The sequence below is a fragment of the Xanthomonas sp. LF02-5 genome, from assembly GCF_034105325.1.
GTDB classification, from domain to species: Bacteria; Pseudomonadota; Gammaproteobacteria; order Xanthomonadales; family Xanthomonadaceae; genus Xanthomonas_A; species Xanthomonas_A sontii.
The window spans coordinates 1141304-1256646 of the sequence record NZ_JAXGGF010000001.1 but is presented as its reverse complement, the minus strand read 5'-3'; the positions used below and the strand labels follow the sequence as shown (position 1 = coordinate 1256646).

Annotated in this window: 88 protein-coding genes and 1 pseudogene (2 of these 89 running past the window's edge); 45 read left to right on the top strand and 44 right to left on the bottom strand. The window is 68.0% G+C overall.

All coding sequences use genetic code 11. The features are described from left to right. Nucleotides 1-662 carry the 3' portion of a CheR family methyltransferase gene (locus SLW52_RS05480; protein ID WP_295943246.1) on the top strand. It extends 145 nt beyond the left edge of the window, so 662 of the gene's 807 nt are visible here — the last part of the coding sequence; its start codon lies off the left edge, out of view; its stop codon occupies nucleotides 660-662. A 28-nt stretch (nucleotides 663-690) separates the two neighbouring features. After that, nucleotides 691-1767 carry a chemotaxis response regulator protein-glutamate methylesterase gene (locus SLW52_RS05475; protein ID WP_152182712.1) on the top strand — a complete coding sequence of 359 codons (1077 nt, stop codon included), beginning with the start codon at nucleotides 691-693 and terminating at the stop codon, nucleotides 1765-1767. 198 nt (nucleotides 1768-1965) lie between these two features. On the opposite strand, the gene SLW52_RS05470 is transcribed toward SLW52_RS05475, so the two are convergent. Then, the gene (locus SLW52_RS05470) at nucleotides 1966-2784 is read right to left on the bottom strand and encodes an AraC family transcriptional regulator (protein ID WP_017913264.1); all 819 of its coding nucleotides are present in this window, start codon (nucleotides 2782-2784) and stop codon (nucleotides 1966-1968) included. 188 nt (nucleotides 2785-2972) lie between these two features. On the opposite strand from SLW52_RS05470, the gene SLW52_RS05465 reads away from it, so the two are divergent. From SLW52_RS05465 to SLW52_RS05455, 3 genes are all read left to right on the top strand, one after another. Continuing rightward, nucleotides 2973-4376 (top strand): MFS transporter, encoded by a 1404-nt coding sequence (locus SLW52_RS05465; protein ID WP_017913263.1) that lies wholly within the window; start codon nucleotides 2973-2975, stop codon nucleotides 4374-4376. Between the two features lie 29 nt (nucleotides 4377-4405). Next, nucleotides 4406-6391, top strand: a complete 1986-nt coding sequence (locus SLW52_RS05460) for a beta-L-arabinofuranosidase domain-containing protein (RefSeq protein ID WP_320739201.1) — start codon at nucleotides 4406-4408, stop codon at nucleotides 6389-6391. 232 nt (nucleotides 6392-6623) lie between these two features. Continuing rightward, nucleotides 6624-7346, top strand: coding sequence for a 4'-phosphopantetheinyl transferase superfamily protein (locus tag SLW52_RS05455; RefSeq protein WP_320739203.1), 723 nt, complete (start codon nucleotides 6624-6626; stop codon nucleotides 7344-7346). 133 nt (nucleotides 7347-7479) lie between these two features. On the opposite strand, the gene SLW52_RS05450 is transcribed toward SLW52_RS05455, so the two are convergent. Both SLW52_RS05450 and gpmA read right to left on the bottom strand, forming a co-directional pair. Beyond that, the gene (locus SLW52_RS05450) at nucleotides 7480-7728 is read right to left on the bottom strand and encodes an SHOCT domain-containing protein (RefSeq protein WP_017909382.1); all 249 of its coding nucleotides are present in this window, start codon (nucleotides 7726-7728) and stop codon (nucleotides 7480-7482) included. A gap of 36 nt (nucleotides 7729-7764) precedes the next feature. After that, nucleotides 7765-8514, bottom strand: a complete 750-nt coding sequence (gene gpmA / locus SLW52_RS05445; RefSeq protein ID WP_010342084.1) for a 2,3-diphosphoglycerate-dependent phosphoglycerate mutase — start codon at nucleotides 8512-8514, stop codon at nucleotides 7765-7767. A 245-nt stretch (nucleotides 8515-8759) separates the two neighbouring features. On the opposite strand from gpmA, the gene nfi reads away from it, so the two are divergent. From nfi to SLW52_RS05430, 3 genes are all read left to right on the top strand, one after another. Then, nucleotides 8760-9467: a deoxyribonuclease V gene (nfi, locus tag SLW52_RS05440; RefSeq protein ID WP_017909380.1), complete on the top strand. Its 708-nt coding sequence runs from the start codon at nucleotides 8760-8762 to the stop codon at nucleotides 9465-9467. A gap of 332 nt (nucleotides 9468-9799) precedes the next feature. After that, nucleotides 9800-10669: a pirin family protein gene (locus tag SLW52_RS05435; RefSeq protein ID WP_017909379.1), complete on the top strand. Its 870-nt coding sequence runs from the start codon at nucleotides 9800-9802 to the stop codon at nucleotides 10667-10669. 347 nt (nucleotides 10670-11016) lie between these two features. After that, nucleotides 11017-11484, top strand: coding sequence for a hypothetical protein (locus tag SLW52_RS05430; protein WP_010342081.1), 468 nt, complete (start codon nucleotides 11017-11019; stop codon nucleotides 11482-11484). Between the two features lie 141 nt (nucleotides 11485-11625). Here SLW52_RS05430 and SLW52_RS05425 read toward each other — a convergent pair whose 3' ends face one another. Next, a complete protein-coding gene (locus tag SLW52_RS05425) occupies nucleotides 11626-12486 on the bottom strand; it encodes a pirin family protein (protein WP_043095685.1) in 861 nt (286 codons plus the stop codon). Nucleotides 12487-13293: 807 nt separating this feature from the next. Between SLW52_RS05425 and SLW52_RS05420 the strand changes: the two genes are divergently transcribed. Both SLW52_RS05420 and SLW52_RS05415 read left to right on the top strand, forming a co-directional pair. Next, nucleotides 13294-15375: a carbon starvation CstA family protein gene (locus SLW52_RS05420; RefSeq protein WP_320739206.1), complete on the top strand. Its 2082-nt coding sequence runs from the start codon at nucleotides 13294-13296 to the stop codon at nucleotides 15373-15375. Beyond that, on the top strand, nucleotides 15375-15599 hold the full coding sequence (locus SLW52_RS05415; RefSeq protein WP_017909376.1) for a CstA-like transporter-associated (seleno)protein: 225 nt from the start codon (nucleotides 15375-15377) through the stop codon (nucleotides 15597-15599). The genes SLW52_RS05420 and SLW52_RS05415 overlap by 1 nt, the downstream gene beginning before the upstream one ends. Nucleotides 15600-15830: 231 nt before the next feature. Here the strand turns inward: SLW52_RS05415 and SLW52_RS05410 are convergent, their stop codons facing one another. Continuing rightward, on the bottom strand, nucleotides 15831-16517 hold the full coding sequence (locus SLW52_RS05410) for an HAD-IA family hydrolase (protein WP_267102588.1): 687 nt from the start codon (nucleotides 16515-16517) through the stop codon (nucleotides 15831-15833). 367 nt (nucleotides 16518-16884) lie between these two features. Between SLW52_RS05410 and SLW52_RS05405 the strand changes: the two genes are divergently transcribed. Both SLW52_RS05405 and SLW52_RS05400 read left to right on the top strand, forming a co-directional pair. Then, nucleotides 16885-17652, top strand: a complete 768-nt coding sequence (locus SLW52_RS05405; RefSeq protein WP_320739208.1) for an ankyrin repeat domain-containing protein — start codon at nucleotides 16885-16887, stop codon at nucleotides 17650-17652. 34 nt (nucleotides 17653-17686) lie between these two features. Beyond that, complete coding sequence (locus SLW52_RS05400) at nucleotides 17687-18895, top strand: XVIPCD domain-containing protein (protein ID WP_152181876.1); 1209 nt, start codon at nucleotides 17687-17689, stop codon at nucleotides 18893-18895. Nucleotides 18896-19097: 202 nt separating this feature from the next. Here the strand turns inward: SLW52_RS05400 and SLW52_RS05395 are convergent, their stop codons facing one another. From SLW52_RS05395 to SLW52_RS05385, 3 genes are all read right to left on the bottom strand, one after another. Further along, on the bottom strand, nucleotides 19098-20342 hold the full coding sequence (locus tag SLW52_RS05395; RefSeq protein WP_152245493.1) for a DUF819 family protein: 1245 nt from the start codon (nucleotides 20340-20342) through the stop codon (nucleotides 19098-19100). 316 nt (nucleotides 20343-20658) lie between these two features. After that, complete coding sequence (locus tag SLW52_RS05390; protein WP_320739209.1) at nucleotides 20659-22728, bottom strand: S9 family peptidase; 2070 nt, start codon at nucleotides 22726-22728, stop codon at nucleotides 20659-20661. Between the two features lie 472 nt (nucleotides 22729-23200). Further along, nucleotides 23201-25141 carry an oligopeptide transporter, OPT family gene (locus SLW52_RS05385; protein ID WP_320739210.1) on the bottom strand — a complete coding sequence of 647 codons (1941 nt, stop codon included), beginning with the start codon at nucleotides 25139-25141 and terminating at the stop codon, nucleotides 23201-23203. Nucleotides 25142-25954: 813 nt separating this feature from the next. Between SLW52_RS05385 and SLW52_RS05380 the strand changes: the two genes are divergently transcribed. Then, nucleotides 25955-27715 (top strand): oligopeptide:H+ symporter, encoded by a 1761-nt coding sequence (locus tag SLW52_RS05380; protein WP_320739715.1) that lies wholly within the window; start codon nucleotides 25955-25957, stop codon nucleotides 27713-27715. A gap of 169 nt (nucleotides 27716-27884) precedes the next feature. Here SLW52_RS05380 and SLW52_RS05375 read toward each other — a convergent pair whose 3' ends face one another. Beyond that, entirely contained in the window at nucleotides 27885-29648 is a 1764-nt protein-coding gene (locus SLW52_RS05375; RefSeq protein ID WP_320739212.1) for a S9 family peptidase, read from the bottom strand. Nucleotides 29649-30078: 430 nt separating this feature from the next. After that, nucleotides 30079-31086 carry a LacI family DNA-binding transcriptional regulator gene (locus SLW52_RS05370; RefSeq protein ID WP_267094154.1) on the bottom strand — a complete coding sequence of 336 codons (1008 nt, stop codon included), beginning with the start codon at nucleotides 31084-31086 and terminating at the stop codon, nucleotides 30079-30081. A gap of 95 nt (nucleotides 31087-31181) precedes the next feature. Here SLW52_RS05370 and SLW52_RS05365 point away from each other — a divergent pair, with 95 nt between their 5' ends. From SLW52_RS05365 to SLW52_RS05345, 5 genes are read left to right on the top strand one after another with little or no spacing between them, the layout of a single operon-like run. Then, nucleotides 31182-32234 (top strand): sugar phosphate isomerase/epimerase family protein, encoded by a 1053-nt coding sequence (locus SLW52_RS05365; protein WP_320739214.1) that lies wholly within the window; start codon nucleotides 31182-31184, stop codon nucleotides 32232-32234. A gap of 27 nt (nucleotides 32235-32261) precedes the next feature. Then, nucleotides 32262-33479: a nucleoside permease gene (locus tag SLW52_RS05360; RefSeq protein WP_320739215.1), complete on the top strand. Its 1218-nt coding sequence runs from the start codon at nucleotides 32262-32264 to the stop codon at nucleotides 33477-33479. 11 nt (nucleotides 33480-33490) lie between these two features. Continuing rightward, nucleotides 33491-34615: a Gfo/Idh/MocA family oxidoreductase gene (locus SLW52_RS05355; RefSeq protein ID WP_043095698.1), complete on the top strand. Its 1125-nt coding sequence runs from the start codon at nucleotides 33491-33493 to the stop codon at nucleotides 34613-34615. Between the two features lie 19 nt (nucleotides 34616-34634). Beyond that, complete coding sequence (locus SLW52_RS05350) at nucleotides 34635-35489, top strand: sugar phosphate isomerase/epimerase (protein WP_267093843.1); 855 nt, start codon at nucleotides 34635-34637, stop codon at nucleotides 35487-35489. An 18-nt stretch (nucleotides 35490-35507) separates the two neighbouring features. Next, nucleotides 35508-35804: a cytochrome c gene (locus SLW52_RS05345; protein WP_026143968.1), complete on the top strand. Its 297-nt coding sequence runs from the start codon at nucleotides 35508-35510 to the stop codon at nucleotides 35802-35804. A gap of 93 nt (nucleotides 35805-35897) precedes the next feature. Here SLW52_RS05345 and SLW52_RS05340 read toward each other — a convergent pair whose 3' ends face one another. From SLW52_RS05340 to SLW52_RS05320, 5 genes are all read right to left on the bottom strand, one after another. Continuing rightward, nucleotides 35898-36641 carry a DUF1080 domain-containing protein gene (locus SLW52_RS05340; RefSeq protein WP_320739216.1) on the bottom strand — a complete coding sequence of 248 codons (744 nt, stop codon included), beginning with the start codon at nucleotides 36639-36641 and terminating at the stop codon, nucleotides 35898-35900. Nucleotides 36642-36684: 43 nt separating this feature from the next. Further along, complete coding sequence (locus tag SLW52_RS05335) at nucleotides 36685-37257, bottom strand: gluconate 2-dehydrogenase subunit 3 family protein (protein ID WP_320739217.1); 573 nt, start codon at nucleotides 37255-37257, stop codon at nucleotides 36685-36687. Further along, entirely contained in the window at nucleotides 37257-38942 is a 1686-nt protein-coding gene (locus SLW52_RS05330) for a GMC family oxidoreductase (protein WP_320739218.1), read from the bottom strand. Before SLW52_RS05330 ends, SLW52_RS05335 begins: the two co-directional genes overlap by 1 nt. Nucleotides 38943-38972: 30 nt before the next feature. Continuing rightward, on the bottom strand, nucleotides 38973-39869 hold the full coding sequence (locus SLW52_RS05325; protein WP_320739219.1) for a TIM barrel protein: 897 nt from the start codon (nucleotides 39867-39869) through the stop codon (nucleotides 38973-38975). A gap of 856 nt (nucleotides 39870-40725) precedes the next feature. Beyond that, nucleotides 40726-41253, bottom strand: a complete 528-nt coding sequence (locus tag SLW52_RS05320) for a single-stranded DNA-binding protein (protein WP_267093838.1) — start codon at nucleotides 41251-41253, stop codon at nucleotides 40726-40728. Nucleotides 41254-41534: 281 nt separating this feature from the next. Here SLW52_RS05320 and SLW52_RS05315 point away from each other — a divergent pair, with 281 nt between their 5' ends. Then, entirely contained in the window at nucleotides 41535-42533 is a 999-nt protein-coding gene (locus SLW52_RS05315; RefSeq protein WP_295918767.1) for a polyprenyl synthetase family protein, read from the top strand. A gap of 13 nt (nucleotides 42534-42546) precedes the next feature. Next, a complete protein-coding gene (locus tag SLW52_RS05310) occupies nucleotides 42547-42810 on the top strand; it encodes a helix-hairpin-helix domain-containing protein (RefSeq protein ID WP_267093836.1) in 264 nt (87 codons plus the stop codon). Between the two features lie 206 nt (nucleotides 42811-43016). On the opposite strand, the gene SLW52_RS05305 is transcribed toward SLW52_RS05310, so the two are convergent. The 5 genes from SLW52_RS05305 to SLW52_RS05285 all read right to left on the bottom strand — a co-directional run bounded on the left by SLW52_RS05305 (nucleotide 43017) and on the right by SLW52_RS05285 (nucleotide 49843). Continuing rightward, the gene (locus tag SLW52_RS05305; protein ID WP_267093835.1) at nucleotides 43017-43820 is read right to left on the bottom strand and encodes a dienelactone hydrolase family protein; all 804 of its coding nucleotides are present in this window, start codon (nucleotides 43818-43820) and stop codon (nucleotides 43017-43019) included. 208 nt (nucleotides 43821-44028) lie between these two features. Next, nucleotides 44029-45465 (bottom strand): UDP-N-acetylmuramoyl-L-alanine--D-glutamate ligase, encoded by a 1437-nt coding sequence (murD, locus tag SLW52_RS05300; protein ID WP_320739222.1) that lies wholly within the window; start codon nucleotides 45463-45465, stop codon nucleotides 44029-44031. Next, the gene (gene murL / locus SLW52_RS05295; RefSeq protein WP_152237773.1) at nucleotides 45446-46801 is read right to left on the bottom strand and encodes a UDP-N-acetyl-alpha-D-muramoyl-L-alanyl-L-glutamate epimerase; all 1356 of its coding nucleotides are present in this window, start codon (nucleotides 46799-46801) and stop codon (nucleotides 45446-45448) included. The genes murD and murL overlap by 20 nt, the downstream gene beginning before the upstream one ends. After that, nucleotides 46798-47250 (bottom strand): hypothetical protein, encoded by a 453-nt coding sequence (locus SLW52_RS05290; RefSeq protein ID WP_017913934.1) that lies wholly within the window; start codon nucleotides 47248-47250, stop codon nucleotides 46798-46800. The genes murL and SLW52_RS05290 overlap by 4 nt, the downstream gene beginning before the upstream one ends. Next, nucleotides 47234-49843, bottom strand: coding sequence for a bifunctional aspartate kinase/diaminopimelate decarboxylase (locus SLW52_RS05285; RefSeq protein WP_295924014.1), 2610 nt, complete (start codon nucleotides 49841-49843; stop codon nucleotides 47234-47236). Before SLW52_RS05285 ends, SLW52_RS05290 begins: the two co-directional genes overlap by 17 nt. An 80-nt stretch (nucleotides 49844-49923) precedes the next feature. Here SLW52_RS05285 and SLW52_RS05280 point away from each other — a divergent pair. Continuing rightward, nucleotides 49924-50166, top strand: a pseudogene (locus SLW52_RS05280) (PhzF family phenazine biosynthesis protein); the annotation flags it as partial. Between the two features lie 165 nt (nucleotides 50167-50331). Further along, nucleotides 50332-51210 (top strand): PhzF family phenazine biosynthesis protein, encoded by an 879-nt coding sequence (locus tag SLW52_RS05275; RefSeq protein ID WP_267124451.1) that lies wholly within the window; start codon nucleotides 50332-50334, stop codon nucleotides 51208-51210. A 96-nt stretch (nucleotides 51211-51306) separates the two neighbouring features. Here the strand turns inward: SLW52_RS05275 and SLW52_RS05270 are convergent, their stop codons facing one another. Next, nucleotides 51307-51924 (bottom strand): glycine zipper 2TM domain-containing protein, encoded by a 618-nt coding sequence (locus tag SLW52_RS05270; protein WP_295958922.1) that lies wholly within the window; start codon nucleotides 51922-51924, stop codon nucleotides 51307-51309. A 232-nt stretch (nucleotides 51925-52156) separates the two neighbouring features. After that, nucleotides 52157-52588, bottom strand: coding sequence for an OsmC family protein (locus tag SLW52_RS05265; protein ID WP_017910837.1), 432 nt, complete (start codon nucleotides 52586-52588; stop codon nucleotides 52157-52159). A 288-nt stretch (nucleotides 52589-52876) separates the two neighbouring features. Between SLW52_RS05265 and SLW52_RS05260 the strand changes: the two genes are divergently transcribed. From SLW52_RS05260 to SLW52_RS05240, 5 genes are all read left to right on the top strand, one after another. Next, the gene (locus SLW52_RS05260; protein WP_026143706.1) at nucleotides 52877-53275 is read left to right on the top strand and encodes an HU family DNA-binding protein; all 399 of its coding nucleotides are present in this window, start codon (nucleotides 52877-52879) and stop codon (nucleotides 53273-53275) included. Nucleotides 53276-53418: 143 nt separating this feature from the next. Further along, entirely contained in the window at nucleotides 53419-54123 is a 705-nt protein-coding gene (locus SLW52_RS05255; RefSeq protein WP_320739224.1) for a tellurite resistance TerB family protein, read from the top strand. 4 nt (nucleotides 54124-54127) lie between these two features. Next, entirely contained in the window at nucleotides 54128-54694 is a 567-nt protein-coding gene (locus SLW52_RS05250) for a M23 family metallopeptidase (protein ID WP_320739225.1), read from the top strand. A gap of 94 nt (nucleotides 54695-54788) precedes the next feature. Further along, nucleotides 54789-55088: a DUF3861 family protein gene (locus SLW52_RS05245; protein WP_320739227.1), complete on the top strand. Its 300-nt coding sequence runs from the start codon at nucleotides 54789-54791 to the stop codon at nucleotides 55086-55088. 89 nt (nucleotides 55089-55177) lie between these two features. Continuing rightward, nucleotides 55178-55774, top strand: a complete 597-nt coding sequence (locus tag SLW52_RS05240; RefSeq protein WP_017913835.1) for a DUF1439 domain-containing protein — start codon at nucleotides 55178-55180, stop codon at nucleotides 55772-55774. 135 nt (nucleotides 55775-55909) lie between these two features. Here SLW52_RS05240 and SLW52_RS05235 read toward each other — a convergent pair whose 3' ends face one another. Together SLW52_RS05235 and SLW52_RS05230 are read right to left on the bottom strand one after the other, a co-directional pair. Beyond that, nucleotides 55910-56446: a type 1 glutamine amidotransferase domain-containing protein gene (locus SLW52_RS05235; protein WP_267094153.1), complete on the bottom strand. Its 537-nt coding sequence runs from the start codon at nucleotides 56444-56446 to the stop codon at nucleotides 55910-55912. Nucleotides 56447-56553: 107 nt separating this feature from the next. Beyond that, the gene (locus SLW52_RS05230; protein ID WP_320739229.1) at nucleotides 56554-57021 is read right to left on the bottom strand and encodes an SET domain-containing protein-lysine N-methyltransferase; all 468 of its coding nucleotides are present in this window, start codon (nucleotides 57019-57021) and stop codon (nucleotides 56554-56556) included. Nucleotides 57022-57217: 196 nt separating this feature from the next. Between SLW52_RS05230 and SLW52_RS05225 the strand changes: the two genes are divergently transcribed. From SLW52_RS05225 to upp, 9 genes are all read left to right on the top strand, one after another. Continuing rightward, nucleotides 57218-57676 (top strand): SUF system Fe-S cluster assembly regulator, encoded by a 459-nt coding sequence (locus tag SLW52_RS05225; RefSeq protein ID WP_017909662.1) that lies wholly within the window; start codon nucleotides 57218-57220, stop codon nucleotides 57674-57676. A gap of 15 nt (nucleotides 57677-57691) precedes the next feature. After that, on the top strand, nucleotides 57692-59134 hold the full coding sequence (sufB, locus tag SLW52_RS05220) for a Fe-S cluster assembly protein SufB (RefSeq protein WP_017909661.1): 1443 nt from the start codon (nucleotides 57692-57694) through the stop codon (nucleotides 59132-59134). A 165-nt stretch (nucleotides 59135-59299) separates the two neighbouring features. Beyond that, entirely contained in the window at nucleotides 59300-60067 is a 768-nt protein-coding gene (gene sufC, locus SLW52_RS05215; RefSeq protein ID WP_152239152.1) for a Fe-S cluster assembly ATPase SufC, read from the top strand. Further along, entirely contained in the window at nucleotides 60064-61326 is a 1263-nt protein-coding gene (gene sufD, locus SLW52_RS05210; protein ID WP_320739231.1) for a Fe-S cluster assembly protein SufD, read from the top strand. Before sufC ends, sufD begins: the two co-directional genes overlap by 4 nt. Continuing rightward, nucleotides 61323-62573 (top strand): cysteine desulfurase, encoded by a 1251-nt coding sequence (locus SLW52_RS05205; RefSeq protein WP_320739233.1) that lies wholly within the window; start codon nucleotides 61323-61325, stop codon nucleotides 62571-62573. Before sufD ends, SLW52_RS05205 begins: the two co-directional genes overlap by 4 nt. A gap of 161 nt (nucleotides 62574-62734) precedes the next feature. Beyond that, entirely contained in the window at nucleotides 62735-63271 is a 537-nt protein-coding gene (locus SLW52_RS05200; RefSeq protein ID WP_267103156.1) for a GNAT family N-acetyltransferase, read from the top strand. Beyond that, complete coding sequence (locus SLW52_RS05195; RefSeq protein ID WP_017915885.1) at nucleotides 63268-63600, top strand: non-heme iron oxygenase ferredoxin subunit; 333 nt, start codon at nucleotides 63268-63270, stop codon at nucleotides 63598-63600. The genes SLW52_RS05200 and SLW52_RS05195 overlap by 4 nt, the downstream gene beginning before the upstream one ends. A 328-nt stretch (nucleotides 63601-63928) precedes the next feature. Further along, nucleotides 63929-66094 carry a methyl-accepting chemotaxis protein gene (locus SLW52_RS05190; protein ID WP_320739236.1) on the top strand — a complete coding sequence of 722 codons (2166 nt, stop codon included), beginning with the start codon at nucleotides 63929-63931 and terminating at the stop codon, nucleotides 66092-66094. A gap of 123 nt (nucleotides 66095-66217) precedes the next feature. Next, the gene (gene upp / locus SLW52_RS05185) at nucleotides 66218-66850 is read left to right on the top strand and encodes a uracil phosphoribosyltransferase (RefSeq protein WP_017910423.1); all 633 of its coding nucleotides are present in this window, start codon (nucleotides 66218-66220) and stop codon (nucleotides 66848-66850) included. Between the two features lie 272 nt (nucleotides 66851-67122). Here the strand turns inward: upp and SLW52_RS05180 are convergent, their stop codons facing one another. Next, a complete protein-coding gene (locus tag SLW52_RS05180; protein WP_267099537.1) occupies nucleotides 67123-68853 on the bottom strand; it encodes a glycoside hydrolase family 9 protein in 1731 nt (576 codons plus the stop codon). Between the two features lie 187 nt (nucleotides 68854-69040). Here SLW52_RS05180 and SLW52_RS05175 point away from each other — a divergent pair, with 187 nt between their 5' ends. From SLW52_RS05175 to SLW52_RS05155, 5 genes are read left to right on the top strand one after another with little or no spacing between them, the layout of a single operon-like run. Continuing rightward, the gene (locus tag SLW52_RS05175; RefSeq protein WP_320739238.1) at nucleotides 69041-70528 is read left to right on the top strand and encodes an efflux transporter outer membrane subunit; all 1488 of its coding nucleotides are present in this window, start codon (nucleotides 69041-69043) and stop codon (nucleotides 70526-70528) included. 3 nt (nucleotides 70529-70531) lie between these two features. Then, entirely contained in the window at nucleotides 70532-71734 is a 1203-nt protein-coding gene (locus SLW52_RS05170) for an efflux RND transporter periplasmic adaptor subunit (RefSeq protein WP_320739239.1), read from the top strand. Further along, nucleotides 71731-74883, top strand: coding sequence for an efflux RND transporter permease subunit (locus SLW52_RS05165; RefSeq protein WP_320739240.1), 3153 nt, complete (start codon nucleotides 71731-71733; stop codon nucleotides 74881-74883). The genes SLW52_RS05170 and SLW52_RS05165 overlap by 4 nt, the downstream gene beginning before the upstream one ends. Beyond that, nucleotides 74880-75563, top strand: a complete 684-nt coding sequence (locus SLW52_RS05160) for a heavy metal response regulator transcription factor (protein WP_152243549.1) — start codon at nucleotides 74880-74882, stop codon at nucleotides 75561-75563. Before SLW52_RS05165 ends, SLW52_RS05160 begins: the two co-directional genes overlap by 4 nt. After that, nucleotides 75560-77002, top strand: coding sequence for a heavy metal sensor histidine kinase (locus SLW52_RS05155; RefSeq protein ID WP_320739241.1), 1443 nt, complete (start codon nucleotides 75560-75562; stop codon nucleotides 77000-77002). Before SLW52_RS05160 ends, SLW52_RS05155 begins: the two co-directional genes overlap by 4 nt. A 15-nt stretch (nucleotides 77003-77017) precedes the next feature. Here the strand turns inward: SLW52_RS05155 and SLW52_RS05150 are convergent, their stop codons facing one another. The 6 genes from SLW52_RS05150 to rsmD all read right to left on the bottom strand — a co-directional run bounded on the left by SLW52_RS05150 (nucleotide 77018) and on the right by rsmD (nucleotide 81876). Further along, on the bottom strand, nucleotides 77018-77911 hold the full coding sequence (locus SLW52_RS05150) for an MBL fold metallo-hydrolase (RefSeq protein WP_295916545.1): 894 nt from the start codon (nucleotides 77909-77911) through the stop codon (nucleotides 77018-77020). A 54-nt stretch (nucleotides 77912-77965) separates the two neighbouring features. Further along, nucleotides 77966-79726, bottom strand: coding sequence for a gamma-glutamyltransferase (ggt, locus tag SLW52_RS05145; protein WP_295916547.1), 1761 nt, complete (start codon nucleotides 79724-79726; stop codon nucleotides 77966-77968). Further along, nucleotides 79723-80007 carry a YfhL family 4Fe-4S dicluster ferredoxin gene (locus tag SLW52_RS05140; protein WP_017908325.1) on the bottom strand — a complete coding sequence of 95 codons (285 nt, stop codon included), beginning with the start codon at nucleotides 80005-80007 and terminating at the stop codon, nucleotides 79723-79725. The genes ggt and SLW52_RS05140 overlap by 4 nt, the downstream gene beginning before the upstream one ends. 225 nt (nucleotides 80008-80232) lie before the next feature. Then, entirely contained in the window at nucleotides 80233-80727 is a 495-nt protein-coding gene (locus SLW52_RS05135; RefSeq protein WP_010342035.1) for a hypothetical protein, read from the bottom strand. Between the two features lie 40 nt (nucleotides 80728-80767). Continuing rightward, a complete protein-coding gene (gene coaD / locus SLW52_RS05130; RefSeq protein ID WP_010342036.1) occupies nucleotides 80768-81274 on the bottom strand; it encodes a pantetheine-phosphate adenylyltransferase in 507 nt (168 codons plus the stop codon). After that, entirely contained in the window at nucleotides 81271-81876 is a 606-nt protein-coding gene (gene rsmD / locus SLW52_RS05125) for a 16S rRNA (guanine(966)-N(2))-methyltransferase RsmD (RefSeq protein WP_148829329.1), read from the bottom strand. Before rsmD ends, coaD begins: the two co-directional genes overlap by 4 nt. Before the next feature lie 222 nt (nucleotides 81877-82098). Here rsmD and htpG point away from each other — a divergent pair, with 222 nt between their 5' ends. Then, the gene (gene htpG / locus SLW52_RS05120; protein ID WP_320739243.1) at nucleotides 82099-84003 is read left to right on the top strand and encodes a molecular chaperone HtpG; all 1905 of its coding nucleotides are present in this window, start codon (nucleotides 82099-82101) and stop codon (nucleotides 84001-84003) included. Nucleotides 84004-84322: 319 nt separating this feature from the next. On the opposite strand, the gene SLW52_RS05115 is transcribed toward htpG, so the two are convergent. From SLW52_RS05115 to SLW52_RS05100, 4 genes are all read right to left on the bottom strand, one after another. Continuing rightward, a complete protein-coding gene (locus SLW52_RS05115; RefSeq protein WP_320739245.1) occupies nucleotides 84323-84838 on the bottom strand; it encodes an OmpA family protein in 516 nt (171 codons plus the stop codon). Beyond that, nucleotides 84835-85806, bottom strand: a complete 972-nt coding sequence (locus SLW52_RS05110; RefSeq protein WP_320739247.1) for an RHS repeat-associated core domain-containing protein — start codon at nucleotides 85804-85806, stop codon at nucleotides 84835-84837. The genes SLW52_RS05115 and SLW52_RS05110 overlap by 4 nt, the downstream gene beginning before the upstream one ends. A gap of 264 nt (nucleotides 85807-86070) precedes the next feature. Beyond that, nucleotides 86071-86388 carry a hypothetical protein gene (locus SLW52_RS05105; protein ID WP_320739249.1) on the bottom strand — a complete coding sequence of 106 codons (318 nt, stop codon included), beginning with the start codon at nucleotides 86386-86388 and terminating at the stop codon, nucleotides 86071-86073. A gap of 64 nt (nucleotides 86389-86452) precedes the next feature. After that, the gene (locus SLW52_RS05100; protein WP_320739716.1) at nucleotides 86453-90604 is read right to left on the bottom strand and encodes an RHS repeat protein; all 4152 of its coding nucleotides are present in this window, start codon (nucleotides 90602-90604) and stop codon (nucleotides 86453-86455) included. 81 nt (nucleotides 90605-90685) lie between these two features. On the opposite strand from SLW52_RS05100, the gene SLW52_RS05095 reads away from it, so the two are divergent. Further along, nucleotides 90686-90892 carry a hypothetical protein gene (locus SLW52_RS05095; protein ID WP_320739251.1) on the top strand — a complete coding sequence of 69 codons (207 nt, stop codon included), beginning with the start codon at nucleotides 90686-90688 and terminating at the stop codon, nucleotides 90890-90892. Between the two features lie 185 nt (nucleotides 90893-91077). After that, entirely contained in the window at nucleotides 91078-92100 is a 1023-nt protein-coding gene (locus SLW52_RS05090; protein ID WP_320739252.1) for an Ldh family oxidoreductase, read from the top strand. Nucleotides 92101-92430: 330 nt separating this feature from the next. Here SLW52_RS05090 and SLW52_RS05085 read toward each other — a convergent pair whose 3' ends face one another. The 8 genes from SLW52_RS05085 to SLW52_RS05050 form a co-directional block, all read right to left on the bottom strand. Continuing rightward, complete coding sequence (locus SLW52_RS05085) at nucleotides 92431-95307, bottom strand: TonB-dependent receptor (protein WP_320739254.1); 2877 nt, start codon at nucleotides 95305-95307, stop codon at nucleotides 92431-92433. Nucleotides 95308-95801: 494 nt separating this feature from the next. Beyond that, nucleotides 95802-98216: a glycoside hydrolase family 127 protein gene (locus SLW52_RS05080; RefSeq protein WP_320739256.1), complete on the bottom strand. Its 2415-nt coding sequence runs from the start codon at nucleotides 98214-98216 to the stop codon at nucleotides 95802-95804. 340 nt (nucleotides 98217-98556) lie between these two features. Beyond that, complete coding sequence (locus SLW52_RS05075; protein WP_320739717.1) at nucleotides 98557-100356, bottom strand: Svx/AvrXca family virulence/avirulence protein; 1800 nt, start codon at nucleotides 100354-100356, stop codon at nucleotides 98557-98559. Nucleotides 100357-100788: 432 nt separating this feature from the next. After that, entirely contained in the window at nucleotides 100789-102390 is a 1602-nt protein-coding gene (locus SLW52_RS05070; RefSeq protein WP_320739257.1) for a family 43 glycosylhydrolase, read from the bottom strand. Next, complete coding sequence (locus SLW52_RS05065) at nucleotides 102387-106568, bottom strand: Ig-like domain-containing protein (protein WP_320739718.1); 4182 nt, start codon at nucleotides 106566-106568, stop codon at nucleotides 102387-102389. Before SLW52_RS05065 ends, SLW52_RS05070 begins: the two co-directional genes overlap by 4 nt. A gap of 158 nt (nucleotides 106569-106726) precedes the next feature. Then, the gene (locus tag SLW52_RS05060; protein ID WP_320739258.1) at nucleotides 106727-109555 is read right to left on the bottom strand and encodes a TonB-dependent receptor; all 2829 of its coding nucleotides are present in this window, start codon (nucleotides 109553-109555) and stop codon (nucleotides 106727-106729) included. Between the two features lie 333 nt (nucleotides 109556-109888). Further along, on the bottom strand, nucleotides 109889-112255 hold the full coding sequence (locus SLW52_RS05055; protein ID WP_320739259.1) for a Tat pathway signal protein: 2367 nt from the start codon (nucleotides 112253-112255) through the stop codon (nucleotides 109889-109891). 150 nt (nucleotides 112256-112405) lie between these two features. Then, nucleotides 112406-112714: a flagellar basal body protein gene (locus tag SLW52_RS05050; protein WP_267084817.1), complete on the bottom strand. Its 309-nt coding sequence runs from the start codon at nucleotides 112712-112714 to the stop codon at nucleotides 112406-112408. Nucleotides 112715-113248: 534 nt separating this feature from the next. On the opposite strand from SLW52_RS05050, the gene SLW52_RS05045 reads away from it, so the two are divergent. Further along, nucleotides 113249-113656 carry a hypothetical protein gene (locus SLW52_RS05045; RefSeq protein ID WP_320739260.1) on the top strand — a complete coding sequence of 136 codons (408 nt, stop codon included), beginning with the start codon at nucleotides 113249-113251 and terminating at the stop codon, nucleotides 113654-113656. Nucleotides 113657-113730: 74 nt separating this feature from the next. On the opposite strand, the gene SLW52_RS05040 is transcribed toward SLW52_RS05045, so the two are convergent. Further along, on the bottom strand, nucleotides 113731-115343 hold the 3' portion of the coding sequence (locus tag SLW52_RS05040) for a DPP IV N-terminal domain-containing protein (RefSeq protein WP_320739261.1). The gene runs 718 nt beyond the window's last position; 1613 of the gene's 2331 nt are visible here — the last part of the coding sequence; its start codon lies beyond the right edge, outside the window; the stop codon is at nucleotides 113731-113733.

The window sequence follows — 115343 nt, the reverse complement described above, 5'->3', positions numbered from 1 at the left end:
AGACCTACACCCAGTACCTCAAGCTGCTGGAAAGCCGCGAGGGCAGCGGCGAGGTGCAGACCGCGATCGACCTGCTGACCACCAACGAAACCTATTTCTTCCGCGAACCCAAGCACTTCGACCTGCTGCGCAGCATCGCGGCCGCGCACACCGGCGGTACGCCGTTCCGTTGCTGGAGCGCGGCCAGTTCCAGCGGCGAGGAGGCCTACAGCATGGCCATGGTGCTGGACGATACCCTGCAGGGCCGCCCCTACGAGGTGATCGGCACCGACATCAGCACGCGCGTGCTGGCCAAGGCGCGGACCGGCCATTATCCGCTGCTGCGCATCGAGCACATGCCGCCGGCCATGCTCAAGCGCTACTGCCTCAAGGGCCGCGGCGAGTACGAGGGCAGCATGCTGATCGACCGCAAGATCCGCGACCATGTGCGCTTCCTGCACGCCAACCTCAACGCGACGCTGCCCAACCTGGGCCAGTTCGACGTGGTGTTCCTGCGCAACGTGATGATCTACTTCAACGGCCAGACCAAGCGCGAAGTGGTGGCGCGGGTGCTCGGCACGCTCAAGCGCGGCGGCATCTTCTGCATCGGCCACTCCGAAAGCCTCAACGACGTCAACGGCGACGTGGTGCAGATCGCGCCGTCGGTGTACCGCAAGCCATGAACCACGACGTCCCAGGAGGGAACCCCGCATGACCACGATCAAGGCCATGGTGATCGACGATTCGGCGGTGGTGCGCCAGGTGCTGGTCGCTGTGCTCAACGACGCGCCCGGCATCGAGGTCATCGCCGCCGCGGCCGACCCGCTGCTGGCGATGGACAAGATGCGCCAGCAGTGGCCAGACGTGATCGTGCTGGACGTGGAGATGCCGAAGATGGACGGCATCACCTTCCTGCGCAAGATCATGAGCGAACGCCCCACCCCGGTGGTGATCTGCTCCACGCTCACCGAGAAGGGCGCGCGGGTGACCATGGACGCGCTGGCCGCCGGCGCGGTGGCGGTGGTGACCAAGCCCAAGCTCGGCCTCAAGCAATTCCTCACCGACTCGGCCGAGGAAATGATCGCCACGGTGAAGAGCGCGGCGCGCGCCAACGTCAAGCGCCTGTCGTCGCGGCCGGCCGTGGCGCCGGCGGAGCCAGAGATCAAGCACACCGCCGACGTGATCCTGCCCGCACAGGGCGGCCGCGCGCTGTCGCAGACCACCGAACGGGTGGTGGCGATCGGCACCTCCACCGGCGGCACCCAGGCGCTGGAGGAAGTGCTGACCGCGCTGCCGCGGGTCAGCCCCGGCATCGTCATCGTCCAGCACATGCCGGAAAAGTTCACCGCCGCCTTCGCCGCACGCCTGGACACGCTGTGCCAGATCTCGGTGAAGGAAGCGGCCAACAACGACCGCGTGGTGCCGGGACGCGCGCTGATCGCGCCGGGCGGCAAGCACATGCTGCTGCGGCGCAGCGGCGCGCAGTACTTCGTCGAAGTGCTGGACGGGCCGCCGGTGAACCGGCACCGGCCATCGGTGGACGTGCTGTTCCGCTCCGCCGCGCGCGCCGCCGGCGGCAACGCGCTGGGCATCATCATGACCGGCATGGGCGACGACGGCGCGGTCGGCCTGCTGGAGATGCGCCAGGCCGGCGCACGCACCGTGGCCCAGGACGAACAGAGCAGCGTGGTGTTCGGCATGCCCAAGGAAGCGATCAAGCGCGGCGGCGCGGAGAAGATCCTGCCGCTCAACGCGATGGCGCGCGAGATCGGCCAGCAGCTGAGCTAGCCCAGCCGGCCGCCGCACCACCCTGCCGCAGGAGCCGCTTCAGCCGCGACGAAGCATTCCCATGAATGTCGGTCGCGGCTGAAGCCGCTCCTGCAAACGCGGGCAGCCAAGCCCTGTCCCTGCCACACACCTTGCAGCGCGCAGCGGCGCAAGCAGGTTCGCGGCAAGCGGCGACGCACATGCGCCCGCAAGCCCCCCTCACCCCGAATTGATGTGCTCCTTGCAGTACAGCCGCCGATACGCACTGGGGGTCATGCCCAGGCGCTGGCGGAACACGCGGCGGAAGTAGCCGCTGTCGCTGAAGCCGGCGCGCTGCGCCACGTCGTCCACCGCGCAGGTGTTGACCAGCAGCAGCTTCTCGGCGAAGGCGATGCGCTGGCGGTGGATCGCCTCGGTCAGCGTGGTGCCGAAGCTGCGCCGGTAGATGCGGCCCAGATAATCCGGATTGCAGTGCAGTTGCGCGGCCAGCGACGAGGCGGTGAGCGCGGTGTGGAACTGCGTGCCGATCAGTTGCTTGGCACGGTACGCCAGCGCCACCCCGGCGCGTTCGGAATCGTGCGGATCCGGCCAGGCGCCGGCCACGCATTGCAGCATCGACAGCACGATCGGCTCCAGCATCGGCAGCGTGCGCCGTTCCTCCTGCTCGGCCAGGAACCAGCGAAACAGGCCGACGAAGCGATCCGGATCGCGGATCGCAGTGCGCTGCGGCATCGACAGCGCCACCGCGTTGTCCGCCTGCGCCGCGCCCGGTTCCAGTTCGAAATGCACCCAATAGAACCGCAGGTCGTCCGGGAACTGGCCCAGGCCGGCGTGCGCGCGGCCGGGCCACAGCAACAGTGTCTCGCCGGGGCCGACGTGGAAGTCGTTGTCCTGTTCGCGAATCGAGAGGATGCCGCGCTCGACGAAGATCAGCTCGTAGGACTGGATCACCCGCGCCGGATGCGCACCCACGCCGCGGGAAATGAACAGGCCTCCGTTCTGGACCCGGATCGGATAGGCGACGGCGAATTCGAGCATGTCGGAAACGTCTCCCCTTGCCTGCGCGACGCTGCACTGCAGCATTCGAATGAACGATGCCGCGCAAGGACGCCGCGGCCGCCGTGGTCGGAATCGTACCGGTTTTATACCGCACAGACTCTTGTCGCGGGTGCGCCGCCATGCCACTTTGCGCTGGCGCCGGACCGGGCGCGCCAGGAGCCGTTACGTTGACCGCGACCGCCATCGGCCACGCCACCGCAGACGCCGCACCGGCCGCGACCACGCCGCGTCTGTCGCGCCTGGAGAAGTTCGGCTACGGCCTCGGCGATGCCGGCGGCACGGTGGTCACCTGCCTGATCGCCAACTTCCTCACCTTCTTCTACACCGACGTGTTCGGCCTGACCCCGGCGCTGGTCGGCACCCTGTTCACCGTGCTGCGCGTGGCCGACGCGGTGTCCGATCCGGTGATGGGCCTGATCGCCGATCGCACCCGCAGCCGCTGGGGCCGGTTCCGCGCCTGGCAACTGTGGGTCGCCGTGCCGATCGGCATCGCCTGCGTGCTGACCTTCAGCGCGCCGCAGCTGAGCGCCGGCGCCAAGATCGCCTACGCCTTCGCCAGCTACTTCCTGCTGTCGCTGTGCTACACCGCGATCAACGTGCCCTACTGCGCGCTGATCAACAGCATGACCGGCGACCACCGCGACGTGGTCTCGGCGCAATCCTGGCGCTTCGTGCTGTGCGGCATCGCCGGCTTCCTGGTGTCGGTCGGGCTGCCGTGGCTGGTGCGGGAACTGGGCAATGGCGACGCCGCGCGCGGCTACCAGCTCGGCGTGGGCGTGCTGGCGGTGCTGGCGGTGGCGATGTTCCTGTGCTGCTTCTTCGCCGTGCGCGAACGCGTGCCGGTCAGCCTGCTCGGCGGCGCCGGCATCGGCGCACATCTGCGTGGCCTGCTGCAGAACGACCAGTTGCGGCTGGTGCTGCTGATGTCGTTCCTGCTGATCAACGTCTACAACATCCGCGGCGGCGCCTATCTGTACTTCATCACCTACGTGCTCGGCGGCAGCAGCGGCTACGCCTCGCTGTTCTTCGCGATGGTGGCGCTGGCCACGGTACTCGGCGCGATCGTGGTCAACGCGCTGTGCCGCCGCTTCGATCCGCTGGCGCTGTACCTGCACACCAACCTGGCGCTGGCCGCGTTCGGCGTGGCGCAGTGGTGGCTGCCGACCGGACCGGCGCAGCAGACGCTGTGGCTGGGGGTGATCTTCGTGCACTGCCTGGTGCTGGGCTTCGCGCTGCCGCTGCACTTCTCGCTGATGGCCTTCGCCGACGACTACGGCGCCTGGAAGAACCGGGTGCGTTCCTCGGGCATCAACTTCGCCTTCAACCTGTTCTGCATCAAGCTGGCCTGGGCCTCGAGCGCGGTGGTGATCAGCGCGCTGTTCGTCTACGCCGGCTACCGCGCCGGCGCCGCGCAGCAGAGTCCCGCCTCGCTGCAGGCCATCACCCTGCTGGAAACGCTGATCCCCGCCGGCCTGCACCTGCTGCTGGCTGCGGTGATCCTGCGCTGCCGGCTGCGCCGGCCGCTGCTGGCGAATATCGCCGCCGATCTGGCCGCACGCCCGGTGCACTGACCTTCCCCACTCTCCAGGATCTCCGCTCCATGCCGCATTCGCCCGTGCCGTCCCCGGAACTGCCGCTCGCCCACCTGCGCATCGCCGATCCGTTCTGGCAGCGCTACCAGCGCCTGGTGCAGGAGGTGGTGCTGCCCTACCAGTGGGACGCGCTCAACGACAACGTCGCCGATGCCGAACCCAGCCATGCCATCGAGAACTTCCGCATCGCCGCCGGCCGCAGCGACGGCGCGTTCTACGGCATGGTGTTCCAGGACAGCGACGTGGCCAAATGGCTGGAAGCGGTGGCCTACCTGCTCGCACAGCATCCCGATCCGGCGCTGGAGCGCGATGCCGACGCCACCATCGAGCTGATCGGGGCCGCGCAGCAGGCCGACGGCTACCTCAACACCTACTTCACGGTGAAGGCGCCGCAGGAACGCTGGACCAACCTGGCCGAGTGCCACGAGCTGTACTGCGCCGGGCACATGATCGAGGCCGGCGTGGCCTACTTCCAGGCCACCGGCAAACGCACCCTGCTCGACATCGTGTGCCGGCTCGCCGACCACATCGACGCCACCTTCGGCCCCGGCCCCACGCAGTTGCACGGCTACCCCGGGCATCCGGAGATCGAACTGGCACTGATGCGCCTGTACGAGGCCACGGGCGAGGCGCGCTACCTGGCACTGGCGCGCTACTTCGTCGAACAACGCGGCACCGCGCCGCACTACTACGACGAGGAGTACGCCAAGCGCGGCCAGACTTTCTTCTGGGGCGGGCACGGCCCGGCCTGGATGATCCAGGACAAGGCCTACAGCCAGGCGCATCTGCCGGTGGCGCTGCAGGACACCGCGGTCGGCCATGCGGTGCGCTTCGTGTACCTGTACGCCGGCGTGGCGCACCTGGCCCGGCACAGCGGCGACGCCACCCTGCGCGCGGCCTGCGAGCGCCTGTGGGACAACGCCACCCAGCGACAGATGTACCTGACCGGCGCGATCGGTGCGCAGAGCTACGGCGAAGCCTTCAGCGTCGACTACGACCTGCCCAACGACACCGCCTACAACGAGAGCTGCGCCTCGATCGGGCTGATGATGTTCGCCAACCGCATGCTGCAGCTGGCGCCGGATGGCCGCTACGCCGACGTGATGGAGCGGGCGCTGTACAACACCGTGCTGGGCGGCATGGCTCTGGACGGGCGTCACTTCTTCTACGTCAACCCGCTGGAAGTGCACCCGCCCACCGTGCACGGCAACCACACCTTCGATCATGTGAAGCCCGTGCGCCAGCGCTGGTTCGGCTGCGCCTGCTGCCCGCCCAACATCGCCCGCGTGCTGACCTCGCTTGGCCACTACCTCTACACCCGCCGCGACGACACGCTGTACGTGAACCTCTATGTCGGCAGCGACGCGCGGTTCGAGGTCGGCGGGCAGACCCTGACCCTGCGCCAGCGCGGCGAATATCCGTGGCAGGACACGATCGCCTTCGAGGTGGAGTGCAGCGCCCCGGTGGAGGCGGCACTGGCGCTGCGCCTGCCGGACTGGTGCAAGGCGCCGCAGTTGCTGCTCAACGGCGAGCCGGTGGCGATCGACGCGCACCGCCAGCACGGCTACTGCGTGCTGCACCGGCGCTGGCAGTCCGGCGACACCTTGCAGCTGCGCCTGCCGATGCCGCCGATGCGGGTCAGCGGGCACCCGCGCGTGCGCCACCTGGCCGGCAAAGTCGCGGTGCAACGCGGGCCGCTGGTGTACTGCCTGGAGCAGGCCGACAACGGCGCCGACCTGCATCAGCTGCGCCTGCCGGCCAACGCCACGCTGCAGGCCGTACCCGGCACCGGCGCGCTCGCCGGCCAGGTGCTGCTGCAAGCCACCGGCGAACGCCTGCATGGCGACGTCGACGCCGCGGCCGCACCGCTGTACTGCTACGATGCGCCGCCGCCGACGCGGCAGCCGCAGCCCCTGACCTTCGTGCCCTACTTCGCCTGGGCCAATCGCGGCGAGGGCGAAATGCGGGTGTGGGTGGACGCCAGCGACGGCTGAAGGCAACGCTACGGAACGTCTGCTGCAGGAGCGGCTTCAGCCGCGACCGGCGTTACCGGGAACGCCGGTCGCGGCTGATCCCGCAGAAGGGGACAAGCGCCGTTCCTGCCGGACAAGCTGCATTCGGATGAATCCTTGCGGAAACAGGTCACCACAGCGATGCCTGCCATGCGGCGCCTCACCGGCCGCATCGCACGCGCCGCACGGCCAGCGCACGCTCTAAGCTAGGGCCATGGATGCCCTGGCCCTCGCCGCCCCGCCGTTCGCCCGCCTCGCTCTCGGCGCGCATCGCATCGTTGTGCCGGACGCCTGGCTGCTGCCGTTCGAGGTCGATGCCTTCGACAGCGACGATTTCCAGCGCCACCGCGTGCAGCAGCCGCCGTCGATCGCGCGCAGCGTGCGCAAGCGCCAGGCCGAGTACCTGGCCGGACGGCGCGCGGCGCGCGCCGCGCTGCGGGCGGCCGGCAGCACGGCCACCGACCTTCCGATCGGCCCCGACCGCGCGCCGCTCTGGCCAGAGGGTTTCCTCGGCAGCCTCTCGCATACCGACGGCGTGGCGGTCGCCATCGCCATGCCGACGTTCGCCGGAGCCAACGGCATCGGCCTGGATATCGAACGTGTGGTGGCGGCGGACCAGCTCGAGGCGATCCGCAGCGTGGCCCTGGACGCCAGCGACTGTGACGCATTGGCTGCGCTCGCCCGCGTCCGCGGCTGGCCGTATGCGCTGACCCTGGGCTTCTCGGCGAAAGAGAGTTTCTACAAGGCCACCGCGGCGACCGTCGGCCGCTTCTTCGATTTCGACGCCTTGCGCATCGAAGGCTGCGAGCCGGCCAGCGGCAGCGTGGAGACGCGGATCGCCACGCCGCTGGCGCCGGCCTTGCCGGCCGGACAAGCGCACCGTCTGCGCTGGGTGGACGTGCAGCCCGGGCTGCTGCTCACCAGTTGCGTCTGGTAAGGGTAGTCCGGGGTTACGCCGTTGCCGCGCAGCTGCGGCAACGCGCGCTGCATGCAACACGCGGCGCGGCGTCGACACCGCGCTTCCGCTTGGCAGGCCGCGGGAACGCGGCGCCTGCCGAGGCATCACACACTCACAACGCGGCCAGGATCTGCTCGCGCCGGCGCGTGTACTCCGCCGCATCGATCAGCCCCTGCGCCTTCAGCTGCTCCAGCGCGCGCAGGCGCTGCTCGACCGAGTCGACGGGAGGCAACGGCGGCGCCGCCGCGGCCGGCCGGCGCCGCTGGGCGCGGATCGCCAGCCACACCACCATGCCGACCAGCAGCGGCAAGGCGAGCAAGACCAGCAGGATGAGCCAATGCCAGATACTGAATCCACCCATCGCGTTCTCCTGCCGGCCGCGTGCCGATCCTGGTGCTTACTTCGCCTTGCCCTGATTGGCCACCGCTTCGGCGGCCTTCTTGGCCGCTTCCGGGTCGCCCAGGTAGCGGTAGGACTGCACCTGCAGGCTGTCGTCCAGTTCGAACAGCAGCGGGATGCCGGTGGGAATGTTGAGTTCGAGAATTTCTTCGCGCGAGACGTCGTTCAAGTACTTGTACAGCGCGCGCAGCGAGTTGCCATGGGCGGTGACCAGCACGGTCTGCCCGGCCTTGAGCTGCGGCGCGATGGCGTCGTGCCAGTACGGCAGCACGCGCTCGAGCGTGGTCGCCAGCGATTCGGTGGCGGGCAGCGCATTGCGGTCCAGGGTGGCATAGCGGCGGTCGTGCAGCGGATGGCCCGGATCCTCGGCGTCCATCGGCGGCGGCGGGATGTCGTAGGAGCGGCGCCAGATCTTGACCTGGTCCTCGCCGTGCTTGGCCGCGGTCTCGGCCTTGTCCAGGCCCTGCAGGCCGCCGTAGTGGCGCTCGTTGAGACGCCAGCTCTTGTGCACCGGCAGCCAGTCCTGGTCGAGTTCCTTCAGCGCGCCCTGCAAGGTGTGGATGGCGCGCTTGAGCACCGAGGTATGCGCGACGTCGAACTGCAGCCCCTCCTCGCGCATCAGCCGGCCGGCGGCCACGGCTTCCTGGCGGCCCTGCTCGGTCAGGTCGACGTCGACCCAGCCGGTGAAGCGGTTATCCAGGTTCCACTGGCTCTGGCCATGGCGCAACAGTACGAGTTTGCGGGTCACTGCGACGGTCTCCGTTGGGGGATGCGTGGGTGGTGCGGCCCTGGATTGTAGCTGGTGGCGGGGATTCGGGATTCGGGATTCGGGATTCGGGATTCGCAAGTGCCTGGTCTCCAGCAAGTGAAGCGGCCAAGCGCCACCTGATCGCCAGAGCCGCGCGGGAAGCGCCTTCAACGAATCCCCAATCCCGAATCCCCAATCCCGCCCCCTCCACACCCCAGCCACGAAGGCGGCGCGATCATCGGCGCATGGACACTTCTTCGCACTCCGTATTCGGCGACTGGGACGGCAGCATCGTGCAGGCGCGCGCGCTGCAGGCGACGCTGGCGCGCCAGGTCAGCCTGCAGGACGAGGTGCCCGACCCGCCGCGCTGGCTGGCCGGCTTCGACGTCGGTTTCGAGGACGACGGCCAGGTCACCCGCGCTGCCGCGGTACTGCTCGACGCGCAGACCCTGCAGCCGCACCAGGCCGAGATCGCGCGCGTGCCCACCTCGATGGCCTACGTGCCCGGCCTGCTCAGCTTCCGCGAACTGCCGGCCTTGCTGGCTGCGCTGGGTCTGCTGCGGCAGCGCCCGGACCTGGTGTTCGTCGACGGCCAGGGCATCGCCCATCCGCGCCGGCTCGGCATCGCCGCGCACTTCGGTGTGGTCACCGGGCTACCCAGCATCGGCGTGGCCAAGACCTTGCTGGCCGGCCGCTTCGAGGAGCCCGGCGCGCAGGCTGGCGACCACAGCCCCATCGTGCATCGCGGCGAGGTGGTGGGCTGGGCGCTGCGCAGCAAGCTGCGCTGCAATCCGCTGATCGTCTCGCCCGGCCATCGTGTGGCGGTGGACAGCGCGCTGCAGTGGACCCAGCGCTACCTGCGCGGCTATCGTCTGCCGGAGCCGACCCGGCTGGCCGATCGGCTGGCCTCGCGCCGCGGCGAGGTGGCCATCGCCCAGCCGGGCTTGCTGTAGCCTCGGCATCCGCTGGCGCGACTGCGAAAGCGCACTCGCCGCATCCGCACTGTCGTGTCGCGTCCGAAACGGACGCGTTGGATTGAAACCACATGGCGTTGTCCCCACCGGCGTCGTCGATCGGTCGCCCCCGCCCGGGGGCGTGGATCCACGCAGTCGCCTGTCGCCTGCGTCGTGTCGCGATGCGCACCTGCGAACGCGCATCACCTGCGCAAGAGAGGCGCACACCAAGCGCCGCGGCACGCGGAACATTGCGTCTTGCGCCGCCGGCGTCCGTGCCACGCGTGCGCATGCGAAGCTTGCGCTCCGTTCCTGCCACCACGAGCGCCGGCATGCCCACCCTGATCGCCCCCCGCGTCCACGATATCGGCGGCTTCGAAGTGCGCCGCGCCGTCCCCAGCGTGCAGGCGCGCAGCGTCGGCCCCTTCGTCTTCATCGATCACATGGGCCCGGCGGTGTTCGAGCCGGGCCACGGCGTGGACGTGCGCCCGCATCCGCACATCGGCCTGGCCACGGTCACCTTCCTGTGGTCCGGCGAGATCGGCCACCGCGATTCGCTCGGCTCCGACCAGGTGATCCGCGCCGGCGACGTCAACTGGATGACCGCCGGCCGCGGCATCTCCCACTCCGAACGCACGCCGACCACGCTGCGTGAGCATGCACATCCGCTGCACGGCATGCAGACCTGGGTGGCGCTGCCGAAATCGGCGGAAGAAACCGCACCGGCGTTCTACCACCATGCCGCGGCCAGCCTGCCGCAGCAGCGCCGCGACGGCGCGTGGCTGCGGGTGATCGCCGGCCGCGCCTACGGCGAGGAATCGCCGGTCACGGTGTTCGCCGACACCCTCAACGTGGCCCTGGACCTGGAGGCGGACGCCGAAATCGACCTGGACGCGCGGCACGTCGAGCGCTCGCTGTACATCCTGGAAGGCGAGGCGCAACTGGACGGCGTGGACATTCCGGCGCGGCACCTGGTCCTGCCCGAGCCCGGCGCGCGCGGGCGGTTGCGCGCAAAGACCCCGCTGAAGGCCATGCTGATGGGCGGGGAACCGCTGGATGGCCCGCGCCACCTCTGGTGGAACTTCGTCTCCAGTTCGGTGGAACGCATCGAGCAGGCCAAGCAGGACTGGCGCGAGGGCCGCTTCGGGACGATCCCCGGCGACGACCAGGAATTCATTCCGTTGCCCGAACCCGGCCGCTGAGCCGGCGGCAGGCCTGCATCGGGCCACCGCCCCGCACACGCGAAGCGCCACCGCCCCCCCCCCCCCGCGATCCACGCCCGCAACCGCCTGATCGGCGCAGCCGGGCGGGTGCCGGCATGCCGTACCACGCGTACGGATGTTCCGGAATCCACATCCCAATTGTCAGCACGGCCACGCTGGGCTATGGTGCAGACGCGGTCGCGCACGCGTGACCGCACACGGGACACGCACTGCGTCGGGGGATGCACTGCCGGGATCCCGCACAGGATGGGCGCTCCCGCAGACGACGCCGCAGGCGTGCGTATGGATCGAACGCGTCGCATCGCGGCGTATGGGGAACATCGCGAATGAAGACACTCTTGCGCAAGGCGCTGCTGACCGCTGCAGCGGCGTTGCCCGCCGCTGCCGCCACCGCGCAGCAGGCACAGAACTGCCCACCGCTGCCGCCGCAGAGCAAACTGCAATGGAGCGAACGCAGCGACAAGGGCTTCATCGTCTGCCGCGCCAGCGATGCCGACGGACGTCAGGTGCTGGGCATGATGCTCACCGCGCGCGACCCGAACATTCCGCTGCAGCGCACGCTGCGCGAGGAAAAGGGTGCCATCGCCGGCGAAGCGGTGTATTGGTACCGGCCGGATGTGGGCGGTGTCGAGTTGCCGAACCAGGCCACACGCCGCATCACGGTTGCGGAACTGAAGAAGGACCAGTACGCACAGGTGTGGATCGATGCCGCCGACGCCCAGGAACTGCAGACACTGCAATCGCTGGTGCAGGGCCTGGACATGCGCCAGTCGAGCCTGGCGCTGGAGCGCTGAGGCGGCGCACTGCGCCATGCACTGCGGTCTCTCTTAGCAGCGGCTTCAGCCGCGAAAGGCATTCCCAATAACGCCGTCGCGGCTGAAGCCGCTGCTACGAGGAAACAAACCCTCGCACCACATGCGGCGCGAAACGCGCGCTCAGAAGCGCCCTTCCTGGAAATCCACGAAGGCCTGCATCAGTTCCTGGCGCGTGTTCATCACGAACGGCCCGTGCCGCGCGACCGGCTCGCGCAACGGTCGGCCGGCGACCAGGATCAGCCGCGCGCCCTGCGTGCCGGCCTGCACCTGCAGCAGGTCGCCGCCGCCTAGCACCGCCAGCGTCTGCGCCGGCAGCACGCGCGCCGCCTCGCCCTCGCCCAGTGCCGCCTCGCCCTCGAACATGTAGGCGAAGGCGTTGTGCCCGGACGGCAGCTCGAACGCCCAGCGCGTGCCGGCGTCCAGCGCGATGTCCAGATACAGCGGGTCGGTGGCCGGCTGCGCGATCGGGCCGTGCACCTCGCCGACCTGGCCGGCGATCACCTTGACCGTCACCCCCGGCGCCGGCTGCGCCACCGGGATGCGCTCGGGCGCGAATTCCTGGTAGCGCGGCGCGGTCATCTTGTCGCGCGCCGGCAGGTTCACCCACAGCTGGAAGCCGCGCATGCGCCCGTGTTCCTGCTCCGGCATCTCCGAATGCACCAGGCCGCGGCCGGCGGTCATCCATTGCACGCTGCCCGGGGTCAGCAGACCCTCGTTGCCGTGGTTGTCCTTGTGCCGCATGCGCCCGTCGAGCATGTAGGTGACGGTCTCGAAGCCACGGTGCGGATGGCTGGGGAAGCCCCCGATGTAGTCCTCGGCCCGGTCGGTGCCGAACTCGTCGAGCAGCAGGAACGGATCCAGTTCGGGCAGCGCACCGCCGCCGATGACGCGGGTCAGCTTGACCCCATCGCCGTCGGCGGTGGCGTGGCCACGAATGGCACGCAGGATGCGCGCGGGGGCGACGGTGGTGGAAGCGGTCATGGCGAACGATCTCCTGATGAGCTCCCTACTGTGGGTGCCGCCGCCACCGCGGCCAACCGCGACCGGCGCAACCCATCGTTCCATCGTCTGCGGCGACTGGTTCGCTTCTCCCACCGGGAGAAGGTGCCCCGTAGGGGCGGATGAGGGTACGGGCGCAGCCTCGTGCGCAGGGTGGCTTCGCGAGGGCTGCGCCCCCGTACCCTCACCCCAACCCCTCTCCCGCAGGGAGAGGGGCTCATGCCTTTCCCTTCTCCCACCGGGAGAAGGTGCCCCGTAGGGGCGGATGAGGGTACGGGCGCAGCCTCGTGCGCAGTCTGGCTTCGCGAGGGCTGCGCCCCGGACCCTCACCCCACCCCTCTCCCTCAGGGAGAGGGGCTCGCGCCCTTCCCTTCTCCCACCGGGAGAAGGTATCCCGCAGGGGCGGAAGAGGGTACGGGCGCAGCCTCGTGCGCAGGCTGGCTTCGCGAGGGCTGCGCCCCCGTACCCTCACCCCAACCCCTCTCCCGACGGGAGAGGGGCGCGCGCCTTTCCCTTCTCCCCCCGGGAGAAGGTGCCCCGCAGGGGCGGATGAGGGTACGGGCGCAGCCTCGCGCACAGGCTGGCTTCGCGATGGCTTCGCCCTCGTACCCTCACCCCAACCCCTCTCCCGCGGGGAGAGGGGCTCGCGCGCTGCGCCGTCCGTCCCCGCCACACCGTTCGTCACAAGGACTGTCTACGACCAAAGTACTAGCCCCTCGGCCCTCCCCGCCATTGACCCCCCAGGCCATCGGGGCGACCCTTGCGGCAATCTCCGGGGGAGCGTTCTGCATGAAAGGGTTTTCCAAGCTGGCCTGGGCCGCACTCGCCATTCTGGCGGCGTTCTGCCTCGGCACCATCGCCCTGCGCCGCGGCGAGCACATCAATGCGCTGTGGATCGTGGTGGCCGCGGTGTCGATCTACCTGATCGCCTACCGCTTCTACAGCCTGTTCATCGCCGACAAGGTGATGCAGCTCGACCCCACCCGGGCCACGCCGGCGGTGCTCAACAACGACGGCCTGGACTACGTGCCGACCAACAAGCACGTGCTGTTCGGCCACCACTTCGCCGCCATCGCCGGCGCCGGGCCGCTGGTCGGGCCGGTGCTGGCCGCGCAGATGGGCTACCTGCCCGGCCTGCTGTGGCTGGTGGTCGGCGTGGTGGTCGCCGGTGCGGTGCAGGACTTCATGGTGCTGTTCCTGTCCAGCCGCCGCAACGGCCGCTCGCTCGGCGACCTGGTACGCGAGGAAATGGGTCAGGTGCCCGGCACCATCGCCCTGTTCGGCGCCTTCCTGATCATGATCATCATCCTGGCGGTGCTGGCGATGGTGGTGGTCAAGGCGCTGGCGGAAAGCCCCTGGGGCATGTTCACGGTGATCGCGACCATGCCCATCGCAATCCTGATGGGCGTGTACATGCGCTACATCCGCCCTGGCAAGATCGGCGAGATCTCGATGGTGGGGCTGATCCTGCTGCTGGCGGCGATCTGGTTCGGCGGCAAGGTCGCCGCCGATCCCACCTGGGGCCCGGCCTTCACCTTCACCGGCACACAGATCACCTGGATGCTGATCGGCTACGGCTTCGTCGCCTCGGTGCTGCCGGTGTGGCTGCTGCTGGCACCGCGCGACTACCTGTCCACCTTCCTCAAGATCGGCACCATCATCGCCCTGGCGATCGGCATCCTGGTGGTGATGCCGGAGCTGAAGATGCCGGCGCTCACGCAGTTCGCCGCCAGCGGCGACGGCCCGGTGTGGAAGGGCGGCCTGTTCCCGTTCCTGTTCATCACCATCGCCTGCGGCGCGGTCTCCGGCTTCCACGCGCTGATCTCCTCGGGCACCACGCCCAAGCTGCTCGCCAACGAGTCGCACATGCGCTACATCGGCTACGGCGGCATGCTGATGGAATCGTTCGTGGCGGTGATGGCGCTGGTGGCGGCCTCGATCATCGACCCAGGCGTTTACTTCGCGATGAACAGCCCGGCCGCGGTGATCGGCGCCGACGTCGCCGCCGCCGCGCACCACATCAGCACCACCTGGGGCTTCGCCATCACCCCGGAGCAACTGACCGCCACCGCGGCGGCGATCGGCGAACCCACCATCCTGCATCGCGCCGGCGGTGCGCCGACGCTGGCGGTGGGCATCGCGCAGATCCTGCACCAGGCCATCCCCAACAGCAGCGACGCGATGATGGCCTTCTGGTACCACTTCGCGATCCTGTTCGAGGCGCTGTTCATTCTCACCGCGGTGGACGCCGGGACCCGCGCCGGACGCTTCATGCTGCAGGACCTGCTCGGCAACTTCGTGCCGGCGTTGAAGAAGACCGAGTCGTGGACCGCCAACATCATCGGCACCGCCGGCTGCGTGGCCCTGTGGGGCTACCTGCTGTATACCGGCGTGGTCGATCCGTTCGGCGGCATCCAGACGCTGTGGCCGCTGTTCGGCATCTCCAACCAGATGCTGGCCGGCATCGCGCTGATGCTGGGCACGGTGGTGCTGTTCAAGATGAAGCGCGACCGCTACGCCTGGGTGACCGCGGTGCCGGCGGTGTGGCTGCTGATCTGCACCACCTACGCCGGCCTGATCAAGATCTTCGACCGCAACCCGTCGCAGGGCTTCATGGCGCAGGCGCACAAGTTCCAGGACGCCATCGCCAGCGGCACCATCACCGCACCAGCCAAGTCGGTGGCGCAGATGCAGCAGATCGTCACCAACGCCTACGTCAACACCGGGCTGACCGTGCTGTTCCTGTGCGTGGTGTTCGCGGTGCTGGTCTACGCGATCAAGACCATTCTTGCCGCGCGCCGCAACCCGCAGCGCAGCGACCGCGAGACCGCGTATGTGGCCTTGCAGCCGCACCAGATGGCGGACCTGTAATGGCTGGCGCCCTGGTTCCGGTCGGGCAGTATCAGGCGCACCGCCGGCTATGGCGGCGCCTGGTGCAGACCGCGCGGCTGTGCTGCGGCATTCCCGACTACGACAACTACGTGCGGCACATGCTGGAAAAGCATCCGGACCGCGAGCCGATGGACTACAAGACCTTCTTCCGCGAGCGCCAGGAGGCGCGGTACGGCGGCAAGAGCGGGTTTCGCTGTTGTTGAAAGGCGGGGATTGGGGAGTCGGGATTGGGGATTGGTGGCTGTAATCGTGATGAAAGTGCGGCGATGCTTGCAATGGGCATCGCCGCTTGGCTGTTGTAGGAACGGCTTCAGCCGTGACGCATTACCGACAAGGCATCGCGGCTAAAGCCGCTCTTACGGAGAAGCACGCGGATGCCATGCACTCGCGGCGCCGCTCCTATTCCCGAATCCCGATTCCCCAATCCCAGCTCTTCAAGCCGCCGCGGCGCGCACCAGTTCCTCATAGGTCTGCGGCAACTCGCGCATATGTTCCATCACTGCGGCCACGCCGAGCTGGCGCAGGGTCGCGGCGTGCCCGGCGGGAATGTGCGCGGCGCCAGTAAAGCCGATCACGGTCATGCCCGCGGCCAGCGCGGCGCTGGCGCCGGTGGCGCTGTCCTCAATCACCAGGCAGCGTTCCGGCGCCACCTCCAGCGTGCGCGCCGCCAGCAGATACACGTCCGGCGCGGGCTTGGGCCGCGCCACCATGTCGGCGCTGAAGATGCGTTCGCCGACACGCTCATGCAGGCCGGCGCGCGCCACCGAGGCGACCACGCTCTCGCGCATGCTGTTGGAGGCGACCGCCAGCGGCAGCGGCAACGCCAGCAAGGCCTCGCGCACGCCGTCGATCGGCTGCACCTCGGCGGCAATCAACGCCTCCGAGCGTGTGCGGATCTCCTGGCACAGGCCCGGCGGCAGCGCCAGCGCGTACTGCCGTTGCACGCGCTGCACGATTTCCTGTGCGGTGAGGCCGAAGCTGCCCGCGAGAAAGCGTTCCAGTTCGGCCCGCGGCACATAGGCGCCCAGCGCGTCGAGCATCACCCGGTCGGCCAGCACTTCGCTGTCGACGAGCACGCCGTCGCAATCGCTGATCAACAGGTCGAAGGGGGTCGCCGTCATCGCGCGCTCCTTGGGGAAAACCGCCATTATGCCGCCGTGCGCATGTCCCTCGCCTGTGTGGCGTCGACAGCGGCGGCACACAGGCCGACCACGGACGCGCATGACGGGCGCAGGCGCACGCGCGTCTGCGCATTGGCGGCGCCTGCATGCCCTGCCCGTTCGCGAGGGCAACGCTGCCGTGGCGACATTCCGAATGGCAAGCGTTTGTTTCCGGTTAAACCACCTGGCACCGAATGGAACGCCGCCCGAGATCCGCAGACAACGTCACAAAACTGCCGCGAAACCCCGGCAAACCACTGCTAGGATCGACAGCGGCGCCAGGACGTGCGCCGTCATCCCAGGACCGCGAACAGGAAAGGAGCCTTGCATGCGTACGCCCGTCCCCGCCCTGATCGCACTCGCGACCTCGCTGTTCTTCTCGGTCAGTTGCGCCGCACAGTCCGGCGCCAAGGAGCATTCCGCCATGTCAGCCTCGCTGCAGGATCATTCGGTCGCCTTCCGCGACCCCGCACTCGCCGACATCGCCGCTGCCATCGCGCGCGGCGACGTCGCCCGCATCGCCGCCCTGGCGCCGAGCACGGACCTGTCCGCGCACGGCGACCAGAACCTCACCCTGCTCGAATGGGCCATCTGGAACGAACAGCCGCGCGCGCTGGCGGCGCTGCTCGACGCCGGTGCCGACCCGTCGCTGCCCGGCATGGATCAGGAAACCGTGGTGCACATGGCCGCCATGGCCAAGGATCCGCAATACCTGGAGATCCTGCTGCAGCACGGCGCCCCGGTCGACCCGGTGAGCGCGCGTGCGAACTGGACGCCGCTGTTCCGCGCCGTGCAGAGCAAGCGCGACGCGCAGATCGAACTTCTGCTCAAGGCCGGCGCCGACCCGAAGCGGGTCGACGCCACAGGCAACTCGTTGCTGCACCTGGCCGCGCAGAGCAGCGCCGGCAACCCGTGGGTGCCCAAGCTGCTGCAGGCCGGGGTCGATCCGAGCCTGCGCAACGCCCAGGGCAAGACCTTCCAGGCGTACTTCTTCAACACGCCCGAGCGCCTGCTCAACGCCAACGCGCAGCAGGTCCGCAACGACGTGCGCGCCTGGCTGAGCGCCCACGCCATCCCGTTGGAAGCGAGCCGCTGACGCGGTCGGTCGCCACATTCGCACGGAGCCGCGCATGAACCAGAACGAGCTTTCCCCGTCCGATCCGTCCACCTCCTTCTCCGACGCCGTCCGCGGCCAGCAGCCGCAGGCCGTGGACCGGCAACTGCCGCCGCTGCTTCAGGACCTCTACCACACCGCGGCCGAACGCCGCGCCGGCGGCGCCGAGACCTTCGCCGCGCTGCCCGACGGCTGGTCGCGCATGGACGACGCCGCGCTGCAGCGCGCCGGCATCGATCCCAGCCTGCAGCACGACGCCAAGAGCGGCTTCGATGCCGCGTTCTACCGCAACCCGCAGGGCAACGTGGTGCTGGGCTTCTGCGGCACCGACGAACTGAAGGACTGGAAACACAACCTCGGCCAGGGCCTGGGCTTTTCCGACTCACAGTACGCCTCGGCGATCCAGCTCGGCAGCCAGGCCAAGCAGGCCTTCGGCGACAACCTGCTGATCTCCGGGCACTCGCTGGGCGGCGGCCTGGCCGCGGCCTCGTCGATGGTCAACGACGTGCCGGCGGTGACCTTCAACGCCGCCGGGGTCAACAACAAGACGCTCGAGCGCGAAGGGCTGGATGCCGACGCGGCCAAGGCCTATGCCGCCGACGGGCTGATCCGCGGCTATCACGTCAAGAACGAACTGCTGACCTACCTGCAGGAAGACAACCTGCTGACCCGCGGCCTGATGCCCGACGCCGCCGGCCACCAGATCCAGCTGCCGGAACCGGACCCGCTGTCGTTCGGCCAGCGCCTGATCCCCGGGATGATGCTCAAGCATCGCCTGGACCTGCACGGCATCGACTCGGTGATGAAGGCCGAGGACCTGGCGCAGAACCAGAGCCAGGGTCAGGTCCAGAGCCAGGGGCAATCCGGTTCGCTGTCGACCGGCAGCCGCCTGTTCAACGACGCGGTGGTGCAGTTGGACGGCCAGCGCGACCGGCTCGGCCTGCACGACGACGCAGCCTTCCTCAACACCGCCGCCAGCGTCGCCGCGCGCGCCGGCCAGGACGGCCTGCAGCGCATCGACCAGGTGCTGCCCAGCCGCGATGGCGACCGTCTGTTCGCGGTCCAGGGGCAACCGGAGAACCCGGCGCACCTGCGCAGCCAGGTCCAGACCGCGGCCGCGGCCCACGAGCCGTCGCAGGCCAACGTCGGCCAGTTGCAGCAGCAGAACCTGCAGGCGCCTCCACAGCAGCAGGAAGAACGGCAGCGCAGCGTGGCGATGCAGTAGTTGCCGCCTGCGACTGCATCACGGCAGGCGTCCACGCCGACGCCTGGCGTCGTGTCCACCACCCAGACCAGCAGTTTCGCAGGCACGCCGCCGGACGCAGCGCCCTAGATCCACGCCCGCGATGTACGGCAGCAGTCCCAGCGCCGGCCCCCACATCGCGCTGCCGCACGCGAACAGGCTGCGGCGGTCACGCCGCCGCGACTCAGCCAGCGCCGGCCATCGCGCGCAGGGTGATCCCGACCAGATAGGCCAGGTACGTGCCGGTGGCGTAGCCCATCGTGCCCAGCAACACGCCGACCGGGGCCAGCGCCGGGTGGAACGCGGCCGCCACCACCGGCGCCGAGGCCGGGCCGCCGACGTTGCTCTGCGAGCCGATCGCGAAGTAGAAGAACGGCACCCGCAGCAGCTTGCCCAGCGCCAGCAGCAGCAGGACGTGCACGATGAGCCAGATCAGGCCGAGCGCGAAGATCCAGGGCCGGTCGAACAGCGCCAGCAGATCCATCTGCATGCCGATGCAGGCGATCAGGAAATACAGCAGCAGCGTGCCGATGCGCGAGGCGCCGGCGCCCTCGAGCGTGCGCGCGCGGGTGAAGCTGAGCAGCAGGCCGAAGGTGGTCGCCAGCACCACCACCCACACGAACGGCGAGCCGAGGCTGAACTGCTTGGCCCAACTCACGTTCGCGTCGAACCACGCCGCGGTCGGGGTGGCGATCGCATGCGCCAGGCCGACCGCGCCGAAGGCCACGCCGACGATCAGCATCAGGTCGGTGAGGCTGGCCACGCGCTCGTGCTGGGCCTGGAAGTGGGCGATGCGCTGCTTGAGGTCGTCGATGCCGCGGGTGTCGGCGCCCGTGCGCGCATCGATCGCCGGCGCACGTTGCGCAAAGAAGATCAGCAGCGCCATCCACACGTAGCCGACGCCGACGTCGACCACCGCGAACTGGCCGAAGGTGGTGGCGTCGACCTGGAACACCTCGCGCATCGCCAGCATGTTGGCGCCGCCGCCGATCCAACTGCCGGCCAACGCGGCCATGCCGGCCCAGGTGTCGCCGGCCACGGTCACCGGATGCAGCCACTTCATCACCTGGAACGCGACCACCGCGCCGAGCATGATGCTGAAGGACGCCCCCAGGTACATCGCCACCAGCTTCGGCCCCAGCCGCAGGATGCCCTTGAGATCGATGGTGAGAGTGAGCAGCACCAGCGCCGCCGGCAGCAGCACGTCGCGCGCGACCGGGTTGTAGAGCGAATTGTGCTGGCCGTCGATCAGCCCGACGGTGTTGTAGATACCGGGAATCAGGTAGCACAACAGCAGCGCCGGCACGATGCCGTAGAAGCGCTTCCAGACTCCCGACGGTCGCGCCGCGGTCCAGAACACCGCGCCCAGGGTGGCGGCGATCAGGCCGAAGATGACGATGTCGTTGGTGATCAGGGGCGTCGAGGGCATCGGGCTTTAGGGCGGGGATTCGGGAGTGGGGATTCGGGATTCGTGCGCCGCGGTTGGAGGTTTGGAGGTGTCAACAACGATCGAAAGAGAGCAACAGGCCGCGGGTGAATTCGCAGGAGCGATGCGCTGCAAGCGCCTGTTGTTTTTGTGGGAGGGGCTTCAGCCCCGACGCTTTAGCGGTAAGGCGTCGGGGCTGAAGCCCCTCCCACAAGGGCCATCGGATTACTGAAATCGTGGAAAAAAATTCCGAATCCCGAATCCCGGGACCTGTGCCGTATTCCAGAAGGGGCCCGGGAAACCCAGGCCCCAGGTCCCCTCACTGCCCGATATGCTGCTTCAGCCAGCCGTTGACCGTGTCGTGCCAGAGGATGCTGTTCTGCGGCTTCAGCACCCAATGGTTCTCGTCCGGGAAGTACAGGAACTTGGACTCGATGCCCTTGCGCTGCAGCGCGCCGAACGCGGCCAGGCCCTGCTCCATCGGGATGCGGAAATCCTGCTGGCCATGGATCACCAGCATCGGCACCTTCCACTTGTCCACGTGCAGGATCGGGTTGAACTTTTCGTAGCCGGCCGGGTTCTGCCACGGCGTGCCGCCGTTCTCCCACTCGCTGAACCACAGCTCCTCGGTGGCGTAGCCCATCATGCGGTTGTCGAACACGCCGTCGTGGTCGACCAGGCACTTCCACGGCTTGTTCCAGTTGCCGGCCATCCAGTAGACCATGTAGCCGCCGTAGCTGGCGCCGAGCGCACAGGCCTTGTCGCCATTGAGGAAGCCGTACTGCTTCTGCGCCGCGTCCCAGCCCTTCTGCAGGTCTTCCAGCGGGCGGTCGCCCCAGTGCTGGCTGATCGCATCGGTGAAGGCCTGGCCGTAGCCGGTGGAACCGTGGAAGTCGATCATCACCACCGCGTAGCCCTGCCCCGCATAGGTCTGCGGGTTCCAGCGATAGCTCCAGCCGTTGCCGAAGCTGCCCTGCGGGCCGCCGTGGATCAGGAACGCCACCGGATAGGTCTTGCCTTCCTGGTAGTTGTACGGCTTGACCACATAGCCGTGCACGGTGTCGTTGTTCCAGCCCTTGAACGAGAACTGCTCGTAGTCGCCGAACTTCACGTCCGGCAGCAGTTCGCCGGCGCTGGGGGTGATGGCGCGCGGCTGCTGGCCATCGGCGTCGGCGACCACGATCTGGTCGCCGCTCTTGAGGCTGTTGCGGGTGAAGGCCAGGGTGGTGCCGGCCAGGACCGGTGAGCCGACGCTGCCGTCGGCGGCCACGGTGCGGACCTTGCCATCGGCCACGTCGACCGCGAACAGCGGGTGCTGGCCCATGTCGTCGGCGGTGGTATAGATGGTCTTGCCGTCGGCCGAGAGCACGAGCTCGCCAGCCGAGCGATCCCACTGCGGGGCGATCTCGCGGGTCTTGCCGCTGGCCACGTCCATGGCCATCAGGCCGAAGCGGTCGGCCTCGAAGCCGGGGCGCTTCATCGCACGGTAGAACAGGGTCTTGCCGTCGGCGGAGAACACCGGGCCGGCGTCCCAGGCCGGGTTGGACGCGGTCAGGTTGACCGGCGCGGCCTTGCCGGCGGCGTCCAGCCGGTACAGGTCGAAGTTGGTCGACCACGGTTCTTCGCGGCCGGCCACGCGCACGCTGGCGACCAGCGACTGCCCGTCCGGCGCCCAGGTGTAGTCCTCGCTGCCGCCGAACGGCTTGGAGGGGATGTCGCCGGCCAGGGTCACGCTGACCGCCGAGGCGCCGGCGACCGGCTTGGCCTTGGCGCCGGCCGGCAGCGGCGCGACGAACAGGCTGTTGCGGCGGCCATCGTTCCACGTATCCCAGTGGCGCACGAACAACTGGTCGAACACCACGCCGGTGGCCTTGGCCTGCTTCTTGGCGTCCAGGCGCTTCTGCGTGCAGGCCAGGTCCGAACCGCAGTCCTGGAACACGCCGGCGCTGAAGGCCACGCGGTCGCCCTGCGGGGCGATGCGGTAGCTGTCCACGTCCAGCGCGAAATCGGTGAGCTGGCGCGGCGCGCCGCCGGCCAGCGGCAGCGCGTACAGCTGCTGGCGGCCGGACTTGGCGCTGAGGAAGTACACGGTCTTGCCGTCGGCCGACAGTTCCGGCGAGTTGACGTTCCAGCCTTCCGGGGTCAGCCGCTTCGGCGGCGCCGCATCGCGGGTGCGCAGGTCGCGCAGCCACAGGCTGGTGCTGGACTTCTCCAGCGCCTTGTCCATCTGCCGCTTGGCGAAGATCACCGTGCCGCCATCGGGCGTCAGCAGCGGCGAGGACACCCGGTCCAGCGCGACCATGTCGCGAACTTCGAAACCGCGGGTGGCGGCCAGCGCGGGCAGCGCGGTCAGCAGGGCCAGGGGCAGCAAGGCGTAGCGCAGGGTCATCGGGCGTCTCCGGAACACGGCAAAACGTCGATGGTAGGGGCCGCGGTGGGCGTGGCGCAAAGGACTGAAGTCATGGAAGAGCTGGGAATGGGGAATCGGGATTGGGGATTGGGAAGCGCGGTGCGCTGGCTCGGCTGTGATTACGAAGACCCGCACTGACCCGGTTTCGGATAGCAAGCGGACCGTGGCCATACCGCGGCCGGATGAGCGTGATGGATCGGGAGTGGCCGCGAGGCACTGATACGGCGAAGTGCAGCAGGCCGGTGCCGAAGCTGGCCTTGGTGGTGAGGCGGACCGCGGGAGGCGCACGCGGCCGGGCCAAGATTCGGTCTTTGCAACACACGCGGCGCGGAGCAGCCAGCGAGAAGCTGGTGGGATCGGCACATGCGGCGCGCAGGCCCGGCCGGAAAAAAACGAAGCCCGGCGCGGGGCCGGGCTTCGGATGTTGCGTTGCAGGAGGCGATTGCGCCGGTTACGTGCGCGGCGCAGCCGCGGCTTCGCCCTTGCGGCCGGTGCGGTACAGCAGCCAGCCGACGAAGGCCAGCAGCGCCAGGCCGTACCACTGGTTGAGGTGATAGGCCTCGGGAAGCGCCAGCACGTCCTTGTTGTTGGTGATGACGATCGGAAGCGCAATGCCGATGCCCATCAACGCCTCGCCGGTGATGAGACCCGCTGAAAACAACACGCCTGGACGATGCACGCGATCTCGCCCTTCCTCGTCATCGTCGCGAATCTTGTGGAAACGCTCGACCAAGTGGGCGATCAGGCCACCAAGGAAAATCGGCACCATCAGCTCCAGCGGCAGGTAGATGCCGATCGCCGCGGCGAGCACCGGCACGCGAAAGCGCTTGCCCGTCTTCTTCAACCATTCGTCAAACGCGATGATCGCCGCACCGACACCGGCGCCGATCGCAATCATCGTCCACGGCAGTGTCCCACCGAACAGACCCTTGGCTACCGAGGCCATCAACATCGCCTGGGGGGCTGGAAGCGTCTTGCTGCCGATCCCGTACGCCTCTGCGAGCAAGTTCAGCACCGGCGCCATGATCAGCGCACAGGAGAATGCGCCGATGGCCAGCATCAACTGCTGCTTCCATGGCGTGGCGCCGACCAGGTAGCCGGTCTTCAGATCCTGCAGGTTGTCGCCGCCGACCGCCGCGGCGCAGCACACCACTGCGCCGATCATGATCGCGGCGACCGCGCCGATCGGCGAATCGCGCCCGAGCAACAGCACCAGCACCGCCGAGGCGAACAGGATGGTGGAGATGGTGATGCCGGAGACCGGGTTGTTCGACGAGCCGATCAGGCCGGCCAGGTAGCCGGACACCGAGACGAATAGGAAACCGGCGACGATCATGATGAGGGTCATCGGCACGCTGACGTGCCACTGGCCGACGATGGCCTGGTACAGGCCCAGCAGCGGCAGCGTGCATAGCAGCAGCGCGACCAGCATCCACTTCATCGGCAGGTCGCGGTCGGTCTCGGCCACCGCGGCGCCGCCGGTGCTCTTGCGCGCCGCGGCGAAGCCGCTCTTGACGCCCGACAGCAGCGACTTGCGTAGCGAGAACAGCGTCCACACGCCGCCGATCAGCATCGCCCCCACACCGAGGTAGCGGACTTTTTCGCCCCAGATCCCAAACGCAGCCTCGGCCGCCGGCGCATTGGCCAGGCTCTGCGCCAGCGCCGGGTCGGAGCCCATGAAGAACTGCTGGTAGAGCGGGATGGCGATATGCCAGGACAGGATAGAGCCGGACAGCACCACGATGCCGACGTTGAGCCCGACGATGTAGCCCACGCCCAACAGCGCCGGCGACAGACCGGTTCCGATGTAGCCGACCATCTTGCTGCTGCCGACGTACGCAGCCTGCGCCCAGGTATCCGGAATCACCTTCAGGCCGCTGGCCGCGCCGAGCTTGACCAGCCCGCCGATCGCCGCCGACAGACCCAGGATCTTAAGCCCCGGCCCGGGATTCTCACCGGCCTTGAGCACTTCCGCGGCGGCCTTGCCCTCCGGGAACGGCAGCGGATCCTCGACGATCATCGAGCGCCGCAGCGGCACCGAGAACAGTACCCCGAGCAGGCCGCCCATGCCGGCGATGCCGAGCACCCACCAGTACTTGAAGTCCGGCCAGTAGCCCATGATCACCAGCGCCGGGATGGTGAAGATCACCCCGGCCGCGATCGAGGAACCGGCCGAGGCGCCGGTCTGCACGATGTTGTTCTCGAGGATGGAACCGCCGCCGAGCAGGCGCAGCACCCCCATCGACACCACCGCCGCCGGAATCGCGGTGGCGATGGTCAGGCCGGCGAACAGACCGAGGTAGGCATTGGCGGCGGACAGCACCACGGCCAGCACGATCGCCAGCACCACGGCACGGAACGTGAGCTGGCGCGGCGCGGCAGCGTTGTTCATGGTTACCCCTGAAACGACAAAAACGCTTTGCACGCTAGCGTCTGGGGCCGGGCAAGTCCAGCATCGCGATGCCCAGCTTGTGGCACATGCCTGGGGGCGGGGATTGGGGATTTGGGATTTGCAGAGGCTGAGGCAGCTAATAGCCCCTCTCCCGTCGGGAGAGGGGTTGGGGTGAGGGTGCGGGGGCGCGCAGCACACCCCAACCACCCAGGCGCAGCCCGACCCTCATCCGCCCCTTCGGGGCACCTTCTCCCGAGGGGAGAAGGAACGGCTTTAGCCCCTCTCCCACCGGGAGAGGGGTTGGGGTGAGGGTACGGCGCACGCAGCGCACCCCAGCCATGCAGGCGCAGCCCGACCCTCATCCGCCCCTTCGGGGCACCTTCTCCCGAGGGGAGAAGGAACGGCGTTAGCCCCTCTCCCACCGGGAGAGGGGTTGGGGTGAGGGTACGGCGGCACGCAGCACATCCCAGCCATGCAGGCGCTGCCCAACCCTCATCCGCCCCTGCGGGGCACCTTCTCCCGAGGGGAGAAGGAACGGCGTTAGCCCCTCTCCCACCGGGAGAGGGGTTGGGGTGAGGGTACGGCGCACGCAGCGCGCCCCAGCCATGCAGGTGCAGCCCGACCCTCATCCGCCCCTGCGGGGCACCTTCTCCCGAGGGGAGAAGGAACCACGCTAGCCCCTCTCCCACCGGGAGAGGGGTTGGGGTGAGGGTACGCCCGCCGCCGAACCATCCATGCCGCGCCGCCATTCGCGCGGGCGTCCGCGCGCCTATACTCCGCCGCTGCCTTCCTGCGCCGAGAGTCGCCGTGTCCGTGTCCTCCCTGCCGCTGCGCGACGCGCGCGACGATTTCCTCGGCCATCCCAAGGGCGTCTACGTCTGTTTCTTCACCGAGATGTGGGAGCGCTTCTCCTTCTACGGCATGAAGGCGCTGCTGTTGCTGTACCTCACCAAGTACCACCTGTTCGGCGACGACGCGGGACTCGACCTGCTCGGCGCCTACGGCGGCCTGGTGTACTGCGTGCCGGTGCTTGGCGGACTGCTCGCCGACCGCTGGCTCGGCATGCGCAAGGCGGTGGTGTTCGGCGGCCTGCTGCTGGTGCTCGGCCACATCGGCATGGCGTTCGAGGGTCACGCCGCCACCCGGGTCAACGGCGAGGTGGTCCGCGACACCGCATCCCTGGGCGTGACCTACCTGTCGCTGGCACTGATCATCATGGGCGTGGGCTTCCTCAAGCCCAACATCTCCACCATCGTCGGCAAGCTGTACCCGGCCGACGATCCGCGCCGCGATGCCGGCTTCTCGCTGTTCTACGCCGGCATCAACCTCGGCGCGCTGTTCGCCTCGCTGGTCTGCGGCTTCCTCGGCGAGGCCTACGGCTGGCGCTACGGCTTCGGCGCGGCCGGCATCGGCATGCTGCTCGGCCTGGGCATGTTCCTGTGGGGCCAGAAATACCTGCACGGCCACGCCGAACCGGCGCAGCCGGCGCTGCTGCGCGAGCGCATGCTGGGCGTGCCGCGCGAATGGGCGATCTACCTGTGCGCCGTGCTGGGCGTGCTGCCGGTGGCCGCGCTGATGTGGGCCGCGGCCAACGGCGCCTTCAGCCTGGGCGGGGAAATTTCCCTGGCCCTGCTGCTGATGCTGCTGGTGCTCGGCGCGGTGCTGCTGTGGTTCGCCTGGTTCACCGGCACCCAGTGCACCCCGGTGCAGCGCCAGCAGATGATCGCGCTGATGGTGCTGATCGCGATGGCGCTGGTGTACTTCACCCTGTACGAGCAGACCTACGGCTCGTGGGTCACCTTCACCGACCGGCTGATGACCAAGAACATCGTGCCGTCGCTGGTGATCCGCGGCGGCACGCCCCTGCCCTGGTCGATCGCCTCGTTGCTGCTGGCGCCGCTGGGCTTCGTGCTGGCGGCCTCGCTGTCCGACCGCCGCCCCGGCTCGTCGGCGCCGCGGCGGCTGTTCGTCGCGGTCAGCGCGTTGATGCTGCTGTTCCTGATCCGCGACTGCCTGGTGCTGCCGCAGACCGCCGGCTCCCTGACCTATCTGGGCGCGCTGTTCCTGGTGTTGCTGGCGCCGCTGTTCGCCGCTCTGTGGGCGTGGTTGGCGCGGCGCGGACGCGAGCCGTCCAAGCCGGCCAAGTCGGCGATGGGACTATTGTTGGCCGGCCTGTCCTTCGTGCCGCTGGCGCTGGCCGCGCAACAGGTCGGCGCGACCGGCCAGATGGCGAGCGTGTGGTGGCTGGTGCTGGCCTACTTCGTGCTGGAGGCCGGCGAAATGTGCCTGTCGCCGGTCGGCCTGTCGGCGGTGACCCAGCTCGCGGTACCGCGCGTGGTCAGCCTGATGATGGGCACCTGGTTCCTGGCCACGGCGTTCTCCGAGGCGCTGGCGGCGCTGTTCGGCAAGCTGGCCGCGATCGAGGTACCGGATGGCCAGACCCTCAACATCGCCGACGCCGCGGCCAAGTACGCGCACCTGTTCTGGCTGCTGCTGTGGATCGGCGTGGGCTGTGCGGTGCTGGCCTTCCTCGCCGCGCCGCTGCTGCGGCGGATGATGCACGGGGTGCGCTGAGCGGATTGCCACTGAGGTCGCATCATTGCGACCGCGATTTCGCCGCAACGGGCGTCAGGCCCAGTTGCCGACCAATCAAGGCAAGTGCGGTCCGGACCTGCCCCGGACCGCACTGACGTCGTGCGCCTGCGATGCGTGCCGTGCAGGCATGCATCGCTAAGCGGACCCCTTACGGCTTCGCTGCCGCCGGCGCCGCCTGCGCACCGCCCAGCGACTTGCTCAGGAACGCCAGCAGCCGGGTGTAGAACTCGCGACGATGCTCTTCGGTGTAGAAGCCATGGCCCTCGGTCGGGACGTACAGCGTCTCCACCGGTACGCCCGCCTTCTTCAGGGCGGCTTCCATCTTCTTGGAGTGCTGGATGGGCGCAGTCTGATCCTCGCCACCGGCCGCCAGGAATACAGGCACCTTGATCTTGTCGGCCAGATTCACCGGTGAAATCGCCGCCAATTCGTTGCCCGTTCCCATCCAGTCACGCAGAAAGTTCTGGCTGGAATCGCGTAGTTGAGCATCGCCTCTGACATACATCATCGGCAGGTCGTAGACACCGACATAGCCGGCCGCGCAGCGATACAGCGTCGGTTCCTTGGCAACGCCCATCAACGACGCATAGGCGCCATAGCTGGCGCCATACATGCAGATGCGCTGCGGGTCGGCAATCCCCTGGTCGATCGCCCAGCGCGTCGCATCGGTAACGTCGTCCTGCATCTTGCCGCCCCACTGGCCGGCACCGGCCTGCTGGAACGCACGCCCGTAGTTGCCGGAACCTCGATAATTGACCTGCAGCACCGCGTAACCGGCGCTGGCCAGGATCTGCGCCTCCTCGTCAAACATGCCCGTATCGAACTCACCGAACGGGCCGCCATGCGGCATCACCACCATCGGCACCTTGCCGGACTTGGCCGCTGCCGGCAGCGTCACAAACCCATGCAACGGCAGACTGTCTCGCGCCTGCAGCGCGATCGGTCGCACCTCGGCCAACTTGGGCGACTGCAGAGCAGCACGGCGCGCGAACACGAAGTCGGCCTTCTTGGCAACGGTATCGAACAGGTAGAACTCGCCCGGATTGCGACCGGACTGCACGTTGACCAGGTTGAGCCGGCCGTCGCGCGTGCTGGAAGTGACATAGACCGCCTGCCCGGGGAAGGCCGCTTCCAGCGAGCGCTGGGTCTTGGCTTCCGGGGAATTCGAGTCGAAGAACAGACTACGCGGTTTGTCGCCCAATACCTCGATCCCCACCGGGACACGGGTGCCGTGGCGATACATGATCGCGAAAGGATCGGCTAGGACATCGCGCGCCACTGTCTTTCGCTCGCCAGTGTCCACATTCCAGGACTCGATCGCGTCGCTACCTTTGGCCTGCTCGACTTGAAGGAAGGCGACACGCCCATCCTCGGAAAAGCCGATCGGCGTCTCTACGTGATGACTGACGCTTTCGTCATTGATCAGCTTCCAGTCGCTGCCCTGCGCATCGCGGTAGAACAGTTTACTGGCGTTGTCCGCGTCGGCGCCCCAGGCAAAACGCACTTTGCCTTGGCCATCGGAAAAAAATTTCGCCCTACGGACGCTCGGCGAACCGACCAATGCGCGCCTGCGACCGCTGTACACATCCATGACCTCAGTACGGCTGTAAGGGTCCTTGCTTACACTGAAGGGGCGTACACGAATGATGACATTACGATCATCGCCGGGCAGCGGCCCAACCATGTCGGCAATGACATCTTCCACCTTCTTGGTCTGGATCAGCGTCCCCGGCCCGTTGCCGGTGACGCGCTGGCCCACCAACAGCTCCGCCGCCCCGCCGTCGGCGTTGATCGCGAACAGTTCTCCGGTCCCCCACGGCTGATCCCGCTGCCCGATCTTCTGGACCATGTTGAACAGCACGCGCGTGTCGTTGACCCACACGAAATCGGAGACGTGGGTGTTCTTCTCCATCGAGAAGCTGCCGACGATCTTGTTGTCGGAACGGCGCATGATCGCCAGCGCGGTCCGATCCTCCAGCGGCACCGTCGCCGCGTAGTACTCGCCGGTCGGCGACAACTTCAGCGTTTCGACCTGCTCCTTGACCAGATACGGCGCCAGATCCACCTGCGCCCATGCATTCCCCGCTCCCAGCAGACACAACAACGCGACTGCGTGCAGTCCCCTCTTCATTCCCTGTTCCCCTGTTCCTGTTGGCGTGACGTACATGTGAAGTCTAATCCAGGCGTTTGTCCGATGGCGCACCGGAAGCTGGGCGCCAACCTCCGGCGACGTCGGGGCTGGAAACTGAAAAAGCGCGCTGCCCGGAGGCCGCACGCCCGTCATCTGCCGCGGAAACGGCGGCGCGCACCGATCAGGCACATCGCCGCCGCCCTGGCGTCACCTACTGTCTCGGCGCGCCGGTCGACCCGCGCACCATCAAGCTGAAGTCCAGCGTCTGCTGCAGCGGCACGTCCACCCGTTCGATGATGGCAAGCAGCAGGTTGACCGCGCGGACACCGATCTCCCGCATCGGCTGCCTGATGGTCGTCAATGGCGGCGTGAGGTAGCTGGACGAGGCCAGATCATCGAAGCCGACGATGGACAGGTCGTCCGGCACGCGGATTCCCAGGTCCCGGCAGGCCGCCAGGGCACCCAGTGCCATTTGATCGCTGAAGCAGAAGATCGCGGTCGGCGCGGGTGTACGACCCAACAGCGCCATCGCCGCCGCATGGCCGGATTCCACGGAGAAGTCGCCCGGCACGACGGTCAGGTTGCGCAGGCGGCCGCGCGCCTTGGCGCAGGCGCGAACTCCTTCCAGTCGCTGCTGATGCAGGGGATTGTCGGGCGGACCGCCCACCACGGCGATCCGCACGTGCCCCAGTCCATACAGGTGTTCCATCACGGCGCGCGCGGCGGCCGCGTTGTCGATGTGGACGCTGGGAATCCCCAGCGCCGGGTCGAACTCGCAGCCGTTGACCACCGGCGCGGCGTCGCCCTGCTGCTTGACGATCTCACGCGCCGTCGGCGGCAAGCGGTGCCCCAGCACGATCAGGCCGTCCGCCTCGTTGCGTGGGAGCATCTGCGCGTAGCGCTCCTCGCGGTCGGGTTGGTGCTGGGTATCGCCCAGCAGCACGGCGTAGCCGACCGCCTGCGCGGCGTCTTCCGCGCCCTGCAGGATCTGGGCGAAGAAGGGATTGGCGATGTCCGGGACGGTGACCAGGAGCTTGCCGCTGCGCTGGGTCTTGAGCGTCCTGGCCACCGCGTTGGGGACATAGCCCAGCGCGGCGGCGGCCTGCTCGATGCGCGCGCGCGTGGCGGGCAGGACTTTTTCCGGACGGGAAAGCGCCCGCGACACCGTGCCCGCGGTGACGCCGACGTGCTTTGCGATGTCGTAGATGGTTGTCGCCATGAACTGAGCTCTTGTGTCTGCTGTGCAGTGCACAACGGGTCTTGCGGGAGGCCCATGCTAGGATGATTCAATCGATTGCATGAGGGCGAATCACGTTGAAGACGCTCAAGGGTCCAGCGCTGTTCCTGGCACAGTTCATCGCCGACACACCTCCCTTCAATCGCTTGGACACGCTGGCCGAATGGGCCGCGGGCCTGGACTATTCTGGCCTACAAATACCGACCAGCGCGCCCCACCTGTTCGATCTGGCCCAGGCCGCGCACAGCCAGGCGTACTGCGACGACCTCGCCGGCATGCTGGCCGGGCATGGCCTGCAGATCACCGAGCTGTCCACCCACCTGCAGGGACAGCTGGTCGCCGTCCACCCCGCCTACGACGGCCTGTTCGACGGCTTCGCACCGCCGGACAAGCGCGGCAACCCCGCCGCCCGCCAGGCCTGGGCGGTGGAGCAGCTGCAGTTGGCCGCCAAGGCCAGCCAGCGCCTGGGACTGACGGCGCATGCCACGTTTTCCGGCGCGCTGGCCTGGCCCTACTTCTATCCCTGGCCGCAACGCCCGCCCGGACTGGTGGAAGAAGCCTTCGCCGAGCTCGGCCGGCGCTGGCGTCCGATCCTGGATGCCTTCGACGCCTGCGGCGTGGACCTGTGCTTCGAGATCCACCCGGGCGAGGACCTGCACGACGGCGCCACCTTCGAGCGCTTCCTCGACGTGGTCGACCAGCACCCCCGCGCCAAGATCCTGTACGACCCCAGCCACCTGCTGCTGCAGCAGATGGACTACCTGGGTTTCATCGATCGCTACCACGCGCGCATCGGCATCTTCCACGTCAAGGACGCGGAGTATCGCGCCAGCGCGCGCAGCGGCGTCTATGGCGGCTACCAGGACTGGATCGATCGTCCGGGGCGGTTCCGCTCGCTCGGGGACGGCCAGGTCGACTTCAAGGCCATCTTCTCCAAGTTCGCGCAATACGATTTCCCGGGCTGGGCGGTGCTGGAGTGGGAGTGCTGCCTGAAGCATCCGGAAGAGGGGGCGCGGGAGGGGGCCGCGTTCATTCGCGACCACATCATCCGCGTGACCGAACGCGCTTTCGACGATTTCGCCGATAGCGGCGCCGATCCGGCATCGCTGCGCCGCATGCTGGGAACCTGAGTCATTACCGCCCTGGGAGGGGACGCCATGACGCACACCATGTCGCGCTTGGGCGCGATGATGTTTCTGCAGTTCTTCATCTGGGGCGCCTGGTTCGTGACCCTGGGAACCTATCTGGTGCAGGGGCCGCTGCACGCCAGCGCGAGCCAGGTGGCGACGGCGTTCCTCAGCCAGTCCATCGGCGCCATCGTCGCGCCGTTCCTGGTCGGCCTGATCGCCGATCGCTACTTCGCGGCGCAGCGCATCCTGGGAGTGCTGCATCTCGCCGGTGCGGTACTCATGTGGCTGGCATCCACGGCGACGAGCTTCGGCGTGTTCTTCGCCTGCGTCATGGGCTACATGCTGCTGTTCATGCCGACGCTGGCACTGGCCAACAGCGTGGCGATGCGGCACATGCAAGCGCCGGAAAAGCAGTTCCCGCCGGTGCGCGTGGCCGGCAGCGTCGGCTGGATCGTGGCCGGCGTGCTGATCGGCTGGCTGGGCTGGGAACAGGCGCATCGGCTCGAGCTGACGTTCCGGATGGCGGCGCTGGCCTCGCTGGCCCTGGGCCTGTACGCCTTCACCCTGCCGCACACGCCGCCGCTGGCGCGACAGCGCGATGCCGGGCTGGGACAGATCCTGGGGCTGGACGCGCTGCGGCTGCTGAAGTCGCGCTCCTATCTGGTGTTCTTCCTGGCCTCCATCGCCATCTGCATCCCGCTGGCGTTCTACTACAACTTCACCAACCCCTACCTCAACGATCTGGGCGTGCGCGGCGCGGCCGGCCTGCAGTCGCTGGGCCAGGTGTCCGAAGTCCTGCTGATGCTGGCCATGCCGTTCCTGTTCGTGCGGCTGGGAGTCAAGACGATGCTGGCGGTGGGCATGGCGGCGTGGGTGCTGCGCTATGCGATGTTCGCCTTCGGCGATGCGGGCGGCGGCTTCTCGCTGCTGGTGATCGGCATCGTGCTGCACGGCATCTGCTACGACTTCTTCTTCGTCACCGGCCAGATCTACACCGATGCGCATGCCGGCCCCGCCGCGCGCAGCAGCGCGCAGGGCTTCATCACCCTGGCCACGTACGGCGTGGGCATGCTGATCGGGACGTTCCTGTCCGGCGCGGTGGTGGAGCACTACACCACCGCCACAGGTCCGGACTGGCAGCGGATCTGGCTGTTCCCGGCCGGCGTCGCGCTGCTCGTGCTGGTCGCCTTCCTGCTGCTGTTCCGCGACCGGCCCGCCGTCGCGGCCGCCCCCTCCGCGCCTTGAGGATCCCCCCGATGCCCAAGCTTGGAATCGCCATCGTCGGCACCGGCATGATCGGCGCCGTGCACCGTCGCGCGGCACTACTGGCGGGCGCCTCGGTCCGCGGCGTCGCCGCCTCGTCCCCGCAGCGCGCACGCGAGGTGGCGCAATCGTGGGATGTCCCGCATGCGTATCGCGACATCGAGGAGGTGGTCGCCGATCCGCAGGTGCAGGTCGTGCACGTCTGCACGCCCAACCATCTGCACCGCGCCATGGCGCAGGCGGCGCTGGACGCCGGCAAGCACGTGATCTGCGAGAAGCCGCTGGCCACCACGCTGGAGGATGCGCGGGCGCTGGCGACCCTGGCCCGCGCGACCGGGCTGGTCGCCACGGTGCCCTTCGTCTACCGCTACCACCCGGTGGTCCGCGAGGCGCGCGCCCGCATCGCCCAGGGCGAACTGGGGCCGCTGCGCCTGATCCACGGCAGCTATCTACAGGACTGGCTGCTGGATCCGGCCAGCAACAACTGGCGTGTGGACCCGGCGCTGGGCGGCGCGTCGCGCGTGTTCGCCGACATCGGCTCGCACTGGTGCGACCTGGTGGAATGGGTGAGCGGCGAGCGCTTCGCCGAGGTCAGCGCGGCGTTCGCGACGGTGATCGCCGAGCGCGGCACCAACACCGGGCAGAGCTTCACCACGCCGGCGGCGGGCGGCGCGATGCAGGCGGTCTCCAGCGAGGACGTGGCCATGGCGATGCTCCGAACCGGCGCGGGCACGCTGGCTTCGTTGACGGTCAGCCAGGTCTCGGCGGGGCGCCGCAATCGGCTCTGGTTCGAGATCGATGGCGCCCAAGCCAGCGTGGCGTTCGACCAGGAGGACGCCGAACGCCTGTGGATCGGCCGGCCCGACCAGCGCGAGGAAATCTTCGTGCGCGGACCGGGTGCCGGCAGCGCCGAACAGCGCCGGCTGGCGACGCTGCCGGCCGGGCACGCGCAGGGCTACGGCGATTGCTTCGAGGCGTTCGTCGCCGACACCTACCGCGCCATCGACGGCGAGCGGCCGGACGGCCTGCCCACCTTCGACGACGGGCTGCGCTCGGCGCTGATCGTCGATCGCGTCATCGCATCGGCCAGGACACGCGGCTGGACATCCATCGACTGACTCCCGGGAGGACTTCTTGATGAACACAGCGACACGCAGAACCGCAACCCTCGCACTGCTGCTCTTCGCGGCCCTGCCCGCCTTCGCACGCGACGCCGCCGGCCAGGAGGCCCCCATCGCAGTGCAGATGTACTCGCTGCGCAACGCCGGCACGCTCGACCAACAGTTGAAGATCGTCCATGACGCCGGCGTGGGCGCGGTGGAAACGGTCGGCACGCAGAACATGAGCGCGGTGGAACTCAAGCAGTTGCTGGACAAGTATTCGATCAAGGCGATCTCCTCGCACGTGCAGCTGGCCGACCTGCGCAAGGACCTGGACGGCGCGGTGGCCTTCAACCGCTCGATCGGCAACACGACGCTGGTGGTGCCTTACCTGGACCAGAAGGAGCGGCCCACCGATGCCGCAGGCTGGACCGCACTGGGCAAGGAACTGGGCCAACTCGCGACGCGGGCACGCGCCAAGGGCATGCGCCTGGCCTATCACAACCACGATTTCGAGCTGGTCGATTTCGATGGCAAGACCGGCCTGGAACTGCTGTTCGCCGCGGCCGGCCCCGATCTCAAGACCGAGCTGGACCTGGCGTGGGTCGCGCGCGCGGGCTACGACCCGGCGACGATGCTGGGCAAGTTCAAGGGCCGCATGTTCGCGGTCCACGCCAAGGACAACGCACCGAAAGGCCAGGCCCAAGACGAAGGCGGCTTCGCCGCGGTCGGCAAGGGCGTGCTGAACTGGAACGCGATCCTGCCTGCCGCGGCGGCGAGCGGCGTGCAGTGGTACATCATCGAGCACGACCAGCCGCGCGACCCGGCCAGCGTCGTCCGGACCAGTGCGGAGTACCTGCGCGAACATCTGCCCGCGAGCACACAGCGCTAGCACGCAAAGGAGTTCCGCTTGAAAACGATCACGACGATGGCCGTGGTGCTGCTGGGGGCGACGCTTGCGCCCAAGGCCTGGTCCAAGGACGACCCGGCGGCCGGCGCGCAGCTCTACGCGAACCATTGCACGGCCTGCCATGGCGCGAATCGCGCGGGCGTCCCGCCCACCTTCCCCGCGCTGACCGACGTGGGCAAGCGCCTGCAGCCCGCGCAGATCAAGGAGAAGATCCGCAACGGCGGCGGGCTGATGCCGCCGTTTTCGCAGCTGTCGCAACAGGAGGTCGACGACCTCGCCAGCTTTCTGGCGCAGTAGGGCGCGCCCTCCATTCCCGGGTATGCCGCGTTGAGCACGGCATACCCGGGATCGCCGACACACCCCAGGCGATCGGCGCCGACGGCGCCGGCGCTACAGCTCGCGCACCCAGATGTTGCGGTAGCTGACCTTGGAATCGTGCTCCTGCAGGAAGATCGGCGCGCATCCATGCGGCGCGTACGACGGCGCGCCGATGTATTCGGTCTTGCCCGCCAGCACCGTGTCGTTCTGCACCAGGACGCCGTTGTGCAGGACGGTGATGCGCGCGGGTGACGTGAGCCCGCCGCCCTGCGAGAAACGCGGCGCCTTCCAGATGATGTCGTACACCTGCCACTGGCCCGGCGCACGCGAGGCATTCACCAGCGGAATGGCCTGCTTGTAGATCGCACCGGCCTGGCCGTTGGCATAGGTCGGATTGTTGTAGCTGTCGAGCACCTGCAACTCATACAGTCCCTGCAGGAAGATGCCGCTGTTCCCGCGCTGCTGGCCGTCGAATCCACGCGTCGCGGTGGGCGTACGCCATTCCACGTGCAACTGGATGTCGCAGAAGCCTTGCTTGGTGCGGATGCCCTTGCTGCCCGGCACCACGGTCATTGCGCCGTCGGCGACGCTCCAGGGCACGCGTCCGCCCTGCTCCGACTCCCAGGCCGACAGATCCTTGCCATCGAACAGCACGATCGCGTCGGAGGGGGCGCCGCCCGGGGGCGTGGCCACGGTCGCGGGTACGGGCTTCCACACTTCGGTCTTGGCAGGATCGCGTGCGGGGTCGCCGTCGGCCTGCGCGACCGCAGGCGCCACGGCCAGCAGGCAGGCCGCCATCAGCAGGGATCTGGTCATCGTGTTTCCAGGAAAAGGAGGAAGGGCGAAGCGTGGCGCTCCATCAGCCGGTGGCCCAGGCAGGCGTGCCGGGAACGTAGGTGATGTCTTCATAGCGGCCCGGCACGGCGACGTAGCGCAGCACTTCGGTCGCGCCGACCTCGGAGGTGAAGAAGCCGAAGATGGTCAGCTGCTTGATCATGGTGAAGGGATGCGGCATCGCGTCCGCCGCGTCGGCGGTGCCGGTGTCGGTCACGTCGACGGCCTTTGCCCTGGCCTCCGCATCCAGGGCGCGCAGCAGTTCGGCGCGCGCCTGCGGGGTGAGCGACACGAATCGGCCGCCGGCACGTTTGTCGATCTCGGCCAGGCCGGCGCGGAACGTCGCCTGCTGCCGCGGGGTGTAGCAGTCGGTGACGAATTTCGCCATGAATGCACCGGCACCGGCGTCCTTCGCCCCCGGCGTCTTGGTCCGCGGCAGGATGGTCTCGGCGATCTCGTCCAGCGTGCCGATCTCGGCGGCGGAGAACAGCACCTTCGTCCCCGCGGCCAACGCCTGTGCCGGGGCGAGCGCGGGCAGGCCGACCATCGCCGCGCCCGTGGCGGCGAAGATCATCTTCAGCAGTTCGCGACGTTCCATCACAGGTTCCCCGCTTTCAGTTCGCGCACGGCATGATCGGCGGCACGTGCGGTCAGCGCCATGTAGGTCAGCGAAGGATTCACGCAGCCGCTGGAGGTCATGCAGGCGCCATCGGTCACGTAGACGTTCGGTGCGTCCCACACCTGGTTGTACTGGTTCAGCACGGAGTTCTTGCGATCCCGGCCCATGCGTGCGGTGCCCATCTCATGGATGCCCTTGCCCGGCGCGTAGTCGCCATCGTGCATCTTCACGTCCTTGACGCCGGCCGCCTCCAGCATCTCGGCGGCATCGGCGGCCATGTCCTTGCGCATGGCCTTTTCGTTCTCGCGCATGGCAACGTCCATCGCCAGCACCGGCAGCCCCCATTTGTCCTTGCGCTGCGGGTCCAGGCGAATCGTGTTGTCGTGGTGCGGCAGCATTTCGCCGAATCCGGTCATGCCGATGCTCCAGTCGCCCGGCACGGTCAGCGCCTCCTTCAGGTCGGCACCGATGTTCAGCTCGGCGATCTCGCGCGACCAGCCGGTGCGGCTCGCACCGCCCTGGTAGCCGAAGCCGCGCAGGTAGCCGCGCTTGTCCATGGCGACATTGCGGAACCGGGGGATGTAGAAGCCGCAGGGACGGCGGCCGAAGTAGTACTTGTCCTCGTAGCCCTCGACCCGGCCGGAGGCGCCGGCGCCGAAATGATGGTCCATCACGTTGTGCCCGAGCTCGCCGGACGACGACCCCAGGCCGCCGTCCCAGACATCGGTGGCCGAGTTCATCAGCAGCCAGGTCGAATTGAACGAGGACGCGTTGAGGAAGATGACATTGGCCGTGTACTGGTAGGTCTGTCCGCTCTCGGCGTCGATGATCTCCACGCCGCGCGCACGCTTGCGGTCCTTGTCGTAGAGCACCTCCTTGACGATCGAGAACGGACGCAAGGTCAGGTTGCCCGTCTTCATGGCCGCCGGCAGCGTGGCCGCCTGGGTCGAGAAATAGGCGCCGAAGGGACAGCCCAGGATGCACTTGTTGCGATACTGGCAGTTGACGCGGCCCTGCTCGACCTTGGGCTGGGTGATGTTGGCGGTACGCGAGTGGATCAGGTGCCGGGTGCCGCCAAAGGCCTTCTTGATCCGCGCCGCGACGTCCTTCTCGACGATGTTCAACGGGATCGGCGGCAGGAACTCGCCGTCCGGCAACACGTCCAGTCCCTCGCGCGTGCCGGCGATGCCGGCGAACTTCTCCACGTGGTCGTACCAGGGTGCGAGGTCGGCGTAACGGATCGGCCAATCGGTGGCGATGCCGTCCTTCAGGTTCGCCTCGAAATCCAGGTCCGACAGGCGATAGCTCTGCCGTCCCCACATCAGCGAGCGGCCGCCCACGTGATAGCCGCGGAACCAGTCGAATCGCTTGATCTCGGTGTAGGGCGATTCCTTTTCGTTGGCCCACATTCCCTGCAGGTTCTCGACCAGGGCGTAGTCGCGCATCAGCACCGGATAATCGGCCTTCATCTCCTGGGTCGGGCGGTTGCGATGCGGGAAATCCCACGCCTCCTTCATCGCGTTGACGTAGTCCTTGACGTGCTCGATATTGCGTCCGCGTTCCAGCATCAGGACCTTGAGTCCCTTCTCGGTCAGCTCCTTCGCCGCCCAACCGCCACTGATGCCCGAGCCAACGACGATGGCGTCGTAATGATTGTCTGCCATGGGTTCTACTTCACCTCGGTGGATAGCGTTTCAGACATCGCAGAGGCGGATCGCCTCGCGCAGCGAGCCGACGGGATCCGGCGCGGTAGGAATGAACTCCTGCGCCAGATAGCCATCGAAACCGGTATCGCGGATCGCGCGACAGATGGCGGGATAGTGGAGCTCCTGATCGTCCCCGATCTCGTGCCGGCCCGGGACGCCGGCGGTGTGGTAATGCTTGAAGCACGCGTGATGCTTGCCGATGGTGGCGATGATGTCGCCCTCCATGATCTGCATGTGGTAGATGTCGTACAGCAGGCCGAAATGGTCCGAGCCGATCAGCTGGCACAGCTCCACGCCCCAGGCGGAGTGGTCGCACAGATAGTCGTGATGATCGACCTTGGAGTTCAGCAGCTCCATCACCAGCACGACCCCGCGCTTCTCGGCATGGCCGAGGATGCGCTTGAGTCCGACTTCGGCGTGGGCCATGCCCTCCTGGGGATCCATGCCATTCCGGTTGCCGGAAAAACAGATGAGGTTGCGATAGCCGGCATCGGCCACCAGGTCGATGTGCCGCGTGTAGCGCGCGACCAGCGCATCATGGAACTGGCTGCCGGCGAAGCCCTTGTCCAGGCCGAGTTCCGCGCCATTGCACATCGCGCTGTACACGCCATGCGCCTTCAGCGTGGGCCAATCCGCCGGGCCCACCAGATCGATGGCGGCGAACCCCAGGCCCTTCACTACCTGGCAAAGCTGTGCGGTCGACAGCTGCGGAAACGTCCAGCGGGCGACAGACTGCTTCAGGTTGCCCTTGAGCGGCGTGGCGGCAGCGAGTGCCGGCAACATGCCCACTGCCCCAAGGCCAAGGCTCCCGGCGACCGCCATGCGCAGCGCCTCGCGCCGCGTGAACCCAAAGGCCGGCGCCGGTCCGATCGAATGGATAGACATCCACCTTCCGGCCTCCCAACCGGTTCAAACGCTGACGATTCGCCGCGATTCAATCGATTGAACCATAGAGCAGTGAATCGCGCTTTTGCAAGACGCACTGCACGAAAACACATGCTGCAGGGCACAACGCCTGTGGTGTCAGTCGTCATGACGGCGATGGAATCTCGGGTGACGTACGGAGTTGTGCAGCGAGACGTAGAGCGACAAACAAACGGGTATTTGGTGAACCTGCTCGAGCAGGCGACGCATGGCGAGATACCGACGGACCCGTGGTTCCTCCCTGGGACTAAGGCGCTAAATCGCATGCAAGGCGGCGGGGATGGGAGGTCGGACCTGGAGCTTCAGGACACCTCCGCCGCGTTGCCATGCGCATTCATGTGGTGAGGATCGTGGTGTCGCGGCGAGCGACGCCAATGTGCTTTTCGCAGAAGCGGCTTTAGCCGCGATGGCTTTCATCGGAAAGCCTGTCGCCGCTAAAGCAGCCCCTACGACACCTTCCTCGTTGCAGCCGGGTCGGCCGGCGTTGAGCGATAGCATGGACTCGGCACGAAAGCCGCGCCAAGGCGTTGCTGAGGCGACTGGGCACGACGCGACGCTGGCAACCGACCCCGTTTTGAAGGCAAGAACAGCAGGGCACTCGCCGCTTGCACGCACGCTCCGCCCCCAATCGCCAGCGGTGAAAAGCACGGTACGTGTGACCACTCCAGTCGACCGATACCGTCTGGCTTCATATCGCCTGCCTTGGAGGACCGGACAGACTCGCGCTAGAAAGGAAAACACCTCGCCAAAACAGAAAAAACCCCGCCAAGCACAATGGCTTGCCGGGGTCTGTTTGCATCGCAGGAACGACGAAAGATCAGAACGGAATATCGTCGTCCGCGAAGTCGTCCATCGGCGCGGACTGCTGCGGGGCCGGCTGCTGCCGGCGCGGCGCGTAATCCTGCCCGCCGCCACCACCGCCACCACCGCCCATGCCGGAGCGTTCCTGGCGCGGCGGCGCCGAGCGCTGCGGACGGTCGCCGCCGCCCATGCCGCCGCCACCGCCCTCGCCGCGGCCGCCGAGCATCTGCATCTCGTCGGCGACGATGTCGGTGGAGTACTTCTCCACGCCGTCCTGGCCGGTGTACTTGTCGTAGCGGATCGAGCCTTCGACGTAGACCGAGCTGCCCTTGCGCAGGTACTCGCCGGCGATCTCACCGAGCTTTCCGAAAAACACCACGCGATGCCACTCGGTGCGTTCCTGCTGGTTGCCGTCGCGGTCCTTGCGCACGCTGGTGGTGGCCAGGCTGATGCGGGTGATGGCCATGCCGGCCTGGGTGTACTTGATGTCGGGATCGTTGCCGAGGTTGCCGACGAGGATGACTTTGTTGATGCCGCGGGCCATGAGCTGCTTCCGTCTGGGGTCTCCGCGGCCAGGGGGCACGCAGAGCGGTAAAGAAGATTTCGGGGAGCAATCCTAACATCGCCGGGCCGGACCGGCCTGCGCCAGGCGCCCGCGGGCGCCCCGGAAAACGCCGCATTGGGCTGTCGGAATCCTGCCGGCACGCCTCCCGCCGGGCGCTGCAAACCCAGGCACGGCAAGCTCTCCGCCCCCTGCCCCGGCCCACAACGGGACGGATGTGGCCGCGCAGCCTATACTTTGCGCACGTTTCCAGTCCTGTCCGCATGAGCATCGCCGAATCCCCCAGCTCCGCCCTGGGCCTGCCCCAGATCCAGATGCTCGCCGCGCCGGACATGGCCGAGGTGGACGCCCTGATCCGCCGCCGCCTGTCCTCGGACGTCGTGCTGATCAACCAGATCGCCGACCACATCGTCTCCGCCGGCGGCAAGCGCCTGCGGCCGATGCTGGTGGTGCTGGCCGGCCGCGCCTGCGGCGCCGGCGGGCCGATGCAGCACCAGTTGGCGGCGATCATCGAATTCATCCACACCTCGACCCTGCTGCACGACGACGTGGTGGACGAGTCGGACCTGCGCCGCGGCCGCAGCACCGCCAATGCGCTGTGGGGCAACGCGCCCAGCGTGCTGGTCGGCGACTTCCTGTATTCGCGCAGTTTCCAGCTGATGGTGGAGCTGGACAGCATGGCGGTGATGCGCCTGCTGGCCGACACCACCAACCGCATCGCCGAGGGCGAGGTGCTGCAACTGCTGCACGTGCACAACCCCGACACCGACGAAGCCGCCTACCTGCGCGTGATCGAGCGCAAGACCGCGGTGCTGTTCGCCGCCGGCACCCGGCTTGGCGCGCTGGCCTCCGGTGCCAGCGAGGCGGTACAGGAGAGCCTGTACGACTACGGCATGCAGCTGGGCTATGCGTTCCAGATCGCCGACGACGTGCTCGACTACACCGCCGACGCCGCCGACCTGGGCAAGAACCTGGGCGACGACCTGGCCGAGGGCAAGGCCACGCTGCCGCTGATCCACGCCATGGCGCATGCCGACGACGTCACCCGCGCGCGCCTGCGCCAGATCGTCGAACAGGGCGACGCCAGCGCGATGCCCGAGGTGCTGGCCGCGATCGAAGCCAGCGGCGGCATCGACTACAGCCGCCGCCGCGCGGCCGACTACGCCGCCGCCGCCGAACGCGCCCTGGACGGCCTGCCCGAGAACGAGGCCGTGGCCGCCCTGCGCGGCCTGGCTCGCTACGCGGTCGAGCGCAGACACTGAGCGCTGCCCGGGCATGATCGCCTTTGACGCCGAGGACCGCGCCGTACTGCTGGCGGTGAAAGGCGTCGGTCCCACCGTGGTCGCGCGCCTGGAACAATTGGGCGTGCATTCGCTGCAGGCGCTAGCCGCCTGCGATGCACGGCAACTCACCGAACAGGCCGCGTCGCTGCTCGGCTCCACCTGCTGGCGCAACAGCCCGCAAGCGCGCGCGGCCATGAGCGGCGCCATCGCCGCGGCGCAGGCGCACTTGCTCAAGCACTCCGCCAAGACACCTTAAGGGCCTATTGGGCCCATTTAGCCGCCATCGGCGCGCAGCCGCGCGCCGGAGGGGTTTGGTGATTCGGGATTGGGAATTCGCAACGGCGGCTTGGTTGACGCCTGAAGCGCTACGGGCTCGCCACACCAACCGATCAGTTGGGCGGCACCGACGGTCCGCTTTTACCAATCCCCAATCCCGCCAAGCGCGCAGCGCGAGGCACCTCCCTACTCCCGCCCGAAGCGCTCCTCGAAGAAATCCTCGAGCATCCGGTAGGCACGCTTGGCCGCACGCGGGTTGTACTGGCAGCCCGGCGGGCTGTTGGCGTCGGCTTCGGCGAAGCAATGCACGGCACCGCTGAAGTTGACGAACTGCCAGTCGGCGCCAGCGCCGTTCATTTCCTGCTCGAAGGCGGCGATATCGTCGCGGCTCACGCTCTTGTCGTCGGCACCATTGAGCACCAGCACCGGTGCCTTGGCACTGCCTGCGGCTGCCGGTGCCGCCGTGGCCAGGCCACCGTGCAGGCTGACCACGCCGGCGAGCGGCGCACCGGCGCGGACCAGTTCCAGCACCGTGGTGCCGCCGAAGCAGAAGCCGACCGCACCGATCCGGGCGGGATCCAGCGGCGCCTTGCCGGCCTGCGCCTTCAGCGCCGCCACCGCCGCCAACGCCCGCGCGCGCAGCGTGGCCGGATCCTTCTTCAGCGCGCCGGCGAACTGCCCGGCCTCGGCATCGTTGGCCGGCCGCTTGCCCTTGCCGTAGACGTCGGCCACCAGCACCACGTAGTCGTCGCCGGCCAGGCGCTTGGCCTTCTCCACCGCGGAGTCGTTGACGCCGCGCCAGTTCGGCACCATCACCAGGCCGGGGCGCCTGTCGTGGTCGGCATCGTCGTAGACAAGCACGCCGCTGAAGGTGTCCTTGCCGACCTGCCACTCCACCGGCTTGGCCTGCATCACCGCCCAGGCCGGCAGCGGCAGCGCCAAGGCCAGCCCGAGCAGACCGGTCCACCGCAGCATCGATCGTATGCGCATCGCCCTTCTCCCGTGGAAACCAGGCGGCAGTCTAGAACGTGCCATGCACGTCGAGGTGAGGGCGACGGCGGCCGGCGATGGCGATGGGACAAGGCACACAGCGTCGTCGCATGACGGCCCGGCGAATGCTTCCGGGCATGCTCTTTCCGCAGCACCCACGACGGGCAGCGACATCAGCGCACCGCGTGCGCCGACGCCGCGCCGAGGCTCAGGCGATGCCCAGCCCCGGAATGGCGCTGATCGCATCCGGGTCGAACCCGGCCAGCGCGGCGAAATGGCGGCCGCGCGCCACGTAGTCGCGGTAGGCGCCGAAGCTGGGCGCACCGGGCGACAGCAGCACCACGCCGCCCTGCTCGCCCAGCGCCGCGCGCGCCAGCGCCACCGCCTCCGCCAGGTCGGCCGCGGCATGCAGGCCGAAGCCGGCGGCGGCGGCCAGCGGCGCCAGCAGCGCGTGGATGCGCGGGCCGTTGGCGCCCAGGGTGACGATCTCCAGCGGTGCGCCGCCATCGCGCATGTGCGCGGCGAAGTCCTGCCAGTCCAGACCGCGGTCGTGGCCGCCCACCAGCAGCGCGATGCGCCGCCCGCGGAAGCACTCCAGCGCCGCGAGGCTGGCATGCGGGGTGGTGCTGATCGAGTCGTTCACATAGGTCACGCCGTCGCGCGTGCCCAGGGTCTGCAGCCGATTCGGCAGCGGCCGGAAGCGATCGGCCGCCGGCGCCAACGCCGCCGCATCGAGGCCCAGCGCCTCCACCGCGGCCAGCACCGCGCACAGGTTGCCGCGGTTGTGCCGGCCCGGCAGCGGCGCCTGCGCGCTGTCGTACACCGCGCTGTCGCCGCGGTAGACCACCTCGCCGCGCATGTGCCAGCCGTCCTCGCGGTTGAACCAGCGCACCTCGCTGTCGGGCAGCTGCAGGGCGGCCAGTTGCGGATCGGCGGCGTTGAGCAGGGCGATGCGCGGCCGCGCATGGGTGACCAGCTCGAGCTTGTCGGCGATGTAGCGCGCCTGGCTGCCGTGCCAGTCCAGATGCTCGGGAAACAGGTTCAGCACCAGCGCCAGCTGCGGACGTGCGCCGCTGCGGGCCACGTCGCCGGTCTGGTAGCTGGACAGTTCGATCGCCCAGTACTGCGGCGCTGGCATCGGCGCCAGCACCTCCAGCAGCGGCACGCCGATATTGCCGACCAGGCCGGTGCGATGGCCGCCGGCGCGCAGCAGGTGCGCCAGCAGCGCGGTGGTGGTGCTCTTGCCCTTGGTGCCGGTGACGCAGACGCTGCCGGGCACCACGCCGTCCGTGCCAGCGTGTTCGGCGAACCACAGCGCGGTGCCGCCGATGAAGCGCGTGCCGCGCGCCGCGGCGGCCTGTGCCTCGGGCCGGTAAGGACTGATCCCGGGCGACTTGATCACCACATCGAACGCGGCCAGGCGCTCGGCGGTGGCCTCGGTCTCGACATGCAACGCAGGATCGTGCAGCGCGGCGATCTCCGCGGCCTCCTCAGCCGAACAGAACACCGTCAGCGGCAGCGCGCGTGGCGATTCCGCGTTCCCGATTCCCGCTTCCCAGCCACGCACGGCCGCATACGCTGCACGGCCCTCGCGCCCCCAACCCCACAGCGCGACGCGCTGCGACTCAAGCTGCGAAATTCGCACGCACGCGTTCCCACAGGTCGGCCGGGATGCGGTGCTGCGCGTCCAGTTCCAGCAGCGGCTCCACGCGCAGGTCGGCGGGGTCGAGCTGCGGCTGGATCTCGCGGATGAAACGCGCCACCAGCGCGTCCTCCTTCCATTCCGCGCGCGCCGCCAGCGCCGCCATCGCCGCGCGCGACTCGCGGCCTTCGCCGACGCACTCGAACGGCTTGTGGTCCTGGAACTCCAGCAACGCGTCGAAGCCGCCGGCCTGGCCGGCGTCGTCGAGCAGGTTGCGGCCGAAGATGCGCACCAGCCGCGTCTTGGGCATGAACGGCGCCAGCGCCAGGAACACGAAATGGCACTTCGGGCAGACCCCGCACCAGCGGTGCGCCGGGCGCTCGCCGAGGATGTGGAAATTGCGGTTGCAGCTTGAGAAATGCGCGTCGTAATGGTCGGTCTTGGCGAACTGTCGCGCCACCGCCAGTTCCGACAGCGGCCGCAGCAGCGAGTAATAGCGCAGGTCCGCGGCCACGTAGCGCTGCACCTGCTCACCGAACGCCTGCTCGAAGGCCCAGCCCTTGGACCATTGGTGGTTGACCTCGCCGGTGCCGGCGATCTGGCTGCCGTAGCTGGCCGAGTGCTCGTTGGAGAACACCACCTGGCCGGCGTCGCGCAGCACCGCGGCGAACACCAGGATCGCCGAGTTCACCGCCGTCACCGGGATATGCCCGTTCCACGCGCCCTGACGGTTCAGCTCGAACAGTTCCGGCGCCAGCGTGCGGCCGATGTTCAAGGTCGGCAGCCCGGTGCGCTCGGCGCAGGCGCGGATCAACTGCGAGCCGCCGATCCAGGTCACCGTCTGCGCCACGCCGGCCGCGCGCAACGCCTCGATGCTGACCAGCGAATCCTTGCCGCCGCCGATCGCCACCAGCGCCTGGTCGCGCAGCCCCAGCGCCGTGGCGTCGGCCGCCTCGGCGTCCGCGGCCGGGAAGCGGATGCGCCCGCGCAGGTCCAGGCCGTTGCGATAGGCGAACTCGCCCAGGCCATGCAGGTACACGCTGTCCAGCAGCGCGGCGGTCTCCGCATCGATGGCGTAGTCGTCGATGACGATGCGCGGCGGCACCGCCGCCTTGTAGTAGCTGACGCCGGCGATCAGGTGCAGCAGGCGCAGGGCGCGCTGTGCCGCCTGCGCACGCGCCGGGTCGAGCGTGAACGGCGCGCCGGGCACGGTGATGGTCTCCACCAGCTCCGGGCCGTCGTCGAACGCATAGACCAGGCGCGCCACGCCGCTGTCGGCGTCGAAGCCGCAGCGCACGAAGCGGAAGGTGGCGATCTGCTGTTTGTCGAAAGCGGTCATGGACGTCCTGCAAGCACACGGGTGTGCCGCAAGTAGCGGCGGCACAGAAGAAATTCGAGCATCGAAAACGGCAAGGCGGCCCACAGCAGCGGCAGGCAGCCGAATACGAACGCCATCAGCAGCAGTTGCCAGTGCTGTCCGGCCGGCACCGACGCGGCGGAGGCCAGCACGGCCACCAGCACATACAGCGCCAGCGCCGGCAGGTAGGCCAACGCGGCCAGGAGCGAGGTGCGCAGGGCCAGCGCGCCGGTGCTCGCCGCGGGCCCGCGGCGCTGCCAGCGCACCGCCAGCCATGCGCCGATGGCAGCGGCGGCCAACGCCGGCAACGCCCACTTCAGGCTGTCGGTCCACGGCAGCGACGTACCCGACTGATCCACCGCGGTGGCAGCCACCATCGCAAGCGCGCCGGCCGCGGCGCTGCCCGCGACGAATTCAGTCTGCGTGCCCATCGATCGCCTCCTCGCGGGGCAATTCGCGCTGGTTGTAGGTGCTGGCCATGCTGTAGCCGTAGGCGCCGGTATCGGCGATCAGCATCACGTCGTCCGGCGCGGTGCCCGCCGGCAGGCGCCGGCGCTTGCCGAACACGTCGCTGGATTCGCAGATCGGCCCGACCACGTCGAACACGGTTTCGGCCGGCTGTTCCAGGCGGCTCAGGTTCGCCACGTCGTGCCAGGCGTCGTACAGCGCCGGGCGGATCAGCGTGTTCATGCCGGCATCCAGACCGACCCGACGGATGCCGTCCTTCTCGATCACCTGGGTGGCGCGGGCCAGCAGCACGCCGCACTCGGCGACCAGGTAGCGGCCCGGTTCGATCGCCAGGCGGAACGCCGGATGCACGGCCTTGGCCTCGGCCAGGCCCTGGGCGAAGGTCTCCAGGTCGAACGGTTCGTCGTCGGCGCTGTACGGGATCGGCAGGCCGCCGCCGATGTCGATGACCTCGACGCTGCCGATGCGCCGGGCGAAGCCGGCCAGTTCGTCGCACATGCGCCGCCAGTGCTGTGCGGTCTCCACGCCGCTGCCCAGGTGCGCGTGCAGGCCGACGATGCGGATGTCCAGCGCGCGCGCGGCCTCGACGAACTCGTCGACGCGGGTCGCCGACAGGCCGAACTTGGAGGCCTTGCCGCCAGTGTTGACCTTCTCGTGGTGGCCGTCGCCATGGCCCAGGTCGATGCGCAGCCACAGGCTGCGGCCGCGGAACAGCTCCGGCCAGCGCTGCAGCGCCTCGACGTTGTCCACGGTCACGGTCACGCCCAGCGCGAACGCGGCTTCGTACTCGGCGCGGGGCGCGAAGCTGGGGGTGAACAGCACGCGGCGCGGCGACAGCTCCGGCACGATCTCGAACACCCGGCGCAGCTCGCCGTGCGAAACGCACTCCAGGCCAAAACCCTCCTCGACCAGGGTCTGCAGGATCGCCGGATGCGCGTTGGCCTTGATCGCGTAGTAGCGCTGGTCCACCGCAGCGATCGCCTTGAGCGCGCGCGCGCGTTCGCGCAGGGTCGGCAGGTGGTAGATGTAGCGCGGCGTGCCGGCCTCGGCCAGGCGCAGCAGATGCGCGCGCTCGCCCTGCCACCACGGCACCGGCCGCGGCCGCACCGTGCCGGCGATCTCGCGCCAGCGCGGGCCGAACACCTCGGTCTCTTCCACCGGCATCGCGCCGCTGTCGATCAGTTCGGCGTGCAGGATCGGCAGCAACCCGTCGGCGTCGGTCTCGTCGATGACGAAGGTCAGGTTCAGGTCGTTGGACGACTGCGAGATCATGTGCACGCGCTCCTTGCCGAACGTGGCCCACACGTCCGAGAGCTTGTGCAGCAGCGAGCGCATGCCGCGCCCGACCAGGGTGATCGCCGCGCACGGCACGATGATCTTGACCCGGCAGATCTCCGCCAGGTCGGCCGACAGCGCGGCCAGCACGTCGGTATTGACCAAATTCTCGCTCGGGTCCAGCGACACGGTGACGTTGGTCTCGGCCGAGCCGATCAGGTCCACCGACAGCCCGTGCTTCTTGAACAGCGCGAACACGTCGGCCAGGAAGCCGACCTGCTGCCACATGCCGATGCCTTCCATCGACACCAGCACGATGCCGTTGCGGCGGCTGATCGCCTTGACCCCGGGCACGGTGCGGGCGTTGCCGTCGATGCTGGTGCCGGGCAGCTCCGGGCGCTCGGTGTCCAGGATCGCCATCGGCACGCCGCCGTCGCGGCACGGCTTGATCGAGCGCGGGTGCAGCACCTTGGCGCCGGTGGTGGCGATTTCCTGCGCCTCGTAGTAGTCCAGGCGGGTCAGCAGGCGCGCATCCGGCACTTCGCGCGGATTGGCGCTGAACATGCCGGGCACGTCGGTCCAGATCTCGACCCGGCTGGCGCCGAGCAGCGCGCCGAAATACGCCGCCGAGGTATCCGAGCCGCCGCGGCCGAGGATGGCGGTGCCGCCGTCCTCATGCCGGGCGATGAAGCCCTGGGTGATCAGCATGCGCGAGGGCTGGGCGACGAAGCGCGCGCGCCACTGCGGATCGGACTGCCACTGGCACGATACCGACAGGCGCCGCGACCAGGCGCTCTGGTTCGGCTGCGGCGGCAGCGCGTCCAGCCATTGCCGCGCGTCCATCCAGCCCATGTCCAGGCCGTTGGCACGCAGGTAGGCCGCGCCCAGGGTCGAGGACAGCAACTCGCCCTGCCCCAGCACCTCGGCCTGCCAGTCCAGCGTGCGCTCGGCGGCGCGCGGATCGGCGAGCAGGCCGCGCAGCGCCGCCAGGCGTTCGCCCAGCACCGCCTCGGCATCCAGCTCCAGTTCGGCCAGGAACTCGCGGTGGCGCTGCTCCAGCGCGGCCACGCGCTGCGCGCTGTCGGCGCTGCCGTCGGCGATCGCGGTCAGTTCGTTGGTGACCCCGGACAAGGCCGACACCACCACCAGCACCCGCGCGCCGGTCTCCTCCGCGCGTTTTTTCGCCAGCGTCCCAATCGTGTCCCAGCGATGACGACGCGACACCGAAGTGCCGCCGAACTTGAGGACGATCCAGCGATCGACAGGAGAGGAAGCTGACATGGAGTGGGGGTGTCTGGAATGTGGGGAAAACGCCTGCATGCGCGGGCGGAACCCCCGATTCTACTGCCAACCGAGCGCCGATGAGCGAGCGCCGCTACCTGCACCTGGACGTCTTTTCCGCCAGCCCGGGGCCTGGCGTGGCGCTCGATGCCGCCGACCTGGACGCACCGCGCATGCAGCGGCTGGCGGCGTGGCTGAACCTCTCGGAGACGGTGTTGCTCCTGCCGCCGGAGGCGGGCGCGGACTACCGCATCCGCATCTTCACCCCCAAGGGAGAACTGCCGTTCGCAGGCCACCACAGCGTCGGCGCGGCCTGCGCGGCGGGCGCTACGTGCCAGCCAGGGACGCGAACTCGGGCGCGACGGCCGCGTCGAACTCCAGGTCGATGGCGAAGAGCTGTGGAGCGGCGGTCTGGTGCAAGCGGTGATCGCTGGCAAGATCGCTTGGTAAGCTCCGGCCTCCCCCACCGCAGTCCGGAGTTCCCCCTCATGGCCGCACGCCGCTTCTTCCAGGTCGATGTCTTCTCCGCCCGCGCCGGCAACGGCAATCCGTTGGCCGTCGTGCTCGATGCCGATGGATTGGACGCCGCCACGATGCAGGCCATCGCGCGCTGGACGCGCCTGCCGGAAACCACCTTCGTGTTCGCGCCGACGCGGCCGGATGCCAGCTACGGCCTGCGCATGTTCAGCCCGCAGAAGGAAGTGCCGTTCGCCGGCCATCCCAGCGTCGGCACCGCGCACGTCGCGCTGGAAGCGGGCATCGCCAGCCCGCGCGACGGCGTCCTGACCCAGGACGGCATCGCCGGCCTGCTGCCGCTGCGGGTCGACGTGGATGCCGGAGTGCGCAGCATCGCCATCCGCACCCCGCGCGCGCAGGTGGCCGAGATCGCCGATGCCGCGGATCCACGCCTGCAGGCGGCGCTGCGCGGCTGGACGCTGGGCGCGCTGCCGCCGGTGCGCATGGACGGCGGCCGCTGCTGGTGGCTGGTCGAAGTGGCCGACGAAGCCGCGCTGCGCGCGCTGGCGCCGGACTGGGATGCGATCGCCGCCCTGGCCGAAAGCACCGCCAGCATGGGCGTGTTCGCCTACGCGCGCGCCAGCGGCCAGGCCTATGCAGTGGCCGTGCGCGCCTTCGTCGGCAACGGCCGGCGCTTCGAGGATGCGGCCTCCGGCGCGGCCAATGCGGTGCTGGCGGCATGGCTGGATCACAGCAAGGCCCTGCCCGGCCACGGCGGCCGCTACGTCGCCAGCCAGGGCCGCGAAGTCGGCCACGATGCGCTGCTGACGCTGTGCGTCGACGAGGCCGGCGAGGTGTGGTCCGGCGGACAGGTACAGACGGTGATCGAAGGCCGCATCGACTGGCCCTGATCGCCGGCCGCCGCCCCGCACCGCGGGCGCGAACGCACGCGCAACAACAAAGGGCGCCTCGCAAGGAGGCGCCCTTTGTTTTAGTCGGGCAATACGTCAGTCGGGCAGGACGTCGACGCGGACGCGGATGCGATCGCCCGGAGGCGAGGCGGTGCGGGTGTGGTAGTAGCGGCCGCCATATTCGTAGGTCACGTCGTAGCCGTCGACGCGGTCGTAGCGTTCGGTCCGATACGACACCGGGTCGCATTCGCGGACCACGCCGCCACCATAGCCGCCACCATAGCCGCCGCCGTAGCCGCGGGTATTGCTGTCGTAGATCGAGCGGCCGGCCAGGCTGCCGAGCATGGTGCCGACGGCGGTGCCGACGAAACGGCCATTGCCGCCGCCGACGCGGCTGCCCAGCACGGCGCCGGCGATGCCGCCGACCACCGACGAGGCGGTGCGGCCGCCATCGGTACCGCGGTAGCCGTAGTCGCTGGCGTAGCTGCCCGAGGCCGGACGGTCGTAACAGCGCTCGGTGGTCTCGCGCGGACCGTTGACCTGCACCATGATCGGATCGGCGCGCACCACGCGCGCATATTCGTAGGTGCCGGACGCGTAGCCACGGTCGCGGTAGTCGTCGTAGCGGGTGTAACCGTAATCTTGCGCGGCGGCGGAGCCGATGACGCCGACAGCGAGCGCAGCGGTCAACAGACGGGTCGAGAGCTTGTTCATGGCGATGGTTCCAAGCGCGTGGATCGCGCGACTGCATGCTCGATCCGATGCGGTGAAACCAGACTGAATAGGGACGGCTGTGGCGTGCACATTTAGTGGCGCGACAGCTAGCGATCGATCACGCCACGCGGGACGGTGCAGAGGCGCAACGCGTCTGGCCTGCCATCGGTAGCGCCGCAGGTGCGCCGCACGCGCGCGGCCCGGCATGCCGCCGGGCCGCGCCTGGGATTCCTCAGCCCAGTTCCGCTTCCAGGCTGATCGGCACCGCGCTCAGCGCCTTGGACACCGGGCAATTCTGCTTGGCGTCGTCGGCCACTTCGCGGAAGCGCGCGGCGTCGATGTTGGGCACCACGGCCTTGACCTTCAACCGGATCTGCGAGAGCTGGGGACCGCCTTCCATCGACAGGTCGACATCGGCGCGGGTGTCCAGCGCGGTCGGCGGGAAGCCGGCTTCGGTCAGCTTGGCCGACAGCGCCATGGTGAAACAGCCGGCGTGCGCGGCGGCGATCAGTTCTTCCGGATTGGTGCCCTTCTCGTCGCCGAAGCGGCTGTTGAACGCATAGCGGGTGTTCTCCAGCAGGCCGCTCTGCGGCGTGTTCAACCGGCCCTGGCCGGTCTTGAGATCGCCTTCCCAATGCGCGGTGGCGTGACGCGAAATGCCCATGCGAGGCTCCTGTCGGTGAGTGGAGCGCGGACCATAGGGGAGGCGGCGTTACGGGCTTGTGCTTCCGCGCGAAGGCGGCGGCGGCGGCGCGCGGCAGCGAAAATGCCGTGGCGCATCGCCGCGGATGTGCCGGCATCGGCGCCGTCCTCGGCAAAAAAGGCGTCGGTCGCGGCGAATATTCGCGTTTTTTGCTTCCGGCCTATTGGCGCGGCGTAGCACATGCCCTACATTTCGCCATGCCGACGGGGTCGGCGCGACCCAAACCACCAAATACGGAATCAGGACATCATGGCAAAGACCGCAAAAAAGGCTGCCCCGAAGAAGGCAGTGAAGAAGGTAGCGACCAAGGCTGCCGCCAAGCCGGCCGCTCCCAAGCCGATCAAGGACGTGCTGAGCAAGTCCGCGCTCGTCGCCCACATCGCCGAAACCAGCGGCGTGATCGCCAAGGACGTGCGCGCCGTGATGGCATCGCTGGAGCACGCCGTGGCCGGTTCGGTCAGCAAGAAGGGCGCCGGCTCGTTCACCCTGCCGGGCCTGCTGAAGATCACCGCCGTCAGCGTGCCGGCCAAGCCGAAGCGCAAGGGCATCAACCCGTTCACCAAGGAAGAGCAGTGGTTCGCCGCCAAGCCGGCCACCACCAAGCTCAAGGTGCGCCCGCTGAAGAAGCTCAAGGACGCCGCGCTCTGAGCAGCGTCGCCTGATCCAGGCAAGCACACCGACGAGACGGCCCCGGCCGTCTCGTTTTTTTTGTGTCTGCTGCGCACCTGGGTTGACGGCCCGCTAAGGCGACGGCCGCTATACCGGTGATTCCCTTCGACAGGATCACCTGCATGAAACTACAGGGCTTTCTCGACCAACTGCTGCAATCGGCGCAGGGCGCCGCCGGCCAGGCCATGGGCAAGACCGGCACCGGTGCTCCTGCCGCACCGGCGCACGCCGGCGCCGGCGGCCTGGGCGGTCTGCTCAACGCCGACTTCGGCAAGGGAGCCCTCAGCGGCGGCGCACTCGGCCTGCTGCTTGGCAAGCACCGCACCACCCGCAAGCTGGCGACCTACGGCGGCCTGGCCGCGCTGGGGCTGATGGCCTATCGCGCCTACGGCGACTACCGCCGCCAGCAACTCGGCGCCGCCGCACCCGAACCGCAGACGCTGGACCGGCTGCCGCCGCTGGAAGTCGAGCAGCACAGCCAGGCGGTGCTGCGCGCGCTGGTCGGCGCGGCCAAGGCCGATGGCCATCTAGACGAGCACGAGCGCCGCCTGATCGAAGGCGAGTTCGCCCGCCTCCACGGCAACGATGCCGACGTGCAGCAGTGGCTGCATGCGGAACTGGAAAAGCCGCTGGATCCGGCCGAGGTGGCGCGCGCGTCGACCAGTCCCGAGATGGCCGCGGAAATGTACCTGGCCAGCTTGCTCGCCGCCGACGAACAGGGCTTCATGGAGCGCAGCTACCTGGACGAGCTGGCGCGGCAGCTCGGCATCGACGACGCCCTGAAGCAGCGCCTGCAGCAACAGGCGGCTGCCCTGCACGCGGACTGAGCGCATGGCCGCGACGCCCACGCTTTCGCCAGCGCAGCGCCTGCGCCGCGACGTGCTGCGTGCGGCGTTGCTGGCTGCGCTGGCGCTCGCCGCCGCCTGGGCCTGGCGGCATCCGTGGGCGCAGCGCCTGCGCGTCGGCTGGGAGTTGGCGCGCGCGCCGGCGCCGACGGCCCTGCACATGCCGGTCGAAGGCGTGGATCCGCGGCGCGTGGCCGCCACCTTCGGCGCGCCGCGCGGACGCGACCGCCAGCACGCCGGCGTGGACATCTTCGCCAAGCGCGGCACCCCGGTGGTGGCTGCGACGCGCGGCATCGTCGTGGCCATCGCCGACCGAGGCCTCGGCGGCCGCCAGGTCTGGGTGCTCGGGCCGGCCCGGCAGCGGCACTACTACGCGCACCTGGAAACGTGGGCGCCCGGGCTGCAGGTCGGCGACCTGGTGCAGCCCGGCGACCCGCTCGGCGCGGTGGGCGACAGCGGCAACGCGCGCGGCACGCCGCCGCACCTGCACTACGGCGTCTACGCCGAAGGCGGCGCCTACGACCCGCTGCCGCTGCTGCGCGCGGCACGCTGAACGGACGCACTGGAACAGAGCGTCGCGAGCGACAGGCTCGTGGTGCCGCTCGCGCGCGCCTATCTTGGAGGCACACCCCGCGTGCGCCACTGCCATGACTGCCTCCAAACGCTACCGCGTCACCGTCACCCCGATCCAGGACGACGGCCTGCCCTGCCAGGGCCGCTGCACCATCGAACTGGAGGCGCGCTGTCGGCAGGACTGGATGCGCCTGCTCGAGGCGGCACAGCGCCAGCCCGGACTGCGCGGCGACGAGCGCGCCGCACTGATCGTCGGTACGCAGTTGCTGCGCGGCCTGGGCGAGCGCAGCGAGGGAGAGGCGCGTGAACTGCTGGCGCCGCTGCAGCCGGCGCTGGACGCGCTGCTGACACGGCTGGCGCTGCCGGCCGCCTGAGCGACGACTCCCGCGCCGCCGGTTCCGCTAATCGCGCATTCACCGGCCACCGTTATGGTGAATTCCTCTCGTTCGCCCAGGGCTTCCCGATGATCTTCCGCAAGTTCACCCTGCGCGCGGCGGCGCTGCTGGCGCTCGCCACCGCCACCCAGGCCCAGGCCGAGCCGACCATCCAGGGCCACCAGGTCAGCGTCGGTGCCGCCGACGTGCAGCATTACCTGGACAGCAGCTTCCCGCAGACGCACAAGGCGTTGGGCGGGCTGCTCAAGATGACCGTCCGCGACCCGAAGCTGAGCCTGCCGCCGGGCGATCGCCTGAAGATGCAGTTCGACCTGAGCATGGCCACCGGCGGCGGCACGCCGACGCCACTGGGCCAGGTCCTGCTGACCAGCGCCCTGCGCTACGACCAGCAGAGCCAGAGCTTCCACCTGCAGTCCCCGACCATCGATGATTTCCGCCCGGCTGCCAATGGCGGCAAGCTCGACGCCAATACGCGTGAGCTGCTCAATGCCTGGCTGGAGGACTACGCGCGCAAGGAGCCGATCTACAAGCTCGATCCGCGCCTGACCGCGATGCTGGGCGACGTGCAGATCCAGTCGGCCGGCGTGGAGAACGGTTCGCTGGTGGTGCGTTTCAACCAGGACATCGGCAAGCTGGTGCCGGCGGGCATGCTTCCCGCGCAGTAACCCACGCGACGTCCGGGATGCGGCGGCAGCCGCCACCAGCAGCGCACACAGAAACGGCGGCCTCGGCCGCCGTTTCTGTTCCCAGGTGCTCCCACATCCGCCACCATCGCGGCGGCGCAGGCGAATCGCCAGGCCTCAGCACAGCGCCTTGGCCACCGCCTGCGCGAACGCCGGGATGTCGTCCGGCTTGCGACTGGTGATCAGATTGCCGTCCACCACCACCTCCTGATCCTCCCAGCGCCCGCCGGCATTGGACAGGTCGGTCTTCAGCGACGGCCACGAGGTCACCTGGCGGTCGCGCACCAGCCCGCTCTCGGCCAGCAGCCACGGGCCATGGCAGATTGCCGCCACCGGCTTGCCGGCGCTGGCGAAGGACTGGATGAAGGCGATCGCGGTCGGCTCGGTGCGCAGGCTGTCCGGGTTGATGACGCCGCCCGGCAACACCAGCGCGTCGTAGTCGCCGGCCTGGGCCTGCTGCAGGCGCTTGTCCACCGGCACGCTGTCGCCCCAGTCCTTCTTGTTCCAGCCGCGAATGCTGCTGGCGTCGCCCGGCGCGATCACGTCGACCTGGGCGCCCCAGGATTCGAGCAGGCGCTTGGGTTCCTGCAGTTCCGACTGTTCGAAACCGTCGGTGGCCAGGACAGCCACCTGCTTGCCGGCAAGGGAAGGCATTGCGCTCACGGGACACTCCTCGAGTAGGGGGAGTCCCACCGTAGAAACGCGCCGGTGGCAGTGCCGTGAACCGCGCGTCGGCGCGGCGTGCACGGCTGGACGCGACCTCAGCGCTTGGGCTGCAGCATGGTGCCGGTGCAGTTCTTGGCGCCGCAGCGGCATTCCCAAATCTTCTTCAGCCGTGGCGTGTGCCGCTCGGCCAGGGTGATGCCGTAGTTGTAGGTGAGTTCTTCGCCGGGCTTGATGTCGCGCAACGCCTCGATCACCACCTTGTCCTTGCGGCGGTCATTGCCCTCGGCCTCGACGATCACCGCTTCGCAGTTCGGCGCACAGCTGTGGTTGATCCAGCGCGCGTCGTTGCCCTCGTAGTTGGCGTCGATCACGTAGTCGTCGCTGAGGGTGAACAGGAAGGTGTGCCCGGTCTCGACGTCGCCGGCCTCGTCGCGGTCGACTTCGGCGTGGCTGCGGCGACGGCCCTTGTATTCGATGACCCGCTCGCCTTTCTTGAGCGGCAGCACGGCGAACACGCCGTTGCCATGGATGCGGGACTTGCGGGCGGCGATCTTGCGGGGCATGCGGCGATCCGGACAGGAAAGCCTAGATTCTGGCGCACATCGCCCGCGATCCCAAGCCCGCGCCTCCCGGTCCGGCGACCGCGGCCGCCGCGATCCCCGAATCGCCGCGATCGAAAGAAAACATGAATGGCCCGGTTGGACGCTGCGGCGCAAAAGAGTACAATTTCGGTCCGCATTGAAAAACCACCGCGTCGCCATGCTCCGCGTCACCAAGCTCACCGATTACGCCACCGTCGTGCTGACCGTGCTCGCCGCGCGTCCGAACGAAGTGCTGAGCGCGACCGAACTGGCCGAACAGGCCGGGCTGGAGCCGCCCACGGTCAGCAAGCTGCTCAAGCCGTTGGCCCAGGCCGGCCTGGTCGAGGGCCTGCGCGGCGTGCGCGGCGGCTACCGGCTGGCACGCCCGGCCGACGCCATCACCCTGATCCAGATCGTCGAGGCGATGGAAGGCCCGCTGGCGATCACCGAATGCAGCCACCACGGCAGCCAGTGCAGCATCGCCCAGACCTGTGGCGTGCGTTCCAACTGGCGGCTGATCAACGACGTGGTCGCCGACGCGCTGCGCGGCGTGACCCTGGCGCAGATGCTCCATCCCCTCCCCCCCTCCGGCGATCCGAAACGGCGTTCCATTGCCGTGCGGTTCGCGACCACCTGACCTGTAGGCAGCCCCATGGCCACCGAAAACGCTGAAATCCTGGAACGGCTGGGACGTCGCTACGACGCCGGCTTCGTCACCGACATCGAATCCGATTCGTTCCTGCCCGGCCTGAACGAGGACGTCGTGCGCGCCCTGTCCGTGAAGAAGGACGAGCCGGAATGGATGACCGACTGGCGCCTGGCCGCCTACCGGCACTGGCTGAAGATGCCGATGCCGCACTGGGCCAAGCTGGACATCGCGCCGATCGACTTCCAGGCGCTGAGCTACTACTCCGCGCCCAAGGGCCCGAAGTACGCCTCGCTGGACGAGGTGCCCAAGGAGCTGCTGGACACCTACGACAAGCTGGGCGTGCCGCTGCACGAGCGCGCCAAGCTGGCCGGCGTGGCGGTGGACGCGGTGTTCGACTCCGTTTCGGTCGGCACCACCTTCCGCAAGGAACTGGCCGAGAAGGGCGTGATCTTCTGCTCGATGTCCGAAGCGATCAAGGAACACCCGGAGCTGGTCAGGCAGTACCTGGGCAGCGTGGTGCCGGTCGGCGACAACTTCTTCGCCGCGCTCAACTCGGCGGTGTTCTCCGACGGCAGCTTCGTGTTCATCCCCAAGGGCGTGCGCTGCCCGATGGAGCTGAGCACCTATTTCCGCATCAACGCCGGCCACACCGGCCAGTTCGAGCGCACCCTGATCGTGTGCGAGGACAAGGCCTACGTGTCCTACCTGGAAGGCTGCACCGCGCCGATGCGCGACGAGAACCAGCTGCACGCGGCGGTGGTCGAGCTGGTGGCGCTGGAAGACGCGGAGATCAAGTACTCCACCGTGCAGAACTGGTACCCGGGCGACGAGGAAGGCCGCGGCGGCATCTACAACTTCGTGACCAAGCGCGGCGAGTGCCGCGGCGCGCGCAGCAAGATCACCTGGACCCAGGTCGAGACCGGCTCGGCGATCACCTGGAAGTACCCGTCCTGCGTGCTGCTGGGCGACGACTCGGTGGGCGAGTTCCACTCGGTGGCGCTGACCCATCACCGTCAGCAGGCCGACACCGGCACCAAGATGATCCACGTCGGCAAGCGCACCAAGAGCAAGATCGTCAGCAAGGGCATCAGCGCCGGCCGCGGGCAGAACACCTACCGCGGGCTGGTCAAGGTGGAGCGTAGCGCCGAGGGCGCGCGCAACTACACCCAGTGTGACTCGCTGTTGATCGGCAAGCAGTGCGGCGCGCATACCTTCCCGTACATCGAGGTCAAGCATCCGACCGCGACCGTCGAGCACGAGGCCACCACCTCCAAGATCAGCGACGACCAGCTGTTCTACTGTCGCGCCCGCGGCATCGACCAGGAAAACGCGGTGTCGATGATCGTCGACGGCTTCTGCAAGCAGGTGTTCCGCGAACTGCCGATGGAGTTCGCAGTGGAAGCCAAGAAGCTGCTGGAAGTGTCGCTGGAAGGCTCGGTCGGCTGACGCCTTTCCTTCTCCCTCTGGGAGAAGGTGGCGCGAAGCGCCGGATGAGGGTACGTGCGCAGCCTCGCACACCCAAACCCGCGAGATGCTTCGCACCGCCCCCTCACCCCAACCCCTCTCCCGGTGGGAGAGGGGCTACATCAAAGAATTCTGACGGACCATCCCATGCTCACCATAGAAAACCTCCACGCCTCCGTCGCCGGCAAGGACATCCTCAAGGGCCTGTCGCTGCAGGTGAAGCCCGGCGAAGTGCACGCCATCATGGGCCCCAACGGCGCCGGCAAGTCCACCCTGGGCAACGTGCTGGCCGGCCGCGACGGCTACGAAGTGACCGCCGGCAGCGTGCGCTTCGACGATGCCGACCTGCTCGAACTGGAACCGGAGGAGCGCGCCGCTGCCGGCCTGTTCCTGGCCTTCCAGTACCCGGTGGAAATCCCCGGCGTGAACAACACCTACTTCCTGCGCGCCGCGCTCAACGCGCAGCGCAAGGCGCGTGGCGAGGCCGAGCTGGATTCGATGCAGTTCCTCAAGCTGGTCCGGCAGAAGCTGGCGGTGCTGCACCTGAAGGACGAACTGCTGCACCGCGGCGTCAACGAGGGCTTCTCCGGCGGCGAGAAGAAGCGCAACGAGATCTTCCAGCTGGCGGTGCTGGAGCCGAAGCTGGCGATTCTCGACGAGACCGACAGCGGCCTGGACATCGACGCGCTCAAGACCGTGGCCGAAGGCGTCAACGCGCTGCGCTCGCCGGAGCGCGCGTTCGTGGTGATCACCCACTACCAGCGCCTGCTCGACTACATCAAGCCGGACGTGGTGCATGTGCTGGCCGACGGCCGCATCGTGCAGACCGGCGGCCCCGAGCTGGCGCTGGAGCTGGAAGCGCACGGCTATGCCTGGCTGAAGGAGCGCGTGGCGCCCGAGGCGGCAGTGCAATGAGCGCCCTGCTCGACTCGCTGGCCGCCGCGTTCCACGGCGATGCCGCACGCCGCGCGCCGCTGGAGCAGGCGCTGCGCGACGGCCTGCCCGGCACGCGCAGCGAAGCCTGGAAATACACCTCGCTGCGCGCACTGGAACGGCGCAGCTTCGCGCCTGCACCGCAGACCGCGCCGGCGGTGGACGCGGCCTTGCTCGACGGTATCCCGGCGCCGCGCCTGGTGTTCGTCAACGGCCGCGCCAGCGATGCGCTGTCGGATCTGAGCGGCCTGCCGACCGGGGTGGAGCTGCAGCGGCTGTCGACCATCCTGCGCAGCGGCGACGCTGCCATGCGCTTCCTCGGCCGCCGCTTCGAACGCAGCGACGAGGTGTTCGCCCAGCTCAACGCCGCCCTCGCCGACGAAGGCTGCGTGCTGCGGGTGGACGCCGGCGTGCGCGTGGAGCAGCCGCTGCACCTGGTGTTCGTCTCCACCGCCGCCGAGGCCGACCTGGCCTGGCACCACCGCCACCTGATCGAACTGCGCCAGGACGCGACGCTGGCGCTGGTCGAGCATCATCTGCATGCCGGCGATGCCGCGCACCTGAGCAACAGCCTGGCGCACGTGCATCTGGCCGCCGGCGCGCAACTGAGCCACGCCCGCGTCCAGGACGAGGCGGCCGGCGTCACCGCGCTGCTGCGTACCGATGCGGTGCTGGCGCGCGACGCGCAGTACCGGCGTGTGGACCTCGAACTGGGCGGCGCGCTGGCCCGGCACGAACTCAACGTGCGCCTGGAGGGCGACAACGCCCGACTGGTCGCCAACGGCGTGCTGCTCGGCAACGGCCGGCGCCAGCTCGACACCCGCCTGGGCATCGAGCACATCGCCCGCGACACCGCCTGCGAGCTGCTGTGGCGCGGTGTCGCCACCGGGCGCAGCCGCGTCGCCTTCCATGGCGGCATCCGCATCCGCCACGGCGCCGACGGCACCGACGCGGCGCTGTCGAACAAGAACCTGCTGCTCTCCGCCGACGCCGAGATCGATACCCAGCCGGTGCTGGTGATCGATGCCGACGAGGTCAAGGCCGCGCACGGCGCCACCGTTGGCCAGCTCGATGCCAATGCGCTGTTCTACCTGCGCTCGCGCGGCCTGCCGCAGGAACGCGCGCAGCAACTGCTGACCGCCGCGTTCTGCCGCGAACCGCTGCGCGCATTGGAGCCGGCGCTGAGCGAAGGCCTGCTGGCGCGGCTGGAGCGGGCGCTGAGCGACGCGGGCGTGGCATGAACGGGCCCGCCGCGCACAGCGCCGCGCCGCAGGCGCCGGACTGGGATGCGGTCCGCCGCGACTTCCCGCTGCTGATGCGGGAAGTGCACGGCAAGCCGCTGGTGTACTTCGACAACGCCAACACCGGGCAGAAGCCGCTGCAGGTGATCGCGGCGACCGACGCGTTCTATCGCCGCCACAACGCCAACGTCAGCCGCGCGGTGCACGCGCTCGGCAGCGAGGCCACCGAGGCCTACGAAGGCGCACGGACCCGGCTGGCGCGCTTCCTCAACGTGCGCGCCGACGAACTGGTGCTGTGCAGCGGCGCCACCTTCGCGCTGAACCTGGTGGCGTACTCGTGGGCACTGCCGCGGCTGCGCGCCGGCGACACCATCCTGGTGTCGCGCATGGAACACCACGCCAACATCGTGCCCTGGCAACTGGTCGCGCAGCGCACCGGCGCCACGGTCAAGGTCGCCGAGATCACCGCCGACGGCGCGCTGGACCTGGACGCACTGCGCGCGGCGATGACCGCCGACGTCAAGCTGCTAGCCCTGGCGCACGTCTCCAACGTGCTGGGCACGGTCAACCCGGTGCGCGAGATCTGCCGCGAGGCGCGCAAGCGCGGCATCGTCAGCGTCATCGACGGCTCGCAGGCCGCGCCGCACCGGCCGCTGGACGTGGCCGCGATCGGCTGCGACTTCTACGCCATCACCGGCCACAAGATGTGCGGCCCGACCGGCACCGGCGCGTTGTGGGCGCGGCGCGAGCACCTGCAGGCGATGCCGCCGTTCCTGGGCGGCGGCGAGATGATCAAGGAAGTCAGCTTCGACGGCACCGTGTTCAACGACCCGCCGCACAAGTTCGAGGCCGGCACCCCCAACATCGCCGGTTTCGTCGGCCTCGGCGCGGCGGTGGACTATCTGCAGGGGATCGGACTGCAGCACGTGGAAGCGCGCGAGAGCGAACTGCTCGCGCACCTCACCGAGGAACTGCAGCGGATCGACGGCCTGCGCCTGTTCGGCACCGCGCCGGGCAAGGCCGCGGTGGTCTCGTTCCTGATCGAGGGCGCCCACGCCCACGACCTGGCCACCCTGCTCGACCTGGAAGGCGTGGCCGTGCGCTCCGGCCAGCACTGCGCGCACCCGCTGCTGCAGTTCTACGGCGTCGCCGCCACCTGCCGCGCCTCGCTGGCGTTCTACAACACGCATGCCGAGATCGAGCGTTTCGTGGTGGCGCTGCGGAAGGTGCGGGCGCTGTTGGGGTGATTGAAGCTGAGAATCGGGAGCAGGGAATCGGGAATCGGCAAAGCACTCCACGCACGGACTGTGCCTAGCGGGCAAGAGGTGTCCTCGCCTCCTTGAGAGCGCGCATTCCGATTCCCGATTCACCATTCCCCATTCCCGGCGGCACGCCCTAGAATCGGCCCATGCACACCCTCACCTTCCGCACCGCCACCGTCGACGATCTCGACGCCATCGCCGCGCTGGTCACCTCGGCCTATCGTGGCGACAGCAGCCGCGTCGGCTGGACCACCGAAGCCGACCTGCTCGACGGCAACCGCATCGACCGCGAGGTGCTGCGCACCGACATCCTGCGTCCGCGCAGCGTGGTGTTGCTGGCCGAGCGCGATGGCGAATTGATCGCCTGCGCGCATGTCGCCGACGAGGACGGCGCCGGCTATTTCGGCATGTTCTCGGTGCAGCCGCAGGCGCAGGGCAGCGGCCTGGGCAAGACCGTGCTGGCCGAGGCCGAGCGCATCGCCTGGCAGGAATGGCGATTGCCGCTGATGCGGATGACGGTGATCGACCTGCGCGAGGAACTCATCGCCTTCTACGAGCGCCGCGGCTATCGTCGCACCGGCATCAAGAAGCCGTTTCCGTACGGCGACGCGCGCTTCGGCCTGCCAAAGCGCGAAGACCTGCGTTTCGAGGTGCTGGAAAAGCCGCTGGGCGGTGCCGCATGAGCGAGACCTGGACCTTCGTCTGCGCCGACGGCGAACTGCTGCCGGGCGAAATGAAGACGGTGTGGGACGAGGTGACCGACACGCCGATCGTGGTGTTCAACTTCGACGGCCAGTTCTATGCGCTGGAAGACCGCTGCAGCCACGAGGACTACGAGCTGTCCCCCGGCACCTTCGACCCTGCTGCCGGCAGCATCGAGTGCGTGCTGCACGGCGCCCGCTTCGACGTGCGCGACGGTCGCGCCCTGTGCGCGCCGGCCTACGGCCCGGTGCCGAAGTTTCCGGTGAAGTCCGAACACGGCGGGCTGTGGACCCGCGACGACCGCGGTTGAGGCCACGCGTTTTCGTCGCGAACCGGCGCTGACCGCCTTCGCCATCTCTGCAGCGCCGCTCACGGCGATCGCCACATCAAGCTCCCCTACCTGCAGCAAGCGCAACGCTTGCTGGCACGTTGTGCGTGCGCGCAGTCAAGGCGGCAACCGGGATGGAAAGGCCATCTCGATCGATCCGATTCAAGATCCCGATCCCTCGGCCGCTAAGGGGAGACGATGTAGACGAATATGCAACTTCGTCACGATTACGTGAAATATCCATTGCATTTCGTATCGGCTATTACGCGACCACCCCTGGTACTCCCATCCCCCTTGCTAGGACCAGAGCATGACCGCTCTTCTGCACCGCTTTAACGTCTCCAGACGCCTCTCCATCGCGTTCGGCCTGCTCATCCTGCTGTCCTGCGGGCTGGTGGTCGGCGGCCTGGTCACCCTGTCGCAGGCGCGCAGCCAGTTGGACACCGTCGCCCGCCGCACCGTGTCCAGCATCGTCTATAGCAACGAAATGCTCGATGCCAGCTCGGACATCGGCATCCAGTTGCGCAACATCGTGCTGCCGACCACGCAGGAAGAGAACATCGCCTTCGCCAAGATCATGGTGACGGAACTGCGCCGTTATCGCGAATACTGCACCAAGCTGTTCGCCATCCCCGCCACCAGCGCGCGCGATCGCGCCTTGCGCGAGCAGATGAACCGGACCTACGCGCAGGCGAGCGAGGTCAACCAGCAAGTGCTGGAACTGGGCCTGACCTACAAGTCCGACGAGGCGATGAAGGTGCTGCTGCAGCAGGCCGCGCCGGCGACTCAACGTTGGCGCGAGGCGATCGGCGCCTACGCCGGATGGCAGCGCCACAACGGCGAACAGGCCTATGCCGACGCGACCGCGGTGATGGCGCGCGGCCGCTTCCTGCTGATCGCCGGCGGCCTGGCCGTGGTGTTGGTCAGCAGCCTGCTGGCCTGGCTGATCACCCGCAGCCTGACCGTGCCGCTGGCCCGCGCCACCCGCGCCGCCGAAGCCATCGCCGACGGCCGCCTGGACAACGACGTGGCCACCGACGCGCGCGACGAGCCCGGCCGCCTTTTGGTCGCGATGGGCCGCATGCAGACCCAGTTGCAGCGCTTCTCCCGCGAAACCGCCTTGATGATTGAGCTGCATGCCGACAAGGACATCAGCCACCGCATGCCGCAGGACTTCCCCGGCGTGTACGGCGAACTGAGCAAGGGCATCAACACCATGATGTTCGAGCACCTGGACGCCATCGTCGAGGCGGTCGAGATCCTCAACGAATACGCCAACGGCGATCTGCGCCGCGATGCGCGCCGGCTGCCCGGCAGCCGTGCGGTGCTGCACGAGTCGATGGATGCGGCCAAGGCCAGCCTGCTGGCGATCAATACCGAGATCAAGCGCCTGGCCGCCGCAGCGGCGGCCGGCGACTTCAGCGCCCGCGGCGATGCCGCGCGCTTCCAGCACGACTTCCGCCTGATGGTGCAGGACCTCAACGCGATGATGGAGGTCAGCGACGTCAATCTGGGCAAGCTGTCGGCGTTGCTGCAGTCCATCGCTGCGGGCGACCTCACCACCCGCATGCATGGCGACTTCCACGGCGTGTTCGCACGGATGCGCGAGGACGCCAACGCCACCACCGACCAGTTGACCGGCATCGTCGCGCGCATCCAGACCGCGGCCAGCAGCATCAGCGCCGCCGCCAGCGAGATCGCCAGCGGAAACGACGACCTGTCGCGCCGCACCGAGCAGCAGGCCGCCAGCCTGGAGGAAACCGCGGCCTCGATGGAAGAGTTGACCTCGACCGTGCGCCAGAACGCCGAACACGCCCGCCAGGCCAACCAGTTGGCGGTCGGTGCCGCCTCGGTGGCCTCGCAGGGCGGCATGGTGGTGGGCCAGGTGGTCGAAACCATGAGCGGCATCGAGGCCTCGTCGAAGAAGATCGCCGACATCATCTCGGTGATCGACGGCATCGCCTTCCAGACCAACATCCTGGCACTCAACGCCGCGGTCGAAGCCGCCCGCGCCGGCGACCAGGGCCGCGGCTTCGCGGTCGTCGCCACCGAAGTCAGGACCCTGGCGCAGCGCTCGGCCAACGCCGCCAAGGAGATCAAGACGCTGATCGACGAGTCGGTCGGCCGCGTTGCCGAGGGATCTGCCCTGGTCGACCAGGCCGGCAAGACCATGCAGGAGATCGTGGGCTCGGTGCAGCGGGTGACCGACATCATGGGCGAGATCTCGGCGGCGTCGCAAGAACAGTCGGCGGGCATCGAGCAGGTCAACCAGACCGTCACCCAGATGGACGAGGCCACCCAGCAGAATGCGGCACTGGTGGAGGAAGCCACGGCGGCGGCGCGCTCGATGGAAGACCAGGCCGGCCAACTCACCCAGGCGGTGGCGCTGTTCAAGATCGACACCCGCAGTACCGCGATGCGCAGCGCAACAGCGCCACGCACGCGTGCGGCCGAGATGCTCGACCCCGCGGCCTGAGTCGCCTCGGCACGGCGGGTGATGCGCCTTCCCGGCGCGTCACCCGCCGCGCGCTGGCGCCCACACCTGGCGGCGCCGGAGCCGGCTGCGGCACACTGTGCGCCCCCCCTTGCGAGCGCGCCCATGAAGATCGTCGAAGTCCGTCACCCGCTGGTACAGCACAAGATCGGCCTGTTGCGCGACGCGGCGCTGAGCACCAAGGGCTTCCGCGAACTGGTCACCGAGCTGGGCACCCTGCTCGGCTACGAGGCCACCGCCGACCTGGAGACCGAGACCCACACCATGGAGGGTTGGGCCGGCCCGACCCAGGTGCAGCGCATCGCCGGCGCCAAGATCACCCTGGTGCCGATCCTGCGCGCGGGACTGGGCATGCTGCCGGGCGTGCTGGCGCTGATTCCCGCCGCGCGGGTCAGCGTGGTCGGCCTGCAGCGCGACGAGGAGACGCTGCAGCCGGTGCCCTATTTCGAACGTCTCACCGGACGACTGGAGGAGCGCGACGCGCTGATCCTGGATCCGATGCTGGCCACCGGCGGCACCCTCATCGCCACCGTGGACATGCTCAAGCGCGCCGGCGCGCGGCGGATCAAGGGCATCTTCCTGGTCGCCGCGCCGGAAGGCCTGCAGGCCCTGGAAGCGGCGCACCCGGACGTGGAGGTGTACACCGCCGCCATCGACGACCATCTCAACGAGAAGGGCTACATCCTGCCAGGCCTGGGCGACGCCGGCGACCGCATCTTCGGCACCCGTCTGGGCTAGGGCGTGTCATCAATCCCCGAGCATGCCGCGCCGCGGTTGCGCATGCCTGTGGCAAGGAAGAACGAGGAAGTGGATGTGCGTCCACGCCCGAGCGATAACGCGGCCATGGGCGCGCGCAATCGCGGCCCTTCGGGTTGGGCCTGGCAGGCGCGCTGCCGGCGCCGCGCGGCTTGACCTGACGGCCAACGCCGGCAGCGCGCCTGCCAGACCCAACGCGGCATACTCGGGAATCGGTGACACGCCCTGAGCGGCGCCATCCGCGCCGTCCAGCATCAGCGCTGCAGCACCTGCAGCGCGGCGCTCACGTACACCAGCGGCGCATTCCAGTTGATCGCCACTTCGTTGGTGGCGTAGCTGCATTCCTTGTCCAGGTACGACAGCGCCGGCAGCGACGACGTGTAGGCGTGCTTGCACGCGTCGGCGTCCTGCTGCCCCGGCTGCGGACCGCCCACCAGCCATCCCGGCACCGGCGTGGCGACGCCGTCGGCGATGGAGATGCGATGGTGGATGTGCATCGGCGAGCGCGCGCCGATGCCGGTGACGAAGGACATGCCCAGCGGGTTGCGGCCGAGCACGTAGTCCAGCTGCGACTGCGCGGCCTGCAGGTATTCGGGCTTGTGCTGCAACTGGTAGGCCTGCAGCAGCATCATCGCCTGGTTCATCGCGGTGGCGTTGCTGCCCCAGTGGAAATCGGCGTCGCGCATGGTCACGCGCCAGGCCGAGCCCTGCCACACCTGCACCAGGTGATCGGCCAGGCCCTCGATCTCGTCGGCGATGCGCGCCTGGTCGGCACGCGGGGTCAGCCGCGCGCGGTGCTGCGCCAGCGACATCCACGCCAGCCCGCCGACCTGGCGCCAGTCGGGCACGCTGGCCGGCACCTTGCGCGCCATCGCCGCCTCGTAGAAGGCGTCGTCGGCGGTGGCCAGATACAACTCGGTCGCGGCCCAGGCGAACTCGTCGTCGAACTCGGTGTCGTCGTAGGCGCCGGTGTGCACGTCATCCGGCTGACGGTAGGCCACGTCCGGATGCGCCTGCGCCCACGCCCAGGCGCGCCGCGAGGCCTCCAGCATGCGCGTGGAGATGCCGCCGAACTGCGCATCGTACGGCGCGTAGATGCGGCTGGCCTGGGCCATCACCGCGGCGAAGTCGAGCGTGGCGGCGGTGCTCTTCTGCACCACGTAGCGCGGTGCGCGCGCCTGGTCCGGCATCTGCATGCCGGCGAAGTCCAGGTTGGTGAGCTTGTGGTACACGCCGCCGTCGTGCGGGTCCTGCATCGCCAGCAGCCACTGCAGGTTCCAGTCGACCTCGCGCAGGATGTCCGGCACGTCGCCGCCGCTGTCGGGAATGCCTTCCGGGTGCGTGCTGAAGTAGGTGGGGAACTGTTCGTAGGCGGCCAGCAGGGTATAGACGGTGATGCCGGAGCTGACCACGTACTTGTTGTAGTCGCCGGCGTCGTACCAGCCCTTGGGCGCGGCGATCACGGTACCGGCCGGGCGCTCCGGCGAGGCCGCCGAGGCATGCACCAGCACGTGGTCGTCGGGATGGCCGGCAGCGCGCGCGTGGCGGCCGGCGTAGGTGCCGTCCAGCGCGGTGCTGGCACGGTTGTAGTAGTAGGCCTTGAGCGCGGCGCGCGACAGCGCGTTGTAGGCGTCTTCGCCGATGGCGAAGCTGTCCGAGGGCGGCAGGCCGTCGACCTGCAGGCGGTAGCGGCCCGGCGTGCGCAACGCGGAGAAATCGGCGATGCGCACGGTCTGCTGCGCCGGCGGCCACGCCGCGGCGGCGCCGAGGGTGCCGCGCAGCACCACCTCGTCGCTGTCGGCGCGCACAATTGAGAACGCGTCGCCATGCCCATCCGGCACCACCGCCAGCTTGCTCGCGGCAGGCAGGAAACCGACCTGGTTCAGGCGGATCGGCGACGGCACGGTGGTGTCGGCATGCGAGGTGCAGCCGCCCAGCAACAGGCAGGCGAGGAACAGGCAGGACAGGGCATGGGGCAGCTTCATGCGCCGATACTGGCCGGCCATGATGACGGCTGCAAGCACCACGTTGCGGACGCGCTGGCAGCGGTTCAAGACGCGGCGTTGGACGGCCGCATGCTGCGTTTCTGACAGCGCCGTCAGTGAGGCGTCAGCGTGGGGTCGCCATGCGGCGCCTACGGTGATGGCCTGTCCCCGCTGCCGGCGCCGCTCCGTGACCGCCCTGCCCCCACCGCCCGTTTCCCGCCGCCTGGTGCCGCTCGTGCCGCTGCTGAGTGTGCTGCTGCTCGGCGGCTGCATGGCCGGCCCGGACTACGTGCGCCCGGCGCCGCCGGCCGCCGCGCAGCAGCCGTTCGAAGAGGCCGACGGCCGCTGGACGCCCGCCGCACCGGCCGCCGCCGACCCGGCGGTGGCGTGGTGGACCCGCTATGGCGATCCGCAGCTGGATGTCCTGGTCGAACAGGCCGACCGCGCCAACCAGACCCTGCGCCAGGCCGAGGCGCGCTATCGGCAGGCGCAGGCGCTGGTCGGCAGCGCGCGGGCGGCCGAGGCGCCGACGCTGGGCGTGCAGGCCGCGGCCACGCGCGAGCGCAGCGTCACCCCCAAGCCGGGGCTGCGCGACGCCGATACGCTGGGGTTCAGCGCCAGTTGGGAGCCTGACTTCTGGGGCAAGGTCCGGCGCAGCGTCGAACAGGCCGGCGACAACGCCCAGGCCAGCGCCGCCGATCTGGCGCAGGCGCGGCTGTCGCTGCAGGCCGCGGTGGTCGCCGATTACCTGCAGTTGCGCTTCGACGACCAGACCCTGGCGCTGTACCAGCGCACCCTCGCCGGCTACCGCGACGCGCTGCGGCTGACCCAGGCGCGGGTGCGCGCCGGCGTTGCCAGCGACGCCGATGTGGCCGCGGCCGAGGCCACCCTGCACAGCACCGAAGCCGCATCGACCGATCTGGCGCTGTCGCGCCGGCAACTGGACCACGCGCTGGCGGTGCTGCTCGGCCGAACCCCTTCCGAGTTCTCGCTGGCGGCCAGCGACGCACCGCTGCCGGCGCTGCCGCCAACGCCGGAGGCCCTGCCCTCGGTGCTGCTGCAGCGGCGCCCGGACATCGCCGGCGCCGAACGGCGCATGGCCGCGGCCAACGCCGGCATCGGCATGGCCGTGGCGGCCTGGTTCCCGAACCTGTCGCTGAGCGCCAGCGGTGGCTACGACGGTGCCGGGCTGGCCTCGCTGCTGAGCGTGCCGAACCGGGTCTGGGCGGTGGGCGCAGCGCTGGCCGGCACGCTGTTCGACGGCGGCGCCCGCCGCGCGCAGCGCGCGCAGGCGCAAGCCACCTTCGACGCGACCGCGGCGACCTATCGGCAGACCGTATTGAGCGCGTTCCAGGGCGTGGAGGACCAGCTCGCCGCCACGCGCGAACTGGCGCGCGAGGAGCAGCAACAGCGGCGCGCCGCCGACGCCGCGCAGCAGGCCGAGCGCGTGCTGATGGACCAATACCGGGCCGGCACCGCGCTGTACAGCGCCGTCATCACCGCGCAGGCCAACGCGCTGGACGCGCAACGCAGCTTGCTGCAGGTGCAATCGCGCCAGTTCGGCGCCCAGGTCGCGCTGCTGGTCGCGCTGGGCGGCGACTGGGACAGCGCCCGTCTCCCCGCCGTGCGCGGCGCCTCGCCGGGCGCCACGCCGGCTCCTGTCCTCCCGGAGTAACCCATGTCCACCGCCGCGCCCACCCGCCCCGCCGATCCGCCACCGCGCCATGCCATGCCACGGCGGCGCTGGCCATTCGTCGCCGCCGCAGTGCTGGTCGCGCTGCTGCTGGCGGTGTGGTTGCGCCCGCGCCACGCACCGACCAAGGCCACGCCGCCGGTGCCGGTGACCAGCGCGCCGGTGCTGCGCAAGGACGTGCCGATCCGCCAGACCGGGATCGGCACGGTGCTGCCGATCGCCTCGGTGACCGTGCACTCGCGCATCGACGGGCAACTGATCGCCGTGGGCTTCAGCGAAGGCCAGGACGTCAAGGCCGGGCAGGTGCTGGCGCGACTGGATCCGCGCATCGACCAGGCGCAACTGGCCGCGGCCACCGCGCAACTGGCCAAGGACAAGGCGCAGTTGGGCAATGCGCAGGCCGACCTGCAGCGCTACCAGCAACTGCTGCAGGACAACGCCACCACCCGCCAGACCCTGGACACGCAGAAGGCCCTGGTCACGCAACTGCGCGCCACCCTGCAGAGCGATGCGGCGGCGATCGACAACGCGCGGGTGCAACTGGACTTCACCACCATCCGCGCGCCGATCGACGGCCGCGCCGGCGCGCGCCTGGTGGATCCGGGCAACATCGTCCACGCCAGCGATGCCGGCGGCCTGGTGGTGCTGAACCAGATCGACCCGATCGCCGTGCAGTTCACTCTGCCCGAAAGCGCCTTCCAGCAGATCAACCGCGCACTGCAGGCCGCGCCGGCCAGCGTGGGCGTGGACGCGGTCGAGCACGGCAGCGGACAGGTGCTGGCGCACGGGACGCTGGCCCTGCTCAACAACCAGATCGACACCAGCACCGGCACCATCGCGATGAAGGCGCACTTCCCCAATTCCGGGCACACGCTGTGGCCGGGACAGACGGTGGATGCGCGCATCACCCTGGGCATGCGCAGCGGCGCGCTGGTGGTGCGGAGCGCGGCCGTGCAGCGCAGCCAGGACGGCGAGTTCGTGTACGTGGTCGGCAGCGACGGCAGCGTGCGCGACCAGCCGGTGCAGGTGCTGGACGAGGCCGATGGCGAGACCGTGATCGGCCAGGGCCTGCAGGCCGGCCAGCGCGTGGTGGTGGATGGGCAGTACCGGCTGCATCCGGGGGCGAAGGTGGTGGAGGCCAAGCCGGCCAGGCACGCCAAACCGGCCGCGGCGGGAGCGCACGCGTGAGCGTCTCGGCGGCCTTCATCAAACGCCCGATCGGCACCTCGCTGCTGGCCATGGCGCTGCTGTTGCTGGGCCTGGTGGCCTGGCCGCTGCTGCCGGTGGCGCCGTTGCCGCAGGTCGATTTCCCCACCATCCAGGTCTCGGCCAGCCTGCCCGGCGCCAGCCCGCAGACCATGGCCTCGAACGTGGCGCAGCCACTGGAGCGGCAGCTGTCGCTGATCCCGGGCCTGAGCCAGATGACCTCGACCAGCGCGCTCGGCTCGACCCAGGTGACGCTGCAGTTCGACCTGGACCGCAACATCGACGCTGCCGCGCTCGATGTGCAGACCGCGATCAACGCCGCGTCCGGGCAGTTGCCGAGCGCGCTGCCGAGCGCACCGAGCTTCCGCAAGATCAATCCGGCCGAATCGGCGTCGCTGATCCTGGCGGTGCAATCGCGGGTGTTGCCGCTGACCCAGGTCAACGACTACGCCGACAACGTGCTGGCGCAGCAGATCTCGCGCATCTCCTGGGTCGGCCTGGTCAACCTGTACGGTGCGCAGAAGCCGGCGGTGCGCGTGCAGGTGGATCCGGCCAAGCTGGCGGCGCTTGGCCTGAGCCTGGAGGACATCCGCTCGGTGATCGCCACCACCACGGTGAACGCGGCCACCGGCTCGATCGATGGCGCGCGCCAGGCCTTCACTGTCTCCACCAACGATCAACTGCTGCAGAGCCAGGCCTGGAACGACGCGGTGCTGGCCTGGCGCAACGGCGCGCCGATCCGCGTGCGCGACGTCGGCACCGCGGTGGGCGGGCCGGAGAACGCCAAGATCGCCGCGTGGGGCTTCGCCGGCGCCGCGGCGCCGGCCGGCAGCGGCATCGTCGACGGCCGCGCGATCATGATCGCCATCACCAAGCAGCCCGGCGCCAACGTCATCGACACGGTGGACCAGGTCAAGGCTGCGCTGCCCAGGCTGATGGCGTCGATCCCGCCCAGCGTCAGCGTCAAGATCCTCGCCGACCGCACGCAGAACATCCGCGCCTCGGTCAGGGACGTGGAGTTCACCCTGCTGCTGTCGATCGTGCTGGTGGTGGCGGTGATCTTCGTGTTCCTGCGCAGCGCGGTGGTCACCCTGATCCCGAGCCTGACCGTGCCGCTGGCGATCCTCGGCACCGCCGCGCTGATGTACGTGCTCGGCTACAGCCTGGACAACCTGTCGCTGATGGGCCTGACCATCGCGGTCGGCTTCGTGGTGGACGACGCCATCGTGATGCTGGAGAACATCTACCGGCACATCGAGGACGGCATGGCGCCGTTGCAGGCGGCGCTGCAGGGTGCGGCCGAGATCGGCTTCACCCTGGTCTCGATCTCGGTGTCGCTGGTGGCGGTATTCATCCCGCTGCTGCTGATGGGCGGCATCGTCGGCCGGCTGTTCCGCGAGTTCGCGGTGACGGTGAGCCTGACCATCCTGGTGTCGCTGCTGGTGTCGCTGACCCTGACCCCGATGCTGTGCGCGCGCCTGCTCAAGCCGCACGCCGAGCAGGCGCAGGGACGCCTGGCGCGCGCGTTCGAGCGCGGCTTCGACGCGATGCTGGCGGCCTATCGGCGCGGCCTGGAGACGGTGCTGCGGCATCCGCGGCTGACCCTGGCCAGCTTCCTGCTGACCGTGGCCACCAGCGTGGCGCTGTTCGTGGTGATGCCCAAGGGCTTCTTCCCGCAGCAGGACACCGGCTTCATCTCCGGCACCGCCGATTCGGCGCAGGATTCGTCCTCGGCGGCGATGCGCACGCGCATGCTGCAACTGGCCGACATCATCGGCCGCGATCCGGACGTGCTGTCCTTCGGCATGCAGACCGGCGCCAGCACCTTCAACTCCGGCACCTTCTCGATCGCGCTCAAGCCCAAGGACGCGGGCCGCACCGCCAGCGCCGACCAGGTGATCGCGCGGCTGCGCAAGCGCCTGGCGCATGTGCAGGGCGTCACCCTGTTCATGCAGGCCGGACAGGACATCAACGTCGGTGGCCGCCTGGCCCGCACCCAGTACCAGTACACCCTTACCGACGCCAACCTCGACGAACTCAACACCTGGGCGCCGCAGCTGCTGAAGGCGTTCCGGGCGCTGCCGCAACTGACCGACGTCGCCTCGGACCAGCAGAACGCCGCGCCGATCGCCAGCCTGACCATCGACCGCCAGCGCGCGGCCAGCTTCGGCATCACCCCGCAGCAGATCGACGCGACCATCAACGACGCCATCGGCCAGCGCCAGGTCGCGCAGTACTTCACCCAGCTCAACAGCTACCACGTGGTGCTGGAAGTGACGCCGGCGCTGCAGGGCGATCCGTCGCTGTTCCAGCGGCTGTACCTGACCTCGCCGCTGACCGGCAAGCAGGTGCCGCTGTCCACCTTCGCCACGCTCGACACCAGCAAGACCGGCTACCTGTCGGTGAGCCACCAGGGCCAGTTCCCGGCGGTGACCATCTCCTTCAACCTGGCGCCGGGCGCGGCGCTGGGCGATGCGGTGGACGCGATCCAGCAGACCCAGGCGCAACTGCGGGTGCCGGCCACGCTCAGCGGCAGCTTCCAGGGCACGGCGCAGGCGTTCAGCGCCTCGCTGCGCACCCAGCCGTACCTGATCATGGCGGCGCTGATCGCGGTCTATATCGTGCTCGGCCTGCTCTACGAGAGCTACATCCACCCGCTGACCATCCTCTCCACCCTGCCCTCGGCCGGCGTCGGCGCGCTGCTGATCCTGATGGCCGGCGGCTACGACTTGAGCGTGATCGCGATGATCGGCATCATCCTGCTGATCGGCATCGTCAAGAAGAACGGGATCATGATGGTGGACTTCGCCCTGCATGCCGAACGCGAACGCGGGCTGTCCTCGCGCGATGCGATCTTCGAGGCCTGCCTGATGCGCTTCCGGCCGATCATGATGACCACCCTGTGTGCGCTGCTCGGCGGCCTGCCGCTGATGCTCGGCCACGGCGCCGGCTCGGAACTGCGCCGACCGCTGGGCTATGCGATGGTCGGCGGACTGCTGCTGTCGCAACTGCTGACCCTGTTCAGTACGCCGATCGTGTACCTGTACCTGGACCGCCTGCACGGCTGGTACATGCAGCGGCGCCATGCACGTCGCGCACGCACTGCCGCGCCGGAGGCGCTGCAGCCATGAAGGTGCTGATCGTCGAGGACGAGCGCAAGACCGCCGACTACCTGCAGCAGGGACTGAGCGAACAGGGCTGCACGGTCGACGTGGCCTACGACGGCATCGACGGCCAGCACCTGGCCCTGCACTACGACTTCGACGTGATCGTGCTCGACGCGATGCTGCCGGGCCTGGACGGCTTCGCCATCCTGCGCTCGCTGCGTTCGGTGAAGAGCACGCCGGTGATCATGCTCACCGCGCGCGACAGCGTCGAGGACCGGGTCAAGGGCCTGCGCGAGGGCGCCGACGACTACCTGATCAAGCCGTTCTCCTTCATCGAACTGCTGGCGCGGCTACAGGTGCTGGCGCGGCGCGGGCGCGCCCAGGAAAGCACGCTGCTGCGCGTGGGCGAGCTGCAGATCGACATGATCAGCCGCAAGGCCATGCGCGGCCGGCAGCGGCTGGACCTGACCGCCAAGGAATTCGCGCTGCTGGCGACGCTGGCCCGGCACCAGGGCGAGATCCTGTCCAAGACCGCGATCGCCGAGATGGTCTGGGACATGAACTTCGACAGCAACACCAACGTGGTGGAAGTGGCGATCAAGCGCCTGCGCGCCAAGATCGACGTGCCGTTCGACGCCCCGCTGCTGCACACCGTGCGCGGCATGGGCTACGTGCTGGAAGAACGCGAGGACGCGAGCGGGTGAGCGCGCCGGCGCGGCCCTCGATCGCGCTGCGCCTGGCCGGCCTGTTCGCGGCCACCGCGCTGCTCGGCTTCGCCCTGATCGGGCTGGTGCTGCACCAGGTGCTGGAGCACGAACTGCGCCGCCACCAGCGCGAGGAACTGCGCTCGCGCATGGACGCGGTGCAGTACATGCTGGTCAACAGCCGCTCGCAGGAACTGGCCGCACATGCGCGCACGCGCCTGGCCAGCGTCTCCAGCGCGCCGGACCTGCGCTTCTGGCTGTGGAGCGAGGATCCGGCGTTCCGCTACGGGCGCGGCGCCGAGGCGATGGCGGCGGCCACGCGCGGCCGCAGCGGCCTGGTGCGCATCGGCGATCCGCAGGCGCTGGGCATTGCCGACGCGCAGCCGCTATCGTGGCAGGCCATCGGCCAGGCGCTGCCGGCCACGCCGGTGCGCCCGCCGGTGCAACTGATCGCGGCGATGGACAGCACACCGTTCGCGCTCACCCGGCGCCGCTTCGACATCGCCCTGGCGCTGGTCACGCTGGCCGGCACTGCGCTGGTCGGCGCGCTGGGCTACTGGACCGCCAAGCTCGGCCTGCGCCCGGTGCAACAGCTGTCGGCCGATGCGCAGCGCATCGGCCCGCACGACCGGCGGCGCCTGGACTTGCCGCGGCTGCCGCGCGAACTGGAAGACCTGGGCGCCTCGTTGAACGCGGCCTTCGACCGGCTCGATGCCGCCTATGCGCAGCAGGAAAGCTTCAATGCCGACGTCGCCCACGAACTGCGCACGCCGCTGGCCAGCCTGATCGGCCAGACCCAGGTGGCGCTGACCCGCCACCGCGACGCGCAACAGTTGCGCCAGGTACTGCAGTCGAACCTGGAGGAACTGGAACGGCTGCGCGCGATCGTCGCCGACATGCTGTTCCTGGCCCGCGCCGAGCAGGGCCAGCGAGCGCGCCAGTGCGAGGACGCCTCGCTGGCCGAGGAAGTCGGCAAGACCGTCGAGTTCTTCGAGGTGCTGCTGGACGAGGCCGGCCTGCAGGTGGAGGTGCGCGGCGACGTGGTGGTGCCGGTCGAGAAGTCGCTGCTGCGGCGCGCGCTGTCCAACCTGCTGCACAACGCGATCCAGCATTCGACGCATTCGGCCGGCGCCGCGCCGATCGTGGTGGAGATCGCACAGCGCGGCGGCGAGGCACTGATCGCCTTCTCCAATCCCAGCGTGGCGCTGGCGCCGGAACATCTGCAGCGCCTGTTCGATCGCTTCTACCGCGGCGACGCCGCCCGCGCCAACAGCCGCGAGAGCCACGGCCTGGGATTGGCGATCGTCAAGGCGGTGGCGAGCATGCACGGCGGGCGCGTGTTCGCGCAGCACCGCGACGGCATCACCACGATCGGGTTTTCGGTAGCGCTGGACGGCGCCGCTACCGGCGTGCCGGCGCAGGCCGCGCTGCGCTGGTAAACCGCAACGCCGCGCTCAGGCGGCCAGTGCGCGCGCCTGCAGCGCCGGCACTTCGTGCGCGGTGACGAAACGGCCCTTGGCATCGCGCTGCAACTGCGCCAGCGCGCAGTCCGCATCGTGGGTGAAGAACAGGCGCACGTCGCGCGCCAGCGCGTCTTCCAGGAATGCGCGCTTCTCGTCGATCAGCAGCTCGGCGTTGCGGTCGTAGCCCATGGTGATCGGCACGTGCACCCAGGAGCGGCCCGGGATCAGGTCGGCGCAGAACGCCACCCCGCCGTGCGCCTGGCCATCCTCGCCGTGGCCGGGGCCGACGATCTCGGCCAGCATCAGCCCCGGCGTGTGGCCGTCGCTGAAACGGAACCGTACCGCCTCGCCGAGCGCGCGCGAATACTCGCCGTCGACCAGCTCCAGCCGGCCGCTGGCCTCGAGCAGGCCGGGCAGTTCCGGGATGAAGCTGGCGCGATCGCGCGGATGCGGGTGCAGCGCGCGTTGCCAGTGCGCCGCGCCGACCAGGAACTGCGCGTTGGGAAACAGCAGTTCCGGCGCGGCGCCCTCGCGGTAGGCGGCCAGCAGGCCGCCGGCATGATCGAAGTGCAGGTGGCTCAGCACCACCACGTCGATGTCGGTGTGTGCGAAGCCGGCGTCCTGCAGCGACTCCAGCAGCACGTGGCGCGCCTCCTGCACGCCGTAGCGCTCGCGCAGCGCCGGCGGGAAGAACGCGCCGATCCCGGTCTCGAACAGCACGGTCTTGCCGGCCAGCGGACTGGCCAGCAGCGCGCGGCAGGCCAGCGCGATGCGGTTGCCGTCGTCGGGCGCGGCCCACTGCTGCCACATCGCCTTGGGCGCGTTGCCGAACATCGCGCCGCCGTCGAGTTTCTGCGAGTTGCCTTGGATGGACCAGAGTTTCATGGCGGGGATTCGGGATTGGGGATTGGGGATTCGCAAAAGCGGGCGACGTGCGGCTCAGCGCGCCGGCGCTGTCAGTTGCAGCACTTCGGCGCTGCCGACTTCGTTGCGCGGGTCGCTGCCGCCGCTGAGCACGTTGCGGCGCTTGTCCCATTCCACGGTCTGCAGGTTGCCCCAGACGTGGCTGGAACCGTGGCCGTCCTCGGCGCTGTCGCCGGGCAGCTTCAGCGTATGCCCCATCGCTTCCAGGCCCTTGGCCGTGGCCGCGTCGAAGGTGCCGGTCTCGGCCTCGATCACGTCCGGCAGCCACTGGTGGTGGTAGCGCGGCAGCGCGGCGACCTGCTGCGCCGTGAGACCGTCGTCGTAGCCGAGGATGCCGAGCAGCACCATGGTGATGATGCGGCTGCCGCCCGGGGTGCCGAGCACGATCGCCTTGTCCGCGTTCTCCATGAAGGTCGGCGACATCGAGCTGAGCGGGCGCTTGCCCGGCTTGGGCGCGTTGGCCGCGTAGCCCATCACCCCGAAGGCGTTGGGCGTGCCCGGACGCAGCGCGAAATCGTCCATCTCGTTGTTGAGCAGCACGCCGGTGCCCTTGGGGATCAGCCCGGAGCCGTACAGCAGGTTGACCGTCTGGGTGGCGCCGACGCGGTTGCCCTCGCCGTCGATGATCGAGAAATGCGTGGTCTCGTCGTCTTCCAGCGGGGTCGGCTGGCCGGACAGCAGGTCGCTGGGCGTAGCCTTCTCCGGGTTGATGGTCGAGCGCAGGCCCACCGCATAGTCCTTGCTGAGCAGGATGCGCTGCGGCACGTGGGTGAAATCCGGGTCGCCCAGGAAGAAGGTGCGGTCGCGGTAGGCGCGGCGCATCGCTTCCACGGTCAGGTGCACGCGGTGCACCGGGTCCATGGTCTTGAGGTCGTAGCCCTCCAGGATCTGCAGCATGCTGGCCAGGGCGATGCCGCCGGAGGACGGCGGCGGCGCGGTGGTGATGGTCCAGCCCTTGTAGTCGAAGCGGATCGGGGTGCGTTCCTTGACCGTGTAGCCGGCCAGCTCCTCCGCGGTCCAGCGCCCGCCGGCCTGCTTCACGCCGGCCAGCAGCTTCTTGGCGGTGGCGCCGCGGTAGAAACCGTCGAAGCCCTTTTCGGCCAGCAGTTGCAGCGTGTTGGCCAGTTCCGGCTGCTTGAACACGTCGCCCACCGCGATCGGCCGGCCGTTGCGCAGGTAGACCTCGCGGGTGCCGGGATAGCGCTCCATCACCTTGCGCCGCGACTGATAGCCCTCGGCCATGCGTGCGTAGACCGGGAAGCCGTCGCGGGCGATGCGGATCGCCGGCGCCAGCGACTGCCGCAGCGGCAGCCGGCCGTGCTTGGTCGCCAGTTCCACCAGTGCCGCCGGCAGCCCGGGAATGCCGGCCGACCACGGGCCGTTGATGGAGCGGTCGCGGTCCAGCTCGCCCTTGGCGTCCAGGAACGCGGCCGGCGTCGCCGATTCCGGCGCGGTTTCGCGCGCGTCCAGCATCACGTCCTTGCCGGTCTTGGCGTCGTGCAGCAGGAAGAACCCGCCGCCGCCGAGACCGGAGCTGATCGGTTCGACCACCGACAACGTCGAGGACACCGCCACCGCGGCGTCGAAGGCATTGCCGCCCTCGCGCAGGATCTGCAGGCCGGCCTCGGTGGCCAGGCGGTGGCCGCTGGCGATGGCGGCGCCGGGCGGGTGCGCGGCCGGCGCGGTGGCGGTCGCTTCGGCGACCGGTGCCTCGGCCCACGCCGACGGCGTCAGGACCAGGGCGAGCAGCAGGACACGGCGGACGAGGCTTCTCATGCGGCGGGGGGCTCCTGTGGGTACAACTCGGGGTGGTCGCGCTGCAGGCGCTGCAGCTTGGCCAGCAACTGGGCGTGGGTCTCCGGGATGGCCGGGTCGGGGTCGATGCACTCCACCGGGCACACCACCACGCACTGCGGCTCGTCGAAATGGCCGACGCATTCGGTACAGCGGGCCGGGTCGATCACGTAGATCGTCTCGCCCATGGCGATGGCCTGATTCGGGCAGGCCGGCTCGCAGACGTCGCAGTTGACGCAGAGCTCGTTGATCTTGAGGGACATGTGGCGCACTTCGGCACTGACCCGGGCAGTTTACCGGATCGGGGCGGGACGGCCCTGCGAAGGCGGCGCCGGGGCGCGGAACGCTGTAATGCAGCGCGCGGAGCGGCTTGGGCAACTGCCGCGATGTGGCGCGGCACGCAGCGGAACTTCGCGACGCGACCGCCCGTTGCGGGCGGCGCGACATGGCAGGACCGGCGCGCATCGGCGCGCCGGCCCGCGCAGGGCTTACTTGGCTTCGACGAAGATGTAGTCGGCGCCGGTCGGCTTGACCACGGCTTCGACGCGGGCGTTGTCGGCCGGGGCGCCGATGTAGACCACGCGCACACCCTTCATGCTGTTCGCCTCGACCTTGGCGAACGCGGCGGCGATCAGGTCGGCCATCTTGGCCGAGGCCGAGGAACCGAACGCCAGCATGTTGCCCGGCTGGATGCCGCGGCCGATGGCGGTGGTGGCGCTTTCGACCTGGCGCTCGTACTTGGCCTGGAACTCCGGATCCGATTCCGGCGGCAGGTAGTACAGGAACGGGCTGTTGGTGACGTTGCCCATGTTCTGGATCGCCACTTCCTGCAGGTACTTCTTCCAGCCGGCATCGTCGTCCTTGGCCGGGGCGGTCAGCGCGGGCTGCGCGTCGGCGGCCGGCTTGGCGGCCTCTTCCTTCTTGCAGGCGGTGAAGCCCAGGGCCAGCGAAGCGATCAGCAACGCGCGTGCGGTGGTGTTCATGGAACGGCTCCCTCTGTGTCGTCAGTGAATGGTGGTCGGCTCAGCGCTGCGCGGCGGCCTGGCGGGCCTGGACCAGCGCCTGCACCACCGACGGCGGCACGAAGCCGGAGACGTCCCCGCCCAGGCGCGCGATCTCGCGCACCAACGAGGACGAAATGAAGCTGTGTTGCTCGGCCGGGGTGAGGAACAGCGTCTCCACCTCCGGGATCAGATGCCGGTTCATGCTCGCCATCTGGAACTCGTATTCGAAGTCCGACACCGCGCGCAGGCCGCGCAGCAGCACGCCGCCGCCGACCGAGCGCACGAAATGCGCCAGCAGGGTGTCGAAGCCCAGCACTTCCACGTTGCGGTGCCCGGCCAGCGCTTCGCGGGCCAGCGACACGCGCAGGTCCAGCGGCAGGGTCGGCCCCTTGGACGGGCTCTGCGCCACGCCCACGATCACCTGCTCGAACAGCGGTGCGGCACGGTTGACCAGATCGATATGGCCGTTGGTGATCGGATCGAAGGTGCCGGGATAGACGGCGATGCGGCTATGGGCCACGGTCATGCGTCGGGTACCGCGTGAAGGTCGCCGGGAAGTGTAGCAGCGGTGCGCCGGTACAGGGCAGCACGCACCTCGCGGCTGCCGCCCTCGCGGTACAGCGCCCAGGACGCTGGCACTGCGGGCGCCTGCCCGGCCGGCGACTCCAGGTACAGCCAGGCATCGGCCGCCAGCCGCGCCGGCAGGCGCTGCAGCACCGCGTCCCACAGCCCGGCGGCGAACGGCGGGTCGACGAAGGCGATGTCCGCCAGGGCCTCGGCCGGCGCCTCGGCCAGCCAGCGCAGCGCATCGCCCTGCACCACCTGCACCTGGTCCTGCGCCTGCAGCCGCGCGACCGTGGCGCGCAACTGCGCCGCCTGGCCCGGATCGCGTTCGACCAGCACCGCGCCGGCCGCGCCGCGCGACACCGCCTCCAGCCCCAGCGCGCCGCTGCCGGCGAACAGGTCCAGCACCCGCGCTCCGGGCAGCACCGGCTGCAGCCAGTTGAACAGGGTCTCGCGGACCCGGTCGGAGGTCGGGCGCAGCCCGGCCAGGTCCGGCACCGGCAGCCGCGTGTTGCGCCAGCGCCCACCGATGATCCGCACCTGGCCGCCGCCGGGACGGCTCATCGGCGGCCTCGCAGGGGCCGGGACAGGCGGGACGGGGAACGCAGGAACGGCATGGGCGGTGGGCAATTGGTGGCGCGGAAACGGGGTCCGGATCATAGACCAGCGCGGTGTCGCGCGTATGCGCGGCGAGGCGCTTGAAGCCGGCCGCGGCCGCCACCATGTCGGCCGGCAGAGTCGCGCCCTCCTCCGCGCGGCCGCCCATCCTTCATGGAGCACCTACCGATGAGCGTGGAAACCCAAAAAGAAACCCTGGGCTTTCAGACCGAGGTCAAGCAGCTGCTGCAGCTGATGATCCATTCGCTGTATTCCAACAAGGAGATCTTCCTGCGCGAACTGATCTCCAATGCCTCCGACGCCGCCGACAAACTGCGCTTCGAGGCCCTGGTCAAGCCGGAACTACTGGATGGCGATGCGCAACTGCGTATCCGCATCGGCTTCGACAAGGAGGCCGGCACCGTCACCATCGACGACAACGGCATCGGCATGAGCCGCGAGGAGATCGTCGCGCACCTGGGCACCATCGCCAAGTCCGGCACCTCCGAATTCCTCAAGCACCTGTCCGGCGACCAGAAGAAGGACTCGCACCTGATCGGCCAGTTCGGCGTCGGCTTCTACAGCGCCTTCATCGTTGCCGACCAAGTCGACGTGTACAGCCGCCGCGCCGGTCTGCCGGCCAGCGAAGGCGTGCACTGGTCCTCGCGCGGCGAAGGCGAGTTCGAGGTCGCCACCATCGAGAAGGCCGAGCGCGGCACCCGCATCGTGCTGCACCTGAAGGCCGACGAGAAGGACTTCGCCGACGGCTGGAAGCTGCGCGGTATCGTGCGCAAGTATTCCGACCACATCGCGCTGCCCATCGAGTTTCACAAGGAACACTACGGCGAGGACAAGGACAAGCCGGAAACCCCGGAATGGGAGACGGTCAACCGCGCCAGCGCGCTGTGGACGCGTCCGCGCACCGAGATCAAGGACGAGGAATACCAGGAGCTGTACAAGCACATCGCCCACGACCACGAGAACCCGGTGGCGTGGAGCCACAACAAGGTCGAGGGCAAGCTGGAGTACACCTCGCTGCTGTACGTGCCCGGCCGTGCCCCGTTCGACCTGTACCAGCGCGACGCCTCGCGCGGGCTCAAGCTGTACGTGCAGCGCGTCTTCATCATGGACCAGGCCGAGCAGTTCCTGCCGCTGTACCTGCGCTTCATCAAGGGCATCGTCGATTCCAGCGACCTGCCGCTGAACGTCTCGCGCGAGATCCTGCAGTCCGGCCCGGTGATCGACTCGATGAAGTCGGCGCTGACCAAGCGCGCCCTGGACATGCTGGAGAAGCTGGCCAAGGACGACGCCGAGCGCTACCAGGGCGTGTGGAAGAACTTCGGCCAGGTGCTGAAGGAAGGCCCGGCCGAGGACTTCGGCAACCGCGAGAAGATCGCCGGCCTGCTGCGCTTCGCCTCCACCCACGGCAGCGACGGCGCGCAGAACGTCTCGCTGGCCGACTACGTGGCGCGGATGCAGGAAGGCCAGGACAAGCTGTACTACCTGACCGGCGAGAGCTACGCGCAGATCAAGGACAGCCCGCACCTGGAAGTGTTCCGCAAGAAGGGCATCGAAGTGCTGCTGCTCACCGACCGCATCGACGAGTGGCTGATGAGCTACCTCACCGAGTTCGACGGCAAGTCCTTCGTCGACGTGGCGCGCGGCGACCTGGACCTGGGCAAGCTCGACAGTGAAGAAGAGAAGCAGGCCAAGGAAGAAGCCGCCAAGGCCAAGCAGGGCCTGGTCGAGCGCATCCAGAACGTGCTCAAGGACGACGTCTCCGAAGTCCGCGTCTCGCACCGCCTGACCGACTCCCCGGCGATCCTGGCCATCGGCCAGGGCGACCTGGGCCTGCAGATGCGGCAGATCCTGGAAGCCAGCGGCCAGAAGCTACCCGAGAGCAAGCCGGTGTTCGAGTTCAACCCCGCGCACCCGCTGATCGAGAAGCTGGATGCGGAAGCCGATGGCGAGCGCTTCGGCGATCTGGCGAAGGTGCTGTTCGATCAGGCGGCGCTGGCTGCGGGCGACAGCCTCAAGGACCCGGCGGCGTATGTGCGGCGGCTCAACAAGTTGTTGTTGGAGTTGTCGGTGTAGGCAATGACGTGTTGTCAATAAAAGACGAAGCCGGCATTTTTTGTCGGCTTCGCTCTTTTCAAACTTCATAGGAATATATTGGTGGGCGCCGCGCAGTCCACGCTCGGACCAGAAAGAAGCAGCCGCGACGCCTATTCGTAACTGATAGCGATTAAAAAAACCGCTCTTAGCGGATTCGCGGCGCGCCGCCCTAGATATCACGAACGATTTGAGCATCGCGCACATTTGGCGCGCATAGAGAGATCCCCATGCTTACACCAGCCATAATTGGCACTTACAGAACAATATGCATCACCTAACGCAGCACAATAACCGAACATCACTTCAACGAAACATCTTCATAACTAATATACGCCCGCCTATTTCGTGCACGCCCCTCTTCGGTTTTGTTGTCACCAACAGGCCTAGCACTGCCAAAACCATAAGGCTCTGAAAGTCGGAATTTTGATACGCCGTTATTTAGCAACCATTCGTGCAAAGCCCGCGCCCGCCTCAACGACAGATCAACACAATCATATTCGCGACATTCCACTGAATCAGTAAACCCCAAGACCCGCAAATTAATATTATCCGGCATCATCTTCAGAAGTAAAAGATCATCTTCAAGCGCTTTCTGATCACTCAACTCCGATAATGCACTCAAGAGTGACTCATTAATCGATGGCTCGCCAGGCTTAAAGTTAACACCCTTAAAATCACCCGGGTCGGAAAAACCAATTTCCCCACCATATTTTTCAGATTTTTCAACCGACAAAAACGACGCGCAAGATGATGCCATAAAAAAGGCACAAACTAAAAAAAATACTTTTAACTCATTCAAACCCAACAAATTCATCGACAACTCCCCTCATTTGAACCCTTACAGGCCGAAAATACAGAATAGTTTGCCCTTGCCTCAATTGCCTTATTATCGATTCCATCACCTGGATTCCAGTATCCCCAAAGGTTATTCGAGTTCTTAAGAAATCCGGATGCCCTTTGATAATAAGCTTCAGCACGATAGCCGTCCCTCTCTCTATCCAGACGAACAGCCCTAGAGTCTGGGTATCCATACTGGACAATACGCACCCCATGATCGCCCTCATGCAACGCCCTCATTGCCAAGCTGTTTACGATATCCGAAACATCCGGATCTTTTCCAGCAATGGCCTTCAGATCAAACGTAACACTTCCCCTCCCATCTCTGTCAGTGTTTATATTGGCAGCAGCACCGTGAAGATCTCCAAATGAAACCTCTATTTTCGAATCTCCTTTTTGACCAAAGAATTTAGCAGAAGCTGCAAGAGCATCTTTCTGGCCTTCAGACAAATTGCTGCTTTGAGAAGCTTTTCTAGCATTCTCCATTGCATTGTCAAAGTTATAGCACTCCGAATGGCCGCCTACACATACATAGCGCCCGTCCGGATCAAAGAACTTATAGGGATTATTTTCCCCATACCAATAACGATTGAAGTTCTGCCCTGGCTTTGTAGTCGCTGCAACCGGATCAACTGACAAAAACCGCCCAATAATCGGGTCGTAATAGCGCTGTTGCATGTAAGCCAACCCGGTCGCCGCATCCATAACATGACCAGTATAGCCTGGCCCATCCACCAGGGGCTGATTCGCTATATTCCCGTACGGCTCGTACTCCCTTCGCTCTATAATATTGCGATCTTTGTCCGTCACCAACACAACAGACCCCAGCCCATCAGTATGAATGTAACGGACCGTCTGCGCCGAGACGCCAAAGGCGATGAGCAATGAAAGGGCGGCTGCAGCCATCAGGTGCATTGCCGCACGAATCCCCTGGAAATTTGACATCACTCGTCCTTGCGAGTTGGAACCATAGATGCGCGATGTAGAGTCGACGTTTCTCGTAAACGTCGGATCGACAACGCTTCCCTAGCAAATTTACGGCGCAATGTACCCAACGAAATCTACGTTCTGCATCGACTCGTTTGCCGACGCTGACCCACTCAGACTAGCAAGCAACAACAACGGGGCCCATGTAGTTCTCATAGTTTTTTTCTCTTCCGTTAATTGCTGCTTTTTCTAGATAGCTGCCTGGCTTGTGCCCTAGCAATTTTAATCGACCACATAGATGAACTTTCCAGTGCACGACGCATCGTTGTCATCCATGATCAAGGTCACGCGCTTCCCGCTGACAAACGCCGACATCAACGTCGCGTAAATCGCCTTGTTATTCTCCTGATCCTTTGCCCAATAAACTGGTTTTCCGGCCGGGCACGTGGCATTTCCCTCGCTCAAGAGAAAAGGGATCTGGGTAGGCATGTAGGTCGCTTCGATCTGCGTCACCTTGCCCGTGATGATCTGCAAGGCACTCGCCAAATCGCTGTAAGACATCCAGAACAGCGCACATCCCAACATCAAGATCAAACGCATAAAATTCTCCCATCAAGAAATTAAAGATTAGATTGCGGATGCCGTTCTTCCGGCACCGCAACCTTCAACCGTTCAATAGCAATTGATACAGCAACGGCACGATATCCACCGCAGGCCGCTGGTCATGCGTCACGTTCGAAGCCGCAGTGCAGTTGCCGTCCGCGGTGCATGCCGTCACGCGATACGAATAGGTCCCTGCCGGCCTGGCCAACGAAGTCCAATTGCTCTGGTTGCCGTCGTACACCGTAGTCCAGGTCACGCCGTCCACGCTCTCTTCCACCACGTAGCGGGTCGCGCCGGAGACCACGTTCCAGTTGACGTAGTCCTTGACCGAGAGCGTCTGTCCCAGCGGCCAGTCGGCCTCGGCGACCAGGCTGCCGCTCAGCAGGATGTAATCCGTAGACTTGGACTGGCGCTGGTTCTTCTGGAAGCGTAACGCCCCTGACTGGTCGTAGAGCGAGCCGATGTTGCCGGCGCTCTGCAGCGCCAACGTGCGGCGGCCGTTGCCGTCGTAGCGATAGGTCTCCTTGCCGGTCGCCTGGCGCAGGCGGTTGCCGTAGTCGAACACGAAGGCCTGGCCGTTCTTGTTACTGAGATTACCCTGCGGGTCGTAGCTCATGCCGATCACCGTGCTGCCGCCGCAACCGCTGGTCTTGACGTTGGTGAGCTGCCAGTTTGCGTCGTAGCAGTAGTACTGGTCCCGACCGGGTGCCACAACATGGATCAGGTTGTCGAGGACGTCGTAGCTGTAGCTTGCGGGTGTGGAACCGAACATCGCCGACTTGGTGGAAATCAGGCGATCCAACCCGTCATAGGTCATATCGCGATTGCCGCGTCCACCACGACCAGTGGCGCCGTCACTGATCGCGGCAACGTTGCCATTGGCATCGTAGTCGTAGCCGTCGCTGAGGAACGCCGTGCCGCCGTAGGCATCCTGGCTGGTATCCGGCAACTGACGCGCGTTCTGCGTCATGGTGTGGACGATGCCGTTGCCGTAGGTGAACTGCTTGATCGCGCCATTCGGGTAGTAGCTCACGCCGGTGGCATAGCTGCCGGCCTCGGTCGGTTGGCCCAGGGCATTGGGCGCGTAGTCCACCGTCTGCCCCGACGGATAGCGATGCGCGGCGAGGTGGCCATTGGCATCGTAGGCGTAGCCCAGCGCCCAGGTCTCGCCATCGGCTTGGCCCTGGCTTTCGGCGATCAGCAGGCGACGCTTGTTGTAGGCGTAGCTGTTGTAGGTGGCGACGCCGTTGTTGGTGGTGGTGATCTGCTTGGCCGCCCCATCCGGCCAGTAGCTCCACGCCTGGTTGCCGTTGCCGTCCGGGAAGCTCAACGTCTTGATGCGGTTACGCACGTCGTAGCTGCGGTCGACTCGGCGGCCAGAGGCAAAGGCGGTATCCGCATCGCACGATGACGTGCTGGGCAGGGACAAGCCCGCCGCGCTCCAAACCAGGTTGCCTGCAGCATCGTAGCCATTGGCGGTGGCGCCGGTTTCGGGTTCCACCGTCTTGCACAGCTGCTGGTAGCCGTCGTAGACGTAACTGCGCGTTACCGACACGGTGCTATTGGCATCACGGCGGCGGATGGACAGGGGCTTGCCGAAGATGTCGCGACTGATGTCGGTGTAGGCACCTTCTGGATGTTGAATCCAGACCGGCGTCGTGTAATCGGGCTGATCAAAAATGTGGTAGCCCGTCAAGGTCTTGTTGCCGCGTGGATCAGTCACACGGGTTTGGTTGCCTGCCAAATACTCTGTCGAGGTGGTCAACGCCCCACCCTGTTCGCTGTCCTGGGAAACCGAGGTCTTGCGCCCGAGCGCGTCGTATCTGGTCCAAGTCCCGGTACTCAATGCGTCGCTGGTCCCAGGGTACGAGGCAAACGTCGCGCGGCCGTCTTGATCGTAGGTGAACCTCAGGAAGCGTTGGGTAGCGGCTTCGTTGCCGGCATCGAACTCGCGCGTCAACATCGGCTGCCACAATGCGTCGAAGTACGTCACCTTGCGCGCATTGCCGGTGGCGACGGTCTGCCGCCAATGCCGCGCGGCCAGTCCGTACTCGCTGGTGCCGACCTGCTCGAACGCTTGCGTGGTGGAAGCCCAGGCCACAGTGTCGTTGGCCGGATAGGCGATGCTCGCCAGTCGGCCCATCGCGTCGTAGCCATAGTTGGTGCTGTAGCCGTTCTCGTCGGTGGTCGCGGTGATCCAGCCGCTGTCGTTGACCGTTGCAGCGTCGGTGGTGCCATCCGGATAACGGATCGATTGCGGAACGCCGCGCTTCCAACTGGACACGGTGGTCGTGTTGTTGTTGCCGTCCTTGACGGTAGCCAACGTGCCATCGCCGTTGTAGCCAAGTGTCAAGCGCAGCTTGCCGAACGACCAGCGCTGCGAGGGCATCGCATTGGTGTCGTAGCTGGTCTGGGACTCCACCAGACCGGTGTCGGTGTTGGTACTCCTGGCGCGCTGCCCGATGATCCATTTACCCAGGTCGTCGTAATACTCGGTCGCATCCGTACGCGAATACCAGGGGCTGGCGCGGGTCACGCTAAGCGTCCGCGCAAAGGCATCGAAGCTGTTCGCTGTCCAGGTATAGGAAGTACCGTCCTGCACTACAGTCTTGCTACGCAGGGGGCGCAGCACATTGGTCAGCGGATTGGGGATCCTGAGCAGAGACTGGCCCATTTCGGCCGGGAACGGCTGAGCATCAACCTCGCCATCGGCGAAATAGGTATTACTCGTCTTTGAAACGACATTCCCGCTGGCATCCAGTACGGTGGTACTCAACAGGCGGCCATCGTTGAGACCGTACATGAAGCCGAATTCATAGGAAATCGCGGTGCCGTCAGGGTTGACGATTTTGACGATCTTGCTCGGAACGCATGTCGGACAGGGATCGGTCGCTTGACCCGACGTGTAGAAATTGTTGGAACGCGGGGTATCCCCCCAATAGTTCCAAACCTGCTGTGGCAGACCAGGGCCGGTGATGGTCTTCGACCCAAGTGCATAGTTATCGAGGTAGCCAGGCACGTATGGGGTTGGCGCTGGCTTCCCAACGTAGTCGCAGGGGTGGATCGGGGTGTGGGTGCGATACTGCCTCGTGTACGTGAAAGCAAACAGTCCCACAGCACCCGAAGGATGAGTGATCTGCAGGGATACGGCACCGTTCATCGCGTCCGGCTCTGATATGCATTTCTTGGGACCGCCGTCAGCCGGCGACTCACGCGTGGGCAGCATATTGCCGCTGGCGATGCTGTAGGTCCACTGCGATCCATCGGGCTGGGTCACGGTCTTCAGGCGATAGGCGCCCTGCTGCGTCGGGTAGGCTGTACTGAACTCGTAGCCATAAGTCCAGGTCTGGCCACTGGCCTGAATGCTGCTGATCAAATCGCCGTTGTAATTGAGCGCGATCGACCGACCATCGCTAGCTTGGATCGAAGACAACTTGTCGCCCGAGTAACTGTACGTCACCCAGTTGCCGAAGCGATCCTCGATGCGACTGGCCATCAGTGCAATACGCGTCCGAGCGACTTCGCCCCCGAGCTGGGGAACAGAGTAAGGTTTGATCGAAATCGCAATGGCATAGTCGAAGTAGTACTTAACCCCCGCTGGAGAGATGGCGAGAAACCCCTCCCCTGCGTAGTTACTGACGTTGGTCAGGCAGCCCAGACGCCAGCCATCCTTGGTGATCCAGGGACGGTTTGCGCCATCGGTGGGGCGCGGCGTCTTGGTTTGATTGTCGACGAGAAGTTCCTGCTCGCCAGCACCGGGCACATGCAGGTAATAGCCATGCCAAACGTCATCGGCAGTACCGGCATAGGTGATACCGTTGACCGTCATCGCCGCATCTGGCCGACTCGGTATTGAGCAGCGCGCGGTAGGCGAACTGCTGGTCGTGACCCACCCTCTCTCGGCCGAGAACTCGCCGTATACCCGCGGCGTGTCGATTTCCCAGTCACCAAACCCTTTCGCCACATACTCCTGGCGCCGGTTCATGACTTTGAACTCGCGCCCGACCGCGACGGGCAGCGCGTTGTTGCCGGGCACACTCACATCCGTAGCGCGGAAGCTGACACTACGGTCGTACAAACTAATGTTCTCGCCGAAGATGTCGCCTTTCAGTGGCCCGACTACTTGCGATGCCTTGATCTTCTTTTCGTATTCCTCGTAGGGCGCAACGTCGTCAGACGCGTACGCACGAGCACCCAGGCATAGCAACACCATGCCGATCACCAGCCTTGCTCTGACCATCGCTTGCCTCTTCCCTTCCAGCCCGTTGCCGGCCGAATTTCATGAACGAACGCGATGCTCTACAACCGCAAGCATCGCGATGACGAGATTGCGAAAAAGCACGAGCACTCCTCGCGCAATAGCGCGATAGGGTCGGCCGAAGGAAATCCGCTGCAAGGCCAGATGATGACCTCGCTAAATTATCGAGTTATTTCAGGGATAGCTGTCAAGAAATTTTTTTGGTGCCTGAGGAGCGGCGTCGCCTCCGTCATAGAGAAGTGACTAGGCTACCGGCTCAGCAGCCTTGAGCCGTCAGTCATCAAACCGTCTTCCAAGCTCAAGGCGATGTCCGCGCGCCAGTTGGCCAGTCGCGGATGAAGCGTCTAGTTGCAAACTAAACTTCCAAAGTTCTCACCAAGCGAAGTTCGGGCGAGAATTTGATGCACCCCAACGCTCACTTTTTCTCAATGACCGTCAAGCCCGCCGTCACCCTGTCCCTGGACCAAGCCACCACCCTGGTCGACCGCATCCTCTCCCACGCCGGCTTCAGCCCGGCGCACGTGCAGGCGCTCACCCACACCATCGTCGCCGGCGAACGCGACGGCTGCGCCTCGCACGGGTTGTACCGGACGCTCGGCTGCGTGGCGACGCTGCGCAACGGCAAGGTGGTGGGCGATGCCGAGCCTGCCGTGCACGATCATGCGCCCGGTATCGTGCGGGTCGATGCGCGCGGCGGGTTCTCGCTGCTGGCGTTCGAGCGCGGCCTGCCGTTGTTGATCGAGAAGGCCCGTGGCAATGGGCTGGCGGCGCTGGCGATCAACCATTGCGTGCATTTCTCTGCGCTGTGGCCGGAAGTCGAGCGCATCACCGAGACCGGGCTGGTCGCGCTGATCTGCAATCCCAGCCATGCCTGGGTGACGCCGGCCGGCGGGCGCACGCCGCTGCTGGGCACCAACCCGCTGGCGTTCGGCTGGCCGCGCGTGGACGCGCCGCCGTTCGTGTTCGACTTCGCCACCAGTGCGGTAGCGCGCGGCGAGATCGAGCTGCGCCGGCGCGCCGGCCAGCCGATTCCCGAAGGCTGGGGTGTGGACGCGGCGGGCGCGCCGACCACCGATCCGGCCGCAGTCGCCGACGGCGGCGCGATGCTGACCTTCGGCGGGCACAAGGGGTCCGCGCTGTCAGCGATGATCGAACTGATCGCCGGGCCGCTGATCGGCGACCTCACCAGCGCCGAATCGCTGGCCCACGATGCTGGCGCCGGTGCTTCGCCCTACCATGGCGAACTGATTCTGGCCATGGATCCGGCGCGCTTTCTTGGCGCCGACCGCGCCGCACACCTGGCCCGTGCGGAAGCCTTTTTTGCGGCCTACGAGGCCACCGGGGCACGCTTGCCGTCGCAACGCCGTTACCAGGCGCGGGAACGCAGCCGCAGCGAAGGCGTGCGGATTCCGCAGGCCCTGCATCAGGATCTGCTGGCCTTGCTCGACTGAAGAAGACTATTGGTAACGCGCTTCAACGCGACTCAGCGGGACATGCCGTTGTCGCATAGAGGCGGCGTCAGCCGCGACCGGCATTACTGGTGAGGCGTCGCGGCTGAAGTCGCTTCTACAATTGAGCTTCAGCGCATCGTGTGCTCGTGTCATGCGCGCGCCAGATGCGGGTGAGCAAGCGCCCCGCCCGCACGATCCGCGGGCAGGAACGGCATTACCGCCGACCTGGAATCTCGCTAGCAGGTGGAATCGCGCCTGGCCGAGCATACCGCGGCGGGCTCCACCCGCCACGGCACTGTCACCTACTCGCCTGCGCAAGCAGGCTCCGCCTCAGAACTTCACCGTCGCCCGCGCCCAGTAGTAGCGGCCGAGCAGATCGTAGGTGGCCACGTCGGTGTTGGCGTTGGTGACGTTGTTGGCGTAGTACAGCGGCGGCTGCCGGTCGGCCAGGTTGTCCACGCCGACTTCGAAACGCGTCTTCCACGGCTTGACCTGATAGCCCACCTGCACGCTGTGGTAGACGTAGGCGCCGATGTCGCGGACCACGGCGGGCTGGTCGGCATCGGCCGACAGGCTCTGGCGGGTATCGGCGCTGCCGATCTCGGTGCGGCCGATGTAGCGGACACGCCACGACGCGCTCCAGTCGCCCAGGTTCCAGTTCAGCGTGCCCAGTGCGCGCCAGCGCGGGAAGTTGCCGTAGGCGTAGGTGTACTTGCCGGCGTTGTGGATGGTGACGGTGCTGGCGTCGGTGGTGTCGGGGTTGATGTCGTAGCGGATCACGTAGGTGCCATTGAGGCCGGCGCTGAAGTTGCCCCAGGCGGTGTCCGGCAGGCGGTAGGTGAGGCTGAAGTCCGCGCCGCTGGCCCACAGCTTGCCGAGGTTCACGGTGGGCTCGGCGATGTAGTTGACGGTGCCGTTGTCGTTGCGGTGGATCAGCGCGCAGAACGCACTGGCGTCGTTGGCATAGCACTGGTTGAGCACGGTCTGTGCCGAGACCTGGGTGATGGTGTCCTTGAGGTTGATCTTCCACAGGTCCGCGCTCATCGACAGGCCCTCGACCCAGCCCGGGTCGTAGACCACGCCGAAGTCGTAGGACATGCCGGTCTCCGGCTTGAGCTGGTAGCCCGCCACTGCCGCGCCGGAGGCCTTGGCGCCGACCTGGTTGTCGGCCTGCTGGTAGCTGCCATCGGTGGGCACGTTGGCGCAGGCCGCGGCATGGCCGCCGGTATAGCCATTGCACGGGTCGGTGACCGACGGCGAGTCGCCGGCCACGCCGGCATACAGCTCGCCGATGTTGGGCGCGCGGAACACCTGCGAGGCGGTGCCGCGCAGCAGCAGGTTCTCGATCGGGCGATACTCCAGCGAGACCTTGCTGTTGGTCTTGCTGCCGACAGTGTCGTAGTCGGAGAAGCGGCTGCCCACGGTCAGGTTGAGCGAGTGCACGCCGGGCAGGCCGGCCAGCAGCGGGAACAACGCTTCGGCATAGGCTTCCTTGACGCTGAAGCTGCCGCCGAGCACCGAGGCGCAGTACTCGAGCACGCCGCACATGCCGTTCTCGTCGCCGGTCCACAGCGGATCGGCGGCGGTACTGGTGCTTTCCTTGCGATAGGAGACACCGACGGCCAGGCTCGCGGTGCCGGCCGACAGTGCGAACAGCTCGCCGTTGGCGTTGGCCTCGAACTGCTTGACCGTATAGACGTTGGTGACGATCGGATTGACCACCAGCGCTTCCAGCGCGGCCTTGTTGCTGGCGGCGTTGAGGTTGAACACGTCGATCGGGGTGCAGCCGGCGATCGGCGCGCCGGCGCTGCCGCACTTGACCGTGCCGTCGGCGGCCAGGAACGACGGCCCCACCGCGGCATTGAAGCCGGCGTAGTCGAGGAAGCCGTAGTTGATCGACTTCTGCTTGACCTTGCCGTAGTTGAGGCTGGCATCCCACTGCCAGGAACTGTCGCCAAAGCTGCCGCGCAGGCCCGGATTGATCTGGAAATTGTAGGTGTTGTACTCGTAGCGCCGGTTGCCCAGCACCGTGGCGCGGGTGTTGAAGTTGTTGTACGAGGTGCCGGTGCTGCGGTCGGTGCCGAAGTTGACCCCGAACGGGTTGTAGTAGCTGGCGGAGGAGACCAGGAAGTTGTCGCCGTTGGCGAAGATCGGGATCGGCGCGATGATCGAGGACGAGGTGGTCTTGCTGAAATAGGTGTTGACGTAGCCTTCCAGGTGATCGTTGAAGCGATAGCTGCCGAGCACGAAGGCGTTGGTGCGTTCCTGCGGGGTCTGCAGCAGGTTGTACGGCTGGTAGTTGTAGGAATCGGTGGAAGCGACGTAGCAGTGGTACTGGCTGGCGTTGGTGGGGCTGCTGCTGCCGCCGTTGAAGGTGACCCGCGAACAGCCGTTGCTGGCCGCCAGCGCCTTGGCCGCGGCAGAGCCGTCGTTGAAGCTGATGCTGCCGGTCGGCGTGGCCGAGGAGCCCTGCTTCACCCCGACGCCGTCGATCAGCGACAGCGCGTCCTTGGAGTAGGCGCGCGCGCCCGCCGAGACAGGATCGATGTCGTGGTAGGACAGGCCGGCGACGATGCTGCCGCGCTCGCCGGTCTTGCCGGCGGTGAGCGAGAAGTTGCGGCGGTTGCCGTCGCTGCGCGAACTGGTGCCGAAGTCGGCGCTGGCCTCGACGCCGTCGAAGCCCTTGCGCAGGATGAAGTTGACCACGCCGCCGATCGCGTCCGAGCCGTACACCGCCGAGGCGCCGTCGCTGAGCACTTCCACCCGCTCGATCATGGTCGCCGGGATCGCGTTGACGTCGTTGCTGGCCAGGCGCGTGCCGTTGACCAGGACCAGGGTGCGCTTGTCGCCGAGGCCGCGCAGCGAGATCACCGAGGCGCCGGTGCCGCCGCCGTTGTTGGTGTTGGGATTGGTGGCGTTGCCGGCGATCGACGGCAGTTCCTGCACCAGGTCGCCGAGCGTCGCCTTGCCGGTGGCTTCGATCTGCGCGCGGCTGATGGTCACCACCGGGTTGGCGGTTTCGGTATCGACGCGGCGCAGGCGCGAGCCGGTGACCACGATGCTGTCCAGGGTCTGGGTGGCGCTGTCGGCACTCGCCTCCTGCGCCTGCGCCGCTGCCGCGCTGCCCAGCGACAAGGCGGTGGCGACCGCCAGCGCCAGCGGCGTTGCGGCATGGCGGAAGGAAGGACGTGGCTGCGAAAACGACATGGGCGAACTCCTGGACGATGGCGAGACGGGAACGATGCAGAAACGCAGGCCGAACGACGCCATGCCGGCGCCATGCCGACGGACGGACCTGCTGGACGGTGGCGCCTGCGCGGCGCCTGCGGTGGCGTGCCTGCACCGGACCACGACGGCCTGGCGCACAACGGGGAGGCCGATCTCCTGCGCGCACGGCCGTGCGCGGCTCCCCGCTGCTACGATGACGTCCGACGACGATGGCGGCGCTCCGGTGGCGCACGCCGGCGCCACGGCCGGTACGACGATGCGATCAGATTTTCATCACGCGGTCACACTGTGCCGTGGATGCATGGCCGCGTCTTGTCGCGATTCGCGGTTTCGCATGCGGAATCACGCATGGTCGTGCGTGGCTGCGCGCCTGCATGAGGCGCTCGTGACGAGGCATGGCGTGGTGTCGCGCAGACACCGACACGGCAGGCACACACTGCCATCGCTGCGCACGGCGATGCCGCTGGTTGCGGTCACGCCGGGATCAGCCAGCCACCGAACAGCGGGCCGGCGGTGTCGCCGTGCTGCGGCTCGATGCGCACGATCAACGGCTGCGCATCGCGGGTGAGCGCCGGCGGCAACGGGTAATCGCGGTCGACGAAATCGATCACCTGGCCGCGCTCCACCGCCACTTCCACGGCCAGCTTGCCATTGATCAGGATGTTGAAACGGCCCTTGTCGCTGCCCCAGAAGCGCAGGCGCAGCGCCAGCGGCTGCGCGCTGCCGCGCATGCGGAACTCGACGAAGCCCTTGCCGCGCACGTCGCGGCACTGCTGCCGACGGTAGGCGCCACCGAAGGAGGTGTCGCTGCGCAACTGGTGCGCCTGCTCGGAGGCCTCGTCGCCGAACTGGATCATGTCCACCGCGATCGCACGCAGCTTGTCCTGCTCGGCCTGGCGCCGCGCCCGCCGCTGCGCTTCCTGCGCCCACTGCGCAGGATCCATACGCTTGAAATACAGCGCGCTGCGGCGCTCGTACTGTGCGTAGAACGGGACGAAGGTCAGGCCCGTCGGTTGCGTGCTGCTGGCCAGGAAATGGCCGGGCTGCGGCAGCTCGACGAAGCCGCGCAGCGGATCGGCCGCGACCACAAGCGCCGGGTCCGGCGCGTCGTACGGCGTACTCACAGGCCCCAGGTCGGCGGCCAGCGCCAGCGGACCGCGCATCACCACCACCGTGTCCGCATCGCCGGCGGCGTGTTCCAGCCGCAGCGGCGTGGCCAGGTCCAGGTCGATCACGTCGCCGGCGCGCCAGTCGCGCTCCAGCGCCAGATAGCCATCGGCCAATGCCGCACGCGCGGGCTTGCCGTTCACGCGCAGGGTGTAGCGGCCCTGGCACCAAGCCGGCACCCGCAACAGCAGCCGCCGCGGCGCGCGTGCGCCGGCACGCAGTACCTGCAGGCGCACCTTGCCGTTGTCGGGCACGCCACTGTCCAGTTCCAGCGCCAGGTCGCGCTCGCTCCAGTCCAGCCGCGAGGGGATATAGAGATTCACGTACAGCGAGGTGGCGTCCTGCCAGTAGATCGCATCGCCGAACTGCGCGTGCGCTTCCATGCCGCTGCCGACGCAGCACCAGAACGAATCGAACTTGTCGGAGAAACCGCGCTCGCCGCCGCTGATCATCGGCGTCATGTAGGTGAACATGCCGGTGGCCGGATGCTGCGCGGCCATGGTGTGGTTGTGCAGCGTGCGCTCGTAGTAGTCGAAGTAGCGCGCCTGCGGCGTCCACTGGTACAGGTGCCGGGTCAGCTTGAGCATGTTGTAGCTGTTGCAATGCTCGCAGGTTTGCTCGGTCAGGAAGGCGGCGATGGTGTCCGGCTCCTGGAAATACTCGCGGTCGGCATTGCCGCCGATCACGTAGCTGTAGTGCGCGGTCACCGTCTCCCAGAAGAAGCGCGCCGCCGCGGCCGCATCGGCATCGCCGGCGACCTCGAACTGGCGCGCCTCGCCTATGAACTTGGGCACCTGGGTGTTGGCGTGGATGTGCGGCAGTTCGTCGCGCCCGGCCACGGCCGGGTCGATCACCTTCTCGTGGCGCAGGCGCTTGCCGATGGCGATCCAGCGCGCATCGCCGGTGCGCGCGCCCAGTTCGATGTAGGACTCGTTGAGGCCGCCGAACTCGGTGTCCAGCAGGGTCTGCATCTGCGCGTGGTCGAGCGCGTCGAACACACTGGCAAGGTAGCCGGCCAGCGGCAACAGCACCTGCAGCGCTTGTGCGTTGCCGGCCAGTTCTTGCGCGTCGAGCAAGCCGGCGAACAGCTTGTGCACCGTGTACAGCGGCGACCAGCTACCGTTGAGATTGAACTTGCTGCCCTTGATGACGCCGCGGCGCACTTCCTCGAACACCACCTTGCCGCTGTCGATGGCGCCGTTGTCGTTCTTGCGGGTGAGCCCGCCGACGTAGCCGTCCGCGTCCTTGGCCTGCGCGCGCGCCAGTTCGGCGACGATGTAGTCGATGCGCTCGCGTAGTGCGGGATCGCGGGTCTGCGCGTGCATCTTCGCCAGTGCGCTGAGGTAGTGGCCCAGCGTGTGGCCGGCGATGGTGTCGCCCTCCCAGCCGCCGTACACCGCGCCCTTCGGCGGCAGGCCGGCGTACTGCAGGAAGTTGTGCAGCAGGCGGTCCGGCTCCAGTTCCAGCAGGTAGCGGCGGTTGGTCTGCAACGAGTCCAGGAACAGCGAGGGTTTCAGCGTGACCTGCTGCAAGGGCAGCGCCTGCACCCGGCCCGGGGTGGACGCGGCGGCGTCCAGTGGGAAGCGCAGCAGCCCGGCGGCCACCGCCAGTGCGCTCCATTGCAGGAAGCGGCGTCGCGAGGGATCCAGCGCGGCGCCGGCCGCGTCGGCAGCTGCGTGCGCGCAGGCGGCGCCATGCCGATGCATGCCCTGCCCGCTCATCGCCGGCCTCCCGCGTGCGAGGCGGCATGCGGGAAAGAAACGCATCGAGGCATGGACTGCTCCTGTATGAGATGTCGGGACGCCGACGCCGCAGGGCAACGACCAGCGGATTCATGGTCACTGTGTCATCCGGGTGACAGCGCGTCTTGTCCCCACTGATGCGTGCAGATGCGGATTTCTGCCGAATCACCGTGCCGACCCGGCGCTGGCGACCAGGCCCCTGCGGACAGCGTGGGCGAACGCGGCCGACACGCCAATGCGCTGCGGCTCATGCGCCACCTGCACGACGCGTCGCGTCATGCCGGGATCACGACACCGCCTGGCAGTCATTGCCGGTCGATCATTGCGGCTTCGCCGTGACCTCTGGCACCGCGTCGGTCAGGTCGGCGCCATAATCGGGGTTGGTCACCGTATCCGCATCGACGTAGCCGTAGAACACGCCCTTGCTGGCCGACGCGCCGCGCTGCTCGACGTCGCCACGCAACTGCGCGGAACCGGACAGCGTGAACCCGCCGAACGCCCCCGCCGGCTTGAACACCGTATGCAACTGGGCGCGATCCTTCACCGTCACGCCATCCTGCAGCAGGCTCAACCCGCCGACCACGGCGCCGTCCTGCACCTGCCCGCCCAGGATCGTCGCGTGGTCCTCGATCCGCGCATCGCCCAGCACCTTGCCCCCCAGCACCCGCGCATGCGGGCCGACAAAGGCCGTCGACGCGACATACGCGTCCTGGGCGACCCAGCCACCGCCGTTGGGGTGACGGCTGCCGACGCGCGTCGGCGTCGGCGCACCGGGCTGCTGGCCCGACGGATAGACGTTCTCCAGCGCGACGCTCCACGGGTAGCGGTAGACCGAGTAGTAGGACTGATCCCACTTGATCTTCTGCATCTTGCTCGGCGTCCCCATCACCACCAGATACAGGTCGCTGTCATCGCTGCGCACCTGGAACGACAGCGCGGCATCGGCGCCTCGCTGCAGCGCGCTGTAGCGCGGCTTGCCGTTCGCCTCGATTGCGACCAGGCCCCAGCGCCAATCCGAGTCCGGCGTGCCGATGGTCTCGGGGTCGTTGGCCAGGCCCGGCAACGTGTCGACCGCCGACTTCTGCTGCACGTTGCCACGGAACTTCACCACGACCGCATTCGCACCCGCCGCAGGAATCAGCCTGACCAGGTTGTAGCCCCAACGCTGCGGCGCCCAGTCGAACGGCACCTGGTAGACGCCTGTCTGGCCCTGCACCGGATCCAGCTGGGTCAGGCGCAGCGCGCGATCGCGGTTGGTCTCATCGGCCAGGTTTTCCGGATCGAACGCGGTATTGCTGCCGTATTGCTGGCGCATCACGGCGCCATGGTCGCGGCCGTCCGGGTCGGTGTAGTCCCACTGCACGTTGTGCATGGCCCAGTCGCCGAACACGTCGTTGAGCTGCGACTGGCTCCAGCCCATGTTGTCGCGGATGATCGAGAACGGATCGGCATCGGCCTGGCGGGAATCGCCGGGCTTGGGCGCCTTGGCCCACAGATCGTTGATGATCGCGTAACCGAAGCGATCCTTGAGGTACTCCATGAACTGCCAGTTGCAGTAGCGATCGCGGGTCGAGCCAAGATAGAGATGCGGGTAGTTCACCAACATCTCCGAGCACTGCACGTCGTCGTGGAAATACTGATGCGCCATCCAGTTGGCATGCGATTCCCAGATCCAGCCGACGTACGGCGAGTCGCGCAAGCCGCCGGTGCTGCCTTGCAAGCCATGGGTCAATTCATGCGCCAGGCCCCAGTGGTACCCCAACTGATCCGGGTTGATCCACATGCCCATGCCGCCACTGGCGGAGGTACCGCCATTCAGGCCGAAGCTGTGGTCCAGGTAGACGCTGACCTTGTACTTCGTTTGCGTGTTGCAGTAAGGCTCGGGAAACCCGACGCGCTCCATGTAGGCAGACCAGATCCGTTCCAGTTCCTTGGCTGCCGAGGCGACGTCGTCCTGCGACACGGTTTGCCCGTCCTTCCAGCGGAACGCGAAGTGTTGCGTTTCGTAGCGAACGGCCGGCATGTCGGTATCGCCGGGATTGGCGATCCATTGGCCGGCGGTGCAGGCCGCCGCGTGTGCATGTTGCGCAGCCAAGGCCAGAACAGCCGACAGGCACATCGTGGAGACCAGACGCACGAATCGAGAAGCAGCAAGGTTCACGGCTCTACACTCCTCTTGTCCGACGACATTGGATGAATAGGACGATCGACGCGCGTTCCGCCGCACCAGCCTGCAGTGATTGAGGCATCCGCCGCCACCCCGACGGCATGCGGATCCAGGTTCGCCTCCGGCGAAACGCCAGGAACACGCCGCACGGCAGCCACTCGCGTATCGGCAATGCGTCGCCAGACTAATCCACCAAAACGCCATGCACCCGACGTTTATCCTCATGGAATCGGGATAATTCCGCACAGAGTCCGAAAATCAAACCGACGTCACGGCAGGAACATGATGCGGCCGGCACCTGCCGCCGACATCAGCGGCAGGTGCTGCAACCGAAGCGCCTGCGAAGGTCGGCGAGGTCGGTTCGATCGGCATGCACGCCTCACTTCAAGGCATGTCGCAGCGCTGCACATCCGCCGCGCTCGCCTGCGGCAAGCGCTGCGCCTGCGGCGCCAACATCTCCCACTCCTGCACCGCCAGTGCGGCGTAGCGCTCGCCGCCGCCGGATGCGTCCAGCTCCGCGCGCACGCAGCGCGTGGTCACCGGCGCGAAGCGCAGCGTCTGCCAGCGGCCGGCGACGGGTGCGCGCGTACTCTCTGCCAGCGGCCACCAACGGCCGTCGCGACGGTACTCCAACCGCCAGCGCGCCGGCGGCGCCACGCCGCTGTCCGCGCCCGGCGGATGATCGGCCCAGAACAGGATGCGGCTGCCCTGCAGCGTCACCGGTTGCGCCCAGCTGTATTGCAGCCATTGCTGCGGCGGGTTGTGCGGCGTCCAACTGCCCCATAGCTGCGGCGGCAACGGATTGCGCTTGACCCGGCCGTCGTTGAGCGCGGCGATCCAGTACTGGTGCGGGATGTCCGGGCCGTTGGACGCGCTGGCCTGCGCATAACGAGCGAGGTTGCGCTGCGGCGGCAACGGCGGCTGCGGCCGCTGCGTGGGCACCACCGGCAGGATCCGCGCCGGCTGCCGGGTGTCGTCCCACTGCAGCCGGTCGATCGCCACGCTGCGGCGGAAATGCCCGCCGCCCTTGGCGTCGGCGGTGTGGTACACCAGGTACCACTGGCCCTTGAATTGCACGATGCCCGGATGCGAGGTGGTCGAGGACACCGGCGGCAGGATCACGCCGCGATAGGTCCATGGCCCCAACGGCGACGGCGCGCTGCCGTAGGCGATGCACGCGTGGTACAGCGTCGGCGTGCAGTCCGACTCCGGCCCGGCATGGTTGTCGGCGTAGGCCATGTAGTAGGTGCCATTGCGCTTGAACAGCCACGGCGCCTCGAAGTAGCCGTCCAGCGTGGTCACCGCCACCGCCTGCCCCTTCGGCGTGACCATGTCGCGTTCCAGTTCGATGCCGAACAGCTTGCCGAAGGTGCCCCAGTACAGATACACGCGGCCGTCGTCGTCGACCAGGACGGTCGGGTCGATGTTCTGGATCGCGTTGGGCACCGGCAGCGACTGCGACAGGATCGGTCCCTGCGGATGCGCGTCGCGCCACGGCCCCAGCGGGCTGTCGGCCACCGCCACGCCGATCGCGAACGGATCGGCATTGCGCGAGTGTGCTTCCTGCACCGGCGCATACAGGTAATAGCGTTTATCCGGGCCCTGCACGATCTGCGCCGCGTAGGCGTGGCCGGGCGCCGCCCAGGCGAATACCTGCTGCGGGCGCAGCAACGTCGGGTAATGGGTCCAGTCGCCGCGGCCGACATCGTCGGTGACCAGCAGTTGCCAGCGGTCGATCACGAAGTCGTTGACCTCGGGTGCCGCCTCGTCGCGGCCGGCGATGATGTAGAGCTTGCCGTCGGCGACCAGCGGCGCGGGGTCGGCCGAATAGGCGCGGCCGTCGGCCAGGATCGGATTGCCCGGCGCATGTACCTGCCGCGACCAGGGCACCGCCGGTGTCGCGGCGATGGCCGCGGCAACGCCGATGCAGGCAGTGCAGGCCACCAACAGGCAGGCGACGGCACGGCGCACGGGATGGCGGTTCATGGTGTCGTCTCCGCCTCGATCACCAGCTCCAGCCGCACCGGCAGCGTCCCGGTGCCATCGCGGCCCCGCGCCTGTCCGACCACGCTCAGGCGTGCGGGCTTGGCATAGGCGGCCGGCGCCAGCGGCGCCCAACGCACCGGCACGCGCTCGCGCGAGCCGTCGTTGTACTGCACGGAGACCAGTTCCGGCAGCCCCGGCGCCTGCCCCGCAGGCACGTGCAGCGGCGGCGGCGCCTGCACGGTGGCGAGCTGGCCCGGCGCGGTCGCGCGGACCCAGATGCTGGCCGTCACCGGCACGCCGCCGTCGGCCAGGCCCTGCACCTGCACGCGGCCCTCGCCGGCCAGCGCCGCCGCATCGACTTGCGACCAGCGCACGCCCAGCCAGGCCCAGCTGCCGTCGGCGAAGTAGCCGGCGATGCGTGCCGGCAGCGTCGGCGCCTGCCCGGGCGCGATGCGCACGTCCACCGCTTCGGTCGCCACCGCGCGCTCGGCGAACACCTGCCATTCGTCCAGCCCGACCGCGTAGTGGCCCTCGCCCTGCGTCGCGGTCTGCAGCACCGCGCGCAAGGCCGTGGTAACCACCGGCGCGAACGTCACCCGGCTCGGCGCGCCATCGCCGTGCACCGGATAACCGCCGCGCACGGCGATGTCGCGCCACTGCGTGCCGTCTCGGTATTGCAACGTCCACGCGCGCGGCAACGCCACCCCGCCCTGCGGCTGGTCGTCCCAGAAATACAGCGCCGTGGCGCTCAGCCGTTGCGGTTGCGGCCACTCGTACTGCACCCACACCGAGGCCGGCTGCGCGCGTCCCCAACTGCCCCAGCGGCGGTCGGCGGCCGGCACCTGGTCCGGCGCCGGCAGCAGCCCATCGTTGAGCGCCTGCAGGCGGTGATGGCCGGCGGTGAACTGCGCGCTCGGCGTGGCCTCGCCCTGCACTTGCAGCGTCTGCCCGGCCGGAGCCGCCGCCGCGATCACCTTGACCTCGGCGTGCCCCTGCAACGCGCCATCGTCGGCCTGCAACTGCAAGGTGTAGGCGCCGGGCGCGGTGAAGCGCACCTCAGTCGTGGCCGCCTGCGGCTGCTCGAACAGCGCCGCACCGCCGGGCGGCGCCTGCAGCGTGCGCCAGTGCAGGGAAAGCGTGCCGTTCGGCAGCGCGTCGTCGCCGACCCGCCCGGCCAGGCGCACCACGCCGCCGGCACTGCTGCCGTCTTCCTGCCAGGCCTCGACCTCCGGCGCCTGGTTGCCGTGCACCGCCGGCGCCGCGGCGCCGCTGGCATAGGCCTGGAGCTCCTTGATGCCGGTGCGCAGTGCGCCGGCATGCGTGACCTGCAAACGCCAGCGCTGCGCGCGCAGCGGCGGGAAACGGATGCGGTTGCGGTTGCCCTGCGCGATCGGTGCATCGCGCACCTGGCCCGGCACGGTCTTCCACACGCCGGCGTCAAAGTACTGCAGCACGTACAGCCACGGCGGCGCGTAGCCCGCGCGCGTGCCCGAGGGAAAACCATGCTGTTCGCCGGGCGGCGAGGAGCTGCGATAGAAGTACACGCGCACGTCGTCCAGGGTCTGCGGGCGCTGCAGATCCAGCTCCAGCCAGTCACTGGCGGCAGGCGAACCGGCGGTCCCCCAGAACGGTTCGTTGGCGGTGCTGCCGTCGACCACGGCCGTGGCCGGGAATCCGTCGGTCGCGTAGCTGGCGCTGACTGCCGCGCCCCGCGCCAGGTTGCGCGCGCCGGGCGGCAACGCGATGTCGAGCCCCGCGTCGGCGAGGACCGCACCGATTCGCGCCGTGCCGGGAAAGCGCACCTGCTGCGGCGCCTGCAATGCCAGCCGATGCGCGGCCAGCACCTGCATCTGCGCGGCACCGGCATTGACCACATCCGGCAACACCTGCACGCGACCGCTGGCGGGGTCGTACAGCACGTGCGCCAGGCGATCGACGGTGAAAGCCAAATGCCCGTCCAGGCACAGCGAATAGCCCTTTGGCGCCGCTCCGCCGTAGTGACGGCCGTCGCGATCCCAGACGATGCTCAGGTCGCGATCGCGATAGCGCAGGCGGTCGGCGGCGAAATGATCCCAGCCGATGTCGATGGGATACAGCTCGATCAGGGCGTCGCTGCGCGGGCGCAGGCCCATCGCATCCTCGATCACGGTGAAGTTGGTGGCGCCGAGCTGGGTGTGGTGGATCCACGAGCGATAGCCGATGCGGCCGCCATCGGCGGCGCTGCCCTGCGCCCAGAATTCGTTCTGATCCGGGTAGCGGTTGTCGCCGTCGATGTAGTGCGCCCACGCGTTCCAGTACAGCAGCTTGCGGTAACTGGACGCATCCATGTATGGGCTGGGGTAGTCGCGCAATACGCTGCCGAGCAGGCGGAACGCCACGGTGGAATTGATCACCGAAAAATTGTTGCTGCCGCCAGCGCCGCGCGCCTGCGCATCGGCCTGGTTGGCGGTGTAGAACGGAAACAGCGGGAACTGCCGCGCATCGGCGAACAGGCGTAGCGCGCGCACGTACTTGGGGTCGTCGTCGGCATCGCCGTGCCTGGGCATCAGGCCGACGCTGAAGGGGTAATAGTTGTTGGTTTCCTTCCAGTCCACCGGCAGGCGCGGCTCATCGGCCTGCCGCTGCTTGAGCAGGTCGCCGTGCAGGCCCATGCCGTCGGCCTGTGCACTGTGGTCCTGCCACAGCACGTCCAGCACGGCGCGGCGGATCTTCGCCGCCAGCGCCTGCATGCGCGTGGCGGTGGTGGCATCGCCGGCCAACTGCGCGGCTTGCGCGGCGGCCAGCGCATTGGCGTACACGTACGCGCTCTCGCTGCGGTCCATGCGCGCTGCGCCATGGTGTTTGGCCCAGTCGAAGGACACCGCGTCGGCGTCGTTGCCGGTCATCGCCGCCCAGTCGTATTCGATCAAGCCGTTGCCGTTGCGGTCGTAGGCGCGCAGCAGCGCGTCCACGTCGTCGCTGGCGTAGCGCGCCAGTTGCCCGGCGATCGCCGGCGGCCCGCCGTGCACCTGGTAGGCGCGCCAGGCGGCGGCACTGAGGTACTGGGCGTAGGAATTGGACCAGTTCTCCGGCGCGCCGGGGTTGTCCACGTACTTGCCGCCGCCGGCGGTCTCGCCGGCGCCGAGCCAGGAGCCGTAGGCGTAGAGCGGATCGCGCAGGTACTTGAGGTCGTCGATGAACATGCCGGTGGTGAGCACGATGGCGTTGTCGTAGCCGAGCACGCCTTCGATCGCCACCGGGAACTGGTAGTCGTTGCCGGGCACCGCCGCGTCGAGGAAATTGAAGCGCAGCAGCCACCAGCGGTAGAACAGGGTCTTGTCGAGATTGTCCTCGGGCGTGTCCAGGTACGGCAGGTTGTCGGCCCACCAGCGGTTGTAGGCGACGACGTGGTCGCGGTAGGCCTGCTGCGGCGACTGCGCGGCGATGCGCCGGTATTCCTGCAGCGAGGCAGGCAGCTCGCGCGCGATCAGCCCCAGTTGCACCTTCAGTGTCGGCGCGGTGCCGTGCGCCGGCACCGCCAGCGGCCGCGCGATGCTTGCGCCATCGACCGCGAAGCCGTCGCCGGACAAGCGCGGAAACAGCGTGGTGATAGCGTTATGGGTGACGAAGGCGCCGGTCAACTCGGCACTGTCGGGATGCGTGGCCATCGGCGAGACCGCACGCAGGGTCAGGGTGTGCGCCACGCCGTCGACACTGGACACGGTGACTTCGGCCACCGCCACGTTCTGCTCGCTGATGAACTTGACCAGTTGCAGGCGCACGCCGCCACCGGCATACGCGCTGCTGAAATAGCTCGGCGTCTGTCGCCGCTGCGCGCTGTCCTCGACCAGCGCGATCGGCACGCCGTCGCGCTCCAGTTGCAGGCGGAACAGCGCGTCGTGGCCGGTCTTGTGCACGTAGGCCACGTCGCCCACGAAGCCAGGCTCCTCCGGCTTGTGCGTGTACAGGTAGGCGGCGCGGCCGCGGGTGAACAGCCAGTTGTTGCTGTCGCCGAAACCGCCGCCGGTGCCCTGCCGCGCCAGCAGGCGGTCGATCCAGAAATCACGGCCGGGCGCGCGGCCGGCACCCGCCGCCAGGTCGGCGGCGAACACCCGCTGCAACTGGCCCTGCCCCTGCCCCGGCGCGAACGCCACGCCGCTATCCGGCAAGGGATGCGCATCGCCCTTGAAGTGCGGCATGCCGATCGCGGCATTGCTGGGCTGCAGGCCTTCGCCGTCGAGGTCGCTGACGGCGGCTGACGCCGCCACCGCAGTCGCAGCGAACGACAGGCCAACCAGGAGAGCGACGGCGCCGCGTCGCACGCGCGATGCGGCGCCACCGGGGACAGGCATGCGACTCAAAACTCGGTCCTGATCCGCGCCCAGAAGTAACGCCCCAGCGTGTCGTAGGTGAACGCATCGGTGTTGGCCGCGCTGGCATAGCCGTAGTAGCGCGGCGGCGTGCGATTGCCGAGGTTGTTCACGCCCAGCGCCAGGGTGGTATGCAGGCTCTCGAACTTCCGGCTCACGCTGGCGTCGTGATAGGTCACCGTGCCGACCGGGAAGTACACGCAATTGCCGTCGGCGGCGGTGTTGACGCAGAAGTCCTCGTAGGCGCTGCCGACGGTGGTGCGCCCGATCAGCCGCGTGTTCCAGCTCGCGTGCCAGGGGCCGTTGTCCCAGTCGAGGGTGAAGTTGGCGCGCCAGCGCGGCAGGTTGCCGTAGCTGGATTGCTCGCCCACGTAGTTGTGCGGATCGCCGCTGAACGTGTAGCTGGACAGGTAGGTGGCATCGACACCGGCGCGGAAGCGGCCCCACGCCGTCTCCGGCAAGGCGTACTTGATGCCGACGTCGTCGCCGCGGATGTCGACCTTGCCGCTGTTGATCGCGAACGGCACGGTGACGCTGACCAGTTGCCCGGTGGGACCACGCTTGATCAGCGGGCAATAGGCGCTCTGGCCCTCGTAGCAGTTCTGCAGCACCTGATCCAGGCCGGTGCCGTTGATCATGTCGTCCAGGGTGACGCGCCAGCTGTCCAGGTTCAACGACAGGCCCTCGGCCCAGCCCGGGTCGTACACCGCGCCGATGTTGTAGGAGCGGCCCTGCTCGGGCTTGATCGCGAAGCCCGCGTTGGCCGAGCCGGTGGTGAGCACGGTGAAGGACGAGCTGTTGACGAAGCTGCCGTTGGTCGGCACGTTGGCGCAGGCCGCGGGATTGCCGCCGCCGGTGTAGCCGTTGCACGGATCGGTATAGGTGCCGGCGTCGTCGACCACGCCGTTGAACGGGGAGCCGTACAGATCGCCCAGCGCCGGCGCGCGGAACACCTGCGAGCCGGTGGCGCGGATCAGCAGGTTGTCGATCGGTCGCCATTCCAGCGCCACCTTGCTGTTGGTGGTGCTGCCCCAGTAGTCGTAGCGCGAGTAGCGCGTGCCCAGGTTGAGGTTAAGCGCCTGCGCGCCGGTCACGCCCTTGAGCAGCGGTACCAGCACTTCGGCATACGCCTCCTTGATGGTCTCGTCGTGGCCCTGGTTCATGATGCAACCGTCGTTGTAGTCGCAGTTGCCGTCGGCATCGGCCGCCGCCACCGGATTGCTGGTGCCCTGCGAGAAGCCGTTCTTGCGGAACGACAGGCCGAACGCGGCCTGCACCGCTCCGGCCGGCATCGCGAACAGGTCGCCGTTGACGCTGGCCTCGGCGAACTTCATCGTGCTCTCGTCGATCAGGTCGACCGCGCTCTGGGTAGCCTTGATGCCGGCGATGGTGGCCGGATCGTCCGGGTTGAACACGTTGATCGGGGTACAGCCGGCGATGACGTTGCCGGGCGTACCGCACTTGATGGTGCCGTCGCTGTCGCGGAACGAGGCGCCCACCGCGTTGTTGAGCGCCGAGGTGATGGAGAAGCCGTTGCGCACCAGGGTGTCCTTGTAGTGCGCGTAGCCGGCCGCCGCATCCCACTGCCAGCTGCTGTCGCCGAACTTGCCGCGCAAGCCGGCGACGATGTTGGTCTGGTACATCGTCGAGGTGTAGACGCGGGTGTTGGCCGGCACCGAACGCAGCAGGTAGCGGCTGAGCTGGGCGCCGAAGGGGTTGTAGTAGTTCTGCGCGGCGTTGGGCAGTTCCAGGCCGTAGGCGGTGAGCTGCGAGGTGGTCTCGCTGCGGGTCCAGAACATGTCCAGGTAGCCCTGCACGTTCGGGGTGAAATCGAACGTGGCGTGTGCAGAGGCGTTGGTGCGCTGCACCGGGGTGATCAGGTACTGCCCGGTGTAGGAGTTGTAGCCTTCCACCGCCTGGCTGTAGGTATGGAAGTCGCTGGCGGTGACCTGGCCCGGCGCCAGGTTGGCGTTGGGCGTCAGCACGCTGCCATTGCGCAGGAAGGCGCGGGTGCCGTTGCCGCGGCGCTCCACCACCTGGCCGTTGAGATAGTTCTGCGCGGTGCGCGCGTAGTCGCGATCGCTGTCGTACAGCGCGTTCATCGAGCTGCGGCTCACGCCCAGGATCAGCCCGCCGCGGTCCCAGGTCTTGCCCCACTCCAGGCCGAGCGAGCGCCGGTTGCCGTCGCCGTGGGTGCTCAGGCCGTAGTCGGCGGTGGCGGCGAAGCCGTCGTACTTGTCCTTGAGGATGATGTTGACCACGCCGGCGATGGCGTCGGAGCCGTACACCGACGAGGCGCCGTCGGTGAGCACCTCGATGCGCTCGACCATGGCCGCCGGAATCGCGTTGACGTCCACGCCGGGCGCGGCGGCGACGCTGCTGGCCGGCCCGGCCATGCGATGGCCGTTGACCAGCACCAGGGTGCGCTCGGGGCCGAGGTTGCGCAGCGACACCAGCGCGCGACCGTGGCTGAAGCCGGAGTTGAGCGCGACGTTGGGCATGTTGCCGGCCATCGCCGGCAGTTGCTGCAGCAACTGGCCGAGGGTGTCCTGGCCGCTGTCCTCGATGCGCTGGCGGTCGATGGTGATGACCGGGCTTGCGGTTTCCGCATCGACCCGGCGCAGATGGCTGCCGGTGACGCTGATGCGTTCCAGCGTGGTCGCCTGGCTATCCTGCGTCGGCGCATCCTGCGCCTGCGCCGCCGGCGCGAGCAGGGCCAGGGCGGTGCAGATCGCCGCGGCCAGCGGACCGGGCTGCGGCGCGGCGCGCCAGGAACACGGGAGCAGCGGCGCAACGCGTTCGAGCAAAGACGGCATCGGAAATCTCCTGAGCGGCAGCCTGGCGTTCGCCGGAACGCCGCCCTTCCCCAGGCGGGCGCCCCGTCGCCAGCGCGTGTGGCGGATACGAAAACGGACGTGTCCACGCATGCGCCGCCGGACGGGACGATCCCGACGCCGCCTGCACGGCGACGCGCACGACCCATGCGCTGCGTCCCCGGTGACGTGCAGGAATCTCCCCCTTGGACATTCACTGCACGGTCACAATGTGCGCGTAGGACGCGCGTGGCGTCTTGTCGTATTTATCGGGAAAACGTGCGGAATACCGCACTGCCCCGCAGGCAGGCGGGACGTTTCCGACTTTTTCGCCACTCAGCCGTAGACGGCGGAAATCGCCACCGTCGCCGCGCTGCCGGCCGGCACCAGCACGCGCTCGTTGCGCGGCCCGGACAGCGCCGCCGGCTGCCCGTCCAGTTGCACCTCCTGCAGGCGGGTGCCGGCCGGCACGCGCAGGGTCAGCCAGGTGCGTGCCGGCCGCTGCGCCGGCAGCGTCACGCGGCCGTCGATGCGCTTGCGCGCCGGATCCCCGCGCAGCGCCAGCGACACCCTGCCCCAGCGCGTCGGCGCGGCGTCGATCGCGATCGTCTCGCCGCTGCCCAGCCAGTCGCGCGGCACCGCCCGCGCCAGGAACAGTTCCTCGCCGGCGCTGTCCTCGAACACCAGCATCCAGCGCAGCAGCAGCGGGATGGTCAGCTGCGCCGGGATGCAGAACAGCGGCATGCCGCCGGTGATGCCGGTGACCTCGCCCGCGGTCCAGCTGCCGCGGGTATGCACGTGGAAGCGGTGCGCGTACAGGAACAGCAGGTATTCCTCGATTCGGTCCAGGCGCAGCAACTGCTGCGCGTAGCCGTAGGAGATGAAACCAAGCAGGTCGCGCGCCTCCGGGGTCGGCGCGGTGATGTTGCCGACCACACCGAGGCTGGTGCCGCCGTGGCCGCGCACGCAGTCGATGACCAGGTGCGCCAGGTCGTCGGGCAGCACGTCGGCCTGCAGCAGTTCTGCATAGGCGCGGTGCGGCCAGCCCTGCTCGCTGGGATGCTCCTGCTGCAGCGACTGGCGGAACGTCAGCTTCACCCCCGGCAGCGGGCCGATGTAAGGCGGCTGCAGATCGCGGCGGATGTTGCCACGCAGCGTGCGCAACAATTGCGCGGACAACTGCTGCGCGCGCCGCTGCCATTGCGCCGCGGCGGCCTGCCCGCCCGGCCCGGCGATGCCGCTCCACACCGCGGCCAGGTCCTGCCAGCCGCGCACCGTCAGCGCGCTGTTGGCGTAGTACGGCTTCCACCACACCTGCGGATCGGGGAACAGGCAGGCGTCGGATTCGTTCCAGCCGTGGAGCAGGCCATGCCCCGGTGCCGATGCCGGCAGGCGCAGGCTGGCGTCGTGCAGCTCGACCAGCACCTGCGCGGTGGCGGCGATCTTGTCGCGGTGCTTGCGCAGCAGCGCGGCATCGCCGGTGTAGCGCAGGTAGCGCGCCAGCAGCGACAGGGTCAACCCGAACTGGCCGGTCTCCGGGCCGCGCATGTTGACCATGCCGTCGGCCTGCACGAAGTCACTGAAATAGCCGTCCAGCACCGCCGCCGCCTGACTGAAACGCCCCCATTCCAGGTTGGCGTACAGCGAACTGGTGAAGGTGTCCTGGAAGCCGTCGTACTCGTTGCCGTAGTAGTCGCGGTCCACCGCGCCGTACTTGGGATAGGTGCCGCCCGGACGCACCACCAGTTCGCGGGCGAAGGCGAAGCGCGCCATGTCGCGCCAACTCGCATCCGGGGTTTGCGCCTGCACAGTGTCGGCGAGCTGCGCCTGCCAGTAGCCGGCGAAGGCGAGCAGACCGCGGTAGAAATCCTCGGCGCTGCGCGGGCCGCGCCGCGGCGGGTAGTCGGGATAGCTGTAGCCGTACACGACCTTGCTGACCTTGCCTTGCTCCACCAGCGCACTGCGGTGCCAGGTCTGCACCACGAAGCGGTCCTCGGCCAGCACGTCGGCGAACAGCAGGATGTCGTAGTAGCGGCCCTCGCCGGCCGGCACTACCTTGCGCACCGCCGGCATCCAGCCGCCGAGCAGGCCTTCGCTGCGGCGCCGCACCAGCTCGTCCTTGCCCAGCTCCGGGAACGCCTGGATCGCGCGATAGCAGCGGGTGCGCCCATCCGGGTACACCGGCATGGTGTCGGCGCACTCGCGGGTGCCGACGAAGGTGGTCCACGGCAGGCGCCCGTTGTAGTCCTTGGGATCCAGTTGCGAGGCCGGCGGCGGCGCGACGTCGCGCACCTCGTCGGCGCGGGGGTCGCCGTCGCGCAGCAGGCGATCGGCGAGCAGGTCGGCATCGGCCATCGCCACTTCGGCCAGGGCCATGCCGAAGTACGGGGCCTGCGCCGCAGGGAACACCGCTTCGGTGCGCTTGCCCAGCACCAGCGCCCCGCCCGGCCCGCGCAGGGTCAGATCGCCGTCGGGCTGGCGCAGGTCTTCGTACACCTCCCAGGTCGCGCCGGCCTCGACGAACCGGCAGTGCAGGGTGTGCCCGGCGAGGGTGTCGGCCGCCAACGGCTGCAGGTGCGGCGGCGCAGGCGCACGTGCGGCGCTGGCCGCTACCGGTGTCGCGGCGGCGCGCCCGGCCAGCACTTCCACACCGGCGACCGCACCGACCGCCAGGCCCTGACGCAGGAAATCTCTCCGATCCATCTACCGTCCCCGATGCAATGCGATCGTCGCATCGTGCGCGGTGCGCGCCGCAGCGTCTTGTGCGCTGTACCGAGGATGGATGCGGAAAATCGCATAGCCGCGTGATCGCGGCGATGTTGCGCTGCGGGAACGCAACGCGTCGGCGACGGCTTACGCGAGCACGTCGAGCAGGCTGCCGATGCTGTCGTCAGCCGCGCGCAGCACGCGCGCATTGGCCTGGAACGCGGTGCGCTCGGTCAGCGTGCCGACCATGTCGTCGACCAGATCGCTGCCCGGCCCACCGGCCTGCTGCACCTGGCCGACCACGCCACCGCCGGCGCTCGCCTGGTTCACCGGCACCGAACGCTGGAACCCGTCGGTGGCGAGATTGGCGATGTTGTTGGCGCGCACCTGCAGCCCGGACGTGGCAGCGCGCATGCCGGACAGCGCGAGCGAGGAACTGGGAGCGATGGCGGTCATGGCAGGCCGTGGCACAAGGAGACTTGCCGGGATATCGGCCGAGTTCGCCGCATCTTTAGGGGCGGGAGTCGGGATTGGGGATTCGCAGGAGCGAACGCATCGGCGCCGAGAGCGAAGGCCCCTCTCCCGCCGGGAGAGGGTTGGGGCTGAGGGTACGGAAGCGCCGCGATGCCTGCGAAACCCCAATGCCTCCTCCGCCCCCTCATCCGCCCCTGCGGGGCTCCTTCTGCCGAAAGGTCAAGGAAACACGTCGAAGTATTGGCGATCGCGATCCACCCATCCATCAATTGTGCGATCGAAGTCAGATGATATTGCTGCCCTGTTCGCAGCGGACCGCGGATGGATCGCCACGTCATTCGGCCAAATTAATGTGTCATAAATATGAAATTATCTTGACGCCTCTTGAATGAACTGTTAATTTTATTTTCCTTAAAAATTCAGGGTATATATTCCGAAATACAAAATTCATTAAATAAAATTAGATTTCTTATCGAATTCCACTTGATTCACTTGACTCACTTGCAAGAGAGAAGAATGAAGATTTATAAAAAATCAGTCGTGGCATGCGCGTTGTTTTCCATTGCTGGAGCAGGCAATTGCGGAATAGGCGAGAACTCGTGGTTCTTCATGCCCTTGGAAAAAGTAACCTATGACTTCACCGCTGGCGAAGAACACATGGGCCTTGAAACAGGATGCGATTTCTTCGCCCCCGGCAATATCTTTTTTGCGATCACATACTCTGGCACGCCTGCAGCCGAAAAAAGAGTCTATGTCGAAACCGACGACCCCAGAAACGTCACGTACGACAAAGCCGCAAAGACGTTCTACGTCACAAATCCAAAGCGCATGGCAATAGGACTCCCCTATGGCGGAACCTACACCATTAAAAATCGCTCATTAGCGACGATCAAAGGCACCAACTGTGACGCCGGATTTTATTAAATCCACGATTTCCGAATGATCCGATGCCGCCACCGGAAGGCGGCATCTCTGACATTCATGCAGGCGCGCTCTACTTATCGCGCAACGCGTCCGTCCACGCCATTCCAACGCGGCGTCGGCTCCCCCAGCAGATGCTGCACGAAGAAGTCGTACTGGCGTCGCTGGACGTAGTCGATGGGACCGGTGGAGCGGCCGACGGTGTGTTCGCCGCCGGGCACGGCGAGCAGATCGAAGTCCTTGCCGGCCTTGATCAGTGCGTCCACCACCTGCGCGGTCGAGGCCGGGTCGACGTTGCTGTCCTGCTCGCCGACGATCAACAGCAGGTCGCCGCGCAGCTTGGCCGCATTGTCCACGCCGGAGGCGCGTGCATAGCTGGCGTCCACCGGCCAGCCCATCCACTGCTCGTTCCAGCTGATCTTGTCCATGCGGTTGTCGTAGCACCCGGCATAGGCCACGCCGACCTTGTAGAAATCCGGATGCCGCTCCAGCGCGCCCAGCGTGCTCTGCCCGCCGGCCGACGCGCCGTAGATGCCGACGCGGCCGATGTCGTAGGACGGATCCTGTGCGGCCAGCGCCTTGTGCCAGGCGATGCGGTCGGGGAAGCCGGAATCGCCGAGGTTCTTCCAGGCCACGTCGTGGAAGGCCTTGGAGCGGTTGGCGGTGCCCATGCCGTCGATCATCACCACGATGAAGCCCAGGTCCGCCTGCGCCTGCATGCCGATCTGCTTGTCGCCGCCGGAGTGATAGCCGAACGGCCAGAAGGTCTTGGGCACGAAGGAATCGTGCGGGCCGGCGTAGATGTTCTCGATCACAGGGTACTTCTTGTGCGGGTCGTAGTCGCGCGGCCGCACCACCATGCCCCAGATGTCGGTCTTGCCGTCGCGACCCTTGGCCACGAAGGTCTGCGGTGCGCGCCAGCCGGCGGCCTGCAGCTTGCGGATGTCGCCGCGCTCCACCACCTGCAGCAGGCGCCCGTCGATGGCATGCAGTTCCATCACCGGGGCCATGTCCGGACGCGAATACACGTCCACGTAATGGCGCCCATCGTCGGCGATGGCCACGTCGTGGTCGGCATCGGCCTGGGTCAGCCGGGTCAGGTGGCCGCCGTCGAAATCCACCGCGAACAGTTGCCGATAGTACGGATCCTTGCCCGCATCCATGCCGCTGGCGGTGAACCAGATGCGCCGCTGTGCATCGTCCACGCGCAGCACGTCGCGCACGATCCACTCGCCCTTGGTGATCTGCGTCTTGATCCGGCCGCTGGCACCGTCGAACAGGTACAGGTGGCGCCAACCATCGCGCTCGGAGATCCACAGGATTTCCTGGCCCAGGCCATCGACATCGTGGTGGTAGCTGCGGTCGGCGTACACGAAGGTCTTGGCGTCCTCGCCCACCGCCACATGCGCCTTGCCCGTGGATGCGTCCACCGCGATCGCGCGCATGTGCTGGAAGCCGCGCTGCACGTAATCGAACACGAAGCTGGCGCTGTCGCGTCGCCACTGGATCGGCGAGAGCTGGTACGGGTTGGCGAACAGCGCGTCGTCGATGGGCAGGCGCTTGGGCGCACCGCCGCGCGCCAGCGCGCCGAGGTCGAACAGCACCGGCCGCTCGATGTCCACCGCATCGCCGGGCTTGGGATACAGCTGCGTGCGCACGATCGGCTGGCCGCCGCCGGGCGGCGCCGCCT

Bases quoted from the DNA above. Each gene is read 5' to 3' on its own strand.
- SLW52_RS05055 (WP_320739259.1), bottom strand. From the start codon at position 112,255: ATGGATCGGAGAGATTTCCTGCGTCAGGGCCTGGCGGTCGGTGCGGTC.
- SLW52_RS05170 (WP_320739239.1), top strand. From the start codon at position 70,532: ATGTCCACCGCCGCGCCCACCCGCCCCGCCGATCCGCCACCGCGCCAT.
- SLW52_RS05240 (WP_017913835.1), top strand. From the start codon at position 55,178: ATGATCTTCCGCAAGTTCACCCTGCGCGCGGCGGCGCTGCTGGCGCTC.
- SLW52_RS05460 (WP_320739201.1), top strand. From the start codon at position 4,406: ATGCCGCATTCGCCCGTGCCGTCCCCGGAACTGCCGCTCGCCCACCTG.
- ggt (WP_295916547.1), bottom strand. From the start codon at position 79,726: ATGAGAAGCCTCGTCCGCCGTGTCCTGCTGCTCGCCCTGGTCCTGACG.
- SLW52_RS05150 (WP_295916545.1), bottom strand. From the start codon at position 77,911: ATGAAACTCTGGTCCATCCAAGGCAACTCGCAGAAACTCGACGGCGGC.
- SLW52_RS05290 (WP_017913934.1), bottom strand. From the start codon at position 47,250: ATGGGCACGCAGACTGAATTCGTCGCGGGCAGCGCCGCGGCCGGCGCG.
- SLW52_RS05455 (WP_320739203.1), top strand. From the start codon at position 6,624: ATGGATGCCCTGGCCCTCGCCGCCCCGCCGTTCGCCCGCCTCGCTCTC.
- murL (WP_152237773.1), bottom strand. From the start codon at position 46,801: ATGACCGCTTTCGACAAACAGCAGATCGCCACCTTCCGCTTCGTGCGC.
- SLW52_RS05275 (WP_267124451.1), top strand. From the start codon at position 50,332: ATGGCCGCACGCCGCTTCTTCCAGGTCGATGTCTTCTCCGCCCGCGCC.
- SLW52_RS05450 (WP_017909382.1), bottom strand. From the start codon at position 7,728: ATGGGTGGATTCAGTATCTGGCATTGGCTCATCCTGCTGGTCTTGCTC.
- SLW52_RS05410 (WP_267102588.1), bottom strand. From the start codon at position 16,517: ATGACGGCGACCCCCTTCGACCTGTTGATCAGCGATTGCGACGGCGTG.
- SLW52_RS05260 (WP_026143706.1), top strand. From the start codon at position 52,877: ATGGCAAAGACCGCAAAAAAGGCTGCCCCGAAGAAGGCAGTGAAGAAG.
- SLW52_RS05080 (WP_320739256.1), bottom strand. From the start codon at position 98,216: ATGAGCGGGCAGGGCATGCATCGGCATGGCGCCGCCTGCGCGCACGCA.
- SLW52_RS05475 (WP_152182712.1), top strand. From the start codon at position 691: ATGACCACGATCAAGGCCATGGTGATCGACGATTCGGCGGTGGTGCGC.
- SLW52_RS05250 (WP_320739225.1), top strand. From the start codon at position 54,128: ATGGCCGCGACGCCCACGCTTTCGCCAGCGCAGCGCCTGCGCCGCGAC.
- SLW52_RS05350 (WP_267093843.1), top strand. From the start codon at position 34,635: ATGAACACAGCGACACGCAGAACCGCAACCCTCGCACTGCTGCTCTTC.
- upp (WP_017910423.1), top strand. From the start codon at position 66,218: ATGAAGATCGTCGAAGTCCGTCACCCGCTGGTACAGCACAAGATCGGC.
- SLW52_RS05390 (WP_320739209.1), bottom strand. From the start codon at position 22,728: ATGACCCTGCGCTACGCCTTGCTGCCCCTGGCCCTGCTGACCGCGCTG.
- SLW52_RS05395 (WP_152245493.1), bottom strand. From the start codon at position 20,342: ATGCCCTCGACGCCCCTGATCACCAACGACATCGTCATCTTCGGCCTG.
- SLW52_RS05305 (WP_267093835.1), bottom strand. From the start codon at position 43,820: ATGCGCATACGATCGATGCTGCGGTGGACCGGTCTGCTCGGGCTGGCC.
- SLW52_RS05335 (WP_320739217.1), bottom strand. From the start codon at position 37,257: ATGGAACGTCGCGAACTGCTGAAGATGATCTTCGCCGCCACGGGCGCG.
- SLW52_RS05075 (WP_320739717.1), bottom strand. From the start codon at position 100,356: ATGTGCCTGTCGGCTGTTCTGGCCTTGGCTGCGCAACATGCACACGCG.
- SLW52_RS05085 (WP_320739254.1), bottom strand. From the start codon at position 95,307: ATGTCGTTTTCGCAGCCACGTCCTTCCTTCCGCCATGCCGCAACGCCG.
- SLW52_RS05045 (WP_320739260.1), top strand. From the start codon at position 113,249: ATGAAGATTTATAAAAAATCAGTCGTGGCATGCGCGTTGTTTTCCATT.
- SLW52_RS05435 (WP_017909379.1), top strand. From the start codon at position 9,800: ATGCCCACCCTGATCGCCCCCCGCGTCCACGATATCGGCGGCTTCGAA.
- SLW52_RS05400 (WP_152181876.1), top strand. From the start codon at position 17,687: ATGAACCAGAACGAGCTTTCCCCGTCCGATCCGTCCACCTCCTTCTCC.
- coaD (WP_010342036.1), bottom strand. From the start codon at position 81,274: ATGACCGTGGCCCATAGCCGCATCGCCGTCTATCCCGGCACCTTCGAT.
- SLW52_RS05160 (WP_152243549.1), top strand. From the start codon at position 74,880: ATGAAGGTGCTGATCGTCGAGGACGAGCGCAAGACCGCCGACTACCTG.
- SLW52_RS05115 (WP_320739245.1), bottom strand. From the start codon at position 84,838: ATGAATTTGTTGGGTTTGAATGAGTTAAAAGTATTTTTTTTAGTTTGT.
- SLW52_RS05105 (WP_320739249.1), bottom strand. From the start codon at position 86,388: ATGCGTTTGATCTTGATGTTGGGATGTGCGCTGTTCTGGATGTCTTAC.
- SLW52_RS05235 (WP_267094153.1), bottom strand. From the start codon at position 56,446: ATGCCTTCCCTTGCCGGCAAGCAGGTGGCTGTCCTGGCCACCGACGGT.
- SLW52_RS05230 (WP_320739229.1), bottom strand. From the start codon at position 57,021: ATGCCCCGCAAGATCGCCGCCCGCAAGTCCCGCATCCATGGCAACGGC.
- SLW52_RS05195 (WP_017915885.1), top strand. From the start codon at position 63,268: ATGAGCGAGACCTGGACCTTCGTCTGCGCCGACGGCGAACTGCTGCCG.
- SLW52_RS05135 (WP_010342035.1), bottom strand. From the start codon at position 80,727: ATGAACACCACCGCACGCGCGTTGCTGATCGCTTCGCTGGCCCTGGGC.
- SLW52_RS05140 (WP_017908325.1), bottom strand. From the start codon at position 80,007: ATGTCCCTCAAGATCAACGAGCTCTGCGTCAACTGCGACGTCTGCGAG.
- SLW52_RS05090 (WP_320739252.1), top strand. From the start codon at position 91,078: ATGACCGTCAAGCCCGCCGTCACCCTGTCCCTGGACCAAGCCACCACC.
- SLW52_RS05310 (WP_267093836.1), top strand. From the start codon at position 42,547: ATGATCGCCTTTGACGCCGAGGACCGCGCCGTACTGCTGGCGGTGAAA.
- SLW52_RS05050 (WP_267084817.1), bottom strand. From the start codon at position 112,714: ATGACCGCCATCGCTCCCAGTTCCTCGCTCGCGCTGTCCGGCATGCGC.
- SLW52_RS05110 (WP_320739247.1), bottom strand. From the start codon at position 85,806: ATGTCAAATTTCCAGGGGATTCGTGCGGCAATGCACCTGATGGCTGCA.
- sufC (WP_152239152.1), top strand. From the start codon at position 59,300: ATGCTCACCATAGAAAACCTCCACGCCTCCGTCGCCGGCAAGGACATC.
- htpG (WP_320739243.1), top strand. From the start codon at position 82,099: ATGAGCGTGGAAACCCAAAAAGAAACCCTGGGCTTTCAGACCGAGGTC.
- SLW52_RS05360 (WP_320739215.1), top strand. From the start codon at position 32,262: ATGACGCACACCATGTCGCGCTTGGGCGCGATGATGTTTCTGCAGTTC.
- SLW52_RS05325 (WP_320739219.1), bottom strand. From the start codon at position 39,869: ATGTCTATCCATTCGATCGGACCGGCGCCGGCCTTTGGGTTCACGCGG.
- SLW52_RS05405 (WP_320739208.1), top strand. From the start codon at position 16,885: ATGCGTACGCCCGTCCCCGCCCTGATCGCACTCGCGACCTCGCTGTTC.
- SLW52_RS05065 (WP_320739718.1), bottom strand. From the start codon at position 106,568: ATGCCGCACTTCAAGGGCGATGCGCATCCCTTGCCGGATAGCGGCGTG.
- SLW52_RS05225 (WP_017909662.1), top strand. From the start codon at position 57,218: ATGCTCCGCGTCACCAAGCTCACCGATTACGCCACCGTCGTGCTGACC.
- SLW52_RS05255 (WP_320739224.1), top strand. From the start codon at position 53,419: ATGAAACTACAGGGCTTTCTCGACCAACTGCTGCAATCGGCGCAGGGC.
- SLW52_RS05180 (WP_267099537.1), bottom strand. From the start codon at position 68,853: ATGAAGCTGCCCCATGCCCTGTCCTGCCTGTTCCTCGCCTGCCTGTTG.
- SLW52_RS05270 (WP_295958922.1), bottom strand. From the start codon at position 51,924: ATGAACAAGCTCTCGACCCGTCTGTTGACCGCTGCGCTCGCTGTCGGC.
- SLW52_RS05320 (WP_267093838.1), bottom strand. From the start codon at position 41,253: ATGGCCCGCGGCATCAACAAAGTCATCCTCGTCGGCAACCTCGGCAAC.
- SLW52_RS05100 (WP_320739716.1), bottom strand. From the start codon at position 90,604: ATGGTGTTGCTATGCCTGGGTGCTCGTGCGTACGCGTCTGACGACGTT.
- SLW52_RS05330 (WP_320739218.1), bottom strand. From the start codon at position 38,942: ATGGCAGACAATCATTACGACGCCATCGTCGTTGGCTCGGGCATCAGT.
- SLW52_RS05340 (WP_320739216.1), bottom strand. From the start codon at position 36,641: ATGACCAGATCCCTGCTGATGGCGGCCTGCCTGCTGGCCGTGGCGCCT.
- nfi (WP_017909380.1), top strand. From the start codon at position 8,760: ATGGACACTTCTTCGCACTCCGTATTCGGCGACTGGGACGGCAGCATC.
- SLW52_RS05375 (WP_320739212.1), bottom strand. From the start codon at position 29,648: ATGGAGAAGAACACCCACGTCTCCGATTTCGTGTGGGTCAACGACACG.
- SLW52_RS05355 (WP_043095698.1), top strand. From the start codon at position 33,491: ATGCCCAAGCTTGGAATCGCCATCGTCGGCACCGGCATGATCGGCGCC.
- SLW52_RS05265 (WP_017910837.1), bottom strand. From the start codon at position 52,588: ATGGGCATTTCGCGTCACGCCACCGCGCATTGGGAAGGCGATCTCAAG.
- SLW52_RS05190 (WP_320739236.1), top strand. From the start codon at position 63,929: ATGACCGCTCTTCTGCACCGCTTTAACGTCTCCAGACGCCTCTCCATC.
- SLW52_RS05095 (WP_320739251.1), top strand. From the start codon at position 90,686: ATGCTCTACAACCGCAAGCATCGCGATGACGAGATTGCGAAAAAGCAC.
- SLW52_RS05420 (WP_320739206.1), top strand. From the start codon at position 13,294: ATGAAAGGGTTTTCCAAGCTGGCCTGGGCCGCACTCGCCATTCTGGCG.
- SLW52_RS05245 (WP_320739227.1), top strand. From the start codon at position 54,789: ATGACTGCCTCCAAACGCTACCGCGTCACCGTCACCCCGATCCAGGAC.
- SLW52_RS05285 (WP_295924014.1), bottom strand. From the start codon at position 49,843: ATGTCAGCTTCCTCTCCTGTCGATCGCTGGATCGTCCTCAAGTTCGGC.
- SLW52_RS05370 (WP_267094154.1), bottom strand. From the start codon at position 31,086: ATGGCGACAACCATCTACGACATCGCAAAGCACGTCGGCGTCACCGCG.
- sufB (WP_017909661.1), top strand. From the start codon at position 57,692: ATGGCCACCGAAAACGCTGAAATCCTGGAACGGCTGGGACGTCGCTAC.
- SLW52_RS05470 (WP_017913264.1), bottom strand. From the start codon at position 2,784: ATGCTCGAATTCGCCGTCGCCTATCCGATCCGGGTCCAGAACGGAGGC.
- SLW52_RS05430 (WP_010342081.1), top strand. From the start codon at position 11,017: ATGAAGACACTCTTGCGCAAGGCGCTGCTGACCGCTGCAGCGGCGTTG.
- SLW52_RS05425 (WP_043095685.1), bottom strand. From the start codon at position 12,486: ATGACCGCTTCCACCACCGTCGCCCCCGCGCGCATCCTGCGTGCCATT.
- SLW52_RS05415 (WP_017909376.1), top strand. From the start codon at position 15,375: ATGGCTGGCGCCCTGGTTCCGGTCGGGCAGTATCAGGCGCACCGCCGG.
- SLW52_RS05200 (WP_267103156.1), top strand. From the start codon at position 62,735: ATGCACACCCTCACCTTCCGCACCGCCACCGTCGACGATCTCGACGCC.
- SLW52_RS05385 (WP_320739210.1), bottom strand. From the start codon at position 25,141: ATGAACAACGCTGCCGCGCCGCGCCAGCTCACGTTCCGTGCCGTGGTG.
- SLW52_RS05315 (WP_295918767.1), top strand. From the start codon at position 41,535: ATGAGCATCGCCGAATCCCCCAGCTCCGCCCTGGGCCTGCCCCAGATC.
- SLW52_RS05070 (WP_320739257.1), bottom strand. From the start codon at position 102,390: ATGAACCGCCATCCCGTGCGCCGTGCCGTCGCCTGCCTGTTGGTGGCC.
- sufD (WP_320739231.1), top strand. From the start codon at position 60,064: ATGAGCGCCCTGCTCGACTCGCTGGCCGCCGCGTTCCACGGCGATGCC.
- rsmD (WP_148829329.1), bottom strand. From the start codon at position 81,876: ATGAGCCGTCCCGGCGGCGGCCAGGTGCGGATCATCGGTGGGCGCTGG.
- SLW52_RS05205 (WP_320739233.1), top strand. From the start codon at position 61,323: ATGAACGGGCCCGCCGCGCACAGCGCCGCGCCGCAGGCGCCGGACTGG.
- SLW52_RS05060 (WP_320739258.1), bottom strand. From the start codon at position 109,555: ATGCCGTCTTTGCTCGAACGCGTTGCGCCGCTGCTCCCGTGTTCCTGG.